The sequence below is a fragment of the Ruegeria atlantica genome, assembly GCF_001458195.1.
In the GTDB taxonomy this organism is placed as follows: Bacteria; Pseudomonadota; Alphaproteobacteria; order Rhodobacterales; family Rhodobacteraceae; genus Ruegeria; species Ruegeria atlantica.
The window spans coordinates 1-111,290 of the sequence record NZ_CYPU01000007.1 but is presented as its reverse complement, the minus strand read 5'-3'; the positions used below and the strand labels follow the sequence as shown (position 1 = coordinate 111,290).

The 111,290-nt window shown below is 57.4% G+C and carries 115 protein-coding genes and 3 pseudogenes (1 of these 118 running past the window's edge); 59 read left to right on the top strand and 59 right to left on the bottom strand.

What is annotated here, in order from left to right:
* Together clpA and gloB are read right to left on the bottom strand one after the other, a co-directional pair.
* Positions 1–1,215, bottom strand: partial view of an ATP-dependent Clp protease ATP-binding subunit ClpA gene (clpA, locus tag RUA4292_RS01570; protein ID WP_058276010.1) — the 5' portion only. Its footprint begins 1,110 nt before the window's first position; only the first 1,215 of its 2,325 coding nucleotides appear in the window; it begins with the start codon at positions 1,213–1,215; its stop codon lies beyond the left edge, outside the window.
* A gap of 172 nt (positions 1,216–1,387) precedes the next feature.
* Positions 1,388–2,155 carry a hydroxyacylglutathione hydrolase gene (gene gloB, locus RUA4292_RS01565; RefSeq protein WP_058276009.1) on the bottom strand — a complete coding sequence of 256 codons (768 nt, stop codon included), beginning with the start codon at positions 2,153–2,155 and terminating at the stop codon, positions 1,388–1,390.
* Positions 2,156–2,216: 61 nt separating this feature from the next.
* Between gloB and RUA4292_RS01560 the strand changes: the two genes are divergently transcribed.
* The 7 genes from RUA4292_RS01560 (at position 2,217) to RUA4292_RS01530 (ending at position 8,587) form a co-directional block, all read left to right on the top strand.
* Positions 2,217–2,951, top strand: coding sequence for a class I SAM-dependent methyltransferase (locus RUA4292_RS01560; RefSeq protein WP_058276008.1), 735 nt, complete (start codon positions 2,217–2,219; stop codon positions 2,949–2,951).
* A 311-nt stretch (positions 2,952–3,262) separates the two neighbouring features.
* The gene (locus RUA4292_RS01555) at positions 3,263–3,823 is read left to right on the top strand and encodes a F0F1 ATP synthase subunit delta (RefSeq protein ID WP_058276054.1); all 561 of its coding nucleotides are present in this window, start codon (positions 3,263–3,265) and stop codon (positions 3,821–3,823) included.
* Entirely contained in the window at positions 3,824–5,362 is a 1,539-nt protein-coding gene (gene atpA / locus RUA4292_RS01550; RefSeq protein WP_058276007.1) for a F0F1 ATP synthase subunit alpha, read from the top strand. It begins immediately after the preceding gene.
* 15 nt (positions 5,363–5,377) lie between these two features.
* Positions 5,378–6,253 (top strand): F0F1 ATP synthase subunit gamma, encoded by an 876-nt coding sequence (locus RUA4292_RS01545; protein ID WP_058276006.1) that lies wholly within the window; start codon positions 5,378–5,380, stop codon positions 6,251–6,253.
* A 20-nt stretch (positions 6,254–6,273) separates the two neighbouring features.
* Positions 6,274–7,698, top strand: a complete 1,425-nt coding sequence (atpD, locus tag RUA4292_RS01540) for a F0F1 ATP synthase subunit beta (protein WP_058275509.1) — start codon at positions 6,274–6,276, stop codon at positions 7,696–7,698.
* Between the two features lie 12 nt (positions 7,699–7,710).
* Positions 7,711–8,121 carry a F0F1 ATP synthase subunit epsilon gene (locus RUA4292_RS01535; RefSeq protein ID WP_058276005.1) on the top strand — a complete coding sequence of 137 codons (411 nt, stop codon included), beginning with the start codon at positions 7,711–7,713 and terminating at the stop codon, positions 8,119–8,121.
* A gap of 115 nt (positions 8,122–8,236) precedes the next feature.
* Entirely contained in the window at positions 8,237–8,587 is a 351-nt protein-coding gene (locus RUA4292_RS01530) for an H-type lectin domain-containing protein (RefSeq protein ID WP_058276004.1), read from the top strand.
* A gap of 49 nt (positions 8,588–8,636) precedes the next feature.
* Here the strand turns inward: RUA4292_RS01530 and RUA4292_RS01525 are convergent, their stop codons facing one another.
* From RUA4292_RS01525 to RUA4292_RS01515, 3 genes are all read right to left on the bottom strand, one after another.
* Positions 8,637–9,329 (bottom strand): hypothetical protein, encoded by a 693-nt coding sequence (locus RUA4292_RS01525; RefSeq protein ID WP_058276003.1) that lies wholly within the window; start codon positions 9,327–9,329, stop codon positions 8,637–8,639.
* Positions 9,330–9,597: 268 nt separating this feature from the next.
* Positions 9,598–10,044, bottom strand: a complete 447-nt coding sequence (gene rpiB, locus RUA4292_RS01520; protein WP_058276002.1) for a ribose 5-phosphate isomerase B — start codon at positions 10,042–10,044, stop codon at positions 9,598–9,600.
* Between the two features lie 60 nt (positions 10,045–10,104).
* Positions 10,105–11,124 carry a ribose-phosphate pyrophosphokinase gene (locus tag RUA4292_RS01515; protein WP_058276001.1) on the bottom strand — a complete coding sequence of 340 codons (1,020 nt, stop codon included), beginning with the start codon at positions 11,122–11,124 and terminating at the stop codon, positions 10,105–10,107.
* A 107-nt stretch (positions 11,125–11,231) separates the two neighbouring features.
* On the opposite strand from RUA4292_RS01515, the gene RUA4292_RS01510 reads away from it, so the two are divergent.
* Together RUA4292_RS01510 and RUA4292_RS01505 are read left to right on the top strand one after the other, a co-directional pair.
* Complete coding sequence (locus tag RUA4292_RS01510) at positions 11,232–11,834, top strand: 2-hydroxychromene-2-carboxylate isomerase (protein ID WP_058276053.1); 603 nt, start codon at positions 11,232–11,234, stop codon at positions 11,832–11,834.
* A complete protein-coding gene (locus tag RUA4292_RS01505; RefSeq protein ID WP_058276000.1) occupies positions 11,831–12,643 on the top strand; it encodes an alpha/beta fold hydrolase in 813 nt (270 codons plus the stop codon). Before RUA4292_RS01510 ends, RUA4292_RS01505 begins: the two co-directional genes overlap by 4 nt.
* 39 nt (positions 12,644–12,682) lie before the next feature.
* Here RUA4292_RS01505 and RUA4292_RS01500 read toward each other — a convergent pair whose 3' ends face one another.
* The 8 genes from RUA4292_RS01500 to RUA4292_RS01465 all read right to left on the bottom strand — a co-directional run bounded on the left by RUA4292_RS01500 (position 12,683) and on the right by RUA4292_RS01465 (position 19,986).
* Positions 12,683–13,717 carry a threonine aldolase family protein gene (locus RUA4292_RS01500; RefSeq protein ID WP_058275999.1) on the bottom strand — a complete coding sequence of 345 codons (1,035 nt, stop codon included), beginning with the start codon at positions 13,715–13,717 and terminating at the stop codon, positions 12,683–12,685.
* Positions 13,717–14,190 (bottom strand): YcgN family cysteine cluster protein, encoded by a 474-nt coding sequence (locus tag RUA4292_RS01495; protein ID WP_058275998.1) that lies wholly within the window; start codon positions 14,188–14,190, stop codon positions 13,717–13,719. Before RUA4292_RS01495 ends, RUA4292_RS01500 begins: the two co-directional genes overlap by 1 nt.
* Entirely contained in the window at positions 14,187–15,119 is a 933-nt protein-coding gene (locus tag RUA4292_RS01490) for a bifunctional riboflavin kinase/FAD synthetase (protein WP_058275997.1), read from the bottom strand. The genes RUA4292_RS01495 and RUA4292_RS01490 overlap by 4 nt, the downstream gene beginning before the upstream one ends.
* 116 nt (positions 15,120–15,235) lie before the next feature.
* On the bottom strand, positions 15,236–15,679 hold the full coding sequence (locus RUA4292_RS01485) for a MaoC family dehydratase (protein ID WP_058275996.1): 444 nt from the start codon (positions 15,677–15,679) through the stop codon (positions 15,236–15,238).
* 100 nt (positions 15,680–15,779) lie between these two features.
* Positions 15,780–16,655 (bottom strand): TIGR01459 family HAD-type hydrolase, encoded by an 876-nt coding sequence (locus tag RUA4292_RS01480; RefSeq protein ID WP_058275995.1) that lies wholly within the window; start codon positions 16,653–16,655, stop codon positions 15,780–15,782.
* 109 nt (positions 16,656–16,764) lie between these two features.
* The gene (locus RUA4292_RS01475) at positions 16,765–17,835 is read right to left on the bottom strand and encodes a DUF389 domain-containing protein (RefSeq protein ID WP_058275994.1); all 1,071 of its coding nucleotides are present in this window, start codon (positions 17,833–17,835) and stop codon (positions 16,765–16,767) included.
* 134 nt (positions 17,836–17,969) lie between these two features.
* A complete protein-coding gene (locus RUA4292_RS01470; RefSeq protein ID WP_058275993.1) occupies positions 17,970–18,890 on the bottom strand; it encodes a manganese-dependent inorganic pyrophosphatase in 921 nt (306 codons plus the stop codon).
* 106 nt (positions 18,891–18,996) lie between these two features.
* Positions 18,997–19,986, bottom strand: coding sequence for a TraB/GumN family protein (locus tag RUA4292_RS01465; RefSeq protein ID WP_233493295.1), 990 nt, complete (start codon positions 19,984–19,986; stop codon positions 18,997–18,999).
* 106 nt (positions 19,987–20,092) lie between these two features.
* On the opposite strand from RUA4292_RS01465, the gene RUA4292_RS01460 reads away from it, so the two are divergent.
* Positions 20,093–20,767, top strand: coding sequence for a DUF2161 domain-containing phosphodiesterase (locus tag RUA4292_RS01460; RefSeq protein ID WP_058275992.1), 675 nt, complete (start codon positions 20,093–20,095; stop codon positions 20,765–20,767).
* Here RUA4292_RS01460 and bla read toward each other — a convergent pair.
* Positions 20,764–21,645, bottom strand: coding sequence for a class A beta-lactamase (gene bla, locus RUA4292_RS01455; RefSeq protein WP_058275991.1), 882 nt, complete (start codon positions 21,643–21,645; stop codon positions 20,764–20,766). The genes RUA4292_RS01460 and bla overlap by 4 nt on opposite strands.
* 227 nt (positions 21,646–21,872) lie before the next feature.
* Here bla and RUA4292_RS01450 point away from each other — a divergent pair, with 227 nt between their 5' ends.
* The 5 genes from RUA4292_RS01450 to RUA4292_RS01430 all read left to right on the top strand — a co-directional run bounded on the left by RUA4292_RS01450 (position 21,873) and on the right by RUA4292_RS01430 (position 26,847).
* A complete protein-coding gene (locus RUA4292_RS01450) occupies positions 21,873–22,160 on the top strand; it encodes a co-chaperone GroES (RefSeq protein ID WP_058275523.1) in 288 nt (95 codons plus the stop codon).
* A gap of 54 nt (positions 22,161–22,214) precedes the next feature.
* Entirely contained in the window at positions 22,215–23,858 is a 1,644-nt protein-coding gene (gene groL / locus RUA4292_RS01445) for a chaperonin GroEL (protein WP_058275524.1), read from the top strand.
* A gap of 186 nt (positions 23,859–24,044) precedes the next feature.
* Entirely contained in the window at positions 24,045–24,887 is an 843-nt protein-coding gene (locus tag RUA4292_RS01440) for a DMT family transporter (RefSeq protein WP_058275990.1), read from the top strand.
* 38 nt (positions 24,888–24,925) lie between these two features.
* Positions 24,926–25,699 carry an alpha/beta fold hydrolase gene (locus tag RUA4292_RS01435; RefSeq protein ID WP_058275989.1) on the top strand — a complete coding sequence of 258 codons (774 nt, stop codon included), beginning with the start codon at positions 24,926–24,928 and terminating at the stop codon, positions 25,697–25,699.
* Positions 25,696–26,847 (top strand): alpha-D-ribose 1-methylphosphonate 5-triphosphate diphosphatase, encoded by a 1,152-nt coding sequence (locus tag RUA4292_RS01430; RefSeq protein ID WP_058275988.1) that lies wholly within the window; start codon positions 25,696–25,698, stop codon positions 26,845–26,847. The genes RUA4292_RS01435 and RUA4292_RS01430 overlap by 4 nt, the downstream gene beginning before the upstream one ends.
* Before the next feature lies 1 nt (position 26,848).
* On the opposite strand, the gene RUA4292_RS01425 is transcribed toward RUA4292_RS01430, so the two are convergent.
* The 4 genes from RUA4292_RS01425 to RUA4292_RS01410 all read right to left on the bottom strand — a co-directional run bounded on the left by RUA4292_RS01425 (position 26,849) and on the right by RUA4292_RS01410 (position 29,458).
* Positions 26,849–27,916 (bottom strand): 5-(carboxyamino)imidazole ribonucleotide synthase, encoded by a 1,068-nt coding sequence (locus tag RUA4292_RS01425; RefSeq protein ID WP_058275987.1) that lies wholly within the window; start codon positions 27,914–27,916, stop codon positions 26,849–26,851.
* Entirely contained in the window at positions 27,913–28,674 is a 762-nt protein-coding gene (locus RUA4292_RS01420) for an NAD(P)-binding domain-containing protein (RefSeq protein WP_058275986.1), read from the bottom strand. The genes RUA4292_RS01425 and RUA4292_RS01420 overlap by 4 nt, the downstream gene beginning before the upstream one ends.
* The gene (gene purE, locus RUA4292_RS01415; protein WP_058276051.1) at positions 28,671–29,156 is read right to left on the bottom strand and encodes a 5-(carboxyamino)imidazole ribonucleotide mutase; all 486 of its coding nucleotides are present in this window, start codon (positions 29,154–29,156) and stop codon (positions 28,671–28,673) included. The genes RUA4292_RS01420 and purE overlap by 4 nt, the downstream gene beginning before the upstream one ends.
* 77 nt (positions 29,157–29,233) lie before the next feature.
* Positions 29,234–29,458: a YdcH family protein gene (locus tag RUA4292_RS01410; RefSeq protein ID WP_058275529.1), complete on the bottom strand. Its 225-nt coding sequence runs from the start codon at positions 29,456–29,458 to the stop codon at positions 29,234–29,236.
* 164 nt (positions 29,459–29,622) lie between these two features.
* Here RUA4292_RS01410 and RUA4292_RS01405 point away from each other — a divergent pair, with 164 nt between their 5' ends.
* The 4 genes from RUA4292_RS01405 to RUA4292_RS01390 all read left to right on the top strand — a co-directional run bounded on the left by RUA4292_RS01405 (position 29,623) and on the right by RUA4292_RS01390 (position 32,116).
* Positions 29,623–30,036, top strand: a complete 414-nt coding sequence (locus RUA4292_RS01405) for an Hsp20 family protein (RefSeq protein WP_058275985.1) — start codon at positions 29,623–29,625, stop codon at positions 30,034–30,036.
* 5 nt (positions 30,037–30,041) lie between these two features.
* The gene (locus RUA4292_RS01400; protein WP_058275984.1) at positions 30,042–30,266 is read left to right on the top strand and encodes a DUF1150 family protein; all 225 of its coding nucleotides are present in this window, start codon (positions 30,042–30,044) and stop codon (positions 30,264–30,266) included.
* A gap of 96 nt (positions 30,267–30,362) precedes the next feature.
* On the top strand, positions 30,363–31,250 hold the full coding sequence (locus RUA4292_RS01395; RefSeq protein ID WP_058275983.1) for a PhzF family phenazine biosynthesis protein: 888 nt from the start codon (positions 30,363–30,365) through the stop codon (positions 31,248–31,250).
* Complete coding sequence (locus tag RUA4292_RS01390; RefSeq protein WP_058275982.1) at positions 31,247–32,116, top strand: glycosyltransferase family 10 fucosyltransferase; 870 nt, start codon at positions 31,247–31,249, stop codon at positions 32,114–32,116. Before RUA4292_RS01395 ends, RUA4292_RS01390 begins: the two co-directional genes overlap by 4 nt.
* Here the strand turns inward: RUA4292_RS01390 and RUA4292_RS01385 are convergent.
* The 5 genes from RUA4292_RS01385 to trxB all read right to left on the bottom strand — a co-directional run bounded on the left by RUA4292_RS01385 (position 32,113) and on the right by trxB (position 38,151).
* Positions 32,113–32,970: a hypothetical protein gene (locus RUA4292_RS01385; protein WP_058275981.1), complete on the bottom strand. Its 858-nt coding sequence runs from the start codon at positions 32,968–32,970 to the stop codon at positions 32,113–32,115. The genes RUA4292_RS01390 and RUA4292_RS01385 overlap by 4 nt on opposite strands.
* Before the next feature lie 111 nt (positions 32,971–33,081).
* Entirely contained in the window at positions 33,082–34,800 is a 1,719-nt protein-coding gene (locus RUA4292_RS01380; RefSeq protein ID WP_058275980.1) for a bifunctional sulfate adenylyltransferase/adenylylsulfate kinase, read from the bottom strand.
* Positions 34,801–35,006: 206 nt separating this feature from the next.
* Positions 35,007–36,677: an adenylate/guanylate cyclase domain-containing protein gene (locus tag RUA4292_RS01375; protein WP_058275979.1), complete on the bottom strand. Its 1,671-nt coding sequence runs from the start codon at positions 36,675–36,677 to the stop codon at positions 35,007–35,009.
* A 75-nt stretch (positions 36,678–36,752) separates the two neighbouring features.
* Positions 36,753–37,205 (bottom strand): RES family NAD+ phosphorylase, encoded by a 453-nt coding sequence (locus tag RUA4292_RS01370; protein ID WP_082636951.1) that lies wholly within the window; start codon positions 37,203–37,205, stop codon positions 36,753–36,755.
* Between the two features lie 4 nt (positions 37,206–37,209).
* On the bottom strand, positions 37,210–38,151 hold the full coding sequence (trxB, locus tag RUA4292_RS01365; protein WP_058275977.1) for a thioredoxin-disulfide reductase: 942 nt from the start codon (positions 38,149–38,151) through the stop codon (positions 37,210–37,212).
* A gap of 226 nt (positions 38,152–38,377) precedes the next feature.
* Between trxB and RUA4292_RS01360 the strand changes: the two genes are divergently transcribed.
* Complete coding sequence (locus RUA4292_RS01360; protein ID WP_058275538.1) at positions 38,378–38,878, top strand: Lrp/AsnC family transcriptional regulator; 501 nt, start codon at positions 38,378–38,380, stop codon at positions 38,876–38,878.
* A 116-nt stretch (positions 38,879–38,994) separates the two neighbouring features.
* Here RUA4292_RS01360 and RUA4292_RS01355 read toward each other — a convergent pair whose 3' ends face one another.
* From RUA4292_RS01355 to lgt, 4 genes are all read right to left on the bottom strand, one after another.
* Complete coding sequence (locus RUA4292_RS01355) at positions 38,995–39,777, bottom strand: Hint domain-containing protein (protein ID WP_058275976.1); 783 nt, start codon at positions 39,775–39,777, stop codon at positions 38,995–38,997.
* 728 nt (positions 39,778–40,505) lie between these two features.
* Positions 40,506–41,264, bottom strand: a complete 759-nt coding sequence (gene pgeF / locus RUA4292_RS01350; protein WP_058275975.1) for a peptidoglycan editing factor PgeF — start codon at positions 41,262–41,264, stop codon at positions 40,506–40,508.
* Positions 41,261–42,328: a class I SAM-dependent methyltransferase gene (locus tag RUA4292_RS01345; RefSeq protein WP_058275974.1), complete on the bottom strand. Its 1,068-nt coding sequence runs from the start codon at positions 42,326–42,328 to the stop codon at positions 41,261–41,263. The genes pgeF and RUA4292_RS01345 overlap by 4 nt, the downstream gene beginning before the upstream one ends.
* Positions 42,325–43,212, bottom strand: coding sequence for a prolipoprotein diacylglyceryl transferase (gene lgt, locus RUA4292_RS01340; protein ID WP_058275973.1), 888 nt, complete (start codon positions 43,210–43,212; stop codon positions 42,325–42,327). Before lgt ends, RUA4292_RS01345 begins: the two co-directional genes overlap by 4 nt.
* Before the next feature lie 97 nt (positions 43,213–43,309).
* On the opposite strand from lgt, the gene RUA4292_RS01335 reads away from it, so the two are divergent.
* The 5 genes from RUA4292_RS01335 (at position 43,310) to RUA4292_RS01315 (ending at position 46,504) form a co-directional block, all read left to right on the top strand.
* Positions 43,310–43,558 carry an accessory factor UbiK family protein gene (locus RUA4292_RS01335; RefSeq protein WP_058275972.1) on the top strand — a complete coding sequence of 83 codons (249 nt, stop codon included), beginning with the start codon at positions 43,310–43,312 and terminating at the stop codon, positions 43,556–43,558.
* A gap of 312 nt (positions 43,559–43,870) precedes the next feature.
* Complete coding sequence (locus RUA4292_RS01330) at positions 43,871–44,371, top strand: type III secretion system chaperone family protein (protein ID WP_058275545.1); 501 nt, start codon at positions 43,871–43,873, stop codon at positions 44,369–44,371.
* A gap of 36 nt (positions 44,372–44,407) precedes the next feature.
* On the top strand, positions 44,408–45,223 hold the full coding sequence (proC, locus tag RUA4292_RS01325; protein ID WP_058275971.1) for a pyrroline-5-carboxylate reductase: 816 nt from the start codon (positions 44,408–44,410) through the stop codon (positions 45,221–45,223).
* Positions 45,216–45,554, top strand: coding sequence for a tRNA-binding protein (locus RUA4292_RS01320; RefSeq protein ID WP_058275970.1), 339 nt, complete (start codon positions 45,216–45,218; stop codon positions 45,552–45,554). The genes proC and RUA4292_RS01320 overlap by 8 nt, the downstream gene beginning before the upstream one ends.
* The gene (locus RUA4292_RS01315; protein WP_058275969.1) at positions 45,554–46,504 is read left to right on the top strand and encodes a 2-hydroxyacid dehydrogenase; all 951 of its coding nucleotides are present in this window, start codon (positions 45,554–45,556) and stop codon (positions 46,502–46,504) included. The genes RUA4292_RS01320 and RUA4292_RS01315 overlap by 1 nt, the downstream gene beginning before the upstream one ends.
* On the opposite strand, the gene RUA4292_RS01310 is transcribed toward RUA4292_RS01315, so the two are convergent.
* Positions 46,501–47,079, bottom strand: coding sequence for a thymidine kinase (locus RUA4292_RS01310; protein WP_058275968.1), 579 nt, complete (start codon positions 47,077–47,079; stop codon positions 46,501–46,503). The two genes, RUA4292_RS01315 and RUA4292_RS01310, sit on opposite strands and share 4 nt — an antisense overlap.
* A gap of 356 nt (positions 47,080–47,435) precedes the next feature.
* Between RUA4292_RS01310 and RUA4292_RS01305 the strand changes: the two genes are divergently transcribed.
* A complete protein-coding gene (locus RUA4292_RS01305; RefSeq protein WP_058276050.1) occupies positions 47,436–47,897 on the top strand; it encodes a hypothetical protein in 462 nt (153 codons plus the stop codon).
* Between the two features lie 42 nt (positions 47,898–47,939).
* Positions 47,940–48,224 carry a hypothetical protein gene (locus RUA4292_RS01300; RefSeq protein ID WP_058275967.1) on the top strand — a complete coding sequence of 95 codons (285 nt, stop codon included), beginning with the start codon at positions 47,940–47,942 and terminating at the stop codon, positions 48,222–48,224.
* Between the two features lie 751 nt (positions 48,225–48,975).
* Here the strand turns inward: RUA4292_RS01300 and RUA4292_RS01295 are convergent.
* Entirely contained in the window at positions 48,976–50,100 is a 1,125-nt protein-coding gene (locus RUA4292_RS01295) for a beta-ketoacyl-ACP synthase III (protein ID WP_058275966.1), read from the bottom strand.
* Between the two features lie 168 nt (positions 50,101–50,268).
* On the opposite strand from RUA4292_RS01295, the gene RUA4292_RS01290 reads away from it, so the two are divergent.
* The 3 genes from RUA4292_RS01290 to RUA4292_RS01280 are packed head-to-tail and all read left to right on the top strand — an operon-like array spanning position 50,269 to position 54,829.
* A complete protein-coding gene (locus tag RUA4292_RS01290) occupies positions 50,269–50,736 on the top strand; it encodes a MarR family winged helix-turn-helix transcriptional regulator (protein ID WP_058275965.1) in 468 nt (155 codons plus the stop codon).
* Positions 50,733–51,770, top strand: a complete 1,038-nt coding sequence (locus tag RUA4292_RS01285; RefSeq protein ID WP_058275964.1) for an efflux RND transporter periplasmic adaptor subunit — start codon at positions 50,733–50,735, stop codon at positions 51,768–51,770. Before RUA4292_RS01290 ends, RUA4292_RS01285 begins: the two co-directional genes overlap by 4 nt.
* An 11-nt stretch (positions 51,771–51,781) precedes the next feature.
* Positions 51,782–54,829: an efflux RND transporter permease subunit gene (locus RUA4292_RS01280; RefSeq protein WP_058275963.1), complete on the top strand. Its 3,048-nt coding sequence runs from the start codon at positions 51,782–51,784 to the stop codon at positions 54,827–54,829.
* A 668-nt stretch (positions 54,830–55,497) separates the two neighbouring features.
* On the opposite strand, the gene RUA4292_RS01275 is transcribed toward RUA4292_RS01280, so the two are convergent.
* Positions 55,498–56,376 carry a glycosyltransferase family 92 protein gene (locus RUA4292_RS01275; RefSeq protein ID WP_058275962.1) on the bottom strand — a complete coding sequence of 293 codons (879 nt, stop codon included), beginning with the start codon at positions 56,374–56,376 and terminating at the stop codon, positions 55,498–55,500.
* A 312-nt stretch (positions 56,377–56,688) separates the two neighbouring features.
* Entirely contained in the window at positions 56,689–60,033 is a 3,345-nt protein-coding gene (gene carB / locus RUA4292_RS01270; protein WP_058275961.1) for a carbamoyl-phosphate synthase large subunit, read from the bottom strand.
* 176 nt (positions 60,034–60,209) lie between these two features.
* Between carB and RUA4292_RS01265 the strand changes: the two genes are divergently transcribed.
* The 4 genes from RUA4292_RS01265 (at position 60,210) to aspS (ending at position 64,461) form a co-directional block, all read left to right on the top strand.
* On the top strand, positions 60,210–61,337 hold the full coding sequence (locus RUA4292_RS01265) for an aminodeoxychorismate synthase component I (protein WP_058275960.1): 1,128 nt from the start codon (positions 60,210–60,212) through the stop codon (positions 61,335–61,337).
* Entirely contained in the window at positions 61,292–61,939 is a 648-nt protein-coding gene (locus tag RUA4292_RS01260) for an aminotransferase class IV family protein (RefSeq protein ID WP_058275959.1), read from the top strand. Before RUA4292_RS01265 ends, RUA4292_RS01260 begins: the two co-directional genes overlap by 46 nt.
* Entirely contained in the window at positions 61,936–62,607 is a 672-nt protein-coding gene (locus RUA4292_RS01255) for a CPBP family intramembrane glutamic endopeptidase (protein ID WP_058275958.1), read from the top strand. The genes RUA4292_RS01260 and RUA4292_RS01255 overlap by 4 nt, the downstream gene beginning before the upstream one ends.
* A 78-nt stretch (positions 62,608–62,685) precedes the next feature.
* On the top strand, positions 62,686–64,461 hold the full coding sequence (aspS, locus tag RUA4292_RS01250) for an aspartate--tRNA ligase (RefSeq protein ID WP_058275957.1): 1,776 nt from the start codon (positions 62,686–62,688) through the stop codon (positions 64,459–64,461).
* A 247-nt stretch (positions 64,462–64,708) separates the two neighbouring features.
* On the opposite strand, the gene RUA4292_RS01245 is transcribed toward aspS, so the two are convergent.
* A complete protein-coding gene (locus tag RUA4292_RS01245) occupies positions 64,709–65,425 on the bottom strand; it encodes a response regulator (RefSeq protein ID WP_058275956.1) in 717 nt (238 codons plus the stop codon).
* Between the two features lie 134 nt (positions 65,426–65,559).
* Here RUA4292_RS01245 and mce point away from each other — a divergent pair, with 134 nt between their 5' ends.
* Positions 65,560–65,964, top strand: coding sequence for a methylmalonyl-CoA epimerase (gene mce / locus RUA4292_RS01240; RefSeq protein WP_058275955.1), 405 nt, complete (start codon positions 65,560–65,562; stop codon positions 65,962–65,964).
* 21 nt (positions 65,965–65,985) lie between these two features.
* A complete protein-coding gene (locus tag RUA4292_RS01235; protein WP_058275954.1) occupies positions 65,986–66,261 on the top strand; it encodes a DUF1467 family protein in 276 nt (91 codons plus the stop codon).
* A 3-nt stretch (positions 66,262–66,264) separates the two neighbouring features.
* On the opposite strand, the gene RUA4292_RS01230 is transcribed toward RUA4292_RS01235, so the two are convergent.
* Both RUA4292_RS01230 and RUA4292_RS01225 read right to left on the bottom strand, forming a co-directional pair.
* Positions 66,265–66,963, bottom strand: a complete 699-nt coding sequence (locus RUA4292_RS01230) for an EI24 domain-containing protein (RefSeq protein ID WP_058275953.1) — start codon at positions 66,961–66,963, stop codon at positions 66,265–66,267.
* Positions 66,960–67,538 carry a nitroreductase family protein gene (locus RUA4292_RS01225; RefSeq protein ID WP_058275952.1) on the bottom strand — a complete coding sequence of 193 codons (579 nt, stop codon included), beginning with the start codon at positions 67,536–67,538 and terminating at the stop codon, positions 66,960–66,962. Before RUA4292_RS01225 ends, RUA4292_RS01230 begins: the two co-directional genes overlap by 4 nt.
* A 138-nt stretch (positions 67,539–67,676) precedes the next feature.
* Here RUA4292_RS01225 and RUA4292_RS25685 point away from each other — a divergent pair.
* A pseudogene (locus tag RUA4292_RS25685) lies at positions 67,677–67,952 on the top strand (DUF167 domain-containing protein).
* Here RUA4292_RS25685 and RUA4292_RS01215 read toward each other — a convergent pair.
* Entirely contained in the window at positions 67,940–68,188 is a 249-nt protein-coding gene (locus RUA4292_RS01215) for a DUF8831 family protein (protein WP_058275565.1), read from the bottom strand. The pseudogene RUA4292_RS25685 and the gene RUA4292_RS01215 sit on opposite strands and share 13 nt — an antisense overlap.
* A 140-nt stretch (positions 68,189–68,328) precedes the next feature.
* On the opposite strand from RUA4292_RS01215, the gene RUA4292_RS01210 reads away from it, so the two are divergent.
* The 4 genes from RUA4292_RS01210 to RUA4292_RS01195 all read left to right on the top strand — a co-directional run bounded on the left by RUA4292_RS01210 (position 68,329) and on the right by RUA4292_RS01195 (position 70,055).
* Positions 68,329–69,018, top strand: a complete 690-nt coding sequence (locus RUA4292_RS01210; protein WP_058276049.1) for a M48 family metallopeptidase — start codon at positions 68,329–68,331, stop codon at positions 69,016–69,018.
* Complete coding sequence (locus RUA4292_RS01205; RefSeq protein ID WP_058275951.1) at positions 69,015–69,383, top strand: YigZ family protein; 369 nt, start codon at positions 69,015–69,017, stop codon at positions 69,381–69,383. Before RUA4292_RS01210 ends, RUA4292_RS01205 begins: the two co-directional genes overlap by 4 nt.
* 68 nt (positions 69,384–69,451) lie before the next feature.
* Positions 69,452–69,727 carry a DUF6455 family protein gene (locus RUA4292_RS01200; protein ID WP_058275950.1) on the top strand — a complete coding sequence of 92 codons (276 nt, stop codon included), beginning with the start codon at positions 69,452–69,454 and terminating at the stop codon, positions 69,725–69,727.
* Positions 69,728–69,794: 67 nt separating this feature from the next.
* Complete coding sequence (locus RUA4292_RS01195; RefSeq protein WP_058275949.1) at positions 69,795–70,055, top strand: DUF6455 family protein; 261 nt, start codon at positions 69,795–69,797, stop codon at positions 70,053–70,055.
* Here RUA4292_RS01195 and RUA4292_RS01190 read toward each other — a convergent pair whose 3' ends face one another.
* On the bottom strand, positions 70,056–70,298 hold the full coding sequence (locus RUA4292_RS01190) for a CDGSH iron-sulfur domain-containing protein (protein WP_058275948.1): 243 nt from the start codon (positions 70,296–70,298) through the stop codon (positions 70,056–70,058).
* A gap of 213 nt (positions 70,299–70,511) precedes the next feature.
* On the opposite strand from RUA4292_RS01190, the gene RUA4292_RS01185 reads away from it, so the two are divergent.
* A complete protein-coding gene (locus RUA4292_RS01185; RefSeq protein ID WP_058275732.1) occupies positions 70,512–70,700 on the top strand; it encodes a hypothetical protein in 189 nt (62 codons plus the stop codon).
* 147 nt (positions 70,701–70,847) lie between these two features.
* Here the strand turns inward: RUA4292_RS01185 and RUA4292_RS01180 are convergent, their stop codons facing one another.
* Positions 70,848–71,195, bottom strand: coding sequence for a hypothetical protein (locus tag RUA4292_RS01180; RefSeq protein ID WP_058275947.1), 348 nt, complete (start codon positions 71,193–71,195; stop codon positions 70,848–70,850).
* 114 nt (positions 71,196–71,309) lie between these two features.
* Positions 71,310–72,698 carry a 30S ribosomal protein S12 methylthiotransferase RimO gene (gene rimO / locus RUA4292_RS01175; protein ID WP_058275946.1) on the bottom strand — a complete coding sequence of 463 codons (1,389 nt, stop codon included), beginning with the start codon at positions 72,696–72,698 and terminating at the stop codon, positions 71,310–71,312.
* A gap of 93 nt (positions 72,699–72,791) precedes the next feature.
* On the opposite strand from rimO, the gene RUA4292_RS01170 reads away from it, so the two are divergent.
* A complete protein-coding gene (locus RUA4292_RS01170; protein ID WP_058276048.1) occupies positions 72,792–74,741 on the top strand; it encodes an AsmA family protein in 1,950 nt (649 codons plus the stop codon).
* Between the two features lie 56 nt (positions 74,742–74,797).
* Here the strand turns inward: RUA4292_RS01170 and RUA4292_RS01165 are convergent, their stop codons facing one another.
* From RUA4292_RS01165 to RUA4292_RS01150, 4 genes are read right to left on the bottom strand one after another with little or no spacing between them, the layout of a single operon-like run.
* Entirely contained in the window at positions 74,798–76,294 is a 1,497-nt protein-coding gene (locus RUA4292_RS01165) for a phosphomannomutase/phosphoglucomutase (RefSeq protein WP_058275945.1), read from the bottom strand.
* A 14-nt stretch (positions 76,295–76,308) separates the two neighbouring features.
* Positions 76,309–77,142: a 3-deoxy-8-phosphooctulonate synthase gene (gene kdsA, locus RUA4292_RS01160; RefSeq protein ID WP_058275944.1), complete on the bottom strand. Its 834-nt coding sequence runs from the start codon at positions 77,140–77,142 to the stop codon at positions 76,309–76,311.
* 5 nt (positions 77,143–77,147) lie between these two features.
* Positions 77,148–78,722, bottom strand: a complete 1,575-nt coding sequence (locus tag RUA4292_RS01155; protein WP_058275943.1) for a KpsE/RkpR family capsule polysaccharide export protein — start codon at positions 78,720–78,722, stop codon at positions 77,148–77,150.
* Positions 78,700–79,359, bottom strand: a complete 660-nt coding sequence (locus tag RUA4292_RS01150) for an ABC transporter ATP-binding protein (RefSeq protein WP_058275942.1) — start codon at positions 79,357–79,359, stop codon at positions 78,700–78,702. The genes RUA4292_RS01155 and RUA4292_RS01150 overlap by 23 nt, the downstream gene beginning before the upstream one ends.
* A gap of 230 nt (positions 79,360–79,589) precedes the next feature.
* On the opposite strand from RUA4292_RS01150, the gene RUA4292_RS01145 reads away from it, so the two are divergent.
* Positions 79,590–80,177, top strand: a complete 588-nt coding sequence (locus tag RUA4292_RS01145; protein ID WP_058275941.1) for a uracil-DNA glycosylase family protein — start codon at positions 79,590–79,592, stop codon at positions 80,175–80,177.
* Positions 80,170–80,958: an SseB family protein gene (locus tag RUA4292_RS01140; RefSeq protein ID WP_058275940.1), complete on the top strand. Its 789-nt coding sequence runs from the start codon at positions 80,170–80,172 to the stop codon at positions 80,956–80,958. The genes RUA4292_RS01145 and RUA4292_RS01140 overlap by 8 nt, the downstream gene beginning before the upstream one ends.
* Positions 80,959–81,001: 43 nt before the next feature.
* On the opposite strand, the gene yghU is transcribed toward RUA4292_RS01140, so the two are convergent.
* The gene (yghU, locus tag RUA4292_RS01135; RefSeq protein ID WP_058275939.1) at positions 81,002–81,880 is read right to left on the bottom strand and encodes a glutathione-dependent disulfide-bond oxidoreductase; all 879 of its coding nucleotides are present in this window, start codon (positions 81,878–81,880) and stop codon (positions 81,002–81,004) included.
* Between the two features lie 250 nt (positions 81,881–82,130).
* Here yghU and RUA4292_RS01130 point away from each other — a divergent pair, with 250 nt between their 5' ends.
* Complete coding sequence (locus RUA4292_RS01130; RefSeq protein WP_058275938.1) at positions 82,131–82,649, top strand: YHS domain-containing (seleno)protein; 519 nt, start codon at positions 82,131–82,133, stop codon at positions 82,647–82,649.
* A 50-nt stretch (positions 82,650–82,699) separates the two neighbouring features.
* Here the strand turns inward: RUA4292_RS01130 and RUA4292_RS01125 are convergent, their stop codons facing one another.
* Together RUA4292_RS01125 and metF are read right to left on the bottom strand one after the other, a co-directional pair.
* On the bottom strand, positions 82,700–83,350 hold the full coding sequence (locus RUA4292_RS01125; protein WP_058275937.1) for a J domain-containing protein: 651 nt from the start codon (positions 83,348–83,350) through the stop codon (positions 82,700–82,702).
* Positions 83,351–83,527: 177 nt separating this feature from the next.
* A complete protein-coding gene (metF, locus tag RUA4292_RS01120) occupies positions 83,528–84,394 on the bottom strand; it encodes a methylenetetrahydrofolate reductase [NAD(P)H] (protein WP_058276047.1) in 867 nt (288 codons plus the stop codon).
* 94 nt (positions 84,395–84,488) lie between these two features.
* Here metF and RUA4292_RS01115 point away from each other — a divergent pair, with 94 nt between their 5' ends.
* Together RUA4292_RS01115 and RUA4292_RS01110 are read left to right on the top strand one after the other, a co-directional pair.
* Positions 84,489–85,394, top strand: a complete 906-nt coding sequence (locus RUA4292_RS01115) for a LysR family transcriptional regulator (protein ID WP_058276046.1) — start codon at positions 84,489–84,491, stop codon at positions 85,392–85,394.
* A 96-nt stretch (positions 85,395–85,490) separates the two neighbouring features.
* Positions 85,491–86,276: an inositol monophosphatase family protein gene (locus tag RUA4292_RS01110; protein ID WP_058275936.1), complete on the top strand. Its 786-nt coding sequence runs from the start codon at positions 85,491–85,493 to the stop codon at positions 86,274–86,276.
* 56 nt (positions 86,277–86,332) lie between these two features.
* Here the strand turns inward: RUA4292_RS01110 and bhcD are convergent, their stop codons facing one another.
* From bhcD to bhcA, 4 genes are read right to left on the bottom strand one after another with little or no spacing between them, the layout of a single operon-like run.
* Positions 86,333–87,316 carry an iminosuccinate reductase BhcD gene (gene bhcD, locus RUA4292_RS01105; RefSeq protein WP_145974807.1) on the bottom strand — a complete coding sequence of 328 codons (984 nt, stop codon included), beginning with the start codon at positions 87,314–87,316 and terminating at the stop codon, positions 86,333–86,335.
* An 11-nt stretch (positions 87,317–87,327) separates the two neighbouring features.
* Positions 87,328–88,491, bottom strand: coding sequence for a 3-hydroxy-D-aspartate aldolase BhcC (gene bhcC, locus RUA4292_RS01100; protein ID WP_058275934.1), 1,164 nt, complete (start codon positions 88,489–88,491; stop codon positions 87,328–87,330).
* Positions 88,492–88,502: 11 nt separating this feature from the next.
* Positions 88,503–89,474, bottom strand: coding sequence for a beta-hydroxyaspartate dehydratase BhcB (gene bhcB, locus RUA4292_RS01095; protein WP_058276045.1), 972 nt, complete (start codon positions 89,472–89,474; stop codon positions 88,503–88,505).
* 11 nt (positions 89,475–89,485) lie between these two features.
* On the bottom strand, positions 89,486–90,676 hold the full coding sequence (gene bhcA, locus RUA4292_RS01090) for an L-aspartate--glyoxylate aminotransferase BhcA (RefSeq protein ID WP_058275933.1): 1,191 nt from the start codon (positions 90,674–90,676) through the stop codon (positions 89,486–89,488).
* Between the two features lie 189 nt (positions 90,677–90,865).
* Here bhcA and RUA4292_RS01085 point away from each other — a divergent pair, with 189 nt between their 5' ends.
* Complete coding sequence (locus RUA4292_RS01085) at positions 90,866–91,687, top strand: IclR family transcriptional regulator (protein WP_058276044.1); 822 nt, start codon at positions 90,866–90,868, stop codon at positions 91,685–91,687.
* A gap of 7 nt (positions 91,688–91,694) precedes the next feature.
* Here RUA4292_RS01085 and RUA4292_RS01080 read toward each other — a convergent pair whose 3' ends face one another.
* Both RUA4292_RS01080 and putA read right to left on the bottom strand, forming a co-directional pair.
* A complete protein-coding gene (locus tag RUA4292_RS01080) occupies positions 91,695–92,438 on the bottom strand; it encodes a rhomboid family intramembrane serine protease (RefSeq protein ID WP_058275932.1) in 744 nt (247 codons plus the stop codon).
* Positions 92,439–92,480: 42 nt separating this feature from the next.
* Positions 92,481–95,882 carry a bifunctional proline dehydrogenase/L-glutamate gamma-semialdehyde dehydrogenase PutA gene (putA, locus tag RUA4292_RS01075; protein WP_058275931.1) on the bottom strand — a complete coding sequence of 1,134 codons (3,402 nt, stop codon included), beginning with the start codon at positions 95,880–95,882 and terminating at the stop codon, positions 92,481–92,483.
* Positions 95,883–95,984: 102 nt separating this feature from the next.
* Here putA and RUA4292_RS01070 point away from each other — a divergent pair, with 102 nt between their 5' ends.
* Positions 95,985–96,473, top strand: a complete 489-nt coding sequence (locus RUA4292_RS01070) for an Lrp/AsnC family transcriptional regulator (RefSeq protein ID WP_058275930.1) — start codon at positions 95,985–95,987, stop codon at positions 96,471–96,473.
* Positions 96,474–96,503: 30 nt separating this feature from the next.
* Positions 96,504–97,070 (top strand): tetratricopeptide repeat protein, encoded by a 567-nt coding sequence (locus RUA4292_RS01065; RefSeq protein WP_058275929.1) that lies wholly within the window; start codon positions 96,504–96,506, stop codon positions 97,068–97,070.
* 52 nt (positions 97,071–97,122) lie between these two features.
* On the opposite strand, the gene RUA4292_RS01060 is transcribed toward RUA4292_RS01065, so the two are convergent.
* From RUA4292_RS01060 to RUA4292_RS01030, 7 genes are all read right to left on the bottom strand, one after another.
* On the bottom strand, positions 97,123–99,012 hold the full coding sequence (locus RUA4292_RS01060; RefSeq protein WP_058275928.1) for a PhoX family protein: 1,890 nt from the start codon (positions 99,010–99,012) through the stop codon (positions 97,123–97,125).
* Between the two features lie 214 nt (positions 99,013–99,226).
* Positions 99,227–100,222: an ABC transporter ATP-binding protein gene (locus RUA4292_RS01055; protein ID WP_058275591.1), complete on the bottom strand. Its 996-nt coding sequence runs from the start codon at positions 100,220–100,222 to the stop codon at positions 99,227–99,229.
* Positions 100,219–101,253: a Gfo/Idh/MocA family protein gene (locus RUA4292_RS01050; RefSeq protein WP_058275927.1), complete on the bottom strand. Its 1,035-nt coding sequence runs from the start codon at positions 101,251–101,253 to the stop codon at positions 100,219–100,221. The genes RUA4292_RS01055 and RUA4292_RS01050 overlap by 4 nt, the downstream gene beginning before the upstream one ends.
* Positions 101,250–102,089, bottom strand: a complete 840-nt coding sequence (locus RUA4292_RS01045; protein WP_058275926.1) for a carbohydrate ABC transporter permease — start codon at positions 102,087–102,089, stop codon at positions 101,250–101,252. The genes RUA4292_RS01050 and RUA4292_RS01045 overlap by 4 nt, the downstream gene beginning before the upstream one ends.
* A gap of 10 nt (positions 102,090–102,099) precedes the next feature.
* Positions 102,100–103,014, bottom strand: coding sequence for a carbohydrate ABC transporter permease (locus RUA4292_RS01040; RefSeq protein WP_058275594.1), 915 nt, complete (start codon positions 103,012–103,014; stop codon positions 102,100–102,102).
* 72 nt (positions 103,015–103,086) lie between these two features.
* Positions 103,087–104,340, bottom strand: coding sequence for an ABC transporter substrate-binding protein (locus RUA4292_RS01035; protein ID WP_058275925.1), 1,254 nt, complete (start codon positions 104,338–104,340; stop codon positions 103,087–103,089).
* 25 nt (positions 104,341–104,365) lie between these two features.
* On the bottom strand, positions 104,366–105,253 hold the full coding sequence (locus tag RUA4292_RS01030; RefSeq protein WP_058275924.1) for an N-acetylmuramic acid 6-phosphate etherase: 888 nt from the start codon (positions 105,251–105,253) through the stop codon (positions 104,366–104,368).
* A gap of 169 nt (positions 105,254–105,422) precedes the next feature.
* Here RUA4292_RS01030 and RUA4292_RS01025 point away from each other — a divergent pair, with 169 nt between their 5' ends.
* The 8 genes and pseudogenes from RUA4292_RS01025 to RUA4292_RS25730 form a co-directional block, all read left to right on the top strand.
* A complete protein-coding gene (locus RUA4292_RS01025; protein ID WP_058275923.1) occupies positions 105,423–106,298 on the top strand; it encodes a glucosamine kinase nucleotide-binding domain-containing protein in 876 nt (291 codons plus the stop codon).
* Entirely contained in the window at positions 106,285–107,034 is a 750-nt protein-coding gene (locus tag RUA4292_RS01020) for a GntR family transcriptional regulator (protein WP_058275922.1), read from the top strand. Before RUA4292_RS01025 ends, RUA4292_RS01020 begins: the two co-directional genes overlap by 14 nt.
* Positions 107,035–107,053: 19 nt before the next feature.
* The gene (locus RUA4292_RS01015) at positions 107,054–108,082 is read left to right on the top strand and encodes an SIS domain-containing protein (protein ID WP_058275921.1); all 1,029 of its coding nucleotides are present in this window, start codon (positions 107,054–107,056) and stop codon (positions 108,080–108,082) included.
* Positions 108,079–109,215, top strand: a complete 1,137-nt coding sequence (gene nagA / locus RUA4292_RS01010; protein WP_058275920.1) for an N-acetylglucosamine-6-phosphate deacetylase — start codon at positions 108,079–108,081, stop codon at positions 109,213–109,215. Before RUA4292_RS01015 ends, nagA begins: the two co-directional genes overlap by 4 nt.
* A 244-nt stretch (positions 109,216–109,459) precedes the next feature.
* A pseudogene (locus RUA4292_RS01005) lies at positions 109,460–110,317 on the top strand (tyrosine-type recombinase/integrase); the annotation flags it as partial.
* A 57-nt stretch (positions 110,318–110,374) separates the two neighbouring features.
* Positions 110,375–110,653 carry a transposase gene (locus RUA4292_RS25740; protein ID WP_058275754.1) on the top strand — a complete coding sequence of 93 codons (279 nt, stop codon included), beginning with the start codon at positions 110,375–110,377 and terminating at the stop codon, positions 110,651–110,653.
* Positions 110,654–110,683: 30 nt separating this feature from the next.
* Complete coding sequence (locus RUA4292_RS25735; RefSeq protein ID WP_503167693.1) at positions 110,684–110,806, top strand: hypothetical protein; 123 nt, start codon at positions 110,684–110,686, stop codon at positions 110,804–110,806.
* Positions 110,803–110,886: pseudogene (locus RUA4292_RS25730) on the top strand (hypothetical protein); the annotation flags it as partial. The gene RUA4292_RS25735 and the pseudogene RUA4292_RS25730, both read left to right, overlap by 4 nt.
* A 134-nt stretch (positions 110,887–111,020) precedes the next feature.
* Here the strand turns inward: RUA4292_RS25730 and RUA4292_RS25575 are convergent.
* Positions 111,021–111,272: a helix-turn-helix domain-containing protein gene (locus tag RUA4292_RS25575; protein WP_145974811.1), complete on the bottom strand. Its 252-nt coding sequence runs from the start codon at positions 111,270–111,272 to the stop codon at positions 111,021–111,023.
* Positions 111,273–111,290 lie beyond the last annotated feature (18 nt).

The following is a 111,290-nucleotide window of genomic DNA, read 5'->3' as shown; positions in this document are numbered from 1 at the left end:
CAGTTTACGGTCGTTGATATAGCGGGCCGACAGTTCCACCGCGGTCTTAATGGCATCGGCGGTATATTTGATCTCATGATGCTCTTCGAAATAGGGTTTCAGACCGCGCAGGATTTTCACGCTGTCTTCGACCGAAGGCTCGCTCACGTCGATCTTCTGGAACCGGCGGCTCAGCGCGCGGTCTCTTTCAAAATGCTGACGGAATTCCTTGTACGTGGTCGAGCCCATGGTGCGCAATTTGCCGCCCTGCAGGGCAGGTTTCAGCAGGTTCGACGCATCCATCGCGCCACCCGAGGTGGCACCGGCACCGATCACGGTGTGAATTTCATCAATGAACAGCACCGCGTCGGGGTGGTCCTCCAACTCGGTCACAACCGCCTTCAGGCGTTCCTCGAAGTCGCCGCGATAGCGGGTACCTGCCAGCAGAGCACCCATGTCGAGAGAATAGATGGTGGTCTCGGACAGCACATCTGGCGCTTCGCCGCCAACAATTTTGCGTGCCAGGCCTTCGGCGATGGCGGTCTTGCCCACGCCGGGATCACCTACCAGCAGCGGGTTGTTCTTGCGGCGGCGGCACAGGACCTGAATACAACGCTCAACCTCATCAGCTCGACCGATCAACGGGTCGACATCGCCCGCGCGCGATTTAGCGTTCAGGTCGATGCAGTATTTCCCAAGCGCGCTTTCCTTTTGCTCGCCTTCGGTGACGCCAGGCTGAGCCTCTTCCTCGACTTGATCCGCGCCCGAAACCGAGCGGTTTTCGCCGTAGGCAGGGTCTTTGGCCACGCCGTGCGCAATGAAGTTTACCGCGTCGTAGCGCGTCATGTCCTGCTCTTGCAGGAAATAGGCTGCATTGCTTTCACGTTCGGCAAAGATGGCGACCAGAACGTTTGCGCCGGTCACTTCGGTCCGGCCCGAACTTTGGACGTGGATCGCCGCGCGTTGTATGACGCGCTGGAAAGCGGCCGTTGGCACGGCCTCGGAACCGTCGATATCCGTGACCAGATTGGATAGATCTTCGTCAATGAATTCGACCAGAGTGCTGCGCAGTTCTTCCAGATCGACGCTGCAGGCTTTCATGACGCGGATGGCGTCAGGTTCTTCCAGTAACGCCAGAAGCAGATGCTCTAGCGTGGCAAATTCGTGACGCCGTTCATTCGCAGCCGCCAAGGCCGCGTGGATGGCTTGTTCTAATGTGCTCGAGAATGAAGGCACGCGGGTGCTCCTCTGTCTTGGGTCGAAAGGGGCAGGCTTCGGCCGGAACCCCATCCCAACCATGTCCTCATACTATTAGAGTTTGGTTGATCGTGGCCCGGCTTCAAGGGTTTTCTTGCTCTTGACAGTCACATTTCACGTGACCGTGGCCGTGAGGAAGGCAATTTGGGTACTAGAAGCTGTCTTTTCTAGTCCGAATTTCAGCAAAAACTTCTGGGGTGTCCGAATTTTGCATACCCAAATGCGCCTGAATCGCCGGGTCAGCGGCCCGCAAGAACGGGTTTGTGGCCTTTTCCAGCGCCATCGTCGAAGGAACCGTGGGTTCTCCGGCAGCGCGCGCGCGGTCGATATCATCAGCGCGTTTTTGCAGCGCAGCATTGGTTGGATCGACGGTTAACGCGAATTTTGCGTTTGATTGCGTGTATTCGTGGCCAGAGCATACGATTGTCTCATCGGGAAGGGCGGCCAACTTGCTGAGAGAGGCCCACATCTGTGGCGCCGTGCCTTCGAACAAGCGCCCGCACCCCAATGCCATGAGGCTGTCTGCAGTGAAAACAACTGCGCTCTCCGGCATGTAATAGGCGACATGGCCAACAGTATGGCCGGACACATCCAGCACCCGAATCTGTTCGCTTCCGAATTCAAACGTATCACCGTCACTGACCTGCTGATCCAGCGGGGGCAGGCGGTGCGCATCGGCGGCCGCGCCAACAACTTTGGCCGGATGTCTTTCCAAAATGGCAGACAGGCCATCCACATGGTCCCAATGGTGATGGGTTAGAAGAACATGGGATAATGTCCAGCCGCGCTTGTCCAATTCGGCCAGAATGGGTCCGGCTTCGGGCGCGTCGACCAGCGCGGTATTGCCGCTTGCGGCGTCATGCGCCAGAAATGCGTAATTGTCGCTGAGACATGGGATGGTAACGACCTCAAGAGGCATGGCCTTTTGCCCTTTCGTTGCTAGACTGCGCCCAGCTAAGCCGATTGACCGGGTGTCTGCAATGCATCTTGATGTGCAGGATTTGAGGAACTTCTACTATCGCAGCACTCTGGGTCGTGCCGCGCAGGCGGCGATCCGTGGGCGACTGATCGAGCAATGGCCCGAGGCCATGGGGCAAACGGTTGCAGGATTCGGCTTCGCGGTTCCATTGCTGCGTCCTTATCTTGCGGACGCCCGCCGCGTGATCGGTTTGATGCCAGGCCCGCAAGGCGTCATGCCCTGGCCCGCCGGAATGCCCAATGTGTCGGTTCTGACCGAAGAAACCCTGTGGCCGATTGAAACAGGTCATGTCGACAAGCTGATTGTGATGCACGGGCTTGAAACCTCGCAGCGGCCCAGCCAATTGCTGAATGAGTGCTGGCGCGTGTTGGGGCCAGGGGGGCGCGCTTTCTTTGTTGTGCCCAACCGGGCTGGTTTGTGGTCGCGGACGGATAAGACCCCGTTTGGCTTTGGTCGGCCGTACACAGCCTCGCAGCTGGAAAGTCAGCTCAAGGCGCATCACTTCATCCCGGAAAGTCATTGCTCGGCTCTGTATCTGCCGCCGTCATTCCGTCGTTTCTGGCTGAAGTCGGCGAGCCTGATCGAAAAGACTGGCCAAAGGCTGCCAACAGTCATGGCAGGCGGAGTGCTTATGGTTGAGGTGACAAAACACATCCGACCGCCCAGCGGCAGTGTTGCAAAGGATGCCGAACGTCGTCCGATAAAGGCGCTTGATGGCCTTCTGAAGCCAGCCTGAGCAGCCCGGTCATTTCCCCTCTTCAATTCGCAAAAATTGAGGGAAAAAGTACACAGGAATCGCAAAAACCTACACTTTCGTAACATTTTTCGTCTGTTTCAGCCGGATAAAAGGGTCGCACCCCCCTTAAGTTATTGAAATTGAACACTTTGTGGATAAACCTGTTGCCGTGATAATGTATTGCTAGCTGGGTTCGGCTCTGCTACATCCCCGGTGATTTTGATCCCCGACCGTCTGGCCGGGGTTTCTTCACGCCCCCGGGGTAGCTGCCGCAACGCGAATTCGGGGCCCAAAATATCGGAAGGGTGGACGTGTCCGAACCAGCTTCGATTTCCACAGGCATTGCCAAGCGCTATGCCACCGCGATCTTTGAGATCGCCAAAGAGAATAATGACCTCGCAGGTCTGGAAACCGGAATCAACGATCTGGCAGCAGCATTGGGCGAAAGCGCCGAACTGCGCGACCTGATCGCATCGCCTCTGGTTTCGCGTGCCGAACAAGAAGGCGCCATTACCGCAATCGCTGACAAAATGGGTCTGCACGCCATCATGCGTAACACGCTGGCTCTGATGGCACAGAAGCGCCGTCTGTTCGTCGTTCCCGAGTTGGTGCAGGTTCTGCGCGACATGCTGGCGGACGAACGTGGCGAAGTGACCGCCGATGTCGCGTCGGCCAAGGCGCTGACCAAGACACAACTGGAAAAACTGTCCAAGACGCTGTCCGAGCGTGTGGGCAAGACCGTGACAATAAATGCGACCGTTGATGAAAGCCTCATTGGCGGTCTTGTCGTTAAAGTGGGCTCGAAGATGATCGATAGCTCGATCCGTTCGAAGCTCAACTCCCTACAGAATGCAATGAAAGAGGTCGGATAAATGGGAATCCAAGCTGCAGAGATTTCTGCAATCCTGAAGGACCAGATCGAGAATTTTGGTCAGGAAGCCGAAGTGGCCGAAATCGGTCGCGTGCTGAGCGTCGGTGACGGGATTGCCCGCGTATACGGTCTGGACAATGTGCAAGCGGGTGAGATGGTCGAATTCCCCGGTGGCATCATGGGCATGGCGCTGAACCTGGAAAGCGACAACGTTGGTGTTGTTATCTTCGGTTCCGACCGTGACATCAAAGAAGGTGACATCGTCAAGCGCACCAACTCGATCGTGGACGTTCCGATTGGTAACGGTCTGCTGGGTCGTGTTGTTGACGGTCTAGGCAACCCGCTGGACGGCAAAGGCCCCATCGAATCCACCGAGCGTGGCGTTGCTGACGTCAAAGCACCGGGCATCATCCCGCGTAAATCGGTTCATGAACCGATGGCAACCGGCCTGAAATCGGTTGACGCGATGATCCCGATTGGTCGTGGCCAGCGTGAGCTGATCATTGGTGACCGCCAGACCGGTAAAACTGCCGTTGCTCTGGACGCGATCCTGAACCAGAAAACCTACAACGATGCAGCAGGCGACGACGAGTCGAAGAAGCTGTACTGCGTTTACGTCGCGATCGGCCAAAAGCGTTCGACCGTTGCGCAGCTGGTGAAGAAACTGGAAGAGTCCGGCGCGATTGACTACTCGATCGTTGTGGCCGCAACCGCGTCCGACCCGGCGCCGATGCAGTTCCTGGCACCCTATGCCGCGACCGCAATGGCCGAATTCTTCCGCGACAATGGCCGCCACGCACTGATCATCTATGATGACCTGTCGAAACAGGCTGTGTCCTATCGTCAGATGTCGCTGCTGCTGCGTCGTCCGCCCGGACGTGAAGCCTATCCTGGCGACGTTTTCTATCTCCACTCCCGCCTGCTGGAGCGTTCGGCGAAGCTGAACGAAGACTTCGGTGCTGGCTCGCTGACCGCTCTGCCGGTTATCGAAACGCAAGGTGGTGACGTTTCGGCGTTTATTCCGACCAACGTGATCTCGATCACCGACGGCCAGATCTTCCTGGAAACCGAACTGTTCTATCAGGGCATCCGTCCTGCTGTGAACACCGGTCTGTCGGTTTCGCGTGTGGGCTCTTCGGCTCAGACCAACTCGATGAAGTCGGTTGCCGGTCCGGTTAAGCTGGAACTGGCTCAGTACCGCGAAATGGCTGCGTTTGCGCAGTTTGGTTCCGACCTTGACGCCGCGACCCAGCAGCTGCTGAACCGTGGTGCGCGTCTGACCGAGCTGATGAAGCAGCCGCAGTACTCGCCGCTGACCAACGCTGAAATCGTCTGTGTCATCTTCGCCGGCACCAACGGTTACCTCGACAAGATCGACGTTTCCGATGTTGGCCGTTACGAAGCTGGCCTGCTGGCGCACCTGCGCGGCAAGCACGCCGACCTGCTTCAGTGGATCACCGACGAAGATCCCAAGATCAAGGGCGACGCTTCCGACAAGATCAAGGCTGCGCTGGACGAATACGCCGCAACCTTCGCTTAAGGGAGAGGCGGGCACATGCCAAATCTTAAGGATCTTAAAAACAGGATCGAGTCGGTCAAATCGACCCGCAAGATCACCAAGGCCATGCAGATGGTCGCGGCTGCAAAACTGCGCCGCGCCCAGGAATCTGCCGAAGCCTCGCGTCCCTATGCTGAACGGTTCAATGCCGTGATGGCGGGGCTGGCGGCATCGGTCGGGGGCAGCGACAGCGCCCCCAAGCTGCTCCGTGGTACGGGCAGTGATGATGTCCACCTGCTGGTTGTCATGACAGCTGAACGCGGCCTGTGTGGCGGCTTCAACTCGAGCATCGCCAAGCTGGCCCGTGTCAAAGCGGAAGAGCTGCGCCTGAAAGGCAAGACGGTCAAGGTTTTGACTGTCGGCAAAAAAGGCCGCGACGCGCTCAAGCGTGACCTTGGCGATCTGTTCGTTGGACATATCGACCTGAGCGAAGTCAAGCGTCTGGGTTACACCAACGCGCAAGACATCGCCAAGGGCATCCTGTCCCGTTTCGATGGGGGTGAGTTCGATGTTGCCACGATCTTCTACTCGAAGTTCGTCAACGTTGTGACCCAGATCCCGACGGCACAACAGGTCATCCCAGCCTCGTTTGAGGATACCGAGGGCGACGACAGTGGTGCCGTGTTCGACTACGAGCCCAGCGAAGAGGCCATTCTGGCCGACCTGCTACCAAAGGGGGTTGCGACTGCAATCTTCTCGGCTCTGCTCGAAAACGGAGCCTCGGAACAGGGTGCACGTATGTCCGCGATGGACAACGCAACACGCAACGCGGGTGAGATGATCGACAAGCTGACGATCCAGTTCAACCGTTCGCGTCAGGCCGTGATCACCAACGAGCTGATTGAAATTATTTCCGGCGCTGAGGCGCTGTAGAGACAAACCGGAGACGAAACATGGCGAATGCAAAAGGCAAAGTCACACAGATCATCGGGGCCGTCGTCGACGTGCACTTCGAAGATCAGCTGCCAGAAATTCTGAACGCGCTGGATACAACCAACAACGGCAAAAAGCTGGTTCTGGAGGTTGCACAGCATCTGGGCGAAAACACTGTCCGCACCATTGCGATGGACGCAACCGAAGGTCTGGTTCGCGGCGAAGCTGTAACTGACACTGGCGCACCGATCGCGGTTCCGGTCGGCAACGCAACACTGGGACGAATCCTGAACGTTGTGGGCGAACCGATCGACGAAAAAGGCCCCGTTGAAACCAAAGAAACGCGCGCCATTCACCAGCCTGCGCCAGACTTTTCGGATCAGGCAACGGAATCCGAAGTTCTGGTTACCGGCATCAAGGTTGTTGACCTGCTGGCCCCTTACGCCAAAGGCGGTAAGATCGGTCTGTTCGGCGGCGCCGGCGTTGGTAAAACAGTTCTGATCATGGAGCTGATCAACAACATCGCCAAAGTGCACTCGGGCGTGTCCGTGTTCGCGGGTGTTGGTGAACGGACCCGTGAAGGCAACGACCTGTATCACGAGATGATCGAATCCGGTGTTATCGTTCCCGAAAAGCTGGAAGATTCGAAAATCGCGCTGGTGTACGGCCAAATGAACGAGCCTCCGGGTGCACGTATGCGGATCGCTCTGTCGGGCCTGACACTTGCGGAACAATTCCGTGACGCAACCGGTACCGATGTTTTGTTCTTTGTCGACAACATCTTCCGCTTCACACAGGCAGGTTCCGAAGTGTCCGCCCTGTTGGGCCGTATCCCTTCGGCGGTGGGCTATCAGCCGACGCTGGCGACCGACATGGGCGCGATGCAGGAACGGATCACCTCGACCAAGTCGGGCTCGATCACCTCTGTGCAAGCCGTCTACGTCCCTGCGGATGACCTTACCGACCCCGCGCCTGCGACGTCGTTCGCGCACCTCGATGCGACCACCGTTCTGAACCGTGCGATCTCGGAAAAGGGTATTTACCCTGCTGTTGACCCGCTCGATTCGACCTCGCGTCTGCTTGATCCGGCGATCGTCGGTGAAGAGCACTATACCGTTGCGACCGACGTTCAGCAGATCCTTCAGCGCTACAAGTCGCTGCAGGACATCATCGCCATCCTCGGCATGGACGAACTGTCGGAAGAGGACAAACTGACCGTGGCCCGTGCCCGTAAGATCGAACGCTTCATGTCGCAGCCGTTCGACGTGGCACAGGTCTTCACCGGTTCGCCCGGCGTTCAGGTTCCTCTGGATGTCACCATCGCGTCGTTCAAGGCCGTAGTGGCCGGCGAATACGATCACCTGCCCGAGGCAGCCTTCCTGATGGTTGGCGGCATCGACGACGTGATCGCCAAAGCGGAGAAGATGGCCGCAGAAGCTGCCTAAGGAGCACACCTGATGGCAAACACGATGCAATTTGACCTCGTCAGCCCCGAGCGGAGCCTTGCTTCGCTCAGCGCGACCGCGGTCCAGCTTCCCGGCGCGGACGGGGACATGACGGCGATGCCTGACCATGCCCCCACCATCACGACGCTGCGCCCGGGCATCCTGAAGGTCGAGGCACCCGAGGGGTCCAGTGAATATCTGGTCACCGGCGGGTTTGCTCAGATCAATGGCGATGGCCTGTCGGTTCTGGCCGAAAAAGCCATTCCGGTCGCCGAAGTGACCCGGTCGCATCTGGACGATCTGGTCGCCGAGGCGCGTGCTTCGCACGAAGCAGCCAAGGCAGGCGATGATCAGACAATTGTCGATGACGCTGCCAAACTGCTGGCCGATATGGAAGCCCTTGGAACGCATATGAGCCTGTGAGCCCATCGGCGTTCAATTGACTTAGAACGGTCCCGTTGAATCGGGGCCGTTTTTTTGTGGAGTTTTAGTGAAGTACCGGGTTAACCTCCGGGGGTTTATAAATAAAGTTGAATGAATGAAGACGTTTAAATCCCACCCGATTGGAATCGACCAAGGCGAGGCAGTCATTTTTTCCGAGTTCGCAGATGGCGGCGAGATGTGGACGGGCGAAGGGCCGCGCCAGCGCCGGTCAGTCGTGACGTTCAGTCAGGCGTTCCGATCAGTTCCGATTGTTCAGGTTGGCGTGTCCTTGTGGGATGTAGATACATCTTCCGCCCTGCGCGCCGAAGTTACCGCCGAAGATATTACGTCCGAGGGCTTCAGCGCTGTGTTCCGAACATGGTCAGACACACGAATCGCACGAATACGGGTGGCCTGGACCGCCATCGGAGAGGTGGCTCATGACGATGATTGGGATATCTCCTAATACAGAGGGTCAATCATATTGCAACACCTCTGTTTCCTTTCGCTCGTAGTTACTGCAAAGCGGAAATGAAGTATTCCATTAACTGCGCAGGCAATCCTGTAAAAAGGACTATCGAAAAGGTCGCCAAAGAGCCGATTGCAAAATACACCGGAACTCGGCCAAGCGCATATCCACGCAGAAGTACGCCAACGAGTCCGATGAGTATCGACGAAACAAGCAAAGAAATCGAAACCACTAAAGCACTCTGAAAGACCTCAAACGCGGTCTCAGTTGCAACTCTTGTAGCCATCACACCTGATAAAAAGCAAACGCATGCACCAACACCGAGTATGAGGCCGAAAACCGAGCTTAGTGTCTGCGCCTTGCCCGATGCTCTTAGGATTTGGGGTTCACCGTTCTCTGAACTTTGAAGCGCAGTGCCATTGCCGGAACTTCGTTTGCTCGAAAAAGCGCGAAAGAGGATGAAGCAACCCGCTAGAAGAAAAACCGCGCCACTCAGAGCAAACGCAGTTATGAACCCTAGGCCATTGCTATCGCGAAGCACTTCGTATTCTTCGTTTAGGTCCTTGATAACATATAGTCCCATGCAGATTAAGAATGAACCGGCAAACAGAACAGCTAGGTTCGGTTTCTTTTTTACCTGTGTCGGGGCGGTTTGTGACCCGCCATACAACGTTGCCCGAGGTTGTTGGGATTTGGCGTTGATGCGTTGTATGCGATCGTGAAAATTGGCGTTTGACATAAGGTGATTTCTTTTGGTTTCGCAATAAACTGCAACTTGCTGCGAGAATGTGGTGACAATTGGTCGGGAGGCGGCTCTTGTGAAAGGCTTTCCAACGAGAGCAAATGTTGAAATGTATCGAAAGTGGGTGTGTGACGAGGACAGGCAGCTCCCCTCAACGACCTGCCCGATCCCTAAGGTGGCAGGCGTTACTTGTTTTCATCAGTGCCGTAAACAAGCCTTTTTTGCACTTAGTTTCGCTTCAAAAGATCTTTGGACTTGAACCTTATCAATCGTTTTCTTCGATCATGTCCACACGAGTTGCGTGGCGGCCGCTTTCAAACTCGGTGCCGAGGAAAGCATCCACGATATCAAGGGCCTGACCTTCGCCCACAACGCGCGCGCCAATCGACAGCATGTTGGCGTTGTTGTGCGCGCGGATCATGCGGGCCGAAAAGGCGTCAGAACACACGCCACAGCGAATGCCCGGTACCTTGTTGGCCGCCATCATGATGCCCTGACCCGTACCGCACAGGACGATCCCAAGGTGGCAATCACCAGCAGCAACAGCCTGAGCCGCAGCTTTTCCGTGGATGGGATAATGTGTGCTTTCAGGCATTTTGGGGCCGATATCGACGACCTCCCAGCCTTGCGCTGCGATGTGGTCGGCGACCGCCTGGCGCAGCTCGATAGCCGCGTGGTCGCTGGAAAGAACAATGCGTTTTGAGGCTGTCACGGGTACGTCCTGTCTTGCTGTGTTGACAAAAAAGGGCGGCTGTTACGCCGCCCAACTCGGTCAGTCCATGTGATACATCGACTCGTAGATCGGTGTCAGTGTCTTGTCCTCGAACAATGAAGACACGCTTGTTCCGTTCCAGATGTTCAGGATCGCCTGAGTGAAAATAGGCGCGGTTGGCACGATGCGGATGTTCTTGGCGTTGGTGATCTCTTTAGTAGGCTGGATCGTGTCGGTCAGCACCAGAGATTTCATCACCGAATTCGTCACACGTTCGACCGCCGGGCCGCTCATGACACCGTGGGTGATATAGGAGTGCACTTCCTTCGCGCCGTTATCCTGCAGGACCTGAGCGGCCTTGCATAGCGTACCAGCAGTGTCGCACATGTCGTCGACGATCAGGCAGATCTTGTCTTTGACGTCGCCAATCACTGTCATCTCAGCCACTTCGCCAGCCTTTTCGCGACGCTTGTCCACGATCGACAGGGGGGCGTTGATGCGCTTGGCAAGCTCCCGCGCGCGGGCCACGCCGCCGACGTCAGGCGATACGACCATAAGCTCGTCCAGATTGTCCTGGAACTGGTGTTTCACATCCAGCGCAAAAATCGGCGATGCATAAAGGTTGTCGACTGGCATGTCGAAGAACCCCTGAATCTGCGCTGCGTGCAGGTCCATGGTCAGGATCCGCTCGATCCCGGCACCGGTCAGCATGTTGGCCACCAGCTTGGCGCTGATTGGCGTCCGCGCCTTGGTGCGGCGGTCCTGACGGGCGTAACCAAAATAGGGGATCACGGCGGTGATACGCTGTGCGGAAGACCGACGCAGCGCGTCAGCGATGATCAGCAGCTCCATCAGGTTGTCATTCGCCGGATTCGACGTCGGTTGGACAATGAACATATCCTCGCCGCGCACGTTTTCGAAAACTTCGACGAAAATCTCGCCGTCATTGAAGCGCTCGACCCGCGCATCGACAAGATTCTGATCGACGCCGCGATACAGGCTCATGCGTCGCGAGATGGATTCGGCAAGAGGAAGGTTGGCGTTCCCAGCGATAAGCTTGGGTTCGTTGAGTGTCGGCATCGGCTGAGGTCCCCGGGCAGCAATGGCAATGTGACAGATTCGTGATGTTGACACCGCTTAGCACGGGTCTAACGTCCAGCAAAGATAACGCAGCGGAGAAAGTGCAGATGACCCAGATTGACTACTATTTTGCGACACTCTCGCCCTATACCTATCTGGCGGGTATGCGGTTGGAAGAGGTTGCGGCGAAACATGGCGCAACGATCAACTACAAACCGCTGGATATTGTCGCCCTGTTTGGGCGTACGGGGGGCACTCCACCCAAAGACCGCCATATTTCTCGGATCGAATATCGGGCGCAGGAACTACAGCGACAGTCCAAGCAACTTGGTATGGAATTCAATCTACAACCCGCGCATTGGCCGACCAATGCGGCGCCGTCATCCTATGCGATCATCGCTGCGATCAAGGACGGGTCAGGGGATGTTGGCAAACTTGCGCATTCCTTCGTGCGGGCCTGTTGGGCCGAGGAGAAAGACATCGCGCAGGACGATGTGATCCGCGATTGCCTGACAAAGGCCGGTTTCAATCCAGGGCTGGCGGATAGCGGCCTTCTGGTGGGCGCGGAAACTTATGCCGCCAATCTGGAAGAGGCCGTGGATCGCGGTGTATTTGGCGCGCCGTTTTACATCACCGAAGACGATCAGCGGTTCTGGGGGCAGGACCGGCTGGATGATCTGGACCGCCATATGTCGGAACTGAAGGGGTGAGGGACACCCCCCTGGCAGACAACACTTTTGTCAGAACGTTGGGGCAGGGCGCGCGCGAGGTGCTCGCCCTGCACTGCACAATCGCGCATTCCGGGGCGTGGTCGGGGCTGGCGACGGCTCTAGAGGGCGAGGCGACATTTACGGCCCCCGACATGCCGTCCCATGGCCGCAGCGCGGATTGGGATGGGCGCGGGGATTTCTTTGACCAAGTGACCCAACTGTCGGCCGCGCATCTGACCGAACCGATGGATGTGATCGGGCATTCCTTTGGCGGGATGCTAGCCCTTCGGCTGGCTGTCGAGTTTCCGGACCTGGTCCGCAGTGCGGTCCTGATCGAGCCAGTGTTCTTTGCGGTTGCGATTCAGGACACGCCCGATTTGGTGCGGCAACATGATGAAGAGGCGAAACCTGTCTCTGATGCGCTCGCGGCCGGAAATTTTGAGCAGGCCGCCCGTTTGTTCAACCGGATGTGGGGCGCACAGGACGGCCCACGATGGCCCGAATTGCCAGAGCGGACACGCGCGGGAATGATCCGTGGTATTCACGTTGTGCCCGCCGTTGATGACGCTTTGTTCCTTGATCAGAAGGGGATGCTGAACCCTGGCGTTCTCGACCGCGCATCTATGCCGGTTCTGATCCTGAGCGGGTCTGAGACGCACCCCGTCATGCCCGCGATCGGAGAAGGTCTTGCCCGGCGGCTTCCCAATGCCGGAACGGGTGTTGTTTCGGGTGCTGACCACATGGTCCCAATCACTCAACCGAATCAGACGGCTGCCGTCATTCGAAAGTTTTGGGGTGGTCTATCCTGAACCATGTTGTGGACAGGATGACGCCCCTAATCCCTGAAATCACAACAAGCCGATGAACCGGTCGATATCATCTGAGTTGATCGACCAGTCGCAGACCAGTCGGCAGGCCAGGATCTCGTCGTCATCCGCACCGTCCAGCTCTGCGCCCCACAGATGATAAACCGCACCCGCTTGGTGCAACTGCTTGTGACGCGCGCGCGAAAACTGCGCAAAGATCATGTTGGCTTGCGGCTCATGTAGAAAGGTTGCGCCTTTGCCGCGTAGACCATCGGCCAGATGCGCGCAGTTGGCGTTGGCTTGTCGCGCCATCTGCAGCCACAGATCACCGTTCAGATATGCGGCCATCTGGGCGGACAAGTAACGATGCTTGGAGAACAGATGCGCACCTCGCTTGCGCCGCAGTTCGAATTCCCAGGCCTTGGATTCGTCAAAGAAAACTACCGCTTCGACACCCATCAACCCGTTCTTGGTGCCGCCAAAGCTGACCGCATCGACGCCCGCTTTCCACGTCATCTCAGCGGGCGCGCAATTAAGCGCGACCAATGCGTTAGTGAACCGGGCACCATCCAGATGAACTGGCAGGTCGTATTCTTTGGCGATACTGCACAGCGCCTGCAACTCGGCCAGTGAGTAAACCGAGCCACGCTCTGTCACCTGAGTGATCGACACGGGCCCACGCTGGGGGCCGTGCACGCCACGTGTTTCTTCGGCCAAAATCGAGCGACGCAGCGCTGCGGGCTCCATCTTGTCGCCGCCCGGCACCAGTGTCAGCTTTGCGCCGCTATAGAACTCGGGCGCGTTGCATTCATCCTCGTGGATATGCGCGACGGGTGAACAGAACACGGTTTCCCATGGGTTTGAGAGTGTCGCCAGAGCCAGCGAATTCGCGGCTGTCCCGGTGGCCACCAGATAAACTGCGGCCCCTGGCGCTTCGAAGATTCCGCGAGTACGATCGCGCACTTCGTTCATCAGGGTGTCCGCGCCATAGGCCATTTGATAGCCCTGATTGGCTTCGTTCAACGCGGCCATGACCTGTGGGTGAACCGGACCGGAATTGTCAGAGGCGAAATACATCAGCTGGGTTCCTCAATGATATAGTCTTCCCACTCTTCCAAGGGGGTTTCGAATTCGGACACCGTGCGCCCCTGAACTGACATGCCAGCTGCGTGCACGCTGTCCGGTGTACCTGATATCAGGGGATGCCATTCGTACAGCGGTTTCCCCTCCCACAGCAGTCGATAGGCGCAGGTTTGGGGCAGCCAATAGGCGTGATCGTCGATGTTGTTGGGCTTCATCACGATGCATTCCGGGACGAATTGGTGGCGGATGTCGTACTGTGTGCAGCGGCAGGTCTCATCGTCCAGCAGACGGCAGGCGACGCAGGTGAGGGCGACCTCGCCGGTGTCCTCATCCTCAAGCTTGTTCAGGCAGCATTTGCCGCAGCCGTCGCACAAGGCTTCCCATTCGCGCTGGTTCATCTTGGTTAGCGGTTTGCGTTCCCAGAACCGCGGGCCAAGGCCTTTGCGATCGATCGGATCGGTGGTCATAGCGCGGCCAACAGGGTGCGGGCCTTGTCGCAATCGGCATCCATCTGCGCGATCAGGGCATCCAGCCCGTCAAACGTCATCTCAGGGCGCAGGTATTCGACCAGGCCGACGGACAGGGTCGAACCATACAGATCGCCTGAGAAATCGAACAGGAAGGTCTCGATATTCGGAACCTCTCCGTTGAACATAGGCCGTACGCCAACCGAGGAGGCGCCGTGATAGCTGCCCTGATGAGGTCCGTCGAGCACATCGACCAGCACCGCATAGACGCCAAATTTTGGCGGGTGCAACCCTTCGATGGACATATTCGCGGTGGGGAACCCAAGCTCGCGCCCGCGTTGTTCGCCGCCGATCACTTCGCCCTCGACGCGGTGCCAATGGCCCAGCATTGCCGCTGCGTCGCGGGGGCGGCCATCGGTCAGCGCGGTGCGGATACCAGTCGAGGATACCACATCGTCAGACCGTTCCATCAGCGGTGCAATGGTGACGCCAAACCCCATCTCTTGCCCGAACCGGGCCATATCTTCGGCGGTGCCACTGCGCCCTTTGCCGAAACAGAAATCCGCGCCGACCACGACGTGCGATAGACCAAGTCCCTCGCAGATGACATTGCGGGCAAAGCCTTCGGGCGTCAGACCGGCAAGCGCTGCATTGAACGGCAATTCGTACAGCTTTTGTACACCCAGTTTCTCCAACCGGTGCGCACGTGCGTTTCCGCGCATCAGACGAAAAGGTGGGGCATCGGGTGCAAAGTACTCGCGAGGGTGAGGCTCGAACGTCAGAACACCAAGCGGAGCATCCGGGGCCACGCTTTGTGCAAGTTCAATCACCGACTGATGGCCAACATGCACGCCATCAAAGTTCCCGATTGCCACACTGGCACCGCGGTCTTCTGGCTCGACAAACTGGAAATCACGGATGATCTGCATGTAGCTTGCCTAGCGGGACTGGTGACCGGGTTCAAGCACCTGATTGGTACAAATGCCGCGCAACAAAAAAGGGCACCATTCCCAGTGCCCTTCAAAAGGATAGATGTATCGAGGCTTCAGTCGAACTTGCGTGAAGGGGCCAAAACCATGGCTTCGCCTACCAGCACCTTTTTGCCATCGACCGCACAGTGACAATCCAGCTTCACGCGACGCTTGGCAAAATCAATATCGATCACTTTGACCTCTGCATAGACCATGTCGCCAGGGCGCACGGGCGCCAGGAATTTGAGCGACTGCCCCATATAGACCGTGCCGTGGCCCGGCAGTTGTTCACCAATCACGGCTGAGATCAGGCCCGCCGTCAGCATGCCGTGGGCGATACGGCCTTCGAAGATTGTGTCGCGAGCATAGTCGTCGTCCAGGTGAACGGGGTTTCGGTCCGTTGATACCTGCGCGAACATCTCGATATCTTCGTCCGTCACCACTTTGCGCAGGTGGCGGGTCATGCCCATCTCGATGTCTTCAATACAGATCGTGCCGCGTGGAAGATTATCCAACATGTCGCCCTCACTCGAGTTCAAAGGGCAACAAAACAACTCAAGTCGCCCCGGTTTGGCAACTTTATTACTTCGCAGCTGCAGAAAATCAAGTCTTTTTTGACTACCTCAATCGACCGATTGTGTAGGTAGGATTGATTTTTTCCTTTGCAATATAGTCACTTAGGGATTCATGATGCGGATGATGCTCAGTTTTTGTTTCCGCTGCGGCCAAACCACCCGAGATGAACAGAGAATCAATCCCTTCGCCCATACCGCCCAGAATGTCCGTATGTGGTCCGTCGCCGATCACAAGAATGTCGCCATCAGGGATGTCATGACCCAATTCCTGCAGCCTGCGCCGCGCAAGATCATAGATCGGGGGGTGGGGTTTTCCGAAATACAGGCTCTCGCCTCCCATCTCGGTATACAGCTTCGCCAACGCGCCCGCGCACCATTCGCGTATCTCGCCCCGGTCAACAACGATGTCGGGGTTGGCGCAGAGCAGCTTCATGCCTTTCTGCTTGGCATAGAGGAAATCGGCGCGATTGACCGCCGGATCCGCCATTGGGTCGAACGGCCCGCAGCAGACGATCCCTTCGGCCTCATCCAGCGGGACACGTTCGATGTGGATCGGATGGTGTAGTATTTTCAGCGGCTCAAAGAAACCCGCGTCGCGTTCCCATTCCCCCATGAAATAGACTTTTTCACCAACCGCCCCACGGAACATGGCGGACCGGGCCGAGTCCCCGCTGGTGGCGATGGTGTCATAGGCATCTGCGGGGACATTGAACTGCCCAAGCTGCTCAGCCACGCCAGCACGCGGTTTGGGTGAGTTGGTGACCAGCACAACGATCCCGCCTTGCGCCCGGTAGTTTTGCAAAGCCGCGACCGCATCGGGATAGGCAGTGATGCCGTTGTGAACGCATCCCCACAGGTCAACGAACAGTGCCTTGTAGCGGCCTGAAATCTCGGAAAGCGTGTGGATGATCTGGGTCATGGGAGCCTCGGGACCTGAAATTCTGAGTTGTGACAGCTATGGCAAAGCTTTCACCTCTTGGCCATCCCGCAATACCAATTGCGGGTCGAACACGGTGTGTCTGATCGTGTCATTCGACGATTTCTTCGACATCGGGTGCTTGTTGGACGTTTTCGGTGCCCAATATGATCTGTGCGCCGATCCTGTTCTGGAAACTCACTACGACCAGATAACCCGGCCCCAGTTCCTTCTGAAGTACGTCGACCAAAGGCGTGTCGCGCAAGGTCTCGGGCAGCAAACCGGCGATCGAGGATACTTTGTAAGCGGCTTCAATCGGAAGGTCCACGATCAGCCAAATATCGGCGTGTTTGCGTTTGGCATTCACGTCCACGCGGATGATCTCGACCGACACCGGATCGGCCCAGTCCCGGATCGTTTGCGCCAACTGCGCCTCGGTCCGGGTTTCGAGGTAACGGTTGTAGGTCGACTTTCCCAGTTGAAGGACAACGAAGGCTAGGAATGCCAGTGTCACCACCACGCTTGCGGTGAAGTTCAGCTTGCGCCGACCCTTGCTAAACACCACCGCCCGCGCTGCATATACGATGTAAACCGCGCAGGCCGACAGAATGATCGCTCCAAGGTTGGTGGCAAAAAGAAGACCGGCCTCATAGGCCTCGGCGGGCTCGTCGAAATACAGCAACACACCCGAAGCAGACAGAGGTGGCACCAAGGACACCCCGATGGCTGCACCGGGAAGCAGGCTGGCCTCGGACCGGTTGATTTGAACGTAAGCTGCGGCCACTCCGGCGGCCAGCGCAACGATCAGATCCTCGGTTCCCGGATCCGTTCTGGCCAGAACCTGATCGGGGATCAGAATGCCGCGCGGGACGTCTGCGACATAGACAAGAAGCCACGCCAGCAAGACGCTGATTACCGCGGCACCGCAGACAATCAAAGCCAGTTTAAACGCGCGACCCAGCCATCCCATCACCATCGCCGCTGCAACCCCAAGGATCGGGGTCATCAATGGCGCAACAAGCATTGCGGCAATGACGACCGCACTGGAATCTCGCAGCATGCCCATCGTGGCAATCACCACGGATAACGTCAGAAGCATGGCAAACCGCCGCCAATAGGCAGATTTGTCCTTGCCTTCAAATCTCAGGATGTCGCGTGTGGTGCTGAACTTGCGGGAACTCATGAACGTCGTCTGACCCAATTCGCTGTCTGGCTATTGATGTCAGACTACCAACGGATACCGTTCGCGCAAAACATTAGTAGCAAAGAAAAAAGGCGCCCGGGTGGGGCGCCTTTCGGTTGGGATGTTTGTCAGCGTCAAACCTTTAGGTTCGGAATGATCTGCTTTTTGCGGCTCATGATGCCGGGCAGGACCACGGCATCGCCATCCACGCTAGCGCCAAAGCTCTTTTCGGCGACGCTTTTGACCAGATCGTTGGGTACCAGCAGAGTGGCCTCTTCGTTCAGGATATCGACCACGAACAGCAGAACCTGATCAACGCCGTCTTCCTTTGCTACGTCAGCCATCGAACCCGCCAGGCTGGCCTTACGGTCCAGTACAACGCCCGGTGCGGTGGTTTCCAGAACCGAAACGCGGAACTTGGTACCGTCGACCTCATATTCCTTGCTGTCCATGCGGATCAGTTCGGCGTCCGAGAAAGACGACACATCCGATTTGGCCGCGAACATTTCCGCGGCATAGGTCGCGACGTCCAGACCCAGCTCGGCAGCCAGCTTCTCGGCCACTGCGCGGTCATGTGCGGTGGTGGTGGGCGAGCGGAATTCCAGAGTATCCGACAGGATGCAGGTCAGTGCGGCGGCTTTGATGGCGTCGGGCATCTTGGCGGCGTCGTCACCGATCAGGTCCATCATGATGGTCGCCGTGCAGGCCAGCGGGCGCACGGTGATGTCGATCGGGCCTTTGGTTTCCAGGCCACCAACCAGCTTGTGGTGGTCGATGATTGCGCGGATGTCGGCGCTGTTTACGCTAGCTGGCAGCTCGGCCGGGTTGTTGGTGTCCACGATGACTACCGGTGCGCCCTCGGCCACGTCCTCGATGACGCGCGGCTTTGACAGGTCCCAGCGCTGCAGCAGGAATGCCGCTTCGGTGTTGGGTTCGCCCAGCAAAACCGGCTCAGCCTGTTCGCCTTTGATTTCGTTCAGGTACCATGACCACAGGATAGGTGAACCTGTGGAGTCGGTGTCGGGGGATTTATGTCCAAATACGAGCGTTGTCATGTCAGCGTCCTGATGGTGATCATTTTGCGCGCCTTATAGGGCGGTCCGCCGGGGTTGTCACCCGACAGTGTTTACGCTGCGACGGTTGGTCTGAAATCGAGGTGGGTCAGAACGGGGCGCGGGTCAGGGTGTACCCAGTCTGTTGCAATTGGTTCAGCAGCCCGTAGTCGCCCCCAAGATGCCCGGCACCGACCGCGATCACGACAGTTTGGTCCTGAATGTTCAGAATTTTCTGCATCCAGTTGCTGTTGCGCTCGACCAGAAGTTTTTGTTCGAAATCGTTCCATTCCTCGTCGAAAACCTCGGGCGGCAGACCCGAGTCTTCCAAGCCCTGCAGGCGGGTGAGCTGGATAATTTCGACATGCTTCTCTTCTAGGTAGGCGTTGGCCATCGTCGCCAGTTGATCCTCGCTGCCGCCCATGGCGCTGGCCATCCGCACAAGGGACTGGACCTGCTTTTCGATGGGGTGGCTGTCGAACATACTCATAAGATCGGCAATCTGTTCAAGCGAGCGTTTGGGGATGCCCAATTCGTCAGCCAGCTGATCCAGACGGGCGTCCATCCCGTGGTTTGCAGTGGGGTCCTGCATCATGCACGGGGGGATGCCCAGCATCATGCTTAGAAACCAAGGCCGCATTTTGGCTGCCATCCAGCCAGGGATACCGCGTTCGGATAACCCGTCAGACAGGGCAGACCAGTCCTCCTCGGACATCAGGTCAATCAGGCTGGGTCCCGAGGTGATCATCACCGGGCTCATGTCCTTGGCCAGGTCTTGTTCGAACGCGTCCATTTCTTCCTGCGTTACCTCGAAATAAAACGCGTCCGCATCGCTGATGGCCGGCGTTAGCCGTTCGACCACTGCGTCCATGCGTGGGTCATTGGCATGCAACGTACCAACAAGGTGCAGGATCGTGTCGCCCTTGGACGCGATCCAGTGATTACCTTCGGGAAACGGGATATCGGCCACTGCCTGTTGCAGTTCGGACTTTACCGCAGGGCTAAGTCCCGGCCTCAGATCATTCCCTTCGCATGCGGCCTGTACGGCGGCGGGCAGGAATAGGAAAAGCAGCGGTGCAAACAAGCGCATAAGGATCATCTCGGAATCTTCAGTGTGACCGCGACATTGCCTTTGCGCAGCAATGTATTCAAGCCAGATGCAGGTGATGGCTGGCGTTCGCGGCAAATTTGCATAGCATGGCGGAATGGACCGCGAGCAGGATCTATACCCGCCGATCAAGGCGCTGTTCGAGCGTCAGGGCTATACCGTCAAAGGCGAAGTTGGCGCTGCCGATATCGTAGCTGTTCGGGATGGCGATGAGCCGGTGATTGTTGAGCTGAAGCTGCGGTTCTCATTGGCGCTGTTTCATCAGGCGATCACGCGGCTAAGGGTGACTGATCAGGTCTATGTCGGTGTGTGCAAACCAAAAGGGCGAACCGCGCGGCGTGCGTTAAAGGACAATTTAGCGCTGTGCCGCAGGCTTGGTCTTGGTCTGATCACTGTACGTGCCGACGGCGCGGTCGAGGTGCAATGTGACCCGGGCCCGTATGCACCGCGAAAAAACAAAGCAAAAGCGGCTGGTCTGCTCCGTGAATTTGACCGGCTTGAAGGTGATCCCAACACAGGTGGGGCCACCCGGCACGGGATCGTGACGGCCTATCGTCAGGACGCGCTGAAATGTGCAGCCCATCTGGCCGAATGCGGAGCGACAAAGGGGGCGGAAGTTGCCCAATCCACCGGCGTCGCCCAGGCCACGCGCCTGATGCGGGACAATCACTACGGGTGGTTCGACAAGGTCGAGAAAGGGGTCTATGCGCTGTCGGCTACGGGGGCCGAAGGGTTGAAGCACTGGGCGTATAGCTGGGAAGATGCGAACTAGTCAGGCCGTGCGGCGATTTCGGAAATCATGGCGCGGCCTATATCTGAAAGGACGGCGTTGCGTTCAGGAAATGGCGCATCGCTTTCGGTCAGGTAGATGGCGGCCAGATAGGTGCGGGGCTCGGGTGTCTGCAAAAAGGCAACGATCGCACGGCTGCCGTGGCCTCCGGCACCGGTCTTGTCCCCGATCGTCCACCCGTCAGGCACGTGCGCACGGATAAGACCGTCGGCCACTTGATCGTCTATCATCCATTGCCTGAGTTGAGCTGAGGATGCGGGTGAGAGCGCCTGGCCAAATAGCAACCGGTCCAGCGTCGCCAGTATTGCCCGAGGCGTTGTAGTGTCGCGCGGATCGCCTGGAGCGGCTTCGTTCAGGGCCGTCTCCCATCGATCAAGGCGGGTGATGTCGTCGCCGTTTGTCCGAAGAAACTCGGTCAGTCCGGCAGGCCCATCCAGACGGCGCAACAGCAGATTGGCCGCAGCATTGTCGCTGATCGTCACCGTTGCTTCGCATAGCGCTCCGACAGTCATACCGGTCTCAACATGTTTGCTGGTGACAGGGGAGTAATCCACCAGGTCCGCCGATTGGTACGTGACGTGATCTGACAGGCTTTCCGTACCTGCATCCACCTCTGCCAGCACGGCGCCGCACAAGAGCGTTTTGAACGTGCTGGACATCGGAAACAGCTCATCGGCGCGGTATGAAACTTCCCATTCCTTGCTGGGATCATAAAGGAGCAGCCCGATCCGGGCATCAAGGCGGCGCTCCCAGCTCTGGACCGTTTCGGTAAGGGGCTGCGCCTGTGCTGATGTGGATAAACCAACAGTAATAGTAATTAAAAACAACAGGGTAGTTGTGATTTTCCGGAGCCCACGCATCGAATCTGCCTTGGTCAAATGTGGTCGCCATCACCTTAGTTGGCTAGGGCGCTGTGTAAACCGGGCGTTCTGGGGCTCTGCGTGCGAAAAATATTCAGGTAACTTGTTGACTCGGTCATTTCGACACCCTAGCTATGCATCGTTATCACTCTCAACTACCGAGTGCTAACGCCTCGCTGAAAGGCGGGGGGAGGATAGATAAACTTTGAGCCCAAGGAGCTGCAAAGATGGCATTGAAACCGCTTCATGACCGTGTGCTGGTTCGTCGTACCGAAAGCGATGAGAAAACCGCAGGCGGGTTGATCATTCCCGAAAGCGCAAAAGAAAAGCCCAGCGAAGGCGAAGTCGTTTCGACCGGTGAAGGCGCGCGCAAGGACAGCGGCGAACTGATCGCAATGGCTGTAAAAGCTGGCGACAAGATCCTGTTCGGCAAGTGGTCGGGCACCGAGGTTCAGGTCAACGGCGAAGAGCTGCTGATGATGAAAGAAAGCGACATCATGGGGATCATCGAGTAAGCGCCCGCGCTTCTCTGATCTTCATTTCCAACATTTTTCTCAAGGAGAAACAACATGGCTGCTAAGGACGTCAAGTTCGACACCGATGCCCGCAACCGCATGCTGTCAGGTGTGAACATCCTGGCCGATGCTGTCAAAGTGACCCTGGGCCCCAAAGGTCGCAACGTGGTTCTGGACAAATCCTTCGGCGCACCGCGCATCACCAAAGACGGTGTATCGGTTGCCAAGGAAATCGAACTGGAAGACAAGTTCGAAAACATGGGCGCGCAGATGGTGAAAGAAGTCGCCAGCCGCACCAATGACGAAGCCGGCGACGGCACCACCACTGCAACTGTTCTGGCGCAGTCGATCGTCAAAGAAGGTCTAAAGCAGGTTGCTGCTGGCCTGAACCCGATGGACCTGAAGCGCGGCATCGACCTGGCAACTGCCAAGGTCGTTGAAGGCATCAAAGAGATGGCGCGTGAAGTCAAAGACTCAGCAGAAGTCGCTCAGGTTGGCACCATCTCGGCCAACGGCGAAGCCGAAATCGGTCAGCAAATCGCAGACGCGATGCAGAAGGTTGGCAACGAAGGCGTTATCACCGTCGAAGAAAACAAAGGTCTGGAAACCGAGACCGATGTTGTCGAAGGTATGCAGTTCGACCGTGGCTACCTGTCGCCTTACTTCGTCACCAATGCTGACAAGATGATCGCAGATCTCGATGATTGCATGATCCTGCTGCACGAAAAGAAACTGTCTTCGCTGCAGCCGATGGTCCCGCTGCTCGAGCAAGTGATCCAGTCGCAAAAGCCTCTGCTGATCATTGCTGAGGATGTTGAAGGCGAAGCGCTGGCAACTCTGGTTGTCAACAAACTGCGCGGTGGCCTGAAAATTGCTGCTGTCAAAGCACCGGGCTTCGGCGATCGCCGCAAGGCCATGCTGCAGGACATCGCAATCCTGACCGGCGGTCAAGTCATCAGCGAAGATCTGGGCATGAAGCTCGAGTCCGTCACCATGGACATGCTGGGCACCGCCAAGAAAATCGAAATCACCAAAGACGAAACCACCATCGTCGACGGTGCTGGCGAGAAAGCCGAGATCGAAGCACGTGTTGCCCAGATCCGCACTCAGATCGAAGAAACCTCGTCGGACTACGACCGTGAGAAGCTGCAAGAGCGCGTTGCCAAACTGGCCGGCGGTGTTGCTGTTATCCGCGTAGGTGGCATGACCGAAGTTGAAGTGAAAGAGCGTAAGGATCGTGTTGACGATGCTCTGAACGCAACGCGCGCAGCCGTTCAGGAAGGCGTTGTTGTGGGGGGTGGCGTTTCGCTGGTTCAGGCCGGTAAAGCACTGGACACTCTGAAAGGCGCAAACGCTGATCAGGACGCAGGCATCAATATCGTGCGTAAAGCCATCGAAGCGCCGCTGCGCCAGATTGCTGAGAACGCGGGCGTCGACGGCGCAGTTGTTGCAGGCAAAGTTCGCGAATCTTCGGAAGCGGCCTTTGGTTTCAACGCTCAGACCGAAGAGTATGGCGACATGTTCTCGTTCGGCGTTATCGATCCGGCCAAAGTTGTCCGCACTGCGCTGGAAGATGCAGCATCGGTTGCTGGCCTGCTGGTCACCACCGAAGCAATGGTTGCTGACAAGCCTGCCAAAGACGGCGCGCCTGCTGGCGGCGGCATGCCCGACATGGGCGGCATGGGCGGCATGATGTAAGACGTCGAATTCGCCTCGGCGAATTCTGACGGTCCCGACAGGCGCTTGGCTGTAAGGCCAAGCTGCCGAAGGGGAAGCCTTAAAATATAGGGACGGGGTCGCCTTCGGGCGGCCCCGTTCCGTTTTGCGCACCACCCGCGGGAATGTGAGTGTGCAAAACGCGCCGAAACCGGCTATGCGGTTGATATGAAACTGTTCCTACTCACGTGCCTGACGATGTGCGCCTTTGCGTCCAACTCGATACTTAATCGTCTGGCGATTGATAGTGGCGCCAGCGATCCTGCCGCCTTTGCCGTGGTGCGGGTCTTAGCTGGCGCAGTGGTGCTAGCCGGGTTGGTTCTTCTAAGGGCTGGCCACTTGCCCCTGTTTGAACGACGCAGGATTGCCGGGGCGGGGTCGTTGTCCCTGTACATGATCGGATTCTCTATCGCCTATCTGACGCTGGATGCGGGTCTTGGCGCGCTGATACTGTTCGGGGTGGTGCAGGTGACGATGTTCACTGTGACATCAGTGAAAGGTACTCTGCCCACTGGTCGACAGATCGCGGGCGCCGCAATCGCATTGCTGGGGTTGGGCTACGTGCTTTGGCCGTCCGGATCGATACAGGTCAACCCGGTCGGAGCAGCCCTGATGATTGCCGCCGGGATCGGCTGGGCGATCTATTCGTTGGTTGGCAAGTCCGAACCGGATGCCTTATCCGGCACTGCGGCCAATTTTGTCGTGGCATTGCCCGTGACAACGCTGGCTTTGTTGGCGACAGGAGGGGCTTGGCACATGACCGCTAACGGATACTTGCTGGCTGCGTTGGCCGGCGCGGTTACTTCGGGGATGGGGTATGCGCTTTGGTACCAGGTTTTGCGGGAATTGACGCCCACAACGGCGGCCGTCGTGCAACTCAGCGTTCCGATCATAGCCATTATTGGCGGTGTCCTCCTGCTGGGTGAGACCGCCAGTCTGCGTCTGATCCTGGGGGCGGGTCTGGTATTGGGCGGAATTGCACTGGCCGTTCTGCGCAGGACGCCGCGGTAGGGGTTTATTCGCTGGACGTTAGGCCTTATCTGGCGGCTATGCGTTATTTGCTTGCCCTCTTTCTGTTCTTTGTGCCTGCCATTGTGCAGGCAAAATGCGTGGTCCTGCTGCATGGGCTGGCACGGACCGAAGCGTCTTTTACCGTCATGGAACAGCTGTTCAAGACGCATGGTTATACCGTCGTGCGCCCGGGATATCCGTCCACTGACCTGCCTATTCCCGAACTTGCCGCAAAGACGCTGCCAGATGCATTTGCCGAATGCGGCGATGACAAAGTCAATGTTGTGGCGCATTCGATGGGTGGTATCCTGTTGCGCTATTGGCTGCAGGATAACCATCCGGAAAATCTGGGCCGCGTAGTCATGCTCGGGCCGCCCAATCAGGGTAGTCAGTTGGTGGACGAACTTAGCGCGTATGAGGTGTTTGGGATGCTGAATGGCCCGGCTGGCCTGGCGCTGGGCACGGGCCCCGAAGGTATCCCAAGGCAACTGCCGCCTGCGGATTTCGAACTGGGTGTCATCGCCGGTGAGAATTCGCTGAACCCGCTGTTTTCGTCGATGATTGACGGTTCGGATGACGGCAAGGTCTCGGTTGAGACCACCAAGGTCGAAGGGATGGCGGACCATATCGTTTTGCCGGTGACACACACATTCATGATGAACAACCCGCGCGTAATGGCGCAGGCGCTGCATTTCATCGAGTTTGGACAGTTTGACCCACAGATCACATGGCTGGATGGGGTGATGGAAATCATCGACGAAATCTGCATCGGGCAGGATTGCTCCGAACCCGCGTCGGAGCCTTCCCAATGACTGCACTTTCTTTGACTCTATCCGGGGCAGAGGTCTTGTTGCCGAACCAAGGGATGACTCGTGCAGACCTGCCCATTTCCGATGGGATCGTGCAGGAGGACCCCGCAGGCCGAACAATCGATCTATCAGGATATCTTGTGATGCCCGGTATCATCGACCTGCACGGCGATGGGTTCGAGCGTCACATCGCACCGCGCCGCGGGGCGATGAAGCAGATGGACGAGGGCATCCTGTCAGTCGAGGCCGAACTGGCCGCCAACGGGATCACGACGGCGGTCGTGGCCCAGTTCCTGAGTTGGGAGGGCGGCGTACGCGGCCCTGAATTCGCTGGCCAAGTGTTTGATGCTATCGCGTCGGTCAAAGATTGCCTCGTGACCGATCTGCTGCCTCAGTTACGGTTCGAAACACACATGCTGGCGGAATACCCCAGCCTGCCTGAACGCATCACCGATTGGCAGGTGCCCTATGTCGTGTTCAACGATCACCTGCCACATGACAGGCTGGCCGAGGGGCGCAAGCCGCCCCGTTTGACGGGGCAGGCTCTTAAGGCAGGGCGCAATCCGGACGCACATTTTGAGATGCTGCTGTCCATGCATGCCCGCCGGGATGATGTGCCCGCTGCCTTGGACACGCTCTGTACGGCGCTGGCCGAGCAGGGTGTCTGTATGGGCAGTCATGACGACGCAACCGCCCAAACCCGCGCCGATTGGCGGGCGCGGGGGGCGCAGATCGCGGAATTCCCAGAAACGCTAGAGGCAGCCGAGGCCGCACGGGCTGCTGGGGATCAGGTAATTCTCGGATCACCCAACGTGGTGCGTGGCGGATCGCACAAGGGCAACGTCAGTGCGTTGGATCTGATCACGATGGGGCTGTGTGATGCCTTGGCATCGGATTATCACTATCCCAGCCCGCGGCGCGCTGCGCTGATGCTTGCCAAATCTGGCCTGCTGGATTTGGCAACGGCGTGGGCGCTGGTGTCATCAGGGCCGGCACGGGTTCTTGGATTGCAGGACCGGGGCACACTTGCCCCTGGTCTGCGCGCAGACATGGTGATCCTTGATGCTCGGTCCCACCGCGTCGCCGCCACGCTGGCGGGCGGGCGGGTTAGCTTCATGTCAGGCGATATCGCCGCACGGTTTGTGGGCTGAGTTACCGCGAGATGCGGTTGAAATGCGCCATTTTGCGGCCCGCCTTTACCTCGGCCTTGCCATAGAGATGCAGCGCTACGTCGCGTTCCCGCGCCAGCTCTGGCACGCGGTCCATATCGTCGCCGATCAGATTTTCCATGACCACGTCCGAGTGGCGTTGACCATCGCCCAAAGGCCAACCGGCTACGGCGCGGATATGCTGTTCGAACTGATCCACCGCGCAGCCGTTCTGAGTCCAGTGACCCGAGTTGTGCACCCGAGGCGCAACCTCATTCACGATCAACCCTTTTGACGTGACGAATAGTTCGACACCCATGACACCGACGTAATCCAGCGCGTTCAAGATATTGGCGGCCAGAAGAACAGCATCGGTTCGTTGCGCCGGGGCAAGGCGGGCGGGTACCGTGGTGGTGTGCAAGATGCCATCGCGGTGCACGTTTTCCCCGGGGTCGAAACAGGACACTTGACCGTCGATGCTGCGGGCGGCGATGACCGATACCTCGTGGCTGAAATTGACGAACCCTTCGAGGATTGCAGGCGCGCCTGCCATATCGGCCAGTGCGGCCTCGGCATCCTCGGGGCCGCGCAACCGCGCCTGTCCCTTGCCGTCATAGCCGAAACGACGTGTTTTCAGGATGGCTGGCGTGCCAATCTGGTCAATCGCTGCCTTTAGGCTGTCCAAATTGGTGATGTCGGCGAACGGCGCTGTCTTCAAACCCAACCCGGCAAGGAAAGTCTTTTCGGTCAGTCGATCTTGACTGACACGCAGCGCCTCGCGCCCCGGATGGATAGGGCAATGTACTTCCAACAGGTCCAGCGCTTCGGTCGGGATATTTTCGAATTCATAGGTGATGACATCGACGGATTCGGCAAAGGCCTTCAGTGCCGGAGCGTCATCATAAGCTGCAGTCGTCACATGATCCGCCACCTGACCGGCGGGTGGGTTGGCTCCCGGCTCAAAGATGTGGGTTACAAAGCCCAACCGGGCCGCCGCGACGGACAACATCCGGCCTAATTGGCCACCGCCCAGAATTCCAATCCGCGCCCCCGGAGCAAGCATTTCCGTCACCAATCAGTCTCCAACCTTTTTCCAATCGCCTGCAGGGCCGAGCGCAGCGCATCATGTGCGTTGCCCGCATGCAAGGCCTGCGTCATTTGCAGGCTGAGTGTTCCATCCGTTGCCAGCGCGTCCCGCTCTTCGGCCAAACGCCCGGCTTGCCCGGTTTGCATCGTGTGCAGAAACCCGGATAGCAGCTTTGTCGTATAAAACTCTGAGGCATCCGCGTCGCCCGTTTGCTCGGCCAGCCACTCGGCACCCGTTGCCAACACGTCCAGAATGCCCGGGACCATGGCGCAGACGGCAAAATGTGCATTCAGCGCGGCCTCGTTGGATACCTTGACGACCGGGTTTTCGGGCTCGAACAATTCAGCCAGCAAGGCGTCGTTTCCGAACGCTGCAAGCGGGCATCCACCTTGCTGAAGAAAACCCAATGGTATCGTTTGCACAAAGTCAGTTGCGGGGGCGCATAACGCAGCAAGCTGATCCACCGATACAGCCGCCATCACTGACACGATCTGCTGATCCGAGCGAAAGTTTAGCTGTTCAAATACTTCCGGGGCGATTTGGGGGCGCAGGCAAAGAAAAACGATATCCGATGCGTCGATAACCGCTTGTGGGTTTGTGACCACGACATCCAGTTCAGCTTTTAGTTCGGCCGAGACTGTGGCGTTGCGCTCTGTCACGGCGATCTCGTGCCCTTTGGCCGCAAGAAAGCGCGCAATGGGGGCTGCAATATGTCCGGTTCCGATGAAGCCGATACGGCTCATCCCTGCGGTTCCTCGGGGATTGAGGCCGAAAGGGCCGCGCGCCAGGCATCCAGACGATCAGCCAGCGCTGGGTCTTGCAGGGCAAGGATCCCGGCCGCCATCAATCCGGCATTGGCCCCACCGGCCGATCCGATGGCCATCGTCGCCACCGGGAAGCCTTTGGGCATCTGCACAATGGAATACAGCGAATCGACGCCGGACAAGGCCCGCGTCTGCACAGGTACACCGATCACCGGCACGCGCGTCTTTGAGGCCATCATCCCAGGCAGATGCGCAGCACCGCCCGCACCGGCGATAATCACATCCAGGCCGCGCTGAACGGCGGTTTTGCCATAGTCCCAAAGGCGATCAGGGGTGCGGTGGGCCGAAACGATGCGTTTTTCATACGCAATGCCCAGTTCATCCAGAATGTCTGCGGCTTCTTTCATAGTGGGCCAGTCCGACTGGCTGCCCATGATGATCCCCACTTTAACATCGCTCATCCACTTGTCGCCCTTGCCTGTCGAAAGAGCGCGCACTATAGCCAAATCGGCCTATCTGGCAATGCGGTACAGGGCCTTCAGGCGATGATATCCGGGGTCAGACGGTCCTCGATCAGGCGAATGATGTCCTTAAGGCGCAGTTTCTGCTTTTTCAGCCGCTTGATCGTTAACTGATCCGACGTCCCCGTCGCTTGCAGCGCCTCGATCGCTTCGTCCAGATCGCGGTGCTGGCGGCGAAATACCTCCAGCTCGACCCGAAGAACTTCATCTGTTTTCATTGAAATGTCAGTGGGCGCGTTCATGGACGACTCGGTTGTTGTTGTGGTGATTTCCACACAAGATAGTGTGTCAGGGTTTATCCGGCCAGACCTTGTGGACATCCCTGCATATTCCCATATTCTATCATACGCGGTTGCCAAAACGGGACCGCACCACACGTCGCTTTGGCAATAAAGGACGAAAATACGTGTCGAAACTTACTCTTGGCTCATACCCGCATCTTTTGGGGTTCGAGCAATTGGAACGCCTTCTGGAGCGGTCTGCAAAGGCCGGAAACGAAGGATACCCGCCCTATAACATCGAACAGACCTCGGATTTTTCCTATCGCATCACCCTGGCTGTGGCCGGTTTTGCGGAACAGGACCTGTCGATTACCATCGAGGATCGCCAACTGGTGATCCGAGGCCGTCAACGCGACGATAGCGAGGGGCGCATCTTTCTGCATCGCGGCATCGCGGCGCGTCAATTTCAGCGCATGTTTGTTCTGGCGGACGGCGTCGAGGTGGGCGAGGCGATCATGGAAAACGGTCTGCTGCATGTGGATCTGACCCGTGCCGTGCCTGAAAGCGTGGTTCACACAATCAATATACGGAAGGGGTAAGAGCAATGAATACGCCGATTGAAATCAACACCGAAGGCGACCGGATCGTTTATGTAAAAGCCGTCGATGTGGCTGACCTGCCGCGTGAAGTGCGCGAACAGGCTGGTGATCTGGATCAGCTCTACGCTGTGCATGACTCGGATGGTCAGCAACTGGCCCTGGTCGCAGATCGCAAGCTGGCCTTTAATCTGGCGCGCGAACATGACTTTTCCCCGGTGGCCGTGCACTAAATCGGCCCCCGCAGCGTGTGATTTTCCCGTGACATCCGCCGCCCCACGGGTGAGATATGCGAACCAATACGGGTTCGCAGGGCGGAGGCACCAAACATGAGTTGGTTTGATTTTGACTGGGTGGACGCATTCAGCGACCGCGCCTTTGGCGGCAATGGATGCGCCGTGGTGCATGGTGGGGCCGTCCTACCCAAAGATGTCTGCACGGCTTACGTGCGCGAAACGTCCTTGGTCGAATGTACCTTTACCGGGCCGTCTGACGTGGCCGACTTCCAAGTGCGCTATTTTCTGGCCAGCCGTGAAATCCCTTTTGCGGGTCATCCAACCATTGCCACTGTCGCGGCGATGCGGTCGCGTGGGCTGTTTCAGGGGGATGCACTGACACTGGACACCGGGGCAGGGATCGTTTCCATCCAACTCAATGGTGATGAGATTGAGATGACGCAGGTTGCCCCGCAATTTGGTGCGATGGTTCCTGCCGATCTGGTTGCCGCCGCCATCAGCCTGCCGGAAAGCGCGATCATCTCCCCACCTCAGATGGTATCCACAGGGTTGCCCTTTTGTGTCACCGTATTGCGCGATCATGAAGCCTTGCGCGCCGCGAAGTTGGTTGAAGGACCTTTGCGAAAAGTGATCGAAGCAGGCGGGTATTCGGGGTCGGATATGGCCGAGCCCTTCCTTGTAACGCTGGAAGGTGCGACCGAGGCGGGCAACACATTCTCACGTCTGTTGATGCTGCCGCCCAGCCCACCCGAGGATCCGTTCACGGGATCCGCGACCGGGGCGATGGCAGCTTATCTGTGGAAGTATGGCTTGATGCCCAAAGATACGTTTACGGCAGAACAGGGCCACGACTTGGGCCGCCCCGGCCAAGCGACCGTTAAACGCGTTGGACCCGCCGATGCGATGACCGGTATCAAGGTGGCGGGTCGCGGCCATATTCTAATGCGCGGTCAGGTCAATTTTCCCGGGCAACTGTCATGACCGAACCCGCGATCGCCATCCTGCCTTACGGGCATCGGTTAGGGCCGAAACTGGCTTCGGTTCCATTGTCCGATCTGATCTGGCCCGAAGGATGCCCCGAGCGCTTGACGGGCAAAACGGTTGGCGATCTTGAGCGTACTGACCACCTGATCATGTATCCCAATTCTACCGTGCATTTGCGCCTGCGCCGGGGCACCCGCGCCCGGATTTCGCTGATGATGGGCGAACCGTCGGCCATTCACGCCAAGCACGACAAGATGCTCCGCTACACTTGGCGGCGGTTTTTTCGGGTGATGACGTTTCATGATGTGCTGTTGCGCAACCTTCCCAATGCGGCGTTTCTGCCCTACGGGGTGACGATGGTGCCGGATTGGCGTGACCTCAACGAAGAGAAAACGAAATCCTGCTCGCTCATTGCCTCAGCCAAACGCGATCTGGAGGGGCACCAACTGCGCCATTCTGTGATTGACTGGGTGCGGGAAACGGGTGCTGACGTTGATATCATGGGGCGGGGATACACGCCATTTGACCGCAAATCCGACGGCTTGGCCCCGTATCGCTATTCCGTTGTGATCGAGAATGTTCGCGAGAAGAACTATTTCTCGGAAAAGCTGACAGATGCGATCTTATGCTCAACGGTCCCGATCTATTGGGGGTGCCCGAATATCGGGGACTTCATGGACGCAGCCGGTATGATCCTCTGTGAATCCGAGGCCGACATTCAGCGCGCGATCAACAGCCTGTCCGCTGACGACTATGCCGAACGCCTGCCGCATCTGAAAGCTGCGCAAAGCAAGGCGGCAGAGTTCGGTGACTTTGAAGGCCGTTCCGTGCGGACCCTGCGCGAACAGATAAACGCAGCCTAGTGGTCCGATGGCCGCGGGGCCAGCCACCCCACCGGCAAGATCGGATTCGCCGAGGCGTCGATCCCATGTCGAAGGCAAAGCCGCTGCAGATATGATCCGCTGACCGGCAGCCCGGCGGTTTTGCCTGCCATGAACTTTTTCTGATGTCCGTAGATGTGGACTGAATGCACCTTATCCCGTTCGATCTCGGCCGTGGAAATGCGCGGATCGTGAAGTTGCCATAGCTGATCCTTGTCCAAGGGATAGAACACTTCCGGCTGCATCGCGTGGCTGTCTTCGCCAGTCTGGCGCAGAAAGAACTCCAGCGCCTTGGGGCCAGAGCTGCCCCAAGGCAGTGTTTCAATGCCCCAGGTTTCACCGTTTCGGATGCGCCTGCGATTGTGTCTAAGCAGCCGACCGCCGCGCCAGGGCTGGGTTGGGTTGGCAGAGGTCACGAAGTCAATCCATAACGCCAGTGTCTCTGAACCTTCCGGCAGCCGCAGGACGCCGTTGGGAAACGTGCCTGATTGCGACGATCCGAAAACGTAAGACGAAGAAAAGTCGAATGGCTTGACGCAATAGGCATCCAGATCGGCCCAGACAAATGGGGTTTTCTGCATCAGCCGCAGCCGAAAGATGTCAGAAAATACTGCGACCCCCAACCGGTCTTCCGGTTTGAAATCAAATGGCGCGGGCCAGAGGATATCAGAAGCGGGCCGTATCTCGGCACCGCTAGGCACGCCTACGATGTCATGCACGGTATACAGGATAAACCGGTGACCGTTATCCAGATAGGATTGAATGCATAACGCCTCAAGCCAGCTCAGGTCTGACCCAAACCAGAAACTGGCAATTGCAGGCAGGTCGCGGGTCATGGGCACTCTGCGTTTTGGTTAGGGTTTGCATTTGCACCAATGCAGCGTGCGCTTGTCAATCCAACAAAAAAAGCGGCCACAGATGGCCGCTTTGCTTGTTCGTTGTAGCAATTAGGATGCTGCAATCAGACCCATGCTTTCCAGTTTCAGCAGAACCTGATGGGCGCAGTTATCGACCTCGACATTTTCGGTCTCGACGCTCAGTTCGGGGCTCGCGGGAACATCATAAGGGTCCGAGATTCCGGTGAACTCTTTGATTTTGCCTTCGCGGGCCAGCTTGTACAGTCCCTTGCGGTCGCGGCGTTCGCATTCCTCAATGGTGGTGGCCACGTGAACCTCGCAGAAGGCGCCGAATTGTTCGATCTCTTCCCGGACCGCACGGCGGGTCGTGGCGTAGGGCGCGATCGGGGCGCAGATTGCGATGCCGCCGTTCTTGGTGATCTCGCTGGCCACATAGCCAATGCGGCGAATGTTCAGGTCGCGGTGTTCCTTCGAAAAGCCCAGTTCGGACGACAGGTTTTTCCGGACGATGTCACCATCCAGCAAAGTAACCGGGCGGCCGCCCATCTCCATCAGTTTGACCATAAGCGCGTTGGCGATGGTGGATTTGCCCGAGCCCGAAAAGCCGGTGAAGAACACAGTAAAGCCCTGCTGGCTGCGCGGTGGGCGGGTCTTGCGCAATTCGGCGACAACCTCGGGAAAGCTGAACCATTCCGGGATCTCCAGACCTTCGGCCAGACGACGGCGTAACTCGGTGCCCGAGATATTCAGGATAGTGACATTGTCCTTATCCAAAATCTCATCGTTCGGCTCGTATTGCGCGCGTTCCTGCACAAAAACCATGTGTTTGAAGTCGACCATCTCGACGCCGATCTCATCTTGGCACTTGCGGAACAGATCCTGCGCATCGTAGGGGCCATAAAAATCTTCGCCCTGGCTGTTCTTGCCCGGGCCCGCATGGTCGCGACCCACGATGAAATGCGTGCAGCCGTGGTTTGCACGGATTAGCCCGTGCCAGACAGCCTCGCGCGGGCCGGCCATGCGCATTGCCAGGTTCAACAACGACATCGATGTGGTCGAGGCCGGGTATTTGTCCAGTACCGCCTCATAGCAGCGCACGCGGGTGAAATGATCTACGTCGCCCGGTTTGGTCATGCCCACGACCGGATGGATCAGCAGGTTGGCCTGCGCCTCTTTCGCGGCGCGGAACGTCAGTTCCTGGTGCGCGCGGTGCAGCGGGTTGCGGGTCTGGAACGCCACGATACGCCGCCAGCCGACCTTGCGGAAATAGGCGCGCAACTCGTTCGGAGTGTCGCGGCGCGCGCGGAAGTCATAATGAATTGGCTGCTGAATGCCGACCACAGGACCGCCCAGATAAACTTTGCCTGCCACATTGTGCAGATAGTTCACCGCCGGGTGGGCGTCGTCGTCTGCGCCAAAGACTTTTTCGGCCTCGCGCGCTTTGTCAGGCGTCCAGCGGTCCGTGACGGTCATTGTGCCCAAAATGACGCCTTCCTGATCACGCAAAGCGATGTCCTGGCCCAATTCGATTTTGTCGGCGAACGCTTCGTCTACGTCCAGAGTAATGGGCATCGGCCACAGTGTGCCGTCGGCCAGACGCATGTTCTCGACGACGTTGTCGTAGTCCGCCTCGCCTAGGAAACCTTTGAGAGGGTAGAACCCGCCGTTCATCAACAATTCCAGATCGCAGATCTGGCGCGGGCTCAGGTCCCAGCTGGTAAGATCTGCGGCTTCCACCTTCAGTTTCTGGGCTGAATCGTAGGACACGAACAATTCGGGGATTGGGGTCAGGTTACTTAACATCGTCATGGGAATACTCTTGTAAAAGTGCTGCTTTGACATTGATTAAGGGGCGTTTGCCCCGGCTTTTGGGAGAAGTCCATATACCTTGGTGAAACAAAGGACGATATGCGCGGTTTTTCCCCGCAATGGAAGGATATTCCGGTTTGTGTGGCAATCTGCGAAGCTGGTTCCCGAGGTGGGCAACAATTCCGCAGAATTGAGAGCGAGTGTTCTTATGCAGCAACACTGGCGTTCAGATCTGCAGCTTTGGGGACGGGCAGGGCAGGAATCGGGCGCGTCACGCCACGCAGGTCGAATGGGCGAACCTGCCGCATATCGCCGTCATATCCCGCCGCCAGCAACAACTCTTCCGAGACCAGAAGTTCGCAGCCCAGGTTCTTGGTTTCGGCCTCTAACCGGCTGGCCACGTTTACGGTGTCGCCGATGATTGTACGGGCGGCGTGGCCCGCGGCACCGATTTCACCCAGAACAAGGTCCCCCAGATGCAGGCCCATTCCGATGCGGATCCGAGGGCTGCCCTCTGTTTCCAGTTGCTGGTTGAAACGCTGCAAGGCAAGGCTGATATCAATGGCCGCTTTCATCCCTGCCCGAGCAGAGCTTTGGGCGTCGTTGGTTTCGAACACGGCCAACAGGCCGTCGCCCATGTATTTGTCGACCACTCCGCCCTCGGCCGTGATCGCGGGGACGATGGCGTCGAAAAAGCGGTTTAGCAGGAAAACGATGTCGTAGGGCAGTTGGCCAGCGGTGCGCGAGGTAAAGCCGCGCATGTCCAGAAACAGGACCGCCAATTGCCGTTCCTGACCCTGGCTTGCATGTGCCCGGTGTCGGGCGCCATCTGGGCGGAACATGCGAAACGCTGTGATCGGAGCCATCGGTCGGATTTGACATGCCAGCCGGGCACCCGCCGGGGCACTGACCGCAGCTAGGCTTCGGGCTTCGACCTCACCAGGTTCGGGCAGTTGATCCCCGCCCGCCTCGACAATCACGCGGCAGGTGGTGCAGCGCCCTTTGCCACCGCATAGCGCCGTGTGTGGAATGCCGTTGGCTTGGGAAATTTCAAGCAGGGTCATCCCTTTTTCAGCAACGACCTCAGGGCCTTGAGCGTACTTGACGCGCACGGAATGTCGGCGGCGCCACAGCTTGCGGATCGCAAATACCGCCAGGGATGCGCAAAGGGCCACCCAGAACGCCATGAGCGCATTGTCTTTTACGCTGAACAGGTGCTGGAAGTCTTCGGGAGAGGGCCAGTTGTAATGCTCGATATATTGTTCGCGCAAAAACGGGTCTGCAAAATCAGCCCAGATACGGCGCCCTTCCGTCAGCACTCCGGCAAGGGCAAATGTGGGAACAAACACAGCCAGGCCAATCAGATATGGCACCAGTTTGGGCCACCAGCGGGTCAGCCGCAGCCACATGTGCAGTCCGATACAGCCATGTACCCACACCACCAGCAACAACAGGCTTTGCATCCAGACCGCGTAGCTGGGCCACATCAGAACGATGATATAGCCCATTTCATCGTTCACATCGTAGACCGTGTTCGCATAACGCGTTTGCACGATATGCGAGATCAGCTGCAATGGGATCAACAACCCCAGAACCATCTGCAACCCTGTGCTGAACGGCATGCGCAAAGTCCGGCGCTGGCTGATCGAGTACAGGGCTAACCCCGAGTGAATCAAAAGAGCAGCATAGAGTATTATGCTGCCGACATCGTGACGTGTGATTACATGCCGGGCATTCTGCATGTCATGCAGGTAGTCCGTGTGAAACAGACCAAGGCCGATGTTGATGAAGTGAAAGAACGCAAAGGCGAACAGAACTAGGCCGCTGCCGATCCTCAGCCGGGTTGCCCACCCGCCTTGCCACAGAACAGTTTTCAATCAGATCACCTGCATTGGTCTCGCCTAAGGCCGAGTCTGATACGCTGCAGCTTAGCGGTCAAGCGCAGGTTGCGGCTAGGGCGGTGTCCAATCCGTTGGCGGCGTATTCACACGGATCAGCGAAAGCGATGGGTCGAACAGGACAATGTGGCTGAGTTCGGGGCGCGAGCGTGAGCTGTATAGCAACCCGTCAGCGCCTGCGTCACGCGCGCGGTCCGAGAACCTCCATGTCGGCGAGGTGCCCTGCTTGGCGTGAATGTCCTGCCAAACGACCGATGCCTCGCGCTGTCCACGTAAGTCGACCAGTTTTGCGCCTGTCACGGTTGCCCGCTGTAAGACCCGTGGCGGATCGCCCGCCGAGACATATCGCCGAATGGCAACTCCGGCACCTTCTGCGCTGAGCGATGCGTAAAGCGCCGTCTGCCCCGAGTAATGAAAACGCCCCTCCGGCGCCCTTGCAGGGGCCAAAGGGGCGTTCAATTGCGTCAGAAAGAGAATTCTCCAGGCCGGGCCAGAGAATTCCAGCATCAGATCAATCCTGTTCGGCCAGGAAACGCTCGGCGTCCAGTGCGGCCATGCATCCCATGCCGGCGCTGGTCACAGCCTGCCGGTAGATGTGGTCCGTCAGATCCCCGGCGGCAAAAACACCCGGCACCGAGGTCTCGGTCGAACCTGGCTTGGTCACGACATAGCCGCCCATATGGCTTTCCAGTGAGTCCTTGACCAGTTCATTGGCAGGTGCGTGTCCGATCGCGACAAAAACGCCTTTGCAGGGGATCTCGGTAATCTCGCTGGTCTTCACGTTTTTGACCCGCACACCTTCGACGCCCAGCGGGGCATCGGTGCCGGTCACTTCTTCCAACTCGTGGAACCACAGGGGTTCGATTTTTTCATGCTTCAGCAGCCGGTCCTGCAGGATCTTTTCCGCGCGCAGCTCATCACGACGATGGATCAAAGTGACCTTGCTGGCAAAATTGGTCAGAAACAGCGCCTCTTCGACGGCGGTGTTGCCGCCACCGATGACCACGATTTCTTGTCCGCGATAAAAGAAGCCGTCGCAGGTCGCGCAAGCCGAAACGCCAAAGCCCTTAAATTTCTCTTCCGACGGCAGACCCAGCCATTTGGCGCGCGCGCCGGTGGCCAGAATGACGGCATCTGCTGTGTAAACAGTGCCGCTGTCGCCGGTTGCGGTGAACGGGCGTTTGCTGAGGTCCAGATCGTTGATGATGTCACCGATGATTTCACAGCCCATCGCCTTGGCATGGTCCTGCATACGCACCATCAGGTCGGGGCCTTGAACCTCGGTGTCTCCGGGCCAGTTTTCGACCTCGGTCGTTGTGGTCAGCTGGCCGCCCGGCTCGATGCCCTGAACCAGAATCGGCTCCAGCATCGCGCGGCTTGCATAAACGCCGGCCGTGTAACCGGCCGGTCCCGATCCGATGATCAGAACCCTGGTGTGTCGTGTTTCGGCCATAGTACCCCCAACTCGATCTGCCTGATTGGGGCGCGTGGCCCCTGACGGATGGATATAGCGAGCGTCGCGCAGGGCTTAAACCCCCAACCTTTTGACAGGCAGTCATGCATTTGCGGCAAGGTGCCCAAAAAAAGAACATTGAAAATATAGAATATTGCGCAGGTGCGAAAGATAATTGCGCATTGGTCGGGTGCTGATATAACAACCGAAAAATTAGGAGCATTTCATGGTCGCGATACGGCTGGATGAGATTGACCGCAAGATTTTGGCAGAATTGCAGGCAGACGGTCGCATGACCAATGTCGAGTTGGCAAAACGCGTAGGTATTTCAGCGCCGCCTTGCCTGCGGCGCGTGCGTACGTTGGAAGAATCCGGGCTTATTCGCGGCTACCATGCCGATGTGAACTCACGCGAGTTGGGGTTCGAGGTTCAGGTCTTTGCCATGGTGGGGTTGGAAAGCCAGGCCGAATCCGAACTTAACGCATTTGAGGAACGCTGCCGCGAATGGCCGCTGGTTCGGGAATGCCACATGTTGAACGGCGAGGTGGACTTTATCCTGAAATGCGTCGCCCCCGACCTGAGCAGTTTTCAGCAGTTTCTGACGGGCGAGCTGCTGACTACGCCCAATGTAGCCAGCGTAAAAACATCGCTGGTTATTCGCGGCGCCAAGGACGAACCCGGCGTTCCCTTCGACGTTCTGGAAGAACGAATGAACCGGACGGCGTGAACATCATTCGCTTTTGATGCGGTTTTGACGGCGGCAGAAATGCTGCGACCGTCAATGATAGAACCCAACTAATTATCAGCTGCATAATGCCCCCACACTGCAGTTAGTTTTTGTTGTCACGCAGAAAGTGCATTTATCTCACCGTCTCCTGCGCGTGGTAGAACCAGTGGACCAAAATCGCTCAGCGATTCGATATGCGCAAACAAGTTCAAGTAGATCGATCTGAGCGATTGGCTGATCTGGCGTGCGGCATTGACACCCGGATGGTATGATTCGAATTGCAGGCCATCGACCTTGATGACCGAATGACGTTTCAGGCAGATGTGAAACAGCTCAATCGGGGTCGGCGGCAATGTTTCGATCACGCTCATACCGTCCTGGAATTCATGGACAGGGGTCAGAATCTCGCCCCCGTCGTGCAAATGGCGCAGATGCGCAGGTGTGCCCAGCAGACGAGCTGCGGGTCCCGCAATCACGCCGGACAACGGTTTTTGCATCCCAAATGTGTCAGCCGTGATCCGAGTTAGCGGGCGTGTTCGGCCACGCGAGTCCTCGCGTCCGGGAATCAGGGTCACCGATCCTTTCCAAAGCACTTTTTGCAAGGCACCGTCCTGTGTCAGAATCGAGTCGCCCGGCAGCAAATCTTCGATTGCCAATGGGCCATGTTCCGTTTCTACTAGGGATCCGCGTGTAAAGGCGCAGAACGCGTCTTCGAACATTGGCAATGCCGGGGCGATGTGACGGGTTTGCGAAACATCTCCGTTCGGCATCAAGGTGCTGACCTCATAGCGTCGCAACTGCGCCTTTGGTCTTGCTTTTGTCCTCGGGATTTCGCGCAGCATGGCCGAAGTTTCGACCGCAGTTCTGGCTGCGCGCGCGAAAGAATGTGGAATTGTCATTTTTATTCCGTCCCCTCTAAAACACCGCTCAGACGGGCAGAGCCCTCCGTACAGGGCAACCTGAATGGCATTGTTTTTGTCTTCGGGGAGACGGCGATCGCAGGTCGCACGCCTTGCAGACGTTGCAAGGCAAGGAATTTAAGCTTTTCTTTGGTCATCACGCTGACCCCCCAGACAAACTCACTAAACCGCAAGCGGCAATTGCCTGCGCACACACGCCCCTAAACCTGGCCGCTGGAAATTTCAGCGGTAGGTCACACACCGGCCCGGAGCACCCCTCCGATGTGTGTCTTGACCCTTGGAACCGGCAGCTTGGTTCCTTGGGCTTTTGGTCAGCGTTGGCGTGCCAAGCGGCGCGCTACCCTGACCGAATTGCTGGAAACCCGTTTCCACGGCATCTCCGGTGCTTGCTCTCTTGTGGCCGCAAGAACGGCATTGAGAAAGCGAAATTTAACCTTCATGTTTGTTCCTGCTCACGGTGTGGGCCATTGCCCGTTTCCCTTTGAAAGCCAATGTGGACTGCCAATACGGCACCGATAAGGCTGATCCGGGATGAATTCAGGAAAAGTGAAGGTCGGCAGTTCCTCTTCTTTCGAACCGTCACACACTGCTGGATAATCGACTGGTAAACACCTGAGCGCGGACAATAAAAGTGAAAATATCTCGACTCAGGTAGACACAAACAATATGGCAAAAAAGCGGCGTTTTTGCCACATTTGGGTCGCGCCCTATAATTTTATGGCGGAAATCAGGCGGCCATAATCGGCTTCTTTCGCGTGGGTGGAGCGGCGGTAGGAATAAAACCTGTCCGGGTCCGAATAGGTGCAGTGCCGCGTCCATTCGGCCTCACCCACCCCGGCTTGCCGCAATTTGTGCAGACCAAAGGCGGGCAGGTCGAACTGCAGCCGATCCCCATTGCCATTCGCAAAGAACCTGAGGTTTTCGGGTGAATCCGCCGCAAATTCATCCAGAAAATCTGGACCGACCTCATAGGCGTTTTGAGAAATCGTAGGACCAATGACAGCCACAGTGTTTTCCCGCTTTGCGCCCAATGCCTCCATCGCGTCCAGGGTTGCCTCCAATACACCGTCCAACGCTCCGCGCCACCCGGCATGAGCAGCCCCGATCACATTCGCGTCAGAATCGGCAAACAGGACCGGTTGGCAATCCGCTGTCAGAATCGTCAGTGCCAGTCCCGGGGTTGCGGTGACAACCGCATCCGCTTTGGGTTTGTCGCCATTTATCGGAGCGTCCACCGTCAGAACAGTTGGGGAATGCACTTGATGCACGCCAACCAAAGAGTCTGGGCTGACTTCCATCGCGGCGGCCACGCGCTGACGGTTCACCGCCACTGCTTCGGTTTGGTCAGACGAGCCATAGCCGCAGTTCAAACCCGCGAATATTCCGGAAGACGCACCGCCCCGACGGCTGAAGAATCCGTGGCGGACAGGCGATAAGATGTCCGAGGTCAGAATTTCCAATGTCATGGTTCCAGTCCCGGTGGAGGTGCAGCGTAAGAAGGATAGAGACCCAGTACTTTGAACAGATTTCCCATTTCCTCGGGATGCGTCAACCGGCGATGTGCAGCAATGAGCGTCTCAAGCTCAGACCCGCCGAGTGGCGCAGCCAGCGCCTGTGCGCGGGCCGTGATGCCCAACCGTTCCAGAAACATGCCCTGAGGTGTCAGCTTTGTATGGGCGCAACCGGCGGCCCGTGCGGCTATGGCAAGGGGCTCGAAATCTACATGCGCGGTCAGATCCGCCCGACCCGGAGCTTGCAGGGGATCAACACGTTCATGTGATTGCAAAGCTTGAAACGTGTCTCCCAGGGAATGCCAGTCACCGTAATCCACGATCAGACCCGCCCCGCCATAAGTGGCGATCCGCCCGGCGATCACGGTCAGGAACGGAATTGCGGCCGCGCAAAGTTCAACCAGATCGCCATCTTGGGTGTCTACCATGCGATCCGTCAGCGCGACCTGAGCCGTGTTCGGCCCCAGCCCATACGTCAGCGATTCGCCCTGCGCACCAATCAGACGTTCGCACCAGCCATCGCTGTCACGAATGAATTGGCGGACTGGCAGGGCATCAAAAAACTCGTTCGCCACCAAAAACAGGGGGGCTTGGGGCAGGGCGGTGAGCGTATCGATCCAACGCGGGTTGTGACCGCTCAGCGATTGCGCCTGCCTGTCCCGCAGGGCAGGGGAGGCTTCGAACAAAACAATTTCTGCGGCCTCGTGAAACCCGGATACGCTGCTGGTTGCGCGCAGGATATCCGCCATCAGGGTGCCGCGACCCGGTCCCAGCTCTGCAAGAATGAATCTGTCCGGCTTGTCCTGATCCATCCAGCTTTGCGCCAGTGCAAGCCCGATCATTTCTCCGAACATCTGGCTGATTTCCGGGGCGGTGGTGAAATCCCCCTGCGCACCCAGCGGATCATGGGTGGTGTAATACCCGAACTTAGGGTTCAGCAGGCATTCAGTCATGAAATCGGCCACGCTCATCGGGCCATTCAGCGCAATTTGCGCCAGTAGGTGATCCTTAAGGTTCATTGAGTGCGTCGCGCGCGCAGCGCAAACCACAGGCCAAGCGCGATCATTGGCAGCGACAGCATTTGCCCCATCGTCAAGCCGTAGCCGCCCACATGCCATGCCAGCCCCAGCGGATTCCCGGGCGAGACGAACTGTGCGTCAGGCTGACGAAAGAACTCAACAATGAAACGCGAGGCACCGTAACCTGCCAGAAATACACCCATCACCAGACCGGGCTTGTGAAACGCCCGACGTCGATAAGCCATCCACAGCAAAAGTGCGCCCAGCAACAAACCTTCCAGTGCTGCTTCATAAAGCTGCGAGGGGTGTCTGGCACACATCCCGGCCACAACACCCGGGCAGTCCTGTGCGGCACCACCTGGAAAGATCACCGCCCATGGAACGTCGCTGGGTCGCCCCCAAAGCTCGGCATTAGTGAAGTTCGCCAACCGCCCTAACAACAGCCCGGGCGGCACAGCATGTGCGATCAGATCAGCCAAAGACAATACCGGCACCTGGTAACGCCGAGCATAGAGATAGGACGCAACGACAACCCCCAGCAAACCACCATGGAAGGCCATGCCGCCCTGCCAGATCATCAAAATCTCTAGTGGATGCGATAAGTAATAGGCCGGTTGATAAAACAGAACGAACCCCAGTCGCCCGCCGAGAATCACCCCAAGGATGATCCAGGTGATCAGATCCTCAAGTTGCTGCGGTTTCATCGGTGGTGTTTGATCAGGCCAAAGGGCCGGACGCTTCAGTGCCGCAGTACCCAATCGCCATGCGATCAGAATACCTGCGATGTAGGCCAGCGCGTACCATCTAAGTGCGAACTCCATCCCGAACAGCGAGATCGAGAAAACTTCGGGCGAAAGGTCGGGGAAATTCAGAACAGCCTGCATGTGCGTCTCATTGCCCGGGGTTAGCGGGGCAAGTCAACCTTGAGCCCGGGCCATTCTTTACCCATATAGAGACCAACCGCGATACCGGAGTAAAGCCATGCAAACCCGTAACAAGATTCTTGATGACGTTTCCCAACTGATGACCAATGCCATGGGCGTGGCCCAAGGCGCGAAGGACGAGGCCGAAAACGCGATGAAGTCGATGATCGACCGCTGGCTGGCCGACCGCGATTTCGTCACGCGCGAAGAGTTTGATGCTGCGCGCGCCATGGCCCAGAAAGCGCGCGAAGAGAACGCAGATCTTGAGGCGCGTATTGCGGCGCTTGAAGCCAAGCTGGACAAATAAGTTCCGCACACTCGAGATTTTAAAAAAGAAAGCCGCCGCGCAATCCACGCTGGGATTGTGCGGTGGTGTGTATTCTGACACCTTACCAAATTTAATCAAGACAAAGCTGGCGGTGGCACCGATATTTTGATTGCCGTTGCTGACTGTCCACAACTTATTGCTGTTATCCCCAACAAATAGGGTTGCCAGAACCCTGCCCGCGGCGCACCATATCTAGTACAGGCAGACTGGGGAAGCCCGGCTTGTAGAGCAAGCAACTAGCGCTGGGGCGCTGCCAGCCCCTAAAAGGCTAGAGATTAGTGAGGTGGCATTATGGCCCTTTCCGAACAGTTTCTCGAAGAAGACCTTCATCCAATCGACATTGTTGAACATCTTGCGGAACACCACGACTGGGATTTCGACCGGATCGGGGATGATCAGATTGCCATGGCTGTCGAAGGACAGTGGCGCACCTATTCGATCACTTTGGCCTGGTCCAACTATGACGAAACGCTCCGCATGGTGTGCTCTTTCGAAATGGAACCGCCTTCCGAACGCGAAAACGTGCTTTATGAGCTGCTCAACAAGATGAACGATCAGTGCTGGGCAGGGGCGTTCACCTACTGGGCCAATCAAAAGCTGATGGTCTACAGGTATGGTTTGGTTCTAGCGGGTGGCCAGATGGCCAGCCCGGAACAGATCGACACGATGATCACCGCTGCGGTTCTGAGCGCCGAGCGCTATTACCCCGCGATCCAACTGGTCACCTGGGGCAACCGCGATCCCGAGGATGCAATGCAGGTCGCCATTGCAGAGGCCTACGGCCGCGCGTAAAGCTTTGCCCCAAACCGGATAAGGAGAGGGGCAATCATGGACATGTCACGCGTCGCCGAGCAGGGGCTGGTTCTTCTGGGGTGCGGCAAGATGGGGTCGGCCATGCTCGCCGGTTGGCTGGAGCATGGCCTTCCTGCGTCAGCTGTCTGGGTGATTGATCCGTACCCCTCGGATTGGCTGAAGGCGCAGGGCGTCAATATCAACACTCCATTACCCGAGGCCCCGGCGGTCGTGCTGGTTGCCGTCAAGCCGCAAATGATGGGCGATGCGCTGCCATCGATCAAGGCGCTGGGCGGTGGCGGTAGTCTTTTCGTCTCGGTCGCGGCGGGTACGTCTATTGCAACCTTCGAGAATGTGCTGGGCGAAGGCACTCCGATCGTGCGCGCCATGCCGAACACTCCGGCAGCAATCCGGCAGGGAATCACGGCGCTGATTGGCAATTTGGTTGCATCGGATGCTGATGTTTCTCTTGCCGAAAACCTGCTGTCCGCCATCGGCGACACAGTTCGCCTTGAGGAAGAATCGCAGATGGATGCGGTGACAGGTCTTAGTGGCTCTGGTCCGGCTTATGTCTTTCATCTGATCGAAACGCTGGCCGCTGCCGGGCAGGCTCAGGGTCTGCCGCACGATCTGGCGATGAAGCTTGCCAAATCCACGGTGGCCGGGGCAGGAGCTTTGGCAATGGCGGCCGACGAGGACCCTTCGCAACTGCGCGTCAACGTAACGTCGCCCAATGGTACGACGCAGGCCGCGCTGGAAGTGCTGATGCATGAGGAAGAAGGTTTTCCCGACCTGCTGCACCGCGCAGTCAAGGCCGCAACTGACCGATCCAAGGAGCTGTCCCGTGAGTGAGATTTCATTCGACGATTTTCTGAAGGTCGACATCCGGGTCGGCAAGGTCGTCCGCGCCGAGCCTTACCCAGAGGCCCGCAAGCCCGCGATCAAGATGTGGATCGACTTTGGTGACGAAATTGGCGAGCGCCGAACCTCAGCCCAGATAACGGCGCATTACGATCCGATGACGTTGGTGGGCAAGCAGGTGATGGCCGTTGTCAATTTCCCACCGCGCCAGATCGGCAAGTTCATGTCCGAGGTTCTGGTGCTGGGCCTGCCCGATGACAAGGGCGAGATCGTTCTGATCGGTCCGGATGGCGAGGTTCCAACCGGCGGACGGATGCACTGATGAAACTGTTGATCGCACGCCCCATGACCGCCGCTGTTGAGGCGCGCGCCCGCGCCGAGTTCGACGTCGAAATCCGCAGCAGCACGCTGCCAATGTCGCCCGACGAAATGCGGCGCGCATTGGCTGAGTTCGATGTGGTGGTTCCGACGTTGGGGGATCAGTTTTCGGCCACAATCTTCTCCGAAGTGCCTCAACCGCGCTGCAAACTGCTGGCCAATTTCGGTGTGGGGTACAACCATATCGACGTCGCTGCCGCACAGACCGCAGGGATTCAAGTCACTAACACCCCCGGTGCGGTTACCGATGCCACTGCTGACATCGCGATTACCTTGCTGTTGTCGACCGCGCGTCGCGCGGGCGAGGGGGAACGGCTGGTCCGTTCGGGCAAATGGCAAGGCTGGCATCCGACCCAAATGCTGGGTCATCACGTGACCGGAAAACGCGTTGGGATCGTCGGGATGGGCCGCATTGGTCAGGCGATTGCGTGGCGTTGCCATTTTGGTTTCGGGATGGACGTGGCGTACCAGTCGCGCAGCCCGAAAGAGGTGGAATTTCCCGCAGAAAACATACCCGACCTGAAAGAACTGGCCGCTGCGGTCGATTTCCTGGTGCTCGCAGTGCCCGGCGGTGCGCAAACGCGCCACTTGATCAATGCGCCGGTGCTGGAGGCGATGAAACCTTCGGGCATCTTGATCAACATCGCGCGCGGAGAAGTTGTGGACGAATCCTCTCTGATCGCTGCCCTGCAATCCGGTCAGATCGCAGGCGCGGGCCTTGATGTTTATGAGTTCGAACCCACCGTTCCGCAGGCCCTGCGCGATATGGAGAATGTGACGATATTGCCCCATCTTGGCACCGCGACCGAAGAGGTCCGCACCGATATGGGGCATATAGCGCTGGACAACGTTACAGCTTTCGTCGCGGGGCGACCTTTGCCGAACCCGGTCTAGCGCCCGACGGCCTCGCGCCAATGTTTGCGGCAGAGCGAAACATAGGTTTCATTGCCGCCGATCTGTACCTGTGCGCCTTCGGTGATGGCGTTACCGTTTTCGTCCTGACGGATGACCATCGTGGCCTTGCGCCCACACTCGCAAATGGTCCGCACTTCGCGCATCTCGTCCGCTAACGCCAGCAAGGCAGCGGAGCCGGGAAACAGGTGGCCCTGAAAATCCACGCGCAAGCCATAGGCAAGGACAGGCACCCGCAGGTCATCCACTGCGCGGGCCAATTGCCAGACTTGCTCTTCGGTCAGAAATTGCGCCTCATCAATAAAGACGCAGGTGACGTTCCCTTTTTTCAGGCGCTGTTCAATCATCGCAAAAACGTCGGTTTCGGCGGCGAACGTGTCCGCATCGGCCGATATGCCGATCCGCGACGCAATCCTGCCAACACCGGCCCGGCCATCAAGGGCCGCGGTCATCAGATAGGTGTCCATCCCCCTCTCACGGTAATTGTGCGAGGCTTGCAGCAACAGGGTCGATTTTCCCGCGTTCATCGTCGAATAATTAAAGTATAGTTTTGCCATGGGTTGGGTCTAAAACGCCTGTCCACTTCGGGCAAGCCATCAATAGCCTTCAAAAAATCGACGCCGCCATTGTCATTGCGGAGGTCGAGCGTAAGCCCATTGGGGATGGATCCCCCCGCCCCAACAACGGCGACGCCGTCGGCCAACATGCGGCCTAACCGTAGCGGGACAAGAATACCGACCCGCAATCACTCATTACCGGCATTAAATGCCGCCACTCACTCACAAAACCCCCGCATATCTGAGGGATAGCCAACATATGACATTTCAATTATGAATCGAGTATGGGAATTTTCTTTTCCCTTTCCCCCGCAATGGCAGATTTAGTGGGGCGTGCAGGCAGTAAAGGTAAAAACATGGCAGATATCGGGGCCTACCTGAAAAAACACACAGAAGCGCTGGTTAAAGACGTGGGAATCGAATCCGCGTGCGAGATTACCGGCAAATCCAAAGCCACGTTGGGCCGTTATTATTCTGACAATATCGAACATACTGATCGGTTCATGCCGGTCGATGCGGTGGCGCGGCTTGAGGCAGTGGCAAACTTCCCTCACGTCACCTCGGCGCTTGCCGATCTGAAGAATATCACCCTTTCCTATGACGGGCGCAATGACGACAGCCCCCGCACTGGCGGAGTGAATTCCGACGTCATCGCGCTGAGCCAGCGGTTTGCGATGCTGATGACCGAATATCAATCGGCGATCGAGGATGGCATCATCACGGTGAACGAAGCCAAGCGCCTGTTGAGGGAAACGAGCCAGCTGCAACAGGTCCTGCTGGACATGAAGCTGCATCTGGAAGAAGAAAGCGTGAGCTGACAACGGTTTGCTTTCTATTCGCTACGGTCAATTGCCATTCGCATGGAGATCACGCGATATACTATGTTTGACTTCCATACGCCCAAGCTTCCTAAACCTCTGAATCTTGATCTTGCCTTGCTGAACGGCGGCGGGTCATGTCCGAGCCAGTTCTATGGCCAAACCCATGACGAACGGGATGTTTATGTTCGCTACCGAGGCGGTCGGCTGAGCGTTCAGATTGCTGAAAAACCCGGTGCCGACCCCATCAGCGCCGAGCCTATTTTATCGACTGATGTTGGCCCGACCTTAGACGGAACGATTTCGCTGAGGCAGTTCTGCCACTAATTTGGTGTCACCGTTCAGGGTGTTGTACCCACGGAAGCCAGGCCTGATGCAGACAGAAACACAGACCTGTCCGGAGAAACAACCTACCTTCGAGCTTACTTGGACCGGATCACGCTCGAAACGTCTCGGGTAATTTTAAAGGTCTGTACGCAGGCTTTTCCGAATGCGATTTTGGTGCGTCCGGTCTTGGACGAAAAGTTCAGGCTGAAAGAGTTGGCCGAGGTGACAACGGATGTAACCGATGATGGTGTTTGGCTGATCGACGGTACAACAAGCGTTGCGGACAAAAAAACATGCCCAAGCCGTTACGTTTTGCCAACGGAGGGGCAACTCCAGATTCATTTGAGATTCAATCTTTGGAAGTGGCCCCGCCCTCGGTACTCTCAAAGAAGCTGTGAAATTGCCTCTCAGGATCTGGGACGAAAGCTGATTGTCGCTGGTTTAAGCGGAATGCCCAAAGATGAAGAAGTGGCGTTTTCCAGTTTTCAAATTTCGACACAATTCCCGACGTCGGATTTTGCGGCACGGGCCGGGCTTTCCGTACTAGGTGACGCGCTGAAAGCGGTATTGCCCGAAGCTGGTTTAAAGCAGGTCAATTTGGACACGGATCAGGTAGTTGCGACGTTCACTCAGCCACTAGACCTAGCCTTGTACCAATGGTGTAAGTCAGGGCCAAACCGTTGGTTGGAAGTAACACGCGAGAGCGGCGACGGCCCTTGGCTGGGTGTTTGCCCCGAGTGCCCTCGGCATATCACCCGTGCCGCTTTACAATCACCGATCCCACCGAATAGCCCGCGCCGAAGGAACAGATCAGACCGACATCGCCGTCTGACAGGTCATCCGAATACTTGGAAAACGCGATGATGGACCCGGCCGAGGAGGTGTTGGCATAATCCTGCAGGATGTTGGGCTGTTCGCTTGCTTCGGGCTCGCGCCCCAGAACCTTTTTGCCGATGAAATCATTCATCGTCTTGTTGGCCTGGTGCAGCCACAGGCGCTTCAGGTCATCGCTGTTCACGCCTTCCGCGTCCATGTGATCAGAGATGTGCTTGCTGACCATCGGCAGCACTTCTTTGAAGACTTTGCGTCCGTTCTGCATGAACTGCATGTCACGGCGGTCGACCACCCCGTCAGGGCGTGAACGGCGCAGGAAGCCGTTGTTATTGCGGATATTGTTCGAGAATTCGGTCGCGCAGCGTGTCGACAAAATTTCGAAATGCGGACCCTTCGCGTCTTCGACCCGCTCGATCAAAGTGGCGGTGGCCACGTCGCCAAAGATGAAATGACAATCACGGTCGCGCCATTCCAGATGGCCTGAACAAATCTCGGGGTTTACCACCAATGCGGCGCGGACCGAGCCGGAGCGGACCATGTCCGCGGCGGCCTGAATCCCGAAAGTGGCCGAAGAACAGGCGACATTCATATCAAACCCGAACCCGTTGATGCTCAGGGCCTGCTGAATCTCGATGGCGACGGCAGGATAGGCGCGTTCGTGGTTCGAGGCGGCGCAGATCACCAGATCAACGTCCTCGGCGCAGCGCCCGGCTTGTTTCAGCGCTTTTTTGCAGGCGTCCACGGCCATCTCGGTCATAATGCCCGGTTCGTCATCGCCACGTTGACGCAACAAGGGATGCATCACGTCAGGGTCCAGAACACCGTCCTTGTCCATCACGTAGCGTTTCTCGATGCCGGAGGCCTTGAAGATGAACTCTTCCGATGAATGCTGCATCGGCTCAATCTCACCTGCCGCGATTGCGTCTGCGTTTTGGGCGTTCATCTTGTCGGCATACTTATTGAAGGCTGTGACAAGCTCGGCGTTGGTGATGACGTTTTCGGGGGTGAAAACACCTGAGCCGGTGATCGCGGGCGTGTACATGATAAGACCTGAATATTTCGGATTCGCCCAAAATGCAGTCATATATGGGTTAGATCAAGAGACGTTGACCCAAGGGAATGTCAAAGTTTGCGCTGAAAACCACTTCACATCTTGAATAGTTCATATTTCGAAGTAAATGCGGAGCCAAAGTTACAAACGGATTCACCGATGACCCATGACGACAGTGCGCTGATCCGCTGCCTCAGCTCCGAAGTGCAGGCGATGATGGGAGTCTATGCGCTGTACTGGAAACTGGAAGAAAGCCTTGACGCACTAGAAGTCGGGCTGAGCCATCAGGAATGCCATATGATGGTCAAACTTGAGCGACCCAAACGCATGGGCGTTTTGGCTGCAGACATGCTGACGGTGCCGTCCACCATCACGTCAACCGCTGACGCGCTAGAAGAGGCAGGATACCTGACCCGCCAGCGCGATCCGGAGGACCGTCGGGCGTGGTTGTTGGTTCTGACCAACAAGGGGCTTGAGATGCGGCAGGTTCTGATGTCCGAAGCGGGGGATCTGTTCCGCCGAGCTTCTGGGCTGGATGCTGACGAAACTGCCGAATTTGCACGACTGGCCCGGAAGATCCGGGAAAACATAATGAAAACAGGAATTCCTGAGGGATTGAAGAAATGAAACTCTTCACTGTACTGAGCGTTGCTCTGACCGTGTTTGCCACCTCTGTTTTGGCTCGGGATAGCGCCAAACCCGTAAAGCTAATGATGGTCCAAGAGACATCGCCCGGTTTTTCGCGCCAGTTTTTTGGACGCGTCGCTGCGCGACAGACGGTCGATCTGGCCTTTCAGGTTTCCGGCCAAATCGTCGAAATGCCGGTGACCGAGGGGTTCGTGATACCCAAGGGCGAGCTGATCGCACAATTGGATCAGGAACCATTCCAGCGCCGCTATGACCGCGCTGTCCTGCAAAAGGATCAGGCAGATCGTACCGTCGCCCGCCTTTCCCGTCTGCGCGGAACCACAGCCAGTCAGGTGGCAGTGGATGACGCGGAAACCGAAGCGCAACTGGCGGATATCGCCGTCCGCGATGCAGAATACGATCTGGAACATGCAACACTAACCGCGCCGTTTGACGCGCTGGTCTCACGCCGAACGGTCGAGGCTTTTACGACTGTAAACGCAGGAGCGCCCATCGTGCGTATCCACGATATGTCCGAATTGCGGATCGAAGTAGATGTTCCGGAAATCCTGTTCCAACGATCGGGGCAGGAAGATGACATTGCGATTACAGCGAAGTTTCCAACCAGCGACGAGGTCTTCCCTCTGCAGATCCGGGAATTTGACGCCGAAACCTCGAGCGTGGGTCAGACTTTCCGCATCCAATTTGGCCTCACGCCACCCGAAGGATTGCAGATTTTGCCGGGTTCGTCGGTGACCGTGAATGTGAAGGTCCAGGACGCTCGGACAGGTATCGTTGTGCCTGCAACGGCCATCATTTCGGACGCAGAGGGCGGTCTGGGTGTCATGGTGTTTTCACCGGTTGGGGCCGATGAAGGCGCCGTCCAGCTTGTGCCGGTTACCATCGAACCCACGCAGACCGGCGAAGTCCGTGTTCTGACAGGGTTGAACGATGGTGACGAGATCGTCGTCGCGGGTGGCAGCACCTTGACAGATGGCCAAGCCGTTCGCCGCTTTGCTGGCTTTGCGAACTGAAGGGCGGATCGATGAACATTGCGCGCGCATCCATTGACCGCCCGATCTATACGTGGCTGATAATCCTGATCGCCCTTTTTGGTGGCGTCTGGGGTTTCCTGTCGTTGGGACGTCTGGAAGATCCGGCCTTCACCATCAAAAACGCGGTCATCGTGACCCAATATCCTGGTGCAACCGCTGAACAGGTGGCGCTGGAGGTATCCGAGCCACTAGAATCCGCCATCCAGCAAATGGGTGAGGTTGATACGATCACATCTGTGAATCAGCCCGGTCTTTCGCTGATCGAGGTTGAGATCCAATCGACATATGACGGAACCGAATTACCTGAAATCTGGACCAAACTGCGCGCCAAAGTGCGTGATACGGCCCGCAGTCTGCCCTCCGGTGTGCAGGCACCGCTGGTCAATGACAGGTTCGGCGATGTGTTCGGACTGTTCTATGCGGTAACGGCTGATGGGTTTTCAGACGCTGAAAAACACGAACTGTCGACCTACTTGCGGCGCGAATTGCTGACCGTCGAAGGCGTCGCAGACGTAGAAGTGATGGGCCTGCCGCAAGAGGCGATCTTTGTAGAGCCCGATCTGGCCATCTCGGTGAACCAGAATGTGCCACTGCAGTCCCTCAACGAGGCCATTGCCAATGCGGATTCGGTGAACGCTTCGGGCTCGGTCCGCTCAGAGAATGACCGCACGACCATCCTGACTGCCGAAGGGTCGGACAGTGTCTCAGCGATTGCGGGATTGTCGGTTGGCTCGCAAGGGCAGGTGATCAACCTGTTTGATATGTCCGACGTATATCGTGGCCGCCAGACCGACCCCGAGGTGATGATCCGGTTCAACGGCACCGAAGCCTTCACATTGGGCATAGCGGGTCTGTCCACCGAAAACATTGTCGAGGTCGGCAAACGCGCCGATGCAAAATTCGCCAAGCTGGATTCGCAAATCCCGTTTGGCGTTGAAATCCTGCCGATCTACCAACAGCACGTGGTGGTCGAGCAGGCCTCGAATGACTTTCTGGTAAATCTGGCCATGTCCGTGACCATTGTGGTTATCGTACTCGCGGTGTTCATGGGATGGCGCGCGGCGGTTGTTGTCGGCTCAACCCTGTTGCTGACCGTGGTGGGAACGCTGCTGTTCATGTCGATGTTCTCGATCGAGATGGAGCGGATTTCGCTGGGCGCACTGATCATCGCGATGGGAATGCTGGTGGATAACGCCATCGTTGTGGCTGAGGGCATGCAGATCGCAATGCTGCGCGGGAAAAACTCGCGCGATGCCGCGGATGAGGCCGCGTCCAAGACGCAAATCCCGTTGTTGGGCGCGACCGTCATCGGGATCATGGCCTTTGCAGGGATCGGTCTTAGCCCGGATGCGACGGGCGAGTTCCTGTTCTCTCTGTTTGCGGTGATCGGTATTTCACTGCTGCTGAGCTGGGTGCTGGCTCTGACGGTGACACCAATGCTGGGCCACTATTTCTTCAAGCAGGGTGAGGCAGGCGCTGTGGATGCCTATGGCGGGATCATGTTCCGTGTCTACGGCAGCATCCTGCGCTGGGCGCTCCGGTTCCGCTGGCTCGTTGTTGCCGGTTTGATTAGCGTCACTGTTGCCTGTTTCGCCGGGTTTGGACTGGTCAAACAGCAATTCTTCCCGGATTCGAACACGCCGCTGTTCTTCGTGCACTACAAACTGCCGCAAGGTACGCCCATCGCGCGAACGGCCGAGGATATGGCTGTGTTCGAAGAATGGCTGGACAAACGCGACGATGTCGTTGCCGTCACCACATTTGTCGGGCAGGGGGCAACCCGGTTTCTGCTGACCTATTCGGCAGAGAAACCGAACCCCAGCTATGGGCACATGATCATCCGCACCGAAACTCTGGACGACATCCCCGCATTGCAGGCTGATCTAGAGGCGTTTGGCTCGGCTCAATTCCCCGAAGGTGAGTTCCGCACCAAGCGTCTGATCTTTGGCCCCGGCGGCGGTGATCCGATCCAGGCCCGGTTCTCGGGTAGTGATCCGGCCGTTCTGCGGCAGCTTGCGGACGAGGCGATTCAGCGGATGCGCGGTGCGTCCGAGAACGCTTTGCATGTCTATCAGGACTGGCGTGAGAAAGAACTGGCGGTTCAGCCTATCTATGCGACAGAACGAGCGCAGACAGCCGGTGTCACCCGTGAAGATATCGCCGGAACGCTGCAATTTTCGACCGATGGCATCAGGGCGGGTGTCTTTCGGGAACGCGACCGTTTGATCCCGATCATCATCCGCCGCCCTGCGGACGGAGATTACTCGATCGTCGATCAGGTCGTGTACTCGGATCAGTCCGAAAAGTTTGTGCCAATCGAACAGATGGTCGACGGGTTCGAGTACAAATCGCTCAACACGCTGGTTCATCGTCGTGACCGGGTGCTGACCATTACCGTCGGCGCCGAAATTCCGGCGGGTCTGACGGCGGCTCAGGTCCACTCGGAAGTGCGCGCTGCCATCGAAGAGATGGAACTGCCCGCAGGGTATCGCATGGAGTGGGGTGGCGAGTTCGAAAACGCCGGTGACGCCAACGAAAGCCTGGGCCGTCAGTTGCCGGTCAGCCTGCTGATCATGGTGCTGATTTCGGTGCTGATTTTTAACGCCATCCGTCAACCGATTATCATCTGGTTGCTGGTGCCGATGTCCGTGAATGGCGTAGTCATTGGGCTGCTGGGCACGGGTCTGCCGTTCACATTCACGGCGCTGCTGGGTCTGCTCAGCCTGTCGGGCATGCTGATCAAGAACGGAATTGTTTTGGTCGAGGAAATCGATCTGGTCCGCGAAACCGGCAAAGGCTTGCGCGAGTCGATTATCGAGGCCTCGGTCTCACGTCTGCGCCCAGTGATGCTGGCCGCGATCACCACTATTCTGGGCATGGCGCCATTGCTGACGGATGCGTTCTTCAAGTCCATGGCGGTAACGATTATGGGCGGTCTGGCCTTCGCGACTATCCTGACGATGGTCGCAGCGCCCGTCTTCTACATGATCTTCTTCGCGCGGGATGAAAAGCGTGAGGCGAAAGAAGCAGCAGTCTGACGGCGAGGCCCTTCATCAATACGATCAAACCCGGCCGGAGTTTCATCTGGCCGGGTTTGTTGATCAGTCGACACGGTCAACCGCGGCCTGCGTTTAAGATGCCAGTGCTTTTCGTGGAATAAGGCTGCCGGGAGACTTTAGCAGCCCAATCGTATGGACGTGCCACAACGTAAAACAAATTAGGCCGGAGGGCACGATGCAGAACGGTGCGAACACCGTTAAACAATTTGTCGCGCGCAATAATCAAACGGAATGCCTGCCAAAACTCGGTGTCGTATTGGAGCTTTCCCTTTTTGGCATGTGTCGCTGAGCCGAGGTCGTAAGGTAGTTTGAATTCGGCTTACTATGGAAAATGACCTGACACTTTCGATGACGTCCCGCCTGTTGATGATAGGTGGGTTTAGCCTGGTTAGGTTATCACAGAGCCGGGTTAAATTCTGGCTAACAAGAAGGGAGGCTGCCTTCCAAAATTTGCAACCCAACTCTTAGCAAAACTTGATGCAGATCACCGCGAAAGCGTGGAACTGCCCCAAAGCGCCCCACGGGAAACACGAACTAATTTCGGAATTCGCTGACCAACTGCTTGTTTCAAGTTTCTTTAAGGCTTTTCATCTCTTCCTAGTCAGAAAATGAAACCAGTGCGCGTTCGCAATTCCGGTGAATGAATATTACGTTGACGGGAGTGATGCTACCATCTCTGCCAGTAGGATATCTTCCTCGCTACATTGAGCATCAAAAAAGCTAAGGAACTCAAGTTGACGAGCGATTTCGGTATGCTGGTTAAATGCATCCCCACGGGTCATTTTAACGGTGGTCCAAAACTCACGGCTTTGAACTGCGTAGTGATTAATTTGAAACTTCTGGTTGTCTGAAACGGTTCGCGAGGAGTCCGCCCCGCGCACGGAATGCATTGATAGGTGCAACACCTTCTTAACAACACTCGTCCTAACTGCGTATTTTTTACCTTTGTGTGGATAAAGATGCGGCCACTTTTGATGTAGTGACAACCTTAAACTGGCGGGGTGTTTTATATGTCCAGAACTTCCGAACATGGACCAGTTGACATAAATCACATCGATATCATCGTATGCACGCAAGGCCTCTGACAGTAATTCTCCATCCTTACAAAACCAAAACTCATCCAAGTCAGCTACGATCAGCCACCTAAACCGCTTAGCAATCTCAAAATGTTTGAAAGCCCGCCAATAGTGGTGCAATTGCTTGTGCCGTTTTGGTAGCGATATCACCTCAACAAAACCGGAATCTATAAATTCAGATAGCAACTCCAGCGAGTTATCTGTGCTGCCGTTGTCTATCAGAAAAACCTTGTCGGCGCCTTGCCACTTATAATGCTCGACCCATTCTCGAGTATTCAGTGCTTCGTTTTTGAAAATACCTAGGACGCAGAGTTGATTGTCATAAGTTCCTAGATTTCTCAACTTTCGCTGTTTCTTGCGGTTTTGTTTGCGCTTTGCATTCCATTGACGAATGGAAGATCGAATAGAATTGATCTTGTTGTTCTCCGAGGTGTTGAGGGGGACACGCATGGCTTATAGATACACACTATCTCTTTTCGCCGGATGCATATCGTTTTTTAGCGAGATTGCCAATCACCCAGACAGGCTTTTCTTGTTGGCCGCCCATATCGTGAAAGGGCAACACAAATCAGCGATTAAACCTGTTCTAGATCAATGGGACAAAGGGCACATCACACGCTGCAAGCGTCATCATTGCGGCGAAAACCATAAACCTGCGCATTTGTTTTTTCCTTCTGCTCAATCACAGAAAAGATGCGCGCCCGGCGACCTAAGGTCAACGGGCGCGCGAAACGGTCGGTCGTGTAAGCAGGTTAAGGCCCATCAGCCCTGCAGCGATCTAACCTCGACATCACCCTCGGTCTGCGCCTTGATCGCCAGCGCGGCGGCGTGGCTCGCGGCAGCTGTGGTGTAGTACGGGATCTTGTCATACAGTGCGATGGATCGGATGGCTTTGCTGTCTTCAACCGCTTGAGCACCTTCGGTGGTGTTCATCAACAGCTGAACCTGGCCGTCTTTCAACATATCGACCACGTCTGGGCGGCCCTCATAGACCTTGTTGACGATTTCACAGGCAACGCCCTGCTCGGCCAGCCAGCTTTGTGTGCCACGGGTCGCGACAAGCGAGAAGCCCTGTTCCGTAAGAACTTGAGCGGCTTCAAGCATGGCCGCACCCTTGTCGGCGTCCTTGATCGAGATAAACGCACGACCCGAAGAGGGCAGAACCATGCCTGCGCCCATCTGCGCCTTGAGGAAAGCACGCGGGAAGTCGCGGTCCCAACCCATGACTTCGCCGGTCGAACGCATTTCCGGGCCCAAGATGGTGTCGACGCCGGGGAAGCGGGCAAAAGGCAAAACAGCCTCTTTCACCGAGAACCAAGGCATGTCCGGATCGGCCAGCGTCATCTGGTCGGCAATCTTGGTATCCTGACCATCCTTATATGCGGGGCGCATAGGGAAGTTCGACAGTTTCTCACCGGCCATGACGCGGGCTGCAATCGAAGCAATCGCACTGTCGGTCGCCTTGGCCACAAACGGTACGGTCCGTGAGGCGCGCGGGTTCACTTCGATCAGGTAGATCTCATCGTCTTTGATCGCGAACTGCACATTCATCAGGCCGACAACGTTCAGTGCATTGGCCAGCTTGAACGTCTGGCCCTTGATCTGATCGATAATCTCTGCCGATAGCGAGTAGGGCGGCAGCGAACAGGCCGAGTCGCCGGAATGGACGCCCGCCTCTTCGATATGCTGCATGATGCCCGCAACATGCACGTCGGTACCATCGCACAGCGCATCCACGTCCAGCTCGACCGCACCGGCCAAGTAGCTGTCCAGCAGCACAGGGCTGTCGCCCGAGACGACCACGGCCTCGTTGATGTAGCGCCTCAGTTGATCCATATCGCGCACGATTTCCATCGCGCGACCACCCAGAACGTAAGAGGGGCGGATTACCAACGGGAAACCGATCTCTTCAGCAATATCTAGCGCCTGTGCGTCGGTTGATGCGATGCCGTTTCTGGGCTGTTTTAGGCCCAGATCATTTACCAGCGCCTGAAAGCGTTCACGGTCTTCGGCCAGATCGATGGCATCCGGAGTGGTGCCCAGGATCGGAATGCCTTCGGCTTCCAGCGCGTTGGCCAGTTTCAGGGGCGTCTGACCGCCGTACTGAACAATCACGCCGTGCAGGGTGCCGTTTTCCTGCTCCTTCGTCAGGATTTCCATGACGTGTTCGAAAGTCAGAGGTTCAAAATACAGACGATCCGAGGTGTCGTAATCGGTCGACACGGTCTCGGGGTTGCAGTTGATCATGATGGTTTCATAACCAGCCTCGGTCAGCGCGAAACAGGCGTGGCAGCAGCAATAGTCGAACTCGATGCCCTGACCAATCCGGTTCGGGCCACCGCCAAGGATGACGACTTTCTTGCGGTCAGACGGACGCGCCTCGCATTCTACGTCACCCATCATGGGGGCTTCGTAGGTCGAGTACATATAGGGCGTCTGCGCCTCGAACTCGGCGGCGCAGGTGTCGATGCGTTTGAACACGGCTGTAACGCCCAGATTGCGGCGCGCCCGGCGGACGTTGTCTTCGTCACGACCAGTAAGATTTCCCAAACGCGCGTCAGTAAAGCCCAGCATCTTGAGCTTACGGATGCCTTCCTCGGTCACGGGCAGGCCGTCTTTGCGCACTTGGCGTTCGGCTTCGATGATCTCGCGGATACGGGCAAGGAACCAAGGGTCGAACTTGGTGACGCCAAAGATCTCATCGTCGGTCAGCCCGTGGCGCATTGCTTGCGCGATGGTGCGCAGACGGTCAGGTGTCTGCTGGCTGATTGCCTTGATGACGGCGGCCTTGTCGTCGGCTTCGTCCCAGACACCGACATTCAGGCCGGGGATTTCCACCTCATCAAACCCGGTCAGACCCGATTCCATCGAAGCCAGCGCCTTTTGCATCGATTCGTGGATGGTACGGCCGATAGACATGGCCTCACCCACCGATTTCATGGCGGTGGTCAGATAAGGTTCAGACCCAGGGAATTTCTCGAAGGTGAATTTCGGGATCTTGGTGACGACATAGTCGATGGTCGGCTCGAACGAGGCAGGCGTGACCTTGGTGATATCGTTGTCCAGTTCGTCCAGCGTGTAGCCCACAGCCAGCTTGGCGGCGATCTTGGCAATCGGGAATCCGGTTGCCTTTGACGCCAGCGCCGAAGACCGCGATACGCGCGGGTTCATCTCGATCACGACCATACGACCGTCGACCGGGTTGATCGCCCATTGTACGTTCGATCCGCCGGTCTCGACGCCGATCTCGCGCAGCACGGCAATCGAGTGATTGCGCATGACCTGGTATTCTTTGTCGGTCAGCGTCAGGGCCGGGGCAACGGTGATCGAGTCACCCGTGTGCACGCCCATTGGGTCGATGTTCTCGATGGAACAGACAATGATGGCATTGTCGGCGGTGTCGCGCACCACCTCCATCTCATATTCTTTCCATCCCAAAAGGCTTTCGTCGATTAGGATCTGGCCCACTGGCGAGGCATCCATGCCGGTGCGACAAATATGGATATAGTCTTCGCGGTTATACGCCACGCCGCCGCCTGTGCCGCCCAGCGTAAAGGCGGGGCGGATGATGGCGGGTAAGCCCACATTTTCAAGGGTTTCGAGGGCCAGCGCCACACCGGCGTCCAGGTCTTTCTTGCCGCTTTCGTTCTTGGGGGCAGTCACGATCTCGGCCTTGGGGTTTTCGATGCCCAGCCGGTCCATCGCCTCGCGGAACAAGGCGCGGTCTTCGGCCATTTCAATGGCGTCGCGCTTGGCACCGATCATCTCGACGCCAAACTTGTCCAGCACGCCCATCTCTTCCAGCGCGAGCGAGGTGTTCAGGCCGGTCTGCCCGCCCATGGTGGGCAGTAGCGCGTCGGGGCGTTCTTTTTCAATGATCTTGGCGACAACTTCTGGTGTGATCGGTTCGATATATGTTGCGTCGGCCAGCCCGGGGTCGGTCATGATCGTGGCGGGGTTTGAGTTCACCAGAATGACCCGGTATCCTTCTTCCCGTAGTGCCTTGCAGGCCTGAGCGCCGGAATAGTCGAACTCGCAAGCCTGACCAATAACAATGGGGCCCGCCCCGATGATCATGATCGACTGAATGTCGGTTCTTCTCGGCATGGCCACGTTCCTTCGATTGTCCGCGATTCAGGGCACCCCCAAGCGCCCAAATTGTCCTGCGTTATAGGGACCGCGCGAAAAGGTGCAAGGGGGATCGAAAACAGGGGCGAAATTGCCGCTTTCCCCCCTTTCCCTTGGCGGCGTATTCTCTATACCGCGCAGCACGACAAATGAGGATGCAATTGCGTATTCGTTTTGATCAGGGGCCAGCCGGGTCAGGAACCAGTTTTGACCGGCCAGCCGAAATGATCCGCGCGGACAATGCGGAGGACGTGCCCCAAGCGTTGGAGGCGCTGGACGAGGCGCGCGCGCAAGGGGCTTGGTTGGCTGGCTATGCCAGCTATGAGCTGGGGTACGTGCTGGAACCGCGCCTGTCTGAGCGCATGCCAGAAGGCCGCCAGCTGCCTTTACTATGCTTCGGTGTTTATGATCGCCCCATTCAGCGGGAATTGCCGGTTGCATCCGGTGGCGTGACCCAGTTTGAGCCGCGCTGGGACGAGGCGCGGTACACGCAGGCGTTTCAACACGTGCATGACGCCATTGGGGCAGGGGATATCTATCAGGCCAACCTGACATTCCCGATTGATATGACTGTAGAGGGCGATAGCGCCGCGCTTTATGCCGCGCTCACGGCCGGACAGCCCGTTGGTCACGGCGCGCTGATCCAGCAGGATGGTTTGCCCGACCTGCTCAGCCGGTCTCCTGAACTGTTCTTTCGCACGAACGCGGACCGCGGGATCGAAACCCGCCCGATGAAGGGGACCCAACCCCGCAGCGAGGATATGGCTGAAGACGCCCGGCGTCGCGCGTTCCTGGCAGTCGACGAAAAGAACCGGGCTGAAAACCTGATGATCGTCGATCTGTTGCGCAACGATATCAGCCGCGTCGCGATGCCCGGATCCGTCAAAGTGCCCGAGCTGTTCAAGGTCGAAACCTATGCGACCGTGCATCAGATGATCTCGCTGGTGCAGGCGCAGCTGCATATGGGCGCCGAGCTGTCCGATATCCTGACCGCTCTGTTTCCCTGCGGTTCCATCACCGGTGCCCCCAAAATTCGAGCCATGGAGATTCTGTCCGATCTCGAACCTTGGCCTCGCGATGTATATTGCGGTGCAATCGGGTGGGCCGCGCCGGACGGGCGTTCCGAATTCAACGTGGCGATCCGGACGCTGATGGTCGAGGATGGCTCGGCCACCCTCAATGTCGGCGGTGGAGTGATCTGGGACAGCACGGCCCCATCGGAATATGAGGAAGCGTTATGGAAAGCTCGCTTTGCCCACCAGCTGACCCTGACTTCCGCCTGATCGAAACACTCGCCTTTCGACCCGGGCAAGGGTTTGTTCGTCGGGATCGGCATCTGTCCCGAATGGCCCGGTCATCTGCCGCTATGGGCATTCCTTTCGATGCGGGCGCGGCCATCCAAGCACTGGAAACTGTCGTAGGGCAATCACCTTTGCGGTGCCGGCTTACACTGGCAGTTGATGGAACATACGATGTGACCACCGGAGCTTTGGCCGACAACCCACCATTATGGCGGGTCGCGGTCACCGAAATGCGGCTTTCCGCGTCGGATGTTTGGTTGCAGCACAAGACGACACAACGCTCTGTTTATAACACGGCCCGCGCATCGTTGCCTGACGGAATAGACGAATTTCTGTTCCTGAACGAACGTGACGAACTGTGCGAAGGGACCATCACCAACCTGTTCCTGCACATGCCGGACGGCCGCCGTCTGACGCCAAAGCTGACCTGTGGGTTGCTTCCGGGAATTTTGCGTGAAGAACTACTTGATAATAAACAGGTTACCGAAAGCGTCTTGTTATTGACCGATCTGAAAAACGCGGAAAAAGTTTTCGTAGGGAATTCCTTACGTGGCCTGATCCGGGCGGAGTTGGCGGTATTGTGAGCAAACAGAGCGATTGGGCGCATGACGGGGCGCTTCACCTGCGGCTACGGCTGGAGTTCGGTCTGTTCTTTGCCGCAGTACCAGTTCTGATTGCAGTCTTCTTCCCTCCGAATTGGATGTTTCCGTCGCTGTTCACCTTCACGGCCATCGGTATCATCCTGCTCCACTACACACCTGGCTTTGCCTGGGCCGAACTTCGGTACAACTGGCGCAATTGGACGTGGCGCGAGCTCGCTCTCTTCACTGTCGGCATGACGGCGTTTTGCTCGGCGGTCGTTATGGCGATGCGACCGGACGTTGCATTTCGCATGCTTCTCTACCGGCCCGAATTCCTGGTAGTGATCTGGCTGGCGTACCCGATCGCTTCGGCTCTGCCGCAAGAGCTTTTGTTCCGATCACTGTTTTTCCGCCGCTACCAGGCGATCCTTCCAAACGGGAAGGCGGCTTACCTGCTGAACGCGTCCCTGTTTTCGCTGGCCCACCTGATGTACTGGAGCTGGATTGTCGCCGTCATGACCTTTGGCGGAGGGCTGTTGTTCACTTGGGCCTACCGCCAACGCGGGTCGTTTTTTTACGCGGTCCTGCTGCACGCGATTGCAGGGAATGTTATCTTTGCGGCGGGTCTGGGCATCTATTTCTATTCCGGCAACGTGCAAAGGCCGTTTTGACGGCGCGACCTGCCTTGACTTTCCAAGCCTGACAGGGTGTACCGGCGCGACGAATTCTACGCCCGAAGGGATAAATCCATGCATGCCTACCGCAGCCACACCTGCGCCGCACTGACCGCCGCCAATGTCGGTGAAACCGTCCGCCTGTCCGGTTGGGTGCATCGGGTACGAGATCACGGCGGCGTGCTGTTCATCGATCTGCGCGATCATTTCGGTGTGACACAGGTTCTGTGTGATGGCGACAGTGCAGCTTTTGCCGAGCTTGAGAAAGTACGTTCGGAATGGTGTATCCGCATCGACGGCACCGTCAAAGCACGTGACCCGGAACTGGTGAACTCGAAACTGCCGACCGGTGAGATTGAAGTTTACGTGCGGGAGCTTGAGGTTCTGGGCGCGGCTGACGAACTGCCGCTGATGGTGTTCGGAGATCAGGAATACCCCGAGGAAACGCGTCTGCGCTACCGTTACCTGGACCTGCGCCGCGAGGCGATGCAGCAGAACATGACCCTGCGTTCGGACGTTGTCGCCTCGATGCGCAAGCGCATGTGGGATCAGGGTTTCCGCGAATATCAGACGCCGATTATCACCGCATCGTCGCCTGAAGGCGCGCGTGACTTCCTTGTGCCGTCGCGTTTGCACCCGGGCAAGTTCTACGCGCTGCCGCAGGCCCCACAGCAGTTCAAACAGCTGATCATGGTGTCGGGCTTCGACAAGTATTTTCAGATCGCGCCCTGCTTCCGTGACGAAGACCCACGTGCCGACCGCTCGCCCACTGATTTCTACCAGCTTGACCTTGAGATGTCGTTTGTCGAACAGCAGGACGTGTTCGACACGATCCAGCCGGTTCTGACCGGTGTGTTCGAAGAGTTCGGCGGAGGGCGTAAGGTCGATCAGGAATGGCCGCAGATTTCCTACAAAGATGCGGCGCTGTGGTACGGCAGCGACAAGCCCGATCTGCGGAACCCTATCAAAATGCAAGTGGTCTCTGACCACTTCCGCGGGTCTGGCTTCGCGATTTTCGCGAAGCTGCTGGAGCAGGAAGGCACCGAAATCCGCGCCATCCCCGCGCCGACCGGTGGTAGCCGTAAGTTCTGCGACCGCATGAACGCATTCGCTCAGAAAGAGGGTCTGCCCGGCATGGGCTACATCTTCTGGCGCGATCAGGGCGAAGGGATGGAGGCCGCAGGTCCGCTGGCTAAAAACATCGGCCCCGAACGCACCGAGGCCATCCGTCAGCAACTGGGTCTGAGTGTCGGCGATGCGGCATTCTTCCTGGGTGGCAAGCCCAAAGCCTTTGAAAAGGTCGCTGGTAAAGCGCGTGATGTGATCGGTGAGGAACTGAACCTGACCGAGAAAGACCGCTTGGCCTTTGCCTGGATCGTGGATTTTCCGATCTACGAGCAGGACGAAGAATCCGGTGCCATCGACTTTGAACACAACCCGTTCTCGATGCCGCAGGGCGGATTGGAGGCTCTGGAAGGCAATCCTCTGGACGTGCGCGGCTATCAGTACGACCTCGCCTGTAACGGATATGAGCTGGTGTCGGGTGCAATCCGAAACCACAAGCCCGAGATCATGCTGAAGGCCTTTGAGCTGGCAGGCTATGGCGAGGATGAAGTCAAAAGCCGCTTTGGTGCGCTGTTCAACGCCTTCCATTATGGTGCCCCGCCGCACGGTGGCTGCGCCGCTGGTATCGACCGTATCGTGATGCTGCTGGCCGATGAAGCCAACATCCGCGAGGTCATGATGTTCCCCATGAACCAGCGTGCCGAGGACCTGATGATGGACGCACCATCCGATCCGACTTCGGATCAGATGATGGAGCTGGGCCTGCGGATCATCCCTCAGGACTGAGAATGACAAAACCCGCTGCTTACCCTGCAGCGGGTTTTCTCATGGCTTGCGCTTGTGCAAAGGTCATGGCTATGGACCGGTATTCATAGCTTGGTTACAGGTCTGCATAGCCCGTTTGTTGGCGACCTATTCCCATGGGTCCCTAAATGACTTTCGGCTGGAGCGAATATCACGGGCGGTAGCGCGGGTTTGCCAGTAGACCCAAAGGCACAGGATCGTTGCGGTTATGAAGTAAGCGGTCATCATCTCAAATCGCCTCACGCTGTTCCAAACGGGTCTGCAAAATCCCGGCGACCTGAGCGGCCATGGCCGTTATTGGGGTCCCGTCTGCCCGGGGCTCGGCAAGCCGCTGCGCCGCTTCGGCCAAAACCGTATCCTCGGCATCGCGGGCAACCCCGCGCGGAAACTGTGCCGCGTAATCCAGCGTGCGCTGATCATTCGGACCAGCCAAAATGTCGGCGATATGGGCCACGTCATCCTGATAGGCCAACGGATCGGCGTTAATGATTTCATCCCGGACGGCATGCAGGCTGCTGGGGCGGCGATCTTCGGGCAAACGTTCCAGAACGGATGTCTGGAAATAGGTCAGCGATTTGAGGGGTTTTTCCAGAAAACCGTCGGCACCGGCCCGCATTGCGGTGCGTTTCATGTGGTCATCCCCGGACATGCCAAGAATGGCCCCAATACGGGGCGCAGCCTCAGACAGATCGGCGATCAGATCCGCGCCGGACCCGTCCGGCAGACCCATGTCTACAATGATGACAGAGGGGCGGTAGATCTGCAGGTGACGCCGTGCCGATTGCAGGCAATCCGCCCGCCTGATGCGCGCGCCGCTGTGCAGGCACATCAAGCGGATGGCGTCGCAGGCATAGCGGCTGTCATCCACAACCAGAATAGTTTGTCCCAGCAGGGGCCGCTTGGCCGTCGGCTGCGCGGGAGAGGCGAAGGGGCTCGAATCGTCCATGGCGGAACTCCTAATCAGCAGATACCTCACGCTAGCAACTTCTGGCTAACAGGGCGTTAACGGCAATTTGGCGCACTTGTTCTTTGTTCAATCTGCCCCCATAACCGCTGCAACGCAGAATAGAGGAGAGTTCCATGATTGGTCGACTGAACCACGTAGCCATTGCCGTACCCGATCTTGAGGCCGCCTCGGAGCAGTACCGCAACGCGCTGGGCGCGAAAGTCGGCGCGCCACAGGATGAGCCGGATCACGGCGTCACAGTTGTGTTCATCGAACTGCCCAATACCAAGATCGAACTGCTCTATCCGATGGGCGATGACAGCCCGATCAACGGGTTTCTGGAAAAGAACCCCGCTGGCGGCATCCACCATGTCTGCTATGAGGTCGAGGATATCATCGCTGCCCGCGATCACCTGAAGGAAACCGGCGCACGCGTGCTGGGTTCGGGTGAGCCCAAGATCGGTGCGCATGGTAAACCGGTGCTGTTCCTGCACCCCAAAGATTTTAACGGCTGCCTGGTCGAGCTGGAACAGGTGTAACCTAACCCCGGAGGGGATGAGATGTCGATTACTGGTGCGGCCGTTCTGTTCGCCGTGATCTGGTTCATGACCTTGCTGGTGGTGCTGCCAATCCGCATCAAGACGCAGGGCGATCTGGGTGATATCGTTCCAGGCACCCACGCGGGCGCACCGGAAGAGCATCACCTGAAGAAAAAGATGTGGATCACCACCGGTATCACGGTGGTGCTCTGGGCCATTATAGCAGGCATCATCCTGTCCGGCGTGATTTCTGTGCGTGATTTCGACTGGTTGAACCAGCTGGAGCCGCACGGCTGATCTTTAAGCCATAGGCCCTGATAGCTTGTGGTAGATATGGGTGAACGTTGCGACGCCAAGGATTGGGATCACAAGGTTCACCAAGGGCACGGATAGCGGGATCGCCATCAAAATGCCTGCCATCCAGATGGTTGTTGCGTGTTTGGCGCGCAGCTTACGTGCACCTTCCCGACCCAACCTGCGCATGGCAGCCAACGTAAAGTATTCCCGTCCCAACAAGAAACCGTTCATGCCCCAGAAGATGAAGGGGGTGAGCGGAGTAAAGATCGCATAGAGGATCAGGGCCAGCAGATTGGCAACGATCAGAACCCCCATGAAGCTCAGCCCGTCGCGCAGGCTTTCGCTGAATGGAATGCCGGGCACAGCAGGCAAAGATGGGTAATGCTTGTCTTCGACCGCTTGCGCAACGTCTTCCAGAAACATCGACGTAATCGCCGAGGCCACCGGAACCATCAGAAATACGGGCAGGATCAGGACGACAAAGATGCCGGAATAGTTCAGCACGTCGTTCAGCCACGGCACGGCACCGATAAAGGGCAGAGAGATCTCGTTCCCCGACAGCCGGTTGATCAGCCAGATTGCCAAAGCACAAGCGGCGATCAGCAAAACGATCGTCAGACCAACGCCGCGCAATAGGACAGCCCGGAACTTTGGGTCGCCGATTTGTCCCAGCGCTGCAAAAAAGGCGTTGAGAATGGTCATTCCGAAACCCACTGAGTCAACCCATCCACGTCAGGGCGGGGTCTTTCGGGCGGTGCTTTGCCCTCGGTCGCGATATGGACCAGACCCGCGACGCGTTCGTTTTCTTGCAGCCCGAACGCTTTTTGGCAAAAGTCGCGGTCGTGGGTCTGCCAACCGGACAGCCAGTTTGCGCCCCACCCCGCAGCTAGTGCCGCGTTCAGCAAAGCCAGGCACACTGCGCCAGCGGAATAGGTCTGTTCGATTGCAGGGATTTTCGCGGAGGGTTTTTGAACCTCGATCACGGCGACCGCCAGATGGCCCATGTCGAACTGGTTGCGGGCCTTGGCTATGTCCTCAACGGATTTACCCAGCGCCGAGCCACATTCTTCGGTCAATTGCGCAAGGCGCGGCATGGCACTTTTCTCAAGCACGATAAAACGCCAGGGTTCCAGCTTGCCATGATCCGGGCTGCGTGCAGCGGCGGTCAGCAGGGGCAACAGCTGGTCCCGCGTGGGGGCGGGTTCAATCAGCGTTTTTGCAGGGCGCGAACGGCGCGATTGCAGAAACTCCAGAGCGGCCGGATTCTTCAAGGACATATGTTAACTTCCTTTACATAGGCGGTTGTGTATGTGGTTGAACATCTGGCGGGTTTCAAGGGCAAGTGGCTGGATGCAGGAGATCAATTTCACTCCCTGAGCGTTCGTGCAAGGGTGTTCAAGAAGAAGAGAGGGAAGATGGCCAAACCAAAGCTGCGAAATGTACCGGATCTGAGTGCGCGCGCCGTACCCGATGAAGGGATCGAGGTCCGGGTCACGCCGAAAGCTGCGAAGGATGGGATTTTGACCGATCAGTGAAACATTCGCATCTTCGTTACCGCGCCGCCCGAAAACGGCAAGGCAAACGAGGCGGTGCGTAACATATTGGCCGTGGCCATGGGGGTGGCACCGTCTACTCTGATCCTCAGGCGGGGGCAGGCGTCGCGTGACAAGGTATTTGTCTATTTCCCCTGATCCGGTGTTTCCCGGATTTGGTACACGCCTTCCGGCAAATCTAAAGCCGCCGCCAGATCGCGCACCTGTTCAGGGGATAACGTGATCCTCTGAATCTGATCCGTGCGCGGGTCCAATTGTTCTAGCGTCACACATTCGGCGAAGCTGTTGATGACGACATCCTCTTGCAAAGGCTTGGGGCCTTCGTCCACCAGAGTAATGACTGTCGAGTCGAATTCATGCTCAATCGAAAACATGAAAGCAGAGTGCAGGTCAGCCGAATGCAATGCAACCCGTAGCTTACCAATCGGGCTGTGGTGATTGGCGCGGCTCCGCGCTATGGTCGTGAAAACGGGCCGACCGTTTCAAAGGATTATGAATGTATCGTCTGATCTGTATGTTTCTTCCTCTTTTTCTGGCGGCCTGTAGTGCTGGCGAGATGCGATTGCAGCCCGCGACCCAATGGTCGGGGACCTTGGGCGAGTATCAGGTAGAGGCGGCTGCGGTTCGGGATGTCAGCCGCTCCATCGGCAAGGAAGCCCGGGCAGAGTGTCTGAAGCGGGCCAAAGTCAAAAATTGTGATTTCACGGTTCTTGTTGATCTCAATCCACAAGCGGAAGCGAATGCGTTTCAGACCTTGGATGACAGGGGCCAGCCGGTGATCATAATGACCCGATCCATGATTCAGTCGGCGCAAAATCCAGATGAGCTGGCTTTTGTACTCGGGCACGAGACTGCTCATCATCTGCTGCGTCACATTCCGCGCCAGGCCGAAAACGCGCAGGAAAGCGCAGTCATATTCAACAATCTGGGCAAGCTCTTTGGAGAAGAGGGAGAAGACCTGGAGCGCACGCAGAAAATTGGGGCGGAAGTGGGTGTGCAATTGAATGTTAAGGCTTTCGAGCTAGAGGCTGACCAGTTGGGCACAATCATTACCTACAATGCCGGATATAACCCGTTGATCGGTGCAAAGTACTTTGACCGCATCCCGGACCCGGAGGACAGTTTTCTCGCGTCACATCCGCCGAATGCGCAACGTGTGCAGATGGTTCAGAACACGGCCCGAAAACTTGGGTTGACGCAATGACCCAAATAGCAAGGCTGGGCCTAATCCTGACGGATCGTGGATCGAAATACGCGGTGTCGGGGGCTGCTGTGCAAACGCGCGAGGACGTGGATGCCGTGCTGCAAGACCTCAAGTCCGACAAAGCCTATGCCAAGGCGACGCATAATACCTGGGCGGCGATCTTGCCGACGGGGGCCCTCAAGGCCGACGACGGCGAAAGTGGTGCCGGAATGGTCATCGTGCGCATGCTCGAAAGGGCTGGACTGGAGGGCCACGTCATCATAGTCACCCGCTGGTACGGGGGCAAAAAACTGGGCGGTGACCGCTTTCGCAGGGTGCAGGACGCCACCCGCGCCTATCTGGAGCATATCGGCGCCGGGTCTTGACCTGAGTCAAATGCCTGTTCGGGCCGCTGCGCTATCCTGCCAGAACTGTGCGACAGGGAGACAGCGCAATGCTTGGCAAAAATACTCTGAAACGACATGCGGAACTGGTAGACCAGATGGCAACCCACGTCGGGGTCGACCTGGAAGATGCGGCCATAGGCGGCGACGTCTCGATTGACCAGATCTCTGATGCGGTCCTGCGTTGCAGAGATTGTTCGAACCCAGATCATTGCGCGCAATTTCTGGCACAATCTGCCCAAGACCAGAAAACGCCAGAATATTGCAGGAACACGGCCCTGTTTGACCGCCTCACTTCGCTGTCGGAAAGCAAACACGACGGCTAGGAAAAAATAATGTCCCGCCATCGCCGCGTTTGACGGCGCTTCGTGCAAACAAAAGGCAGATCTGCCAATGACCCGAGATATTCTGGGCGAAGTAGAGAAACACTTTTGGCTAACCCGGTCGGTGGCCAGATGTATGGATGTTTCGTTGACCGAAGCGATGGCCGAGGGGCGGTTGACCACCAACGGTTATGCGGAAATCGTGACGCGCTGTCGTGCCTCTGGGTGCAGCGACCAATGCGAATTGTGGCTGTCGAAACAACAGGTCAAAGCCAATTCGGCCCCTGAATTCTGCGCTAATGCGGAAACGCTGAACGCTTTGAAGACTTAGTCAGAGCTTGGAATGCGAACCGTCGCACAGCGGCGGATTGGCCGTTTGTTTGCACCCGCAAAAGAACACTTTATTGCTGGTCTCGGCAGTAAACTTCACCGGCTCATACTGGGTTCCCTTGTGTGAACCATCGCAGAAGGGCTGACGCTCTGACTTGCCACAGGCACACCAGAAATAGGTTTTCCCTTCGGTCACTTGGACCGGGTAGGGGGCTTTTTGGGCAGGTTTCGGCTGATCTGACATGTGGCTGCTCCGCTTTTGGCTAATGTCGTGAAACAACTATAAGGCCTTCGCGCGCGGCGGGTAGAGCGCTTTTTTTCTTTATACAGCAGCATGGTTTTGCCGCTCTCACAAATCCGTGATTGATTTTGTTGCAATAATTTCAACGAGGTCGTATTTTGAGGCTGGCCCCAGATAATAGGGCAATATGAGAAAATTTTTAGAGGAATGACGGACATGAAACTTAAATTTGCTGCCGTTAGCGCAATTGCCCTGGTTCTAGCTGCATGCTCGCAGCAGGAAGAGCCGACGCCGGTTTACATCACGCCTGAATACGACAAGTTCGGCACACCGAGCTGCCCGGCTGGAACCGAGTTGGCCACGACCGAAGCGGGACAGACCATCTGTAACCCGGTCGCACAATAAGAATTCCGCGGGCGGTCTTGGTTGGGCCGCCCGCTTACTCAACACAGCCGACCGCCCTTGTTGGGCGGTTTTTTTATGTCCGCTTCATGCCGACGCGGGCTCGGATCTGAATGCACCGAAAATGGGCAATCATCGCCTCACCAGTCGTCAATATCCGTGTCCAAATGACTTGCGGTGATCGTGTTGACGCTTTGACCCGTACCGTGGCGCATAAAGGTAGCGATAGGATTTCTTTTTTAGCTTTTGCTGAACGTAGGGCGCGTTCTTAGGAACCGGTTTTGGGTGGTAGACTTTGGGTGTGTAGACTTTCGGAGAGTAATAGTGCCGGTGAATGCGGATATTGTTGCGGTTATGAGCATTCTGCGATTTTGACCCAACAACAAATTGGCCGCTCGTTCCAACGGTGATGCTGCCTGCGGTAGCCGGGACGGCAAGAAGTTGGGACGCAAGTATCGCGGCCATGCAATTGAAAGAGATGGCACGAAGGTACGCCATGAAAACCCTCCTTCTAGCGAGTTGAGGTTTTCATTCATGGTCCGGGAAAATCCCGTCTCAAGCCAATAAACTTAAATCACGCTCTGCCTATCGAGGGTGAACGGCACATTAGGCTTAGGTGCGTGTGCCCCATAAATCGTATTCGCCGGCCTCATCGATCTCGACCGACACGATGTCACCAGGCTTCAGGTCATCAAAACCCTCATCAATGAACAGGTTTCCGTCGATCTCGGGCGCGTCTGACTTGGTTCGACAGGTGGCGGCTTCGTCATCAATCTCGTCCACGATCACGTCGATGGTCTGGCCAACCTTGGCGGCCAGCTTAGCCTCGGAGATGGCCTGCGCTTTCTCCATGAAGCGGTCCCAACGCTCTTGCTTTACCTCGGCTGGAACGTGATCTGGCAGGTCGTTCGACCGTGCGCCATCGACATTTTCGTATTGAAAACAACCGATACGATCCAGTTGCGCTTCGTCCATCCAATCCAGAAGGGTCTGGAACTCGACATCAGTCTCGCCCGGATAACCTACGATAAAGGTCGACCGCAGCGTGATGTCTGGGCAGGTTGCGCGCCATGCGGCGATCTCGTCCAAAGTTTTGGCTGCCGCTGCCGGGCGCGCCATGCGTTTCAGAACGTCCGGATGGGCATGCTGGAACGGAATATCCAGATAGGGCAGGATGTTGCATCCGGCGTCTGCCATCAGGGGGATCAACTCGCGAACATGCGGGTAGGGGTAGACATAGTGGAGCCGAACCCAGGCATCCAACTGTCCCAACTCACGCGCCAGATCGGTGATGTGGCTGCGCACCTCGCGATCCTTCCACGGGTTCACGTCGTATTTCCGATCCAACCCATAGGCGGATGTGTCCTGCGAGATCACCAGCAATTCACGCACGCCATTGTCGACCAGCTTTTCAGCTTCGCGCAGTACAGCATGGGCCGGACGGCTGGCGAGTTTCCCACGCATGTCGGGGATGATGCAGAACTTGCATTTGTGGTTACAGCCCTCGGAAATCTTGAGATAACTGTAATGGCGGGGGGTCAACTGTACGCTTGCAGCGGGCAGCAGGTCCACAAACGGATCAGGATCGGGCGGCACGGCCGCATGCACCGCATCCAGCACCTGCTCGTATTGGTGCGGGCCGGTAACGGCCATGATACGTGGGTGATGTTCGCGGACGTAATCCGGTTCCGCGCCCAGACAACCGGTCACGATGACTTTGCCATTCTCCACCAATGCCTCACCAATTGCGTCTAGCGACTCGGCCTTGGCACTGTCGAGAAACCCGCAGGTATTCACGATCACGGCATCCGCGCCTGAATAGTCGGGCGAGATGCCGTACCCTTCGGCACGCAGGCGCGTCAGAATGCGCTCACTATCGACCAAAGCCTTGGGGCAGCCCAAAGAGACCATACCGATGGTCGGCTGGTTCGAACGTGGCGTCTCGGGCATCCGGGCGGCAGGCGCCAGGTCGGGGCGGAGGTTTGGCGGGTTCGTTGTCATTGCGCGGCATATAGTGGGGAACGCTTCCCCTTGCAAATGCGGCGCAGGCTTTGGATGATCTTTTTAACGCATGGAAAAGGCGGAGAGCAGAATATGAAGTGGCTGTTGCGCATAGTTTTCCTGTTGGTGGCGGTTTTTGGCTTGGTCATCGGGGCCTTGCTGCTGATGCCCGGCGAAAAGCTGGCCACCATATTGGCCGAGCAGGTCCGCACGCAGACCGGGCGTGACCTGAAGCTTACGGGCGATGTGAACCTGTCTTTCTGGCCCGTGCTGGGGCTGGAAACCGGTCCGGTGACTTTTGGAAATCCACAATGGGCCGGTTCTGAACCAATGCTGAGCGCCGAAAGCCTGGCCGTGGGGGTTGATGCTGCCGCGCTGATCTCCGGGGACCTGCGCATCAAACGGGTGGTCGCCGATAATCCGGTTCTGTGGTTGGAACTTTCGGATGGGCGTGGGAATTGGGAACTTTCGGCACCCGCAAACGCAGCCTCGGCGGGGGCCGCAAGTGGCGCGGTCCCGCAAGGGCAGCAGGGCGAGGTGACGCTGGATCATCTGAAGCTGACGAATGCACGTTTGGTCTATATCGAAAACGGCGCAACTAAATTCGATTTTGCCAATGTCGATCTGACGGCCAGTTGGCCGAACGTTTCAGCGCCTCTGCAGGTTCAGGCTCAGATGGCGGTGCCCGGGGGGGCGGTCGATGTCGACCTCAAGATTCAAGATCTGCCAGCTTACGCGTCCGGCGCGGTAACGCCGCTGGATTTGACCATGACCGCGCCCGGAGGAGAGTTCGGTTTTGCAGGCCGGGTCAATCTGGCTGGTGAAATGGATGGCAGATTGCTGGCCAAAACGACGAACACTGAACGTATGCTGGCTGCTTTTGGTCAGGCCGGTGTTGGGGTGCCGTTGGGACTGGGGCGCGAGGCCGATGTGGCTGGGCAGATGACCTATACCAGTGATGGTCGGGTATCTTTACGCAACTTGGTGGCGTTGCTGGATAATAATCGCCTGACTGGTGAGGCAGATATCGTTATCTCGGACCCGCCGCAGATTACCGCACGACTGGAAGGCAGTGACCTAGATCTTACTCAATTCAATGATACGCCTGGTGGCGCTGGCGGAGGGTTGGCGCCGTCGCCTGACCAAGGGTGGTCGACCACCCCGATTGATGCGTCTGCGCTGGCCTTGGCGAATGGCAAAATCCGCCTCAAAGCCAATTCTATTGCCTTACCGGGTCTGACGCTGGGACGCAGCGACCTGACGCTTAACCTTGATCGATCCAGAGCGGTTCTTCAGATGAACCCTGCCACATTGTTTTCAGGGCATCTGAACGGGCAAGTGGTTGCCAACAACCGGAACGGTTTGTCGGTCGGCGGCAATCTGACCGCGGATGGCATGGACGTACAGCAAGCTCTGTCCGCCCTTGGCGGGATCGAGCGGTTGTCCGGCACCGGATCAGGGTCGTTTGAGTTTCTGGGAGTTGGACAGACCGAGGATCAGATCATGCGTTCACTCAGCGGCAAGGGGCGTGTGGATGTGGGCAAGGGCGTGATCTCGGGGTTTGATCTGGACCGCCTGATGGGACGCAGCGGGGGCGAGCGCGGCACAACCGTGTTCAACAGCTTGTCTGCCAGCTTCACCATGGATCAAGGGGTGTTGTGGAACAACGACCTGTTGATGTCGCTGGATAACTTCCGGGCCGACGGGTCCGGTCAGGTCGGAATCGGCAACCGCGATATCGACTATCTTTTCACACCTGTGGCGCTGCGCGCGAATTCGGGAAACGGCATCGCGGTACCAGTGAAAATTGTCGGGCCGTGGAGCAACCCGTCGATCAAGCCGGATCTAACCAAAGTCATCGAAGCTGTTGCTGAAGGAAAGGCCAAAGAGCTTGAAGATGAGGCCAAGCAGAAAGTTTTGGACAAGGTCGGGGACGAGCTGAATACGACGATTACGGACAGCGATCAGATCGAAGACGCGATCAAAAACAAACTGGGAGACGAAGTGAACAAGGGGCTGCTGAAGCTGTTTGGCGGCAACTAAAAAGCGCCAATACGCAAGGGCGTCGGGGCAGAAGGTGCCCCGAAACGCAGTAGCACTTAGATGGTCTGATCGTAGTCGCCCACACCGGGTTCCGTGCGAATGACCGCGTCGATATCGCCAAAGATTGCGCGCATTTCATCCTCGCTCTCGCTGCTTTCGCAGACCACGACAAGGTTCGGAGTGTTCGAGGATGCGCGCACCAAACCCCAGCTGCCATTGTCCAGAATGACACGGGCGCCGTTGACGGTGACGACCTCTTTAATCGCGCGACCGGCAAAACTGTCTCCGGCATCTGCTTTTGCAACCAGCTTGTCGACCAGCCGCTGAAGAATGTCATATTTCTCGGTATCGGCCGCATAGGGCGACATGGTCGGAGTCGACCAGGTTTTTGGCAGCGCCTTGCGCAGGTCCGACATGCTTTGATCCGGATTGCGATCCATCAGCTTGCAGATTTCAACGGCGACGCGCATCCCGCAGTCGTAGCCGCGCCCGATAGGTTCAGCCAGAAAGTAATGACCAGACTTCTCAAAGCCGGCCAGCGCGTTGATCTCTTTGACCCGACGCTTCATGTGGCTGTGGCCGGTTTTCCAATAATCCGCTTTGACACCAAGGGCCTGCAATTCGGGGTCGCTGGCAAACAGACCAGTGGATTTCACATCTGCCACAAAGGTCGAGTTCGGATACAATTTGGCCAGATCACGGGCCATGATCACACCGACCTTGTCGGCGAAGATCTCTTCCCCCTCATCATCCACAACACCGCAGCGGTCGCCGTCGCCGTCAAAGCCCAGAGCCAGGTCAGCACCGCTGGCTTTCACAGAGGCGGACATGTCGTGCAACATCTCCATAGCCTCGGGGTTGGGGTTATAGTGGGGGAAAGTGTAATCCAATTGGGTGTGGCTGGGCACCATTTCGACGCCAATGCGCTCGAAAATCTCAGGCGCAAAGGCCGAAGCTGTTCCGTTTCCGGTTGCGCATACGACTTTCAGGGTACGGGACATTTTGAAATCACCGACCAGATCGTCGATATAGGCTTCTTTTACGCCCTCGACGAATTCGTAGGACCCACCGTCGTGGATGACGCCTTCGCCGTTCAGGACAATGTCACGCAATTCCGACATCTCATCGGGGCCGTGGGTCAGCGGGCGGTCAAAGCCCATCTTCACCCCTGTCCAGCCGTTCGGGTTGTGGCTGGCTGTGACCATGGCCACGGCTGGCACATTCAAATGGAATTGCGCGAAATAGGCCATTGGGCTAAGCGCAGGGCCAATATCTTTGACCTGAATGCCAGCCTGCATCAGCCCCAGGATCAGCGCATTCTTGATCGCCAGCGAGTAGTCGCGATAGTCGTTGCCCACCGCGATCACCGGTTCGATCCCACGCTTGCGCATCTGTGTGCCCAGACCCAGACCAAGCGCGGTCATGCCGGGCAGGTTGATCTCTTCCGGGTATTTCCAGCGCGCGTCATATTCGCGAAAGCCGGTTGGCTTGATCATCGGATCGCGCAGAAAACTCCAGGTGTTCGGTGTCACCTCTGGGATGGGTTTGGTCATGCTATTGCTCTTACTCAAATCTGTATAGGATTGGCTTTGGCCAATGCATCAAAGCGCATCAAAGTGTCAATCAATTGAGGCATTTGGTCCAGATAGATCATGTTAGGTCCGTCTGACGGAGACTTGTCCGGGTCTTCGTGTGTTTCAATAAACACAGCACCGACGCCTATGGCGGCAGCTGCGCGCGCCATCACCGGAGCAAATTCACGCTGACCGCCGGTCGAACCTCCAAGCCCTGCAGGCTGCTGAACCGAGTGGGTTGCGTCCATCACAACCGGATAACCTGTCGCCGCCAACTGCGGGAGCGAGCGCATATCTGTCACTAAGGTGTTGTACCCAAACGAAGTGCCACGTTCTGTCAGCAGAATTTTCGAGTTACCAACACTCTCAATCTTGGCGACAATGTTCGCCATATCCCATGGTGCCAGAAATTGCCCTTTTTTGACATTGATCGCCGCGCCTGTTTGGGCTGCGGCCAACACCAGGTCGGTTTGACGGCACAATAAAGCGGGAATCTGCAAAACATCACAAGCATTGGCCGCGTCTGCGCATTGCTCTGGCGTATGTACGTCAGTCAGGACAGGCACCCCAATTTGTTTTTTCACACCATCCAGAATGTCCAGACCTTTGGCAATTCCGGGTCCACGGACTCCTGAAATTGAGGTGCGGTTCGCCTTGTCATATGAGGCCTTAAAAACGTACTGCGCACCGGCGGCATCACAGGCTTCTTTCATTTTGCCTGCGATCATCTGCGCATGATCCGCGCTTTCAAGCTGACAGGGGCCGGCAATGATCGTCAGAGGCAGATCATTGCCGACCGTGAGGTCGGAGATTTTTACATGTTTCATGTGTCTTACGAGGATACCTGTTCACGAAGGACCGACGCGGTAAGCGAGATCAACAGGTAGATACCAGCAAACAACAGAAAAGCCAAAATCGTATTTTCGAACTTGCGCGGATAGGTGGGTTCCTGACTGGGCACCGGCCTCACGGACACTGTCAGATAGCGCACTTTGCGGTTTGCTTCAGTCCGTGTGGTTTCCATTTGCTGCATAGCCGTCTGCAGTATCATATCCCTGGCAACAAGATCGGCCTGCGCCATTTGAATTCGTACACTGAGCCGGGCAAGCGAGTTTTCGCCTGCTGACACATCCAGCATTTCCGCGTTGAGTTCTGCCAACACAGCCTCAAATCGCGCGATGTCCGCACGGGCACCATCCACCTTGGCCTGGTTCGGTCGACGATTGTCCAGCAATGCGGCCAATTGTAGTTCTTTGTCCTGAATCTGCGTTTCCATGGCGTCTATGCGGCCACGCAAGCTGGCGATGACGTTCTGAGGGTCCAGCAACGCGCCTTGAATCTGAAGTTCGATCAGATCTTCCTGCGCTTTTCTGCGTTCCTGCTGGGCCATTTCAAAACCATCCAGCGCATCGCGCATCTGGTCTTCACGCTTGAGTTCTGAAAGCCCGTTTATGGTTTCTTCGGCGTAGGACAGAAGACGGTCAGAGATGGCCACCGAAATCTGCGGATCAGGGGCTGCGACTTCCATCCGGATTATGCCGTCGCTCGGGTCGTATCCGATGGTGATCATACGTCGGAAGAGCTTGTAAGCCTCTTCCAGCGTGGCGTCCGGCGAAAGCCGTTGAATAGGATCGATCCACTCCTGCTTGAAAATTTCTTCAAAACCCATGTCATGCTCAAGCCTCAGCAAGGCATCCTTGGACTCCAGAAATTCCTGTGTGGCGACAGAATCCTGCGCGGTGGCGTATTGTGTACCCGCCAAAAACCCGCCAAACGATGCCCCGCCGCCGTCCGCCTGAAGGATCGAGAAGGCCGAGTCGCTGGCATACATGGGTGTCGCCACGCGGTAGAAATAGAACCCGACAATAAAGGTGGGCAGGAAGACGAAAACCGCAAGGCGGGCAAACAGGGCAAGCAGTTTGCGACGGCGGCGGCGGGCGATGTCTTTCTGTATTTCGCCAATTTCAAACTCGCGCCGTTGCGTAGGGGACATCTCGGGCCCGGGCAGGGTCTTTCCACCTTCACTGACCGTTTGCGGCAAATGAATCGTGACCTTGTCCTTGGCTTGATCCTCGGTCTGTGCCGTTTCACCGGCCATCCCCAGCAAATTGGCGCGATGAAACGGATCGATGCCCTTTTGGCGCAGCAAACGCACCGCATCATAGTCCGAGGTCGCCTCTAGGCCGTTCTTTTGCGCCAGTCTGCGTGCCAACCGCAATTGGCGTCCGGTCAGTCCCTCGCGTTTGATGGCGTCAATCTCGGTATTGGACACCGAGTCATTGGCCGCAGTGGGTGGCTGGGTCGCGTTGCGAATGCGTGAAATGGCATCAGCGCGGTCTTCTTCCGTTCCCGCGTTGCGGCGGTTGCGGCGCCAATTGTAGATGCTAACCTTGGGTTTGGTAGTCATATAGCTGCTTTGCCTCTTCCAAGGTGTCGAACATGTAAAGCTGGCCATCCATCAAAACGGCAGCCTCTTGCGCAAATTTCTCCAGAACGGAGGGGCTGTGCGACACGATCACCATTGTAGTCGTGCGTAGTTTTTCCCGAAGGATGTCGCCGGCCTTCCTGTTGAATTCCACATCCGTCGACGCCGGCATCCCTTCGTCAATCAGGTACATGTCAAAATCAAGCGCCAACATCAGAGCAAATGTAAAGCGCGCTTTCATACCGCTGGAGTAAGTGGCCAGAGGTTGGTTGAAATACTCCCCCAATCCGCATAGCCATTTGCAGTAGGCCTCGACGTAATCGGGGTCCATCCCGTAGATGTTGGCGACGTAGCGCGCGTTTTCCAGGGCGGACAGTTTGTTTGCGACACCTCCGGTGAAACCCATAGGAAAAGACACGCGGCAGGACTTTCGAATCACGCCTTCATCGGGCTTTTCCAGGCCGGCCATCATATTGATCAAGGTGGTCTTGCCGGTTCCGTTAGGTGCAAGAATGCCAATCGAACGGCCCAATTGAACCCGAAACGAGACACTGTCCAGGATCACCTTGCGGCGTGTCCCGGTCCAGAAGGACTTACTGACATTTTCAAACTCAAGCATTGAGGGCCTGCTGCTTGCACTATTTTAAAAGTACCGGATGTGCCGGTAATCGGGTTGTTATCCTACGTTTTATGTGGGCCATATTATGTCGAGTTTTGGGGGCAATGATCAATGCACCGGCACGTGTGCTGTTGGTAATGTGACTTTTCCATCGGTTGGACCCACGCATTGCGTTGACTATCTTTGAGGGTGACCGTCAACCAATTTGATGCAGGAAACCTTGCCATCTGATGAATTCGCTACAGAAAGAAATCTCGGCCTGCCGTATTTGCGCGGAAAGATTTGCCGCGACAGAGACCGCCCATCAGCCGCGCCCGGTGGTCTGGTTTCAGCCGGGAACGCCGATTTTGGTTGCCGGTCAGGCTCCGGGTGCACGGGTGCATGAATCGGGTCGGCCGTTTTCCGATCCGTCCGGAGATCGCTTGCGGGATTGGCTTGGGGTGGATGAAGCCGTGTTCTACGACCGGTCACGGGTTTCAATCGTGCCGATGGCTTTTTGTTTTCCGGGTTATGATGCGCGCAAGGCGGATTTGCCGCCCCCCCCTGTGTGCGGCAAAACCTGGCACAACAAAGTCATGCAAACGCTGGGGAAAATACCCCTGACTATTTTGGTGGGTGGGCACGCTCAAAAATACCACCTGCATGTGCGCAGCTCGGTGACGGAAACGGTTCGCAACTGGCGGGACCATGCGCCGCGCGTCTTTGCCTTGCCTCATCCCTCGTGGCGGAATACGGCATGGATGAAGAAAAACCCGTGGTTCCAGACCGACCTTCTGCCGGTTCTGCGTGCACGGGTGCAAGAGGTTCTGAATGACTGAAACCACGGCCCTGGATACTGCCCACGCCGCAATGACTGCGGCCCCAAACGATGATGCAGCGCGATTGCGGTTCTTCGAACGGCTTGCCGACAGCGAGCTGTTTCTGATGCTGACAGAAGAGGCGAAGGGCGAAAACATCTCACCCGAGTTGTTCGACGTCGCCGATGGGCGCTTTGTGCTGGCCTTTGACCGAGAGGACCGGTTGGCGCGGTTTGCCGAACGTCCTGTTCCTTATGTGGCGTTGTCGGGCCGGGTGTTGACCTCCATGCTGGCGGGTCAGGGGATTGGGCTGGGTCTCAACCTCGAAGTTGCGCCGTCCTCTATGCTGATCCCGTCCGAGGCGCTGGGATGGCTAGCGGAAACCTTGCAGCATGGGCCAGAGGAGGTTCAGCAACGGTTGGCAGAGTTCTTGCCCCCTGCGGGTCTGCCGGACGATTTGTTGACCGCGCTGGACGCGAAACTTGCCACGGCCATTGGGTTGGCTGAAGCCGCATATCTGGTCGGAACGAAATCCGAAGGCGGCGGTTCCGGTCACCTGCTTGGGTTCATAGGTGTAGTCGAAGGGGCCGAGCCCGCTCTGGCCAAGGCTGCGTCCGAGGCGTTGACGTTTTCCGGGATTGAGGCGGGGGCAATGGATGTCGGGTTCTTCGGTGCGCATGATCAGGCAGCTGCCTCATTGGCGCGGGTTGGATTGCGGTTCGATCTGCCGCAGCCAGAAGTCCGCGTTGTCACGCAGACGATACCCGGCAGAAACCTGGAAAAACCGCCTATTCTGAAGTAGGAAAAAAGCCCCGCGCATGAATGATCTGCGGGGCTTTTTATGATTATTCCGCAGCTGCTTCCAGTTTGTCCTGGGTGCGGGTTTCGAAATCGCTGGCCTCGTGGCGTTCGTGCAGCTGGGTATGTGGTTCACCGAACGGGCGGTTGACCATGCGGCCCCGCTGAACGGCAGGGCGCTCGTCGATGGCCTTGGCCCACCGCATGACGTTCTTGTAGGATTCCACGTCCAGGAATTCCGCGGCGCTGTAAAGTCGGCCTAGAACCAGCTGGCCATACCAGGGCCAGATCGCCATGTCCGCGATGGTGTAGTCCTCGCCTGCGATATACGTCTTGTCGGCCAGTTCGCGATCCAGAACGTCCAGCTGGCGCTTGGTCTCCATCGTAAAGCGGTCAATTGGGTATTCGAACTTTTCCGGCGCATAGGCGTAGAAATGGCCAAACCCACCGCCCAGATAGGGTGCACTGCCCATCTGCCAGAAGACCCAGTTCATGACTTCCGTACGTTCCGGTCCGGACGCGGGCAAAAACGCGTCAAACTTTTCGGCCAAATGAAACAGGATCGAAGCGCTTTCGAACACGCGTGTCGGCTTGTCGCCCGAGCGATCCCAAAGAGCGGGGATTTTCGAATTTGGGTTGGCCCCGACAAAGCCCGAGCTGAACTGATCGCCTTCGCCGATATTGACCAGCCAGGCGTTGTATTCGGCACCTTCGTGACCCAGCGCCAGCAGTTCCTCCAGCATCACAGTTACTTTCACGCCGTTCGGCGTGGCCAGTGAATAGAGCTGCAGGGGGTGCCGTCCAATCGGCAGATCCTTGTCGTGGGTGGCGCCAGCGATTGGGCGATTGATGTTGGCAAATTGGCCGCCATTCTGGCTGTCCCATGTCCAGACCTTTGGGGGCGTATAGGTCGGTTGCTCGCTCATTTCTTGCCTTTCTTCGCAAAGTGCAGGTGAATTGTCCGTCCAGCAGAACAGCTAATGTTGCAAAGCACCAAGTCCAACCCCCCAGAGCGCAGCGTTTTTGTAACAATCCTCACCCGACATCTCACGAATTCTCATTCAACGTCACAGCGACGCGAGGGGGACTTCGCAAGCGGTCTGAATCGCCTATTGTATGTTCAGACCCGCAAGTTCGGGCAAATCAACAACCCCGAGGACAAAAGGACTTACCACCATGAAACGTTTTGCCCTGACTGTAGCTGCGGCACTGACCCTTGCCGCTCCGGCCTTTGCTGGTGACCAGTATATTGACGGCACCGGGTTCGCCGTGTCCGGCTACGATGTCGTCGCATATCGTGGCCTAGATCAGGTTGCGGTTGGTCAATCTCAACCCGCACCTGTACGCGGCCGTGCAGACATCACCGCGGAATACAATGGTGCCACCTGGGCATTTTCGTCTGAAGAGAACCGCGACAAATTTCAGGAGAACCCAGCCTTCTACGCACCGCAATATGACGGACATTGCGCATACGGTGTGTCGAAGGGCGGTAAAGTCCCTGCGAACCCGAACCTGTGGCGCATCGTCGATGACAAGCTTTATCTGAACATCACCGATGTCGTCGTCGGTTTCTGGGAAGAAGACGTGCCTGGCAATATCAACCTCGCCGAGGGCAACTGGCCGGGGATCGAACCCGATGGCGCTTCCTCCAGCGTGATTCCGAAATTCACCTCGGAAGGCCCGATTTCAAACTAAATGGCCACTCACCAAGCCAAAGCCCGGCTCATTTCAGCCGGGCTTTTTTGTTAATGTGCAAACGAGAATTCGTCCCGCATCTGCTGATCGGCATCGAACCGAATGCGAACGCTTTTGGCCCCAGGGAACGTCCGGGCAGTAATCGCTTCGGGCACAACAACCTCGCCGCCGCCGGAGTCGTTGGACTGGAAATTCAGCACCTCGGTTTCCGTCTGGCGTGAGCTTGCCAAAACCGACGTCGGCAATGCCACGCGGTTTGCACCTTCATAGACCGGCGTTGAGACAAAGAATGTCACATGGCGTCCAAATAACCCGACCGCGTCGGGCACATGGTCCGATTTGCACATCAGTTCAGACTCCGGAGTTTCGACCTCGTCCGATCGGTCCGGCAACGCTTTGTTCAGTAGGGCTCGGCATGCGTTGATGGCGGCGGTTTCCAGTGTAAGAATACGACGGCGCAGTTTCGGACGACGAGGTTTGCTGGACCCAACACCCTTCCCCGCCAGTCCTTCTTTTCGCAAAAAATCATATGCATCCTTGGCGCGGGTAAATCCGGAACTGTCGCCCTCGGACTGGTCTGGATGGCCATTGAACGCAATGTTCCGCCAAGCGCTTCTGATGTCGTCCGAACTGGCCTTTTGACCCAACCCCAAAGCATGCAGTGCTTCTGTGCGGGCTTTGATTTTTTCAACAGTTTCCATAACCCAATTTACTCATCACAAAACAAAAAAACGTCACCCCTTCAACTTGAGCAGGACGTTGAATTTGTCAAATTTCACGCAAAATTGAAGTGCTTACGGGAACAATTGCAGCGCGTTGCGGCAATTGTTCTTAATTTCTTTCCTCGCGGTGGGATACTGTCTTTTGGGCCGACCCGGTTAGGCCACGTTTTGCAGATCAGCCTTCGGTGTTATGCCAAGGGCAAAACACACATCACGCGTCAATTCCGGCCGGTTCAGCGTGTAGAAATGCAGCTTGTCCACGCCCCCGTCGATCAGGTCCGAGCAAAGCTCGGTACACAATGCTGTGGCCAGCAAATCCTCACGATCGTCGCGCACGGCCTTTTCAAACGCCTGTTCGACCCATTGGGGAATGCGCGTGCCGCATCGTTTGGCGAAATTGCGTGCACCTTTCCAGTTCTCGATCGGCAGGATGCCGGGCACGATGAGCTTGTCGATGCCTGCTTTTTCGCAGGCGTCCCGGAACCGAAAAAACGTCTCGGCCTCAAAAAAGAACTGAGTCAGGGCCTCATCTGCGCCCGCATCCAGTTTGGCTTTGAGCCAATCAATATCGGTGCCGGCGTTTTGTGCCTCGGGGTGAATGTCGGGGTAGGCGCCGACCCGAATGTTGAACATCTCAGTCTCAGCCAGGGCCGAGATCAGTTCAACCGAATTTGCAAAACCTTCGGGGTGCGGCTCAAATCGATCCTGACCGCTTGGCGGATCACCGCGCAGGGCTACGATATCCTGAACGCCCGCGCGCACGAAAGTATCCGCGATTTCCAGCGTTTCCTGCCGCGAGGCATCAACACATGTCAAATGCGCAGCAACAGGCAGCCCCGAGGATTTGTGCAGGGTCGCCACCGCATCGCGGGTCAGTTCCCGCGTTGTACCACCCGCACCATAGGTGACCGAGACAAAGCGCGGCTCTAACGGGGCCAGAGTCTGAACCGTGTCCCAAAGACGAAACGAGGCTTCGAGCGTCTTGGGCGGAAAGAACTCGAATGAAATTTCTGGCTTGGTCATCTCGGCCTCATTTGGTTGGTGCAGAGCCCTTGTGCCAGTTCGAGCAATGTGAGACAAGCTCATATTATTCAAGAACAACATGAGTATCACTGCAATGCACATCGAATTCCGCCACCTGCGTACGATCAAGGCGATCCATGAATGTGGTGGTTTGGCCCGTGCGGCGGATCAATTGAACATCACCCAATCGGCGCTGAGCCACCAAATCAAAGGGTTAGAGGATCAGGCGGGAGTTGAGTTGTTTTTGCGCCGATCCAAGCCGATGAAACTGTCTGCGGCCGGGCTGCGCCTGTTGCGTTTGGCAGAACAGATATTGCCGCAAGTTCAGGCCACACAACAGGAATTCTCGTCGCTTCGGGATGGGCGCGCTGGGCGGATGCATATCGCGATCGAATGTCACGCGTGTTTCGAATGGTTATTCCCGGTGCTTGAATCTTTCCGGAAATCATGGGGTGATGTGGACGTTGATATCCGTCCAGGTTTGGCATTCGACGCCCTGCCAGCACTGCAAAAAGAAGAGGTGGATCTGGTTGTCTCGTCCGACCCCGAGGACCTGCCGGGCATCAAGTTCATTGAGCTTTTTGACTATGATGCCGTCTTTGTCGCGGCATCATCCCACCCGTTGGCGCAGAAGGATTTCATAGAGGCCGAGGATTTCCGTGGTCAGACCCTGATTACCTATCCGGTGGAGCGCACCCGGCTGGATGTGTTCAGCCAGTTGTTGATACCCGCGCGGGTCGAACCGGCCGCGATCCGGCAGGTTGAATTGACTGCAGTGATCCTTTTGCTGGTCGCGTCGAACCGCGGTATTTCGGTGCTGCCTGATTGGGTTGTGCGCGAAGTGAAGTACAATTCCGACTACGTCACTCGCCCCCTGACCAAGGGCGGCATTACCCGCAGGCTTTACGCGGCAGTGCGCAGCGAGGACCTAGAAAAACCTTTCGTGCAAGAGCTGATTCAGCTGGCCGAAACCGAGGCGCGCAAGCTGCAAGAGCAATAGGCAAAAAACGCGGGTCTGCTATGCGCATCATTCCTCTTGGCAAGGGCGCTTTGCATCAGTATACGCGCGGTTTGACCGGACAGGAGCCTTTGGACAATGGTTGGCAGTGCAAACCTCAACATCATGATCAAAGCCGCGCGTAAGGCGGGGCGTTCTTTGGTCAAGGATTTCCGTGAAGTCGAGAACCTTCAGGTTTCGATGAAAGGCGCAGGCGACTTTGTGTCCAAAGCTGACATTGCTGCCGAGGCGATCCTGAAAGAGGAACTGCTGGGCGCACGCCCGACCTACGGCTGGCTGGCCGAAGAAGGTGGCGTGATTGAGGGCGAAGACCCGACGCGCCGCTGGATCGTCGACCCGCTGGACGGCACCACGAACTTCTTGCACGGACTGCCGCACTGGGCGATCTCAATCGCGCTGGAACATAAGGGCAAGATCGTCGCCGGTGTTATCTATGACGCTGCCAAGGATGAGATGTTCTTTGCCGAAAAAGGCGAGGGCGCTTGGATGAACGACATGCGTATCCGCGTCTCGGGCCGTCATCGGATGATCGAGTCGATTTTCTCGACGGGCCTGCCTTTTGGTGGCCGTTCGGACCTGCCTGCGACCCTGCAGGATCTGGCGCGTCTAATGCCTGCTTGTGCTGGTGTGCGCCGCTGGGGTGCCGCCGCGCTGGACATGGCTTATGTGGCAGCGGGGCGTTACGAAGGCTTTTGGGAGCGTCGCCTGAATTCCTGGGATGTGGCCGCCGGAATCATCATCGTCCAAGAAGCGGGCGGATTTGTTCAGGCGCTAAACCCTGAAGGCAACGTTTTGGAAGACGGTGAAGTGATCTGTTCGAACGAGCCGATTTTCGATCAGTTTTCCAAGGTGATCCGAGGCTGATCAGCCATATAGAGATTCCGCAAGCGCGCCCCGATTGAGGCGCGCTTTTTTCGTTTTCAGAGGGTCGCGCGTTGTGCCAGACCTGCTTCGTCCGCCAACCGCGCGGCGACGGATGCAACAGCGAGGTCCTGCAGACCCACGCCAGTTCCGTCGAACAGAGTGATCTCGTCAACACTGCTCCGCCCGGGGTGATCGCCGTTGATGACCGCACCAATTGGGGTGATCTGTGTTTCGGTCAAAGTGCCGCTTCCCATGGCGTGCTGTGCCTCGCCAATCGTCGCGGATTGAGCGACCTCGTCGGTGAAAACGGTGGCCGAGGCGACCAGCGCCGGGTCGACCTCCATCTTGCCTTTCGTGTCTGTGCCCATACAGGCCAGATGCGTGCCGGGTTTGATCCAGTCTTTCATCAATAGCGGCTCGAACGCCGAGGTGATGGTGATGATGACATCCGATTGGGCACCCAGCTCTTGTTGACTGACGGCTTCGAATTCCAGTCCGATTTCCTCGGCGACAGCCGCCAAACGGGGCAGCATGTCGGGGTGCGGATTCCAGGCGACAACTTTTTCAAAGCCCCGCTGTTCAGCGGCGGCGCGTAGCTGGAAGGCCGACTGATGTCCGGCGCCAACCATGCCCAGCACTTTGGCGTCTTTTCGGGAAAGATGTGCGATGGAAACCGCTGATGAAGCTGCTGTTCGCACGGCCGTTAGGTAGTTGCCACCCACCAATGCCGAAAGCCGCCCCGTGTCGGGATCGAACAGAAACACCGTGGATTGGTGATTGGTCAATCCTTGTTCGGCATTGCCCGGCCAATAGCCGCCGGACTTAACGCCCAAAACCTGTCCATCCCGATCAAAACCGGATTTGAACCCATACAGTGCATCGGCATAACCCAGTGCCTCGCGAACGACAGGAAAGTTCCGTGCCCCGCCGTTGGCCATCGCACCAAACACGGATTGGACCGCGTCAAAGGCCTGTTGGCGGCCCACCAGCTGTTCGCACAGGTCTTCGCCCACAATCAGCAGGCCTTCTTGCGTGGTCATAGCATCCCTCATCAATAAGCCTTTCCGCGGGCCGACACGGGCCACAGAGCCTCGACCTTGCCGTCGCGTACGCCGACATACCAATCGTGGACGTTGCAGGTGGGATCACAGTGGCCGGGCACCAGCCGCAGCTTGTCGTTCACCTTCAGGACGCCGTCGGGATCGCCAATGACACCGTGCTCGTCCGAACATTTGAGGTATTCCACATCGTCGCGCCCAAAGATGAAGGGCAGGCCGCTATCGACCGATTGCGCCTTGAGGCCGGCGTCGCAGATAGCCTTGTCAGTCTTGGCATGGCTCATCACGCTGGTCAGAATGAACAGCGCGTTTTCCCATTCACCCTGATCGATCCGTTTGCCGTTCTCGTCCAGAATGCGCCCATAATCCGCATCCATGAAAGCGTAGGATCCGCACTGCAACTCGTTGTAAACGCCTGAATTGCTCTCGAAGTAGTATGATCCTGTTCCACCGCCCGAAACCAGCTCGCAGTCGATGCCTTCGGTTTTCAAACCGTCAACCGCGTCTTTGACCTTGGCGATGGCTGCATCCAGCTTCTCTTTGCGCGCCTCATAGGTGTCGAGGTGCTGCATCGCGCCTTGATAGGCCTGAATGCCGGTAAATTTCAGGTTGGGCGCAGCGTTGACAGCTTTTGCGATATCGACAACGGCTTGGGTCGTGGTCACGCCGCACCGACCTGCACCGCAGTCAATTTCGACAAAGACTTCAAGCTCCGTGCCGTGATCGACAGCGGCTTTGGACAGGTCGGCGACATTGTCGATGTCGTCCACGCACACAATAGTGCGCGCGCCCAATTTGGGCAGTTGCGCCAATCGGTCGATCTTGGCCGGGTCGCGGACCTGGTTCGACACGAGGACATCCTTGATGCCGCCCCGCGCGAAAACCTCAGCCTCAGATACCTTTTGACAGCAGACGCCAACCGCACCGCCGAGCTGTTCTTGTAGCTTGGCGACGTCGACGGATTTGTGCATCTTGCCGTGCACGCGGTGGCGCATACCGTGGGCCTTCGCATAATCGCCCATCTTCTTGATGTTCCGCTCCAGCGCATCGAGATCCAGGATCAGGCAAGGGGTCTGGATTTCGCTTTCATCCATGCCGATGGCAGCGGGGATGTCGAACCCGACTTCCAGTTCTTTGATGTTCACAGGTTTGTTCATGTCGTTCCTCCTTACCCTTTCAGCCAGGGCAGTTTGTCCAGATCCACGTTGCCGCCGGTGATGATCACACCGACGCGCTTGCCGCGGAATTCGTCCGGGTTCTTGAGTATGGTTGCCAGAGGCACGGCCGATGACGGCTCCATCACGACGCGCAGGTATTTCCACGTCAGCTTCATCGCTTCCATGATCTCGTCGTCAGAGGCGGTGAAAATGTCGGTCACATTTCGGGACACGAAGTGCCACGTGTTCTCTTTCAGTGGCACGAGTAGCCCGTCGGCGATGGTTTTTGGCGCATCATCGGCGATGATGTGGCCTGCTTTGAAGGATCGGTATGCGTCGTCCGCCTGTTCTGGCTCGGCGGCATAGATTGCGGTGTCAGGTGCCAGGTTCGAAACCGTCAGGCACGTGCCCGAGACCATGCCCCCGCCTCCGATCGGGGCGATGACTGCATCCACTCCGTCTGTCTGTTCCAACATTTCGGCCGAGCAAGTGGCCTGACCCGCAATGACGCGCGGGTCGTTATAAGGGTGCACGAACTCTCCGCCCGTTCTGGCCTGCACTTCGGCAAAGGTCGCCTCGCGGGATGAGGTTGACGGCTCGCACTCCGTGATCGTCCCGCCATAACGGCGCACGGCGTCCTTCTTGGCTTGCGGCGCAGTGCGCGGCATCACCACGTTGCAGGGAATACCCCGCCGTCCGGCGGCATAAGACAGGGACAAAGCGTGGTTGCCACTGGAGTGTGTGCAAACGCCCTTGGTCGCCATATCATCACTCAGGCCGAAAACCGCGTTGCTCGCACCGCGTACTTTGAACGCGCCGGCTTCTTGGAAGTTCTCGCATTTGAAGAACAGCTGCGCTCCGGTCAGGTCGTTCAAATAGTCCGACACCATGATCGGCGTGCGCCGGATGAAGGGTTTGATCCGTTCATGCGCGGCGCGCATATCGTCGATTGTCAGATCGGCTGCGGGGATGTGATCCAGCATTGCCATCCTCCTCAGGCTGCGGCCTGGGCGCGGTCAGATGGGCCGGTGCGATAGAAATCCTGCGCCGCCGCGACCCCGCTGCCCAAAGTGATCGGATAGTTCAGATCGGCCATCGCCATCTCGATTGTGCCGAGGCCGGACAAAACCATCACATCCGTCAGACTGCCTAGATGGCCGATGCGGAACGTCTTACCATTCAGTTGACCCAGTCCAATACCAAAGGACACGCCATAAGCGTTGAACGCGTGGTCAGTGAGTGTGTTGCTATCATACCCGTTTGGCACGTAGATCGCGCTTACAGTGTCAGAATACAGATCGGGCGATTGCGCGACCAGTTTCAGCCCCCAGGCGTCAACGGCGCGGCGCACACCTTCGGCCAGTCGGAAATGCCGGGCATAAACGTTCTCAAGCCCTTCTTCGAACAGCATCTTGAGGCTTTCGCGCATGCCGTAGATCAATTGCAGCGGCGGCGTATAGGGAAACCCGCCCGATGCATTGGCTGCCATCATATCGTCGAAGTCAAAGAAGGTACGCGGTAGCTTGGCGCTTTTCATCGCGTCCTGTGCCTTTGGGCTGACGCATAGGATTGCCATGCCGGTCGCCAGCATGAACCCCTTTTGCGACCCCGATACGGCGATATCGACGCCCCAAGCGTCAAAGTCGAACGGCATCGAGGCCAAAGAGCTGACGCAATCGACAAACAGCATCGAGGGATGGTTTTCCGAATCCATCGCTTGGCGAACCGCGGCGATGTCCGAACGTACACCAGTCGCCGTTTCGTTGTGGGTCACCAGAACGGCGCGAATTTCATGCGCGGTATCATTGGCCAAAGCGGCCTGAAACTGATCAGCGGGCGCGCCGGTGCCCCAAGGGCATTCGACAATCTGAACGTCCAGCCCGTGCCGCTCGCACAAGTCGACCCAGCGATGGCTGAACACGCCATAGCGCGCGACCAGAACCTTGTCGCCGGGGCTAAGTGTGTTGGTAATGGCTGCTTCCCACCCACCGGTGCCACTGGATGGAAAGGTCACGATCTGACCGGTCGTGGTACCGAACACTTTTTTTGTGTCCTCAAGGACAGGTGCAAATGTTTCGACAAAATCCGGTGCGCGGTGATCCTGCGTCTGAACCTGCATGGCAAGACGCAACCGGTCTGGAATGTTGGTTGGGCCGGGTATGAAAACTGGGTTTTGGTTGGACATCTGTTATTCCTCCGCTTTGGATGTAAGTGTCCGGGAAAACCTCTCGGCGTGCAATTTTCTTGAGAAATATTTTCATTTTTGTGATTAAATATTTAAAGCTCTGTATTTATGCAGTTTTCTGTTTTTCATTTTTGGACCTCAAAATGGACGGTTCAGAAATATTCTGGCGTTGAGCAAGGGAATAAGGTGATGGACAGTCAGAAAAGACCGCGCGGCAGGCCCAAATCCCTGTTCAAGGAAAGTTCGGCCGGGACCATGCAATCGCTGGATCGGGCGCTGGGCGTTTTGACAACGGTGGCCCGGTTGGAACGCGCAGCGCTCAGCGATCTGGCACGCGAGATCGATGTGCCGACGGCCACGACGCACCGCATTCTGGTGACCTTGCAGAAACACGGCTTTGTTGCCTTTGACGACGAGCGTCAGGAATGGATGATCGGGATCGAGGCATACCGCACCGGCGCTTCGTTCCTGCGCCGCAACAGCGTGCTTGAAATCGGGCGGCCAATCCTCAGACGTCTTATGCAGGACAGCGGTGAGACCGCCAACCTGGCGGTGCCGGATGGGTCCGAGGTGGTCTTTGTCGGTCAGGTCGAAACTCCGAACCCCATCCGCGCCTTTTTCCCGCCCGGGGCACGAACGCCGATGTATGCCTCCGGCATCGGGAAGGCGATCCTTGCCGCAATGAGTGAGCCAGGGTTGGCCAAAACGCTAGGGGCGATTGCTCCAGTGGAATTCACCGCGAACACGCAGATACCGGGCGACGGGTTACAACAGGATCTTGCCAAGACCCGTGCACGCGGCTGGTCGCATGACCGGGAAGAAAGATATCAGGGCATGTCCTGTATCGGCTCGGCGATTTTCAATGACCGGGGGGAGCCATGTGCAGGGATCTCGGTATCGGGTCCGACCGCTCGGTTCGGAGCGGATCGTGCGCATGCGCTGGGTGAATTGGTTCTGGCCGCGGCGCGGGAAATCACCCATCTTAGCGGCGGCCAGACCCCGAAAACCTGAAGCCCTGCTACCTGCGGGGTACGCGGGGAATACGCGACTGAGTTAGCTTGTACTTGTGTTCAGGATGCGGCGGATGGCCGTGGGTGCGGCCCCAAAAATCAGTGCCGCCGCGCCGCAGCCAGATTGGAATGCACAAGATCAGACCCACGAAAAACCCACCCGTATGCGCCCAATAGGCCACCCCGCCTTCGTCCGGGTTGCTGGCCAGACTGCCAAAGAACTGCATAGCCAACCAAACCCCCAGCATGACAAAGGCAGGTATTGTGAATATGCGGAAATAGACAATGAGGATCAGCAGGATATCCACGCGGGCCTTGGGGAACAGCAGCAAGTAACCACCCATGACACCCGCAATCGCACCGGATGCGCCAATGGTCGGCACGACCGAGCCCGGCGCTGTGAAAACATGGATCAGACCCGCCCCGATTCCGGCTGCAATATAGAACAGCAGAAAGGGCAGGTGGCCCATTTCATCTTCGAGGTTGTCGCCGAAAATCCACAGGAACAGCATGTTTCCGGCCAGATGCATCCAACCTCCGTGCAGGAACATCGAGGTCACCAGCGTCTCAAAAGCAAAACCGTCCGTGATCCGCGCTGGGATAATCGCATAGTCGTAGTACAGCTGATTGATCAGCCGGACATCGTTCATGATACCCACATAGTTGAGGAATATCAGGATATTGGCCGCCATCAGCAGATAGACGACATAGGGTGTTCGCCCCGAAGGGTTATGGTCGCGGATTGGAAACATGAGGCGACGCTGGGCTTTTCCCGGCCCAGCGTCAAGGCATGCTTACGCCGCACCCCCAAGCAATGCGGCATTGCCGCCCGCGGCTGTTGTATCAACGCACAGGTGGCGCTCGGCCAGAACTCGTGCGCGGTCCGGAAGGCCGGGGATCAGCGGCAGGATCGGACCGTCCCGGCGGGCGAGGTGACGTTCGATCTCACGCGCTGTGTCGTCATCGCCCCACCAAAGAACGCCCGATATCCCGGTCACGTTCTCCAACCGATGCAAGTCTAACGAACCGGTCGCCTGAATGGCCGTACCACCCAGCGCCTGAACGGCGTCGGTCTGTACACGTGCGGCCTCGGCTCCGGGACCCAGGCACAGCAATGGCGCGCGTGGGAATTCGCTCAACCGGTTGGATTCGCCCGTCGGGCCGGGCAGGGATTGGGTCTGCACCGACGCGGGCGTACCCTGAACATCGGGAAGCTCGCCCATTGGGTGGTCCCATTGTTCGTCGGACTGCTGCCGGTCCGGGGCGCAGAACCGCGTCATGTAATTCGGCCCACCCGCCTTGGGGCCTGTGCCCGAAAGCCCCTCACCGCCAAATGGCTGAGATCCTACGATGGCGCCGATTTGGTTGCGGTTGACGTAGATATTGCCCGCATGCACCGCTTCGGTGATGTGTTGCACCCGGTCGTCAATACGTGTGTGCAAACCAAATGTCAGTCCGTACCCGGTTGCGTTAATGTCGGCGATCACCTGATCAATCTCAGATGCCTTGAAGCGAACGACATGCAGGACAGGGCCAAAAATCTCACGCTTCAGCGCGGAAATGCCGGGTATCTCAATAAGTGTTGGGGCGATGAATGTCCCTTCCGGCGGTATGGGCGTGTCCTTTAAAACGCGGCCTGCGGCGCGGGCATTGGCAACGTGATCTGCAATGCCCTGGCGCGCCGACTCGTCAATAACCGGTCCGCAATCGGTTGAGATCAACCAAGGATCTCCGACCTGTAGAGCCTGCATTGCACCGGTTAGCATTGTCAGCAAATCGTCGGCGATATCTTCCTGGACATAGAGACACCGCAAGGCAGAACACCGCTGCCCGGCAGATTGAAACGCGCTTTCGATGATAGACTGAACGGCCTGTTCGGGCAGGGCGGTACTGTCCACGATCATCGCGTTCAACCCGCCGGTCTCGGCGATCAGAGGCGTGCCGGGGCGCAGGTTGTCGGCCATGGCTGCGCGTATTTTCAACGCGGTCGCCGTCGATCCGGTAAACGCCACTCCGGATACACGCGGATCAGAGGTCAACGCCACACCAACGGACGGGCCGCCGGGCAATAATTGCAGCACGTCGCGGGGAACTCCGGCCTCGTGCAGCAATTGAACGGCCCGATGCGAGATCAGTGGCGTTTGCGGTGCGGGCTTGGCCAGAACTGCGTTGCCTGTGGCTAAGGCTGCTGAAATCTGGCCTGTGAAGATAGCGAGCGGGAAGTTCCATGGGCTGATACAGGTGAAAACGCCTGCCGGTTCCGCATCGGGAATGCTCGCAGCGTAGTAGCGCAGGAAATCGACCGCCTCACGCAGTTCGGCAACGGCATCGGGCAGGGACTTACCTGCCTCGCGCGCGAGCAAGGCGAAAAGCTCGCCGAAATGAGCCTCATATAGATCGGCAGCAGTATTCAAGATACGCGACCGTTCTGCTGGTGGTGCCTGCCACGGTGCCGCGGAATTCAGGGCAAGCTCGACATCCTCGGCGCTGGCGGGGGCGATTGCTCCGGGGCGATCCTGCGGTTGGGCCGGATTGGTAACCGGTTGGTCCTGTTCCGGGCTTGCATCGCCGGACAACAGCGGCTGCGCATACCAGTGGTGCGCCCGGAATGCATCCCGCGCGGCGTCGATCTTGTCCAATGTCGGGGTGTGGTGAAGGTCGAAACCCTTCGAATTGACGCGTTCCGGTTGGAACAGGTTCGGTCCGGTTGGCAGCGGTCGTGCCTGATCCACAATGGTCAGGAACGGATCAGCGGCGACCTCTTCCGGCGGAACGTTCTCGTCCACGATTTGGTTAACGAATGACGAGTTTGCACCGTTCTCCAGCAGACGCCGCACCAGATAGGCCAGCAGGTCCCGATGCGCCCCGACCGGCGCATAGATCCGGCACCGTGTGTTGTTTTGGTCTTTGACAAGCTGGTGCAGGGTTTCGCCCATTCCATGCAGGCGCTGGAACTCGAATGGCTGGTCATCGGCCATGTGAAGGATCGCACTGACCGTATGGGCGTTGTGGGTGGCAAATTGCGGGTAAATTCGATCGGTCATACCCAGCAGTTTGCGCGCATTCGAGATGTAAGAAATGTCCGTGGCCGCCTTGCGGGTGAACACGGGAAAGCCATCGATGCCTTCAACCTGAGCTCGTTTGACCTCGGTATCCCAGTAGGCCCCTTTGACCAAACGAACCATCAGCTTTCGTTCGTGACGCCCAGCCATGTCATACAGTGTGTCCAGCACGATCCTGGCACGCGGGCCATAAGCCTGAACGACGATACCCAGGCCGCCCCAACCATCCAGGGCCGGTTCGGCCATCACCGCCTCGATCACCTGCAGAGACAGGGAGAGGCGATCTGCTTCTTCAGCGTCTACATTTAAGCCCATACCTGCTGCCTTGGCCAAAAGGGCCAAGGCCCGCAACCGGGGCACCAGTTCTTCCATGACTTCTGCTTCCTGCGCCAACTCATAGCGTGGATGGAGCGCCGACAGCTTGACGGAAATCCCCGGATTGGCTCGGATATCGTCGTGAATGCAGGCTTCGGCGATTGCAGCAATCGCCCGTGAGTAGGACAGGTGATAGCGGGCGGCATCGGCTTCGGTTCGCGCGGCCTCTCCTAGCATGTCGTAGGAGTAGGTGTAGCCCTTAGCCTCCATGCCGCTGGCGCGGTCCAAGGCGGATTGGATGGTCTCGCCTAAGACAAACTGGCGACCCATTTCCTTCATCGCGCGCCCGACGGCCGTTCGGATTACGGGTTCGCCCAGCCGTTTGATCGCACCGCGCAAGACACCGACCGGAGAGGTCTTGTCTTCATCCAGCACCTTGCCTGTCAGCATCAGGGCCCATGTGGACGCATTGACCAGAGACGATGAGGATTGACCCAGATGCTTGCCCCAATCCGACGGGGCGATCTTGTCCTCGATCAGCGCGTCGATGGTGTCGGCATCGGGTACACGCAGCAGCGCCTCGGCCAGACACATCAACGCGATGCCTTCGTCGGTGGACAGGCCGTATTCGGCCAGGAACACTTCCATCATACCGGGTGAGGTGCTGGACCTGATATCACGCACCAATTGCGCCGCAGCCGCGCAGATCGCGGCGCGGTCGGCTTCGCTCAGATCAGCATTTGCGATCAACGCGTCAAGAATTTCCGACGGATCGGCATAGGTTTTGGCATCAATGCGGGCGCGCAGGCTGTGTGACATGTGTCCTCCGGTCTTTTGAGTAATATAGTGTCGATTTTGCGGGACGATTGCCTTAGTTTCATCTAGGGCTAGGCGATTAGCCTGAATTCAGGGGTTTGTGCGATGCAAAAAGACTTTCCGGGGCTGGATAGGTTCGACAGATCAATTCTTGCGATTCTGGCCGAGGACGGCCGGATCCCCATCGCTGATCTCGCGCGGCGTATCGGGCTTTCGAAGTCCCCAACTCAAGCACGTGTGAAGAAACTTGAGGCCGATGGCATCATCACCGGGTACCGTGCCTTGCTGGACCCCATTCGCCTTGGTTTAGACCACGTAGCCTTTGTCGAAGTCCGATTGACCGACACGCGCGAGAAAGCCTTATCAGAGTTCAACATCGCCGTTCGTAAAGTGCCTGAGATCGAACAAGCCCATATGATTGCGTCGAATTTTGACTATCTTCTGAAAATTCGCACCGGGTCGATGTCGGAATACCGCGCGGTTCTGGCTGAAAAGATCTCATCATTGCCGCATGTCGCCAGTACTTCGACCTTTGTCGCGATGGAGGCTGTGAAAGAGACCGGGATGTCTGGAGCCTTGGACACGATGGGTTGACGAACGCCCTGCGCGCGTCACCATTGGCGTATGAAACGCTTTGCTTACGCCCCAATTTTCTATGCTGCGTCCGTTTTTGCGGCCTATGCTCAGGATTGTCCGGTCGCGCCAGACCATTCCGCAGATGTATCGGCAGTTCTGGAACAGATACAGGACGCTGAAACCGAACAGTCCGCCCGTGCATTGTCCGGTCAGCTATGGGAGTTCTGGACCGATGCCCCTGACGAAAGCGCGCAGGCTGTTCTGGATCGTGGCATGACACGTCGAAATGCGTGGGACCTGCTGGGCGCAATTGAAGATTTTGACAAGCTGGTCGCGTACTGCCCGTCTTATGCCGAAGGATACAACCAACGGGCCTTTGCCCACTATCTGCGTCAGGACTTTCAATCGGCGCTGCCTGACTTGGACAAGGCAATCGAGCTGTCTCCCAACCACGTCGCCGCGATCAGTGGCCGTGCGCTGACCCTGATAGGACTACAGCGCATGGACGAGGCGCGAGAAGCGTTGTCTCAGGCGTTGGAGCTGAACCCGTGGCTTTCAGAGCGCCATCTCATGGCACCGGGTGGGCCACTTGCCATACCGGGTGAGGACATTTGAAACAAAACGCCCCCGAAACCGGAAGGTCGGGGGCGTATAGGTTTTGTGGGGATTATCCGACCAGACCGTTATCGGTTCGCTTGATCGCGATAACCGACGACCGTGGCGTGCCGCCGTCCGGCCAGTTGCTGCCGGGGTGCTGAATGCCAACGAACATGGTGCGCAGATCGCCGGACCAGGCCAGACCGGTGACCTCACAGCCGTTCGGGCCGGTCATGAAACGCGCGATCTCGCCGGTGATCGGGTCACCAACCAGCATCTGGTTGTTGCCGTTGCCTGCGAAGTCTCCTTCATTGTCGTCATTGCCGTCCGTCTGGATCCAGATCAACCCGGTCGAGTCGATGACCATTCCGTCAGGCGAGTTGAACAGGTTACCTTCGTTCACATTCGCTGACCCGGCGCGATCATCTTTGTGTACGGTCGGGTTACCGGCCATAACGTACAGGTCCCAGTCGAACCCTTCGGCGGCGTGGTCGTCATTTGCGGGGCGCCAGCGCACGATCTGACCGTACTTGTTGGCCTCGCGCGGGTTGGGGGCGTTGACCGAGGTGTCATCTCCACCGGCGTTAGCCTTCACGCCACGGTTTTTGTTGTTGGTCAGACAGCAATACGCTTCTACCGCAACAGGGCTGGATGCGACCCATTCAGGGCGGTCCATGGTCGTGCCGCCGGCCTTGGACGCGGCCATACGGGTAAAGACCGCGATATCGGCTTCGTCCATCCCGGTGGTTTCCGGTGTCAGAGCCAGCCATTCGCCCTTCATGTCGTCGTTGAACTTTGCGACGTAGAGCGTGCCGTCGTTCAGCAGGCCCTCGGTTTCACCTCCCGGTTGGTAGGTGCCGTTCGACACAAACTTGTACAGGTACTCGCCCCGCTCATCGTCGCCCATGTAGACAACAACACGACCATCTGCGGCCAGAGTGACCTCGGCATTCTCGTGCTTGAAACGGCCCAGACCGGTATGCTTGACCGGCGTGCTGTCGGGCTTGGTCGGGTCGATTTCGACAATCCAGCCCGCGCGGTGCGGTTCGTTCGGGTTTTTCGACGTGTCGAAACGCGGATCGAACAGTTCATAGCCGTTCCAGCTTTCGGCTTTCACACCATAGCGTTTGAAGCCATCTGCAACCTTTTGGTCGTAAGTGGCGTTTTCATCGCTGGACCCGAAGTAGCCGTTAAAGTTCTCTTCGCAGGTCAGGTAGGTACCCCACGGAGTTTTACCTGCACCACAGTTGTTCATCGTACCTAGCGAGGTGGTTCCGGTCGGATCAGCTTCAGTTTTCAGCAGGTCGTGACCTGCTGAGGGGCCAACGATCTTCATCGGTGTGTTATGGTGGATACGACGGTTGAAAGGGCTGTCTTTGACGACCGACCAGCCATCAGGGCCTTCGGTGATTTCCATCACGGTGACACCCTGAATGTTCTGCAACTTCAGAACATCGTCGGCGTTGGCCGGAACACCTTCCTGCGCGGCGGGCAGGTTGATTTTGCGGTTCGGGTATTCGTGGTTGATCGCGATCAACTCGTGGCCCTGGAACGAGAATGTCTCCATCCCGTCGGTGTTTTCACCGAAGATGCGGTCCGATTTTTCAACTGGGCCACCATCGGTGATGTCATAGCCGTCGGCATCGGAAAACAGCGGGTCGCCCCAGCGCGTCATAACCTTCCACTCATAGCCTTCAGGTACGTGAACAGTGCCGTCTGTCTGGGCAGCGATCGGCGTGAAGGCAAAGCGCGAGGCCGTAACAGCGTGTGCTGCAGTTGAGCCCAGCAGGCCCGTGCCCATAGCGGCGGCACCCGAGCCAAAGGCCACTACGCCAGCCAGAAACCCACGGCGCGAGATGGCGTTTTCGACGACGCGATCAAAATCGTTTTCTTCGGGGCGGGGGAAATGCAGCTCGTCCCAATCGTCGGCGGACAGGGTGGTGTTATCAACGTCTTTCATGAATGGCTCCTGGCTGTCTTAGAGTAGTCGATGAAAGGCATGTAGGGCGACTTTGTGACATGTTCTTAACAACATTATTAATGACTTCATTTGGCCCTCAAGAAAAAGCAATCGGCTGGCGAAAGCATACCAAAGCTTTCTGCCAGCCGCGCTTGCTATCTTGGCAAAATGTTGTTGTGACGATCAGGTTGTGTGATCCCAGCAGTATGCCGGTTTAAGCCAGCCGCTGCCCTGCTTCGTCAAAGCGATAGGCCTTCTCGGATGCATATCCGAATCGCAACTCCTGACCTTCGGCGATGGCATGCTGACCAAACAAACGGGCTGTGACGTCGTGGTCCTGAACTTTGGCTATCACATTGGTGTCCCCGCCCAACTTTTCCACATGGCTGACACGCGCGGCAAGCGGGCCGTCATCTGACAGGAACAGGTCCTCGGGGCGAATTCCGATCGTGTTCTGACCGCTTTCTTGAACTAACGCTTCAGGCAGGAAGTTCATGGAAGGTGAGCCCAGGAATCCGGCGACGAATTGATTTGCGGGGTTGTTGTACAGTTCCATCGGGCTGCCGATCTGCTCGACCCGACCATCGCGCAAAACAACGATCTTGTCGGCCAGCGTCATCGCTTCGGTTTGATCATGGGTCACATAGATCATCGATGCATCCAAAGCACGGTGCAGATTGGCGATCTCGATCCGAGTGTTCATCCGCAGGGCGGCGTCCAGATTGGACAGCGGCTCATCAAACAGGAACAGTTTAGGTTCACGCACAATGGCGCGCCCGATGGCGACGCGCTGACGCTGGCCACCTGACAACTCGGACGGGTAACGGTCCAAATAGGGTTCAAGGTTCAGCATCCGGCTGGCTTTGGCGACACGGCCTTCGATTTCCGATTTGGGCTGCTTTTCCTGCTTCAGCGCAAGGGTCATATTGCCCCGAACGCTGAGGTGAGGGTAGAGCGCATAGCTTTGGAACACCATCGCGATCCCGCGCTTGGATGGCGGCACCAGATTGACCTGCTGCCCGCCAATGTTGATCTCACCTGACGATGCATCCTCTAGCCCCGCAATCACGCGCAACAGGGTGGACTTGCCACAGCCCGACGGGCCGACAAAGACGACGAATTCGCCTTCTTCAACCTCCAGCGTGATGTCTTTCAGGACATGCACGTTGCCAAAGGACTTGTTCACATTGTTCAGCGTCAGGGCGGTCATGATGCGGGCTCCTCAAGGGAAACGGGCTGGCCGGTTCGGATACTTTGATCCGCAGCCAGACAAATGGCGAGCGATTGGACGGCGTCATTCATATGACGGGTCAGGTCGATATCTTCGGCGATGGCGCGCAGCATATAAGCCTGCTCAGCATCACAAAGGTCTTGATGGCCGGGTTCGTCCGGCATCTCGATCGTGTGGTCGCCTTGCGGTGTATGGACCAGCAAGCCGCCGACTTTGGTATGGCCGTCGATGTCGGCAGACGCACCCTTGTTCCCATCGGTAATCGAAACAGACCCGTTGGGCGACACGATATCTTTCACAAAGAACGCGGTTTCCGACATCATCGGGCCCCATCCGGCCTCGTACCAGCCGACCGAGCCGTCGCCGAAGACCACCTGAAACTGGCCGTAATTATACATATCCGACGCGATTTCATCCGATAGGCGCAGGCCCATACCATGCACCCGGACGGGCTGCGCGTCGGTGATCTGGCACATCACGTCGACATAGTGCACGCCGCAATCGACAATGGGCGAAGTCGTCTGCATCAGTGCCTTATGCGTTTCCCATTCCGCGCCCGACGACTGCTGGTTCAGGTTCAACCGGAACACATAGGGCCCGCCAAGATTGCGCGCCTCATCAATCAGCCGCATCCAAGAGGGGTGATGGCGCAGGATATACCCGACTACCAGCTTACGATTTAGCCGCGTTGCTGTTTCGACCACACGCCGGGCGTCGGCGACATTAGTGGCCAGCGGTTTTTCAACAAAAACATGTGCGCCAGCCTCCATCGCCGCGCAGGCGAAATCAGCGTGGCTATCAGAGTAGGTGGCGACCACGACCAGATCGGGTTTGGTTTCGGCCAGTGCCAAGTCGAAATCGGAATAGGCCGGGTAATCGATGAGATCCGGGTGATCCACACGGCCAGACCGGTTCACCAAACCAACGATCTGCGCGTCGGGGCGGTGATGGTGCGCCAGCGCGTGGCTCAAACCCATATTGCCGAGACCTGCAACCAAAACGCGGGTCATTTGACTGCTCCGGATGTGATGCCGCGGATCAGCTGTCGCGAGAAGATGACATACAGGACAAGCACCGGCAGGATCGCCATCGACAGGGCTGACAGAACTGCGTTCCAATCGGTCACGAACTGGCCGATGAAGACTTGGCTGCCCAGCGTCAGGGTCTTAGTTTCTTCCGCTGGGGCCAGGATCAACGGGAACCAAAGGTCGTTCCAAATCGGGATCATGTTGAACACGGCCACGGTCGCCATCGCGGGCCTGACCAGAGGCAGAACAAGGCGGAAGAATATCGTGTATTCAGATAGTCCGTCGATACGCCCGGCATTCTTCAGGTCATCGCTGACTTGTCGCATGAATTCGGACAGGATGAATACGGCCAATGGTAACCCCTGGGCCGTGTATACAAGGATCAGCGCCCAGAGCGAGTTTACCAGCCCGGTCGCCACCATCATCTCAAGGATCGCCACGGTGCCGATACGGATCGGGATCATGATCCCCAGCGCCAGATACAGCCCCATGATCAGGTTGCCCTTGAACTGGTATTCCGACAACGCATAGGCGGCCATCGCGCCGAACAAAAGGATAAAGGACAGCGATGCCACTGTGACGATCATCGAGTTCTGGAAATAGAGGAAGAAATCCCCCTGCTTCATCACCGTCTCATAGCCGATCATCGAGAAGCTGTCCGCATTGGGTAGGGCCAGTGGTTCACGAAAGATCGCGCGGCGGGATTTGAAGCTGTTGATCAGGATAACAAAGACCGGAAACAGCGCGATCAGTGTGTACAGGATCAGCGCGCCGTGCATCGCGACCATGTTGAGGGGGTTATGACGTGCTTTGTTCATCGCGTGGCCCTCACAATTGATACCGGCGCATCCGGGTCTGGATGCCGAACAGGTAGATACAGACACCCACAAGGATGATGGCGAACATCGCCCCGGCGATAGCCGAACCCATATGCGGGTCACCCAATTGAAGTTGGAAGCCAAAGAATGTGCGGTACATGAAGGTACCAAGAATATCGGTCGAGAAATCCGGCCCCGCCAGCGCGCCTTGTGACGCGTAGATCAGGTCGAATGCGTTGAAATTCCCGACGAAGGTCAGGATCGAGATGATCCCGATCGAGGGTAGGATCAGCGGCAGTTTGATCTTCCAGAAGGCCGCGGTTCCGGTGATTCCGTCGATCTCTCCAGCTTCAAGGATTTCTTCCGGAATGGTCAACAAGGCGGCGTAGATCAACATCATCGGGATGCCGACAAACTGCCAGACCGAAATCAGCGCCAGTGTGGTCAAGGCGTATTCCTCTTTCCCCAGCCATGGGGCGAACAGCGACTTGAGCCCGACGGCATCCAGCATCGACGGCGCAATGCCCCAGATCGGCGAGAGGATCAGTTTCCACGCGAACCCGACAATCACAAAGCTCAGGATCGTGGGAATGAAGATCGCCGACCGATACAAGGCCGCAAACCTCAGGCGCGGGTGGCTGAGCAGGGCGGCCAAGGCGATGCCGATCGGGTTTTGAACCAGCATGTGGATCAGGAAGAACCAGAAGTTATTGCCCAAGGCGTTCCAGAACTGTTCGGACCAGATCGGATCAAAGAACAGGGTTTGAAAGTTCTGCAATCCAACGAAAACGCGGCTTTGGTCAATCTCGGTATAGAGCGCCAGACGCAGCGTGTTGAACAGCGGGAAGATCATCACCGCCGTGTAAACAAGAACGGCCGGTGCAAGAAACACAAGGATATGCCAGCGGAAGCGGGGGCGGTTCATGGGACTGCTTTCAATGGGGTGTCGGGGATACCCGGGCGATCACCGCCGCCCGGGTATATGTCAGATCAGCGCTTACTGGTGCGGAGCGTACCAGGAGGACAGACCTTTTTGCAGGTCGGCGCCCAGTTCTTCGGGGCTGTTGGCACCCTTGATGGCGGCAACGGATGCGCCCCAGGTCTCGTTCTCAAGGTTCGGCGTGCCGCGCGACAGGATCTGATATGTCGAACGGATGGTCGATTCACACTCGTCGCGCCAACCGACGAACTCTTTGGCCAACGGATCTGCCAGCTCGACCGGAGTGTTGGACAGCGGGAAGAAGCCCGGTACGGCGTTGCCAAAGATTTCGGCAAACTCGGGGCTTGCGACCCACGCGAGGAAGGTCTCAGCGGCCTCGGGGTGCTCGGAAGCAGCATTCATGCCGATGCCGATATCCGTGTGGTCAGAGATATAGCAAGTGTCGCCTGCGTTTTGGACCGGCGGCTTGAACGCGCCCATCTCAAAGTCGGCTTGTGTGTTGAAGCCAGCGATTTCCCACGATCCGGCAGGGTAGATAGCGGCCCGGCCCAGAGTGAAGATGTTCTGGCTGTCGGGATAGGTTTGTGCCTCATACCCGTCGCCCAGATACTGTCCCCAGCGCGCCAACGTGGCGTAAGGAGCAGTCCAGGCTTCATCTGTCAGTTTCTGCTCGCCCGCGATCAGGGCCTGACGACCTTCTTCGCCTTTCCAATAGTTTGGGCCGATGTTGTTGTAGCCCATTGTGGCGGCTTCCCACTGATCGTTGGTGCCCATCGCCATCGGAATGTAGGTGCCGTCTTCCTTGATCTTGTCGAGTGCAGCAAAGAACTCGTCTTCGGTGGTAGGCACGTCGATGCCCAGCTCAGCAAACGCATCCTTGTTGTAAATGAAGCCGTGGATCACCGACGCCATCGGAACACAGAAGCTGGCCGAGCCGTCATCCGTCTGCCATGCCGATTTTGCCACGTCCGAAAAGTTGCTCATCGCGTCGACCGAAGACAGATCGGTCAGGTGCCCGGCCTCATACAGTGCCAGCGACGCATCAAACGGACGGCACGTGATAAGATCACCGGCCGAACCCGCATCCAGTTTCGAGTTCAACACAGCGTTGTATTCCGCCGGAGCTGATGGGGTGAACTGCAGTTTGATCCCAGGGTGTTTGGCTTCGAACGCCGGGATGATCTGTTCCTGCCACAAGGTCAGGTCGTCATTGCGCCAGCTTTCGATGATCAGCGTGACGTCCTCGGCATAGGCGCTTGAAGCCATCAGGGTCGTGCCCAGTAAGGCCAGTTTCAGGCTGTTGCGTTTCATTTGTGTTCTCCCAGTTGGTTAGCAGTTATTTATCTTGTTCCAGTGCGGATTTCAGAACCCCGCCGCTTGCGTCCAGAACGGCCGAGGCATCTTTGGGTGATATGCCACGTGCGGCGATTAGCACCGCCGGCTTCACGTCTCCGTTCGCGGCGTCCAGCGCGTGCTTTGCTGATTCTGCATCAACGTCGGCGATCCGCGCGACGATTCCGGTGGCCCGCGCCCTAAGCTTGTCATTGTCAGCGCGCAAATTGACCATCATGCCGCCGTGAACGTGGCCAAGTTGCAGCGCCATGAGAGACGACAGCATGTTCAGAGCGATTTTCTGAGCTGTTCCAGCACCCATACGCGTCGAGCCCGAGATCAATTCCGGCGGCGTTGCCAAAAGAATCGGAATATCCGCGCTTTCCAGCAAAGGGCTGCCTGCGTTATTGGCAATTCCGATAACGGTTGCGCCAAATGACTGTGCGATATTGCTGGCGGTCAGGGTATATGGCGTCGATCCGCTTGCGGACACTGCGATGATCGTATCCGTCGGTTGCAATGTCGAAAGCGCGTCCGCTAGTCCGTCGGCTTCGTCTTCTGCGCCTCCGGGCATTTCGACGCCGGTAGGCAGGCCGCCTGCCATATGTATACGGAGTTGGTTCGCAGGGATTGAGAAGGTACCGCCCAGCTCTTGCGCGTCGGCAGCGGCCATCAACCCGGACGAGCCTGCGGCCACATAGTGCAGCAAGCCGCCGGCGCGGATGGTCTGCGCCATGGCGTTGCCGCCCTGCGCGATCGCGTCCAACGCGCCCCGCGCTGAGGTCGCGGCTGCAATCTGCCCCTCAACCAGCGCCCGAGCAGAGGCGACAGGGTCTTGTGGGTCCAGCTTGTTGGCGTCTGGATGCGGTTGTTCGGTCGGCGGCAGCGTCAAAAGAATCCCCCTTTGCGGTTCCCAATACAATACCTATTCAATACCACTTGTCCATAGTTTTATTTTTCCAGTGGAAATCAACATGTTCTGTATTAATATAGAGAAAAGCTGCAGAAATCGGCCTATTTTGGCCTTCCTAAATTCAAATAGGTATTATAATGGTATTGTCATGACTGAGTCTCTGAGCAATGCTGTACTGGCCATAGATGGTGGCGGAACCCGATGCCGGGTTGCATGTGAAGTCGCTGGTATTGTTCATTCTGTTGAAACCGGGGCCGCCAATGTCTCGACAGATTTCGATGCGTCCGTCCTGCAGATGAAATCGGGGATCACCCAAATTGCGCAAACGCTTGCTGTAGATGTTCAGGACCTGACTCAGTTGCCCGCCTTTGTCGGATTGGCTGGCGTCACAGATGACCATATTGCCCGTCGTGTGCAGAGCGCGCTGGGCCTGACGCGGGCACGCGTTTCCGATGATCGACCAGCCGCGCTGCGGGGTGCGCTCGCGTCTCAGGACGGCTTGATCGCCCATTGTGGCACGGGGTCCTTTGTTGCTTCGCAGAAGGATCGGGTGATGCGGTTTGCCGGGGGGTGGGGGCCAGTATTGGGGGATGAGGCATCTGCGCAATGGGTTGGTCGTTTTGCATTGGCAGAAGCATTGAATTCCGTGGATGGAATTCAAGTCACTAGCGATCTTACGCAGAAATTGCTGGATGATTTTGGCGGTAGTGCAGGGATCGTCGAATTTGCCGGGCGGGCGACGCCGACAGAGTTCGGCGCGTTGGCCCCGATGGTTACCACTGCAGCAGTTTCCGGAGACGACGTCGCCGGAAAAATTATGCAGGCCGGTGCTACTTACATCGCCGATATGGCGGCACGTCTCGGATGGCAGCCAGAAGTCGCGATCTGCCTGACCGGCGGTATCTCTCCGCATTATGCGGACTATCTGCCTGCTGCCATGCAGTCAGAGATACGACCTCCATCGGGCGAGCCGTTGACCGGGGCGTTGGCTTTGGCGAAGGAGGTCTCGCATGAGTATTGCTGAATTCCTGCGCTCTGATCTTTGGCTGACCCCTGAAAATGGCCCCCGCTACGTGCAATTGCGGCGCAGGTTGCAAGAGGGGATCGATACGGGCGTCCTTGCGCCGAACTCATCGCTGCCATCCGAACGGGAACTGGTGGAAATTACTGAGTTGTCCCGCGTAACCGTGCGCAAGGCGATTCAGGAGCTGGTGCAGGAAGGAGTGATCGAGCAGCGCCAAGGGTCAGGGTCCTTCATTCGGGAACGTGTTCAAAGGGTTGAACAATCGCTGAAACACCTGACCTCGTTCACCGAAGATATGTCGAGCCGAGGAATGGAGACAACTTCAAAGTGGTTGGAGCGCGGAGTATTTGCGCCAACCCCGGAAGAGGTCACTGCGCTGAATCTGTCAGAGGGTGAGCAGATATCCCGCATTTACCGCCTGCGCGAGGCGGACGGGCGTCCGCTGGCGTTGGAACGTGCTGCGCTGCCGCTGGACATTCTACCGAACCCGATCGAAGTCACGACGTCTCTGTACGAAGTGCTAGATGGTCTGGGCTGCCGCCCGGTGCGCGCGGTGCAAAAGATATCGGCTCTGAATCTAGCCGCGCGAGAGGCCGAACTGCTGGAGGTGCCCGAAGGTGCGGCGGGGCTGAATATCGAGCGTATCTCATTTTTGCAAAACGGGCGGGTCGCAGAGATGACGCGGTCGCTCTATCGCGGCGACGCTTATGACTTTGTCGCTGAATTGCGCCTATAACTGGAAGGACCGGGATCAAATGTCCGAAAAGAACTCGAAAATGCGTCAGGAAATTCTGGAGATCCCTGATGCCGTCGACAGATTGCTCAGCACGGGGGCAGACAATATCCGAGCAGCTGCGCAAAGCGTAAGGGATACGGATCCACGTTTTTTGATCTCGGTCGCCCGGGGATCATCCGACCATGCCTGCAGCTATCTGAAGTATGCCAGTGAACTGCTTCTTGGATTACCGGTTGCCTCAGTAGGGCCATCCGTCAGTTCGATTTACGGGGTGGATCTAAGGTCAAAAGGATCTGTCTGCCTGTCCATCTCGCAATCCGGCCAAAGCCCGGATATCGTTGGCCTGACAGGGTCTTTGCGAAACTCTGGCGCACTGACAATTGCGGTGACCAACAACTCGGAATCGCGCCTGGCCGACGTGGCGGATGCAGTTCTGCCATTGCACGCGGGGCCGGAACTGAGCGTCGCAGCAACCAAGACATTTGTGACCTCGTTGGTGTCCGGTCTATGGTTGCTGGCCGAGGTCAAAGAGGATGCTGAATTGATCGGGGCGATCCAATCCTTGCCCGAATACCTGGCGCGAGCGGCCCAATGCGATTGGTCGGCTGCAGCCGAAACAATCACCGGGCGCTCGTTGTTTACGCTTGGCCGGGGGCCTTCTTATGCGATCTCTGACGAAGCTGCATTGAAGATCAAAGAGACATGCCAAATCCATGCCGAAAGCTATTCAGCGGCCGAAGTGCTGCATGGCCCGGTGTCGATTGTCGAAGAAGGGTTTCCGGTGATTTCGTTCGCGGCCAATGATGCAGCCGAACAGGCAACTGCCGATGCGGCTGATGCCTTGGCCGAAAAAGGTGCTGCGGTTTTTGCGACGACCACCAAAGTAACGCGCGCGCAGGCTCTGCCGGTAGTTCGAACGGATCATTGGATCACCGACCCAATAACGGCGATTACGTCTTTTTACAGCATGGTAGAGGCCGTCGCCAGTGCACGGGGGATCGACCCGGACGCACCGCGACACCTTAAGAAAGTGACCGAAACGGTATGACAGAACGCAAGGTGATCTTTCGAAACGGGCCAATCTTTGACGGCAGCCGATTGTTACCCGACCACGCGCTTGTTTTTCTTGAGGGGCGTTCGGGGGAAGTTTTGCCCGACGCCGAGGTCGCCCAGGAAAAGGACGTTGTCGATCTGAACGGCGACATACTCAGCCCCGGTTTTGTGGATCTGCAGGTCAATGGCGGCGATGGCGTTATGTTCAACGATAATCCGTCGGTCGAAACGATCCGCAGAATTGCCGGTGCCCATCGCCGATTGGGTGTGATTTCGCTGCTGCCCACTCTGATCACCGACGAACCCGCCAAAACCCGCGCGGCAATAGATGCGACGATCGAGGCAGTGCGAGCACAAGTGCCGGGCGTTGCAGGGCTGCATTTGGAAGGGCCGCATTTGTCGGTCGCGCGGAAAGGGGCGCACGACGGTAATTTGATAAGGCCGTTGGAAGCGGCGGATTTGAACAAGCTGATAGAAGCCGCAAATGCACTTCCCTGCCTGAAGGTAACTGTCGCCCCCGAGGCTGTGTCCGAGAAGCAGGTCCGCGCCATGAGCGACGCTGGTATCCTTGTTTCGCTCGGGCACAGCGATGCGGATTTTGCGACTTGCCAGCGGTATGCTGCCGCCGGTGCGCGTTGCGTAACCCATCTGTTCAACGCGATGAGCCAGCTGGGCAATCGTGAACCCGGCCTCGTCGGCGCGGCGCTGGCCAGCGGAACGCTATCTGCAGGGCTGATTGCCGATGGCGTCCATGTGCACCCCGCCGCGATGCGCGCTGCCTGGGCTGCGAAAACTGCGCCGGGTCAAATCTTTCTAGTCAGCGATGCAATGGCTGTGGCGGGTACGGATCAAACCGAATTCACCCTTGAAGGCCGCAAAATCATGCGAACCGAAGGCAGGTTGACACTGGCGGACGGAACGCTGGCCGGCGCGGACCTGGACCTGACGACCGCCGTTGGCTTGCTGGTCAAACAAGTCGGTGTACCGTTGCAGGACGCACTGGCGGCGGCTACTTCTTATCCGGCTCAGCTGATCGGGTTGGCCCCGCCAACGGTTTTTGAATACGGTTCGGTGATCCGGATATCTGCCGATTTCAGCCGTTGCGAATGGCTGCCCGCGCAATCTTGAGTTTGTCTTTAACTGCCAGAACGACTGTCTTGGGGATGCGGTATACCGCCTGTCAATTTTTGTTGACGAATTTGAAATCTGGCTTCGAACGGCGCTTGACGACATCTGACGCATCGCTTAAACCGACCACCGCTGAGCGGGCGTCGTATACTGGCTATTGCCTTAGCCTTCCAAGCAGATGTTATATATATCCTAGGCATTCCTGTAGTTGCCAAGCTATTCATATTATGCATTTATTTGATTTCTATTCGTCGGCAAGCAGTCCAAAACCTGGTACTTCCAGAAAGATGTTGGAGGGCAAACCCGGCGGGTTTTGATCGGGCGGTACCCACTGATCTCTGCGGACGTCGCACGACAAACTGCATTGGGTTTTGCGTTGGACTGGGGCAGGGGAGCAGGCAGGCAGCTGCAGATTGGAGCACCCACTCTTGAAATAGCTATGGAAACTTATCTGGCACGTCCAAAGCTTCGGTCTGAGGCCCACCGGTCCGGGTTGCGGCAGCAGTTCGAGCTTCATTTGAAAGATTGGCTACGCCTGTCGCTGGATGAGATCACGAAATCCATGGTGGTTCAGCGTCATGGGTCGATGGCCGCGAAACCTTCCTCCGCAAATCACACTTTGAAGTACTTTCGGACAGTCTGGAACCATGCGCGGCGGGTACATGATCTGCCGGAAAGCCCAACGATGGCCATAGAGTGGTATGCGGAACAACCAAATGGCTGGATAATTGAGGATTTGAACGCATGGGGCGAGGCCGTTGATGAGCTATACAACCCGATCCACAGGGTATTCTACGAATTGTTCTTGTTCACAGGCTTTCGCAAAACAGAGGCACTGACGCTCGAATGGAAGAACGTGCAGGAAGATCACATACATTTGCCGATGACCAAGAACGGGCGCAGTTTTGATCTCCCCATATCGCAAGTGCATCACGAGATACTCGCTACTTTGCGGGGCCTTCATCACCAATGGGTCTTCCCCTCTCCGAAGTCACCGAGTGGTCATTTGAAAGGGCCCCAGCGTATGCAATGGTCCATTCATTCCCATCGTCGGACATTCGCGACGGTCGCCATGGAGGCTGGAATATTGGAAGAGATTGTACTGAGCCTCCCCATTTGAATGGGCCCACCGTTAAGATTAGGAAACGGAGGACCAAGAATGGCAAACAAGCGACCGAAGCCGGAAGAAATTGTCTCGAAGTTGCGGCAGGTTGAAGTTCTGATGGGGCAAGGGATGCCGCGTCTGGATGCGATCAGACAGATCGGCGTTGTGGAGCAAACCTATTACCGCTGGCGCAAGCAATATGGCGGAATGGGTGTAGACCAATTGAAGGAACTTAGGCGGCTTCAGAAGGAAAATGAGCGGCTCAGGCGTGCGGTATCAGACCTGACGCTCGACAAGCTTATCCTGACGGAAGCATCGAAGGGAAACTTCTAAGCCCCTCTCGTCGCCGTGCTTGCGTCGCTCATGTTCGCAGCCAGTTCAAAGTTTCCGAGCGCCGTGCATGCCGCGTACTGGGACAGCACCGATCCACGCAAAGGCGTATTCCACGGGGCCGACCCGATGAAGAACAGCTGGTGGCCGACATGATCGAGCTTGCCAGGCAGTATGGTCGGTATGGGTATCGCCGGGTTGCGGTGTTGCTGAGAGAGGCTGGATGGTCTGTCAGTGATGGGCGCATTGAACGGCTTTGGCGACGAGAGGGGCTGAAGGTGCCTGCAAAACAGCCCAAGAAGGGACGGCTTTGGCTAAACGATGGTTCATGTGTTCGACTCAGGCCGGAACATAGCAATCATGTCTGGAGCTATGACTTCGTGCATTGTCGCACCGATGATGGGGATCGGTTCAAAGCACGGGCAATCGACCGTATCGAGACCCTCGCACGTAAGCCCCTCGATATCTCCTCTCGATCGCAGCGTGTCAGAGCGCGCCGGGATCTGACGCGGGCGGGCGGGCGGATGCGGCCAGGGGGGGCAAGGGGGGGGGAGAGGGGAGACGACCCGCGACTACAAAGACGCCCTATAGCACTCAACGACTCGGCGCGGTGCCATCGCACCCATGTCTCCGACTTCTG

Excerpts from the sequence above, each read along its gene's own strand:
- gloB (WP_058276009.1), bottom strand. The coding sequence starts at position 2,155 with ATGCCTCTTGAGGTCGTTACCATCCCATGTCTCAGCGACAATTACGCA.
- RUA4292_RS01560 (WP_058276008.1), top strand. The coding sequence starts at position 2,217 with ATGCATCTTGATGTGCAGGATTTGAGGAACTTCTACTATCGCAGCACT.
- atpA (WP_058276007.1), top strand. The coding sequence starts at position 3,824 with ATGGGAATCCAAGCTGCAGAGATTTCTGCAATCCTGAAGGACCAGATC.
- RUA4292_RS01545 (WP_058276006.1), top strand. The coding sequence starts at position 5,378 with ATGCCAAATCTTAAGGATCTTAAAAACAGGATCGAGTCGGTCAAATCG.
- atpD (WP_058275509.1), top strand. The coding sequence starts at position 6,274 with ATGGCGAATGCAAAAGGCAAAGTCACACAGATCATCGGGGCCGTCGTC.
- RUA4292_RS01535 (WP_058276005.1), top strand. The coding sequence starts at position 7,711 with ATGGCAAACACGATGCAATTTGACCTCGTCAGCCCCGAGCGGAGCCTT.
- RUA4292_RS01530 (WP_058276004.1), top strand. The coding sequence starts at position 8,237 with ATGAAGACGTTTAAATCCCACCCGATTGGAATCGACCAAGGCGAGGCA.
- RUA4292_RS01525 (WP_058276003.1), bottom strand. The coding sequence starts at position 9,329 with ATGTCAAACGCCAATTTTCACGATCGCATACAACGCATCAACGCCAAA.
- RUA4292_RS01515 (WP_058276001.1), bottom strand. The coding sequence starts at position 11,124 with ATGCCGACACTCAACGAACCCAAGCTTATCGCTGGGAACGCCAACCTT.
- RUA4292_RS01510 (WP_058276053.1), top strand. The coding sequence starts at position 11,232 with ATGACCCAGATTGACTACTATTTTGCGACACTCTCGCCCTATACCTAT.
- RUA4292_RS01500 (WP_058275999.1), bottom strand. The coding sequence starts at position 13,717 with ATGTATTTCGCCTCTGACAATTCCGGTCCGGTTCACCCACAGGTCATG.
- RUA4292_RS01495 (WP_058275998.1), bottom strand. The coding sequence starts at position 14,190 with ATGACCACCGATCCGATCGATCGCAAAGGCCTTGGCCCGCGGTTCTGG.
- RUA4292_RS01490 (WP_058275997.1), bottom strand. The coding sequence starts at position 15,119 with ATGCAGATCATCCGTGATTTCCAGTTTGTCGAGCCAGAAGACCGCGGT.
- RUA4292_RS01485 (WP_058275996.1), bottom strand. The coding sequence starts at position 15,679 with ATGTTGGATAATCTTCCACGCGGCACGATCTGTATTGAAGACATCGAG.
- RUA4292_RS01480 (WP_058275995.1), bottom strand. The coding sequence starts at position 16,655 with ATGACCCAGATCATCCACACGCTTTCCGAGATTTCAGGCCGCTACAAG.
- RUA4292_RS01475 (WP_058275994.1), bottom strand. The coding sequence starts at position 17,835 with ATGAGTTCCCGCAAGTTCAGCACCACACGCGACATCCTGAGATTTGAA.
- RUA4292_RS01470 (WP_058275993.1), bottom strand. The coding sequence starts at position 18,890 with ATGACAACGCTCGTATTTGGACATAAATCCCCCGACACCGACTCCACA.
- RUA4292_RS01465 (WP_233493295.1), bottom strand. The coding sequence starts at position 19,986 with ATGATCCTTATGCGCTTGTTTGCACCGCTGCTTTTCCTATTCCTGCCC.
- RUA4292_RS01460 (WP_058275992.1), top strand. The coding sequence starts at position 20,093 with ATGGACCGCGAGCAGGATCTATACCCGCCGATCAAGGCGCTGTTCGAG.
- bla (WP_058275991.1), bottom strand. The coding sequence starts at position 21,645 with ATGCGTGGGCTCCGGAAAATCACAACTACCCTGTTGTTTTTAATTACT.
- RUA4292_RS01450 (WP_058275523.1), top strand. The coding sequence starts at position 21,873 with ATGGCATTGAAACCGCTTCATGACCGTGTGCTGGTTCGTCGTACCGAA.
- groL (WP_058275524.1), top strand. The coding sequence starts at position 22,215 with ATGGCTGCTAAGGACGTCAAGTTCGACACCGATGCCCGCAACCGCATG.
- RUA4292_RS01440 (WP_058275990.1), top strand. The coding sequence starts at position 24,045 with ATGAAACTGTTCCTACTCACGTGCCTGACGATGTGCGCCTTTGCGTCC.
- RUA4292_RS01435 (WP_058275989.1), top strand. The coding sequence starts at position 24,926 with ATGCGTTATTTGCTTGCCCTCTTTCTGTTCTTTGTGCCTGCCATTGTG.
- RUA4292_RS01430 (WP_058275988.1), top strand. The coding sequence starts at position 25,696 with ATGACTGCACTTTCTTTGACTCTATCCGGGGCAGAGGTCTTGTTGCCG.
- RUA4292_RS01420 (WP_058275986.1), bottom strand. The coding sequence starts at position 28,674 with ATGAGCCGTATCGGCTTCATCGGAACCGGACATATTGCAGCCCCCATT.
- purE (WP_058276051.1), bottom strand. The coding sequence starts at position 29,156 with ATGAGCGATGTTAAAGTGGGGATCATCATGGGCAGCCAGTCGGACTGG.
- RUA4292_RS01410 (WP_058275529.1), bottom strand. The coding sequence starts at position 29,458 with ATGAACGCGCCCACTGACATTTCAATGAAAACAGATGAAGTTCTTCGG.
- RUA4292_RS01400 (WP_058275984.1), top strand. The coding sequence starts at position 30,042 with ATGAATACGCCGATTGAAATCAACACCGAAGGCGACCGGATCGTTTAT.
- RUA4292_RS01395 (WP_058275983.1), top strand. The coding sequence starts at position 30,363 with ATGAGTTGGTTTGATTTTGACTGGGTGGACGCATTCAGCGACCGCGCC.
- RUA4292_RS01390 (WP_058275982.1), top strand. The coding sequence starts at position 31,247 with ATGACCGAACCCGCGATCGCCATCCTGCCTTACGGGCATCGGTTAGGG.
- RUA4292_RS01385 (WP_058275981.1), bottom strand. The coding sequence starts at position 32,970 with ATGACCCGCGACCTGCCTGCAATTGCCAGTTTCTGGTTTGGGTCAGAC.
- RUA4292_RS01380 (WP_058275980.1), bottom strand. The coding sequence starts at position 34,800 with ATGACGATGTTAAGTAACCTGACCCCAATCCCCGAATTGTTCGTGTCC.
- RUA4292_RS01370 (WP_082636951.1), bottom strand. The coding sequence starts at position 37,205 with ATGCTGGAATTCTCTGGCCCGGCCTGGAGAATTCTCTTTCTGACGCAA.
- trxB (WP_058275977.1), bottom strand. The coding sequence starts at position 38,151 with ATGGCCGAAACACGACACACCAGGGTTCTGATCATCGGATCGGGACCG.
- RUA4292_RS01360 (WP_058275538.1), top strand. The coding sequence starts at position 38,378 with ATGGTCGCGATACGGCTGGATGAGATTGACCGCAAGATTTTGGCAGAA.
- RUA4292_RS01355 (WP_058275976.1), bottom strand. The coding sequence starts at position 39,777 with ATGACAATTCCACATTCTTTCGCGCGCGCAGCCAGAACTGCGGTCGAA.
- pgeF (WP_058275975.1), bottom strand. The coding sequence starts at position 41,264 with ATGACATTGGAAATTCTGACCTCGGACATCTTATCGCCTGTCCGCCAC.
- RUA4292_RS01345 (WP_058275974.1), bottom strand. The coding sequence starts at position 42,328 with ATGAACCTTAAGGATCACCTACTGGCGCAAATTGCGCTGAATGGCCCG.
- lgt (WP_058275973.1), bottom strand. The coding sequence starts at position 43,212 with ATGCAGGCTGTTCTGAATTTCCCCGACCTTTCGCCCGAAGTTTTCTCG.
- RUA4292_RS01335 (WP_058275972.1), top strand. The coding sequence starts at position 43,310 with ATGCAAACCCGTAACAAGATTCTTGATGACGTTTCCCAACTGATGACC.
- RUA4292_RS01330 (WP_058275545.1), top strand. The coding sequence starts at position 43,871 with ATGGCCCTTTCCGAACAGTTTCTCGAAGAAGACCTTCATCCAATCGAC.
- proC (WP_058275971.1), top strand. The coding sequence starts at position 44,408 with ATGGACATGTCACGCGTCGCCGAGCAGGGGCTGGTTCTTCTGGGGTGC.
- RUA4292_RS01315 (WP_058275969.1), top strand. The coding sequence starts at position 45,554 with ATGAAACTGTTGATCGCACGCCCCATGACCGCCGCTGTTGAGGCGCGC.
- RUA4292_RS01310 (WP_058275968.1), bottom strand. The coding sequence starts at position 47,079 with ATGGCAAAACTATACTTTAATTATTCGACGATGAACGCGGGAAAATCG.
- RUA4292_RS01305 (WP_058276050.1), top strand. The coding sequence starts at position 47,436 with ATGGCAGATATCGGGGCCTACCTGAAAAAACACACAGAAGCGCTGGTT.
- RUA4292_RS01300 (WP_058275967.1), top strand. The coding sequence starts at position 47,940 with ATGGAGATCACGCGATATACTATGTTTGACTTCCATACGCCCAAGCTT.
- RUA4292_RS01295 (WP_058275966.1), bottom strand. The coding sequence starts at position 50,100 with ATGTACACGCCCGCGATCACCGGCTCAGGTGTTTTCACCCCCGAAAAC.
- RUA4292_RS01290 (WP_058275965.1), top strand. The coding sequence starts at position 50,269 with ATGACCCATGACGACAGTGCGCTGATCCGCTGCCTCAGCTCCGAAGTG.
- RUA4292_RS01285 (WP_058275964.1), top strand. The coding sequence starts at position 50,733 with ATGAAACTCTTCACTGTACTGAGCGTTGCTCTGACCGTGTTTGCCACC.
- RUA4292_RS01280 (WP_058275963.1), top strand. The coding sequence starts at position 51,782 with ATGAACATTGCGCGCGCATCCATTGACCGCCCGATCTATACGTGGCTG.
- RUA4292_RS01275 (WP_058275962.1), bottom strand. The coding sequence starts at position 56,376 with ATGCGTGTCCCCCTCAACACCTCGGAGAACAACAAGATCAATTCTATT.
- carB (WP_058275961.1), bottom strand. The coding sequence starts at position 60,033 with ATGCCGAGAAGAACCGACATTCAGTCGATCATGATCATCGGGGCGGGC.
- RUA4292_RS01265 (WP_058275960.1), top strand. The coding sequence starts at position 60,210 with ATGCAATTGCGTATTCGTTTTGATCAGGGGCCAGCCGGGTCAGGAACC.
- RUA4292_RS01260 (WP_058275959.1), top strand. The coding sequence starts at position 61,292 with ATGGAAAGCTCGCTTTGCCCACCAGCTGACCCTGACTTCCGCCTGATC.
- aspS (WP_058275957.1), top strand. The coding sequence starts at position 62,686 with ATGCATGCCTACCGCAGCCACACCTGCGCCGCACTGACCGCCGCCAAT.
- RUA4292_RS01245 (WP_058275956.1), bottom strand. The coding sequence starts at position 65,425 with ATGGACGATTCGAGCCCCTTCGCCTCTCCCGCGCAGCCGACGGCCAAG.
- mce (WP_058275955.1), top strand. The coding sequence starts at position 65,560 with ATGATTGGTCGACTGAACCACGTAGCCATTGCCGTACCCGATCTTGAG.
- RUA4292_RS01235 (WP_058275954.1), top strand. The coding sequence starts at position 65,986 with ATGTCGATTACTGGTGCGGCCGTTCTGTTCGCCGTGATCTGGTTCATG.
- RUA4292_RS01230 (WP_058275953.1), bottom strand. The coding sequence starts at position 66,963 with ATGACCATTCTCAACGCCTTTTTTGCAGCGCTGGGACAAATCGGCGAC.
- RUA4292_RS01225 (WP_058275952.1), bottom strand. The coding sequence starts at position 67,538 with ATGTCCTTGAAGAATCCGGCCGCTCTGGAGTTTCTGCAATCGCGCCGT.
- RUA4292_RS01215 (WP_058275565.1), bottom strand. The coding sequence starts at position 68,188 with ATGTTTTCGATTGAGCATGAATTCGACTCGACAGTCATTACTCTGGTG.
- RUA4292_RS01210 (WP_058276049.1), top strand. The coding sequence starts at position 68,329 with ATGTTTCTTCCTCTTTTTCTGGCGGCCTGTAGTGCTGGCGAGATGCGA.
- RUA4292_RS01205 (WP_058275951.1), top strand. The coding sequence starts at position 69,015 with ATGACCCAAATAGCAAGGCTGGGCCTAATCCTGACGGATCGTGGATCG.
- RUA4292_RS01200 (WP_058275950.1), top strand. The coding sequence starts at position 69,452 with ATGCTTGGCAAAAATACTCTGAAACGACATGCGGAACTGGTAGACCAG.
- RUA4292_RS01195 (WP_058275949.1), top strand. The coding sequence starts at position 69,795 with ATGACCCGAGATATTCTGGGCGAAGTAGAGAAACACTTTTGGCTAACC.
- RUA4292_RS01190 (WP_058275948.1), bottom strand. The coding sequence starts at position 70,298 with ATGTCAGATCAGCCGAAACCTGCCCAAAAAGCCCCCTACCCGGTCCAA.
- RUA4292_RS01185 (WP_058275732.1), top strand. The coding sequence starts at position 70,512 with ATGAAACTTAAATTTGCTGCCGTTAGCGCAATTGCCCTGGTTCTAGCT.
- RUA4292_RS01180 (WP_058275947.1), bottom strand. The coding sequence starts at position 71,195 with ATGGCGTACCTTCGTGCCATCTCTTTCAATTGCATGGCCGCGATACTT.
- rimO (WP_058275946.1), bottom strand. The coding sequence starts at position 72,698 with ATGACAACGAACCCGCCAAACCTCCGCCCCGACCTGGCGCCTGCCGCC.
- RUA4292_RS01170 (WP_058276048.1), top strand. The coding sequence starts at position 72,792 with ATGAAGTGGCTGTTGCGCATAGTTTTCCTGTTGGTGGCGGTTTTTGGC.
- RUA4292_RS01165 (WP_058275945.1), bottom strand. The coding sequence starts at position 76,294 with ATGACCAAACCCATCCCAGAGGTGACACCGAACACCTGGAGTTTTCTG.
- kdsA (WP_058275944.1), bottom strand. The coding sequence starts at position 77,142 with ATGAAACATGTAAAAATCTCCGACCTCACGGTCGGCAATGATCTGCCT.
- RUA4292_RS01155 (WP_058275943.1), bottom strand. The coding sequence starts at position 78,722 with ATGACTACCAAACCCAAGGTTAGCATCTACAATTGGCGCCGCAACCGC.
- RUA4292_RS01150 (WP_058275942.1), bottom strand. The coding sequence starts at position 79,359 with ATGCTTGAGTTTGAAAATGTCAGTAAGTCCTTCTGGACCGGGACACGC.
- RUA4292_RS01145 (WP_058275941.1), top strand. The coding sequence starts at position 79,590 with ATGAATTCGCTACAGAAAGAAATCTCGGCCTGCCGTATTTGCGCGGAA.
- RUA4292_RS01140 (WP_058275940.1), top strand. The coding sequence starts at position 80,170 with ATGACTGAAACCACGGCCCTGGATACTGCCCACGCCGCAATGACTGCG.
- yghU (WP_058275939.1), bottom strand. The coding sequence starts at position 81,880 with ATGAGCGAGCAACCGACCTATACGCCCCCAAAGGTCTGGACATGGGAC.
- RUA4292_RS01130 (WP_058275938.1), top strand. The coding sequence starts at position 82,131 with ATGAAACGTTTTGCCCTGACTGTAGCTGCGGCACTGACCCTTGCCGCT.
- RUA4292_RS01125 (WP_058275937.1), bottom strand. The coding sequence starts at position 83,350 with ATGGAAACTGTTGAAAAAATCAAAGCCCGCACAGAAGCACTGCATGCT.
- metF (WP_058276047.1), bottom strand. The coding sequence starts at position 84,394 with ATGACCAAGCCAGAAATTTCATTCGAGTTCTTTCCGCCCAAGACGCTC.
- RUA4292_RS01115 (WP_058276046.1), top strand. The coding sequence starts at position 84,489 with ATGCACATCGAATTCCGCCACCTGCGTACGATCAAGGCGATCCATGAA.
- RUA4292_RS01110 (WP_058275936.1), top strand. The coding sequence starts at position 85,491 with ATGGTTGGCAGTGCAAACCTCAACATCATGATCAAAGCCGCGCGTAAG.
- bhcD (WP_145974807.1), bottom strand. The coding sequence starts at position 87,316 with ATGACCACGCAAGAAGGCCTGCTGATTGTGGGCGAAGACCTGTGCGAA.
- bhcC (WP_058275934.1), bottom strand. The coding sequence starts at position 88,491 with ATGAACAAACCTGTGAACATCAAAGAACTGGAAGTCGGGTTCGACATC.
- bhcB (WP_058276045.1), bottom strand. The coding sequence starts at position 89,474 with ATGCTGGATCACATCCCCGCAGCCGATCTGACAATCGACGATATGCGC.
- bhcA (WP_058275933.1), bottom strand. The coding sequence starts at position 90,676 with ATGTCCAACCAAAACCCAGTTTTCATACCCGGCCCAACCAACATTCCA.
- RUA4292_RS01085 (WP_058276044.1), top strand. The coding sequence starts at position 90,866 with ATGGACAGTCAGAAAAGACCGCGCGGCAGGCCCAAATCCCTGTTCAAG.
- RUA4292_RS01080 (WP_058275932.1), bottom strand. The coding sequence starts at position 92,438 with ATGTTTCCAATCCGCGACCATAACCCTTCGGGGCGAACACCCTATGTC.
- putA (WP_058275931.1), bottom strand. The coding sequence starts at position 95,882 with ATGTCACACAGCCTGCGCGCCCGCATTGATGCCAAAACCTATGCCGAT.
- RUA4292_RS01070 (WP_058275930.1), top strand. The coding sequence starts at position 95,985 with ATGCAAAAAGACTTTCCGGGGCTGGATAGGTTCGACAGATCAATTCTT.
- RUA4292_RS01065 (WP_058275929.1), top strand. The coding sequence starts at position 96,504 with ATGAAACGCTTTGCTTACGCCCCAATTTTCTATGCTGCGTCCGTTTTT.
- RUA4292_RS01060 (WP_058275928.1), bottom strand. The coding sequence starts at position 99,012 with ATGAAAGACGTTGATAACACCACCCTGTCCGCCGACGATTGGGACGAG.
- RUA4292_RS01055 (WP_058275591.1), bottom strand. The coding sequence starts at position 100,222 with ATGACCGCCCTGACGCTGAACAATGTGAACAAGTCCTTTGGCAACGTG.
- RUA4292_RS01050 (WP_058275927.1), bottom strand. The coding sequence starts at position 101,253 with ATGACCCGCGTTTTGGTTGCAGGTCTCGGCAATATGGGTTTGAGCCAC.
- RUA4292_RS01045 (WP_058275926.1), bottom strand. The coding sequence starts at position 102,089 with ATGAACAAAGCACGTCATAACCCCCTCAACATGGTCGCGATGCACGGC.
- RUA4292_RS01040 (WP_058275594.1), bottom strand. The coding sequence starts at position 103,014 with ATGAACCGCCCCCGCTTCCGCTGGCATATCCTTGTGTTTCTTGCACCG.
- RUA4292_RS01035 (WP_058275925.1), bottom strand. The coding sequence starts at position 104,340 with ATGAAACGCAACAGCCTGAAACTGGCCTTACTGGGCACGACCCTGATG.
- RUA4292_RS01025 (WP_058275923.1), top strand. The coding sequence starts at position 105,423 with ATGACTGAGTCTCTGAGCAATGCTGTACTGGCCATAGATGGTGGCGGA.
- RUA4292_RS01020 (WP_058275922.1), top strand. The coding sequence starts at position 106,285 with ATGAGTATTGCTGAATTCCTGCGCTCTGATCTTTGGCTGACCCCTGAA.
- RUA4292_RS01015 (WP_058275921.1), top strand. The coding sequence starts at position 107,054 with ATGTCCGAAAAGAACTCGAAAATGCGTCAGGAAATTCTGGAGATCCCT.
- nagA (WP_058275920.1), top strand. The coding sequence starts at position 108,079 with ATGACAGAACGCAAGGTGATCTTTCGAAACGGGCCAATCTTTGACGGC.
- RUA4292_RS25740 (WP_058275754.1), top strand. The coding sequence starts at position 110,375 with ATGGCAAACAAGCGACCGAAGCCGGAAGAAATTGTCTCGAAGTTGCGG.
- RUA4292_RS25735 (WP_503167693.1), top strand. The coding sequence starts at position 110,684 with ATGTTCGCAGCCAGTTCAAAGTTTCCGAGCGCCGTGCATGCCGCGTAC.